At 39.6% G+C, this 115,343-nt stretch carries 113 protein-coding genes, 2 pseudogenes and 1 riboswitch (2 of these 116 only partly in view); of the genes and pseudogenes, 78 read left to right on the top strand and 37 right to left on the bottom strand.

All coding sequences use genetic code 11. The features are described 5' to 3' along the window. The 6 genes from J7E81_RS10595 to queE all read left to right on the top strand — a co-directional run. Positions 1-517: the end of a GMC family oxidoreductase gene (locus J7E81_RS10595; protein WP_215042155.1), read on the top strand. 1,199 nt of this gene lie to the left of the window's left edge; 517 of the gene's 1,716 nt are visible here — the last part of the coding sequence; its start codon lies beyond the left edge, outside the window; it ends in the stop codon at positions 515-517. 106 nt (positions 518-623) lie between these two features. Further along, on the top strand, positions 624-1,658 hold the full coding sequence (locus tag J7E81_RS10600; protein ID WP_215042156.1) for a LacI family DNA-binding transcriptional regulator: 1,035 nt from the start codon (positions 624-626) through the stop codon (positions 1,656-1,658). A 51-nt stretch (positions 1,659-1,709) separates the two neighbouring features. Beyond that, the gene (locus tag J7E81_RS10605; RefSeq protein ID WP_215042157.1) at positions 1,710-2,648 is read left to right on the top strand and encodes a carbohydrate kinase family protein; all 939 of its coding nucleotides are present in this window, start codon (positions 1,710-1,712) and stop codon (positions 2,646-2,648) included. A 151-nt stretch (positions 2,649-2,799) separates the two neighbouring features. Then, entirely contained in the window at positions 2,800-3,459 is a 660-nt protein-coding gene (gene queC / locus J7E81_RS10610) for a 7-cyano-7-deazaguanine synthase QueC (protein ID WP_215042285.1), read from the top strand. Position 3,460: 1 nt separating this feature from the next. Beyond that, positions 3,461-3,943, top strand: a complete 483-nt coding sequence (gene queD / locus J7E81_RS10615) for a 6-carboxytetrahydropterin synthase QueD (RefSeq protein WP_215042158.1) — start codon at positions 3,461-3,463, stop codon at positions 3,941-3,943. Then, positions 3,936-4,652, top strand: a complete 717-nt coding sequence (gene queE, locus J7E81_RS10620; protein WP_215042159.1) for a 7-carboxy-7-deazaguanine synthase QueE — start codon at positions 3,936-3,938, stop codon at positions 4,650-4,652. The genes queD and queE overlap by 8 nt, the downstream gene beginning before the upstream one ends. A 20-nt stretch (positions 4,653-4,672) precedes the next feature. Here the strand turns inward: queE and J7E81_RS10625 are convergent, their stop codons facing one another. After that, positions 4,673-5,683, bottom strand: coding sequence for an FUSC family protein (locus J7E81_RS10625; protein WP_215042160.1), 1,011 nt, complete (start codon positions 5,681-5,683; stop codon positions 4,673-4,675). Between the two features lie 167 nt (positions 5,684-5,850). Between J7E81_RS10625 and J7E81_RS10630 the strand changes: the two genes are divergently transcribed. Then, a complete protein-coding gene (locus tag J7E81_RS10630) occupies positions 5,851-6,972 on the top strand; it encodes an NAD(P)/FAD-dependent oxidoreductase (protein ID WP_215042161.1) in 1,122 nt (373 codons plus the stop codon). 289 nt (positions 6,973-7,261) lie between these two features. On the opposite strand, the gene J7E81_RS10635 is transcribed toward J7E81_RS10630, so the two are convergent. Together J7E81_RS10635 and J7E81_RS10640 are read right to left on the bottom strand one after the other, a co-directional pair. Beyond that, a complete protein-coding gene (locus J7E81_RS10635; RefSeq protein WP_215042162.1) occupies positions 7,262-8,743 on the bottom strand; it encodes a sodium:solute symporter family protein in 1,482 nt (493 codons plus the stop codon). Next, positions 8,743-8,946 (bottom strand): DUF3311 domain-containing protein, encoded by a 204-nt coding sequence (locus tag J7E81_RS10640; protein ID WP_215042163.1) that lies wholly within the window; start codon positions 8,944-8,946, stop codon positions 8,743-8,745. Before J7E81_RS10640 ends, J7E81_RS10635 begins: the two co-directional genes overlap by 1 nt. Before the next feature lie 237 nt (positions 8,947-9,183). On the opposite strand from J7E81_RS10640, the gene J7E81_RS10645 reads away from it, so the two are divergent. The 5 genes from J7E81_RS10645 to J7E81_RS10665 all read left to right on the top strand — a co-directional run bounded on the left by J7E81_RS10645 (position 9,184) and on the right by J7E81_RS10665 (position 19,127). Further along, the gene (locus tag J7E81_RS10645) at positions 9,184-9,795 is read left to right on the top strand and encodes a TetR/AcrR family transcriptional regulator (RefSeq protein WP_215042164.1); all 612 of its coding nucleotides are present in this window, start codon (positions 9,184-9,186) and stop codon (positions 9,793-9,795) included. 13 nt (positions 9,796-9,808) lie between these two features. Beyond that, complete coding sequence (gene ftsH, locus J7E81_RS10650) at positions 9,809-11,617, top strand: ATP-dependent zinc metalloprotease FtsH (RefSeq protein WP_215042165.1); 1,809 nt, start codon at positions 9,809-9,811, stop codon at positions 11,615-11,617. A 270-nt stretch (positions 11,618-11,887) separates the two neighbouring features. Further along, positions 11,888-16,996: a rhamnogalacturonan lyase family protein gene (locus tag J7E81_RS30880; protein WP_374104022.1), complete on the top strand. Its 5,109-nt coding sequence runs from the start codon at positions 11,888-11,890 to the stop codon at positions 16,994-16,996. Between the two features lie 177 nt (positions 16,997-17,173). Next, positions 17,174-18,010 carry an RMD1 family protein gene (locus tag J7E81_RS10660; RefSeq protein WP_215042166.1) on the top strand — a complete coding sequence of 279 codons (837 nt, stop codon included), beginning with the start codon at positions 17,174-17,176 and terminating at the stop codon, positions 18,008-18,010. Between the two features lie 166 nt (positions 18,011-18,176). Further along, entirely contained in the window at positions 18,177-19,127 is a 951-nt protein-coding gene (locus J7E81_RS10665; protein ID WP_308162193.1) for a ribose-phosphate diphosphokinase, read from the top strand. 195 nt (positions 19,128-19,322) lie between these two features. Here the strand turns inward: J7E81_RS10665 and J7E81_RS10670 are convergent, their stop codons facing one another. From J7E81_RS10670 to J7E81_RS10680, 3 genes are all read right to left on the bottom strand, one after another. Continuing rightward, on the bottom strand, positions 19,323-21,635 hold the full coding sequence (locus J7E81_RS10670) for a thiamine pyrophosphate-dependent enzyme (RefSeq protein ID WP_215042167.1): 2,313 nt from the start codon (positions 21,633-21,635) through the stop codon (positions 19,323-19,325). Positions 21,636-21,653: 18 nt separating this feature from the next. Beyond that, on the bottom strand, positions 21,654-22,664 hold the full coding sequence (locus J7E81_RS10675) for a 2-oxoacid:acceptor oxidoreductase family protein (RefSeq protein WP_215042168.1): 1,011 nt from the start codon (positions 22,662-22,664) through the stop codon (positions 21,654-21,656). Positions 22,665-22,963: 299 nt separating this feature from the next. Next, a complete protein-coding gene (locus J7E81_RS10680) occupies positions 22,964-24,544 on the bottom strand; it encodes an acetolactate synthase large subunit (RefSeq protein ID WP_215042169.1) in 1,581 nt (526 codons plus the stop codon). A gap of 130 nt (positions 24,545-24,674) precedes the next feature. On the opposite strand from J7E81_RS10680, the gene J7E81_RS10685 reads away from it, so the two are divergent. From J7E81_RS10685 to J7E81_RS10710, 6 genes are all read left to right on the top strand, one after another. Continuing rightward, complete coding sequence (locus J7E81_RS10685; RefSeq protein WP_215042170.1) at positions 24,675-25,295, top strand: hypothetical protein; 621 nt, start codon at positions 24,675-24,677, stop codon at positions 25,293-25,295. 65 nt (positions 25,296-25,360) lie between these two features. Continuing rightward, positions 25,361-26,290 carry an aldo/keto reductase gene (locus J7E81_RS10690; RefSeq protein WP_215042171.1) on the top strand — a complete coding sequence of 310 codons (930 nt, stop codon included), beginning with the start codon at positions 25,361-25,363 and terminating at the stop codon, positions 26,288-26,290. Between the two features lie 218 nt (positions 26,291-26,508). Next, entirely contained in the window at positions 26,509-26,889 is a 381-nt protein-coding gene (locus tag J7E81_RS10695; RefSeq protein ID WP_251028574.1) for a hypothetical protein, read from the top strand. Continuing rightward, positions 26,879-27,373, top strand: a complete 495-nt coding sequence (locus tag J7E81_RS10700; protein WP_215042172.1) for an endolytic transglycosylase MltG — start codon at positions 26,879-26,881, stop codon at positions 27,371-27,373. The genes J7E81_RS10695 and J7E81_RS10700 overlap by 11 nt, the downstream gene beginning before the upstream one ends. A 122-nt stretch (positions 27,374-27,495) precedes the next feature. Next, positions 27,496-28,035 carry an NADPH-dependent FMN reductase gene (locus tag J7E81_RS10705; RefSeq protein WP_215042173.1) on the top strand — a complete coding sequence of 180 codons (540 nt, stop codon included), beginning with the start codon at positions 27,496-27,498 and terminating at the stop codon, positions 28,033-28,035. A gap of 163 nt (positions 28,036-28,198) precedes the next feature. Beyond that, on the top strand, positions 28,199-28,930 hold the full coding sequence (locus J7E81_RS10710) for a TerC family protein (RefSeq protein ID WP_215042174.1): 732 nt from the start codon (positions 28,199-28,201) through the stop codon (positions 28,928-28,930). Between the two features lie 41 nt (positions 28,931-28,971). Here J7E81_RS10710 and J7E81_RS10715 read toward each other — a convergent pair whose 3' ends face one another. Continuing rightward, entirely contained in the window at positions 28,972-29,265 is a 294-nt protein-coding gene (locus J7E81_RS10715; protein ID WP_215042175.1) for a hypothetical protein, read from the bottom strand. Positions 29,266-29,561: 296 nt separating this feature from the next. Between J7E81_RS10715 and J7E81_RS10720 the strand changes: the two genes are divergently transcribed. Further along, positions 29,562-29,735, top strand: coding sequence for a hypothetical protein (locus J7E81_RS10720; protein WP_215042176.1), 174 nt, complete (start codon positions 29,562-29,564; stop codon positions 29,733-29,735). Between the two features lie 53 nt (positions 29,736-29,788). Here the strand turns inward: J7E81_RS10720 and J7E81_RS10725 are convergent, their stop codons facing one another. Further along, positions 29,789-29,983 carry an alpha/beta-type small acid-soluble spore protein gene (locus J7E81_RS10725; RefSeq protein ID WP_215042177.1) on the bottom strand — a complete coding sequence of 65 codons (195 nt, stop codon included), beginning with the start codon at positions 29,981-29,983 and terminating at the stop codon, positions 29,789-29,791. Between the two features lie 149 nt (positions 29,984-30,132). Between J7E81_RS10725 and J7E81_RS10730 the strand changes: the two genes are divergently transcribed. Then, entirely contained in the window at positions 30,133-31,686 is a 1,554-nt protein-coding gene (locus J7E81_RS10730) for an NAD(P)H-hydrate dehydratase (RefSeq protein ID WP_215042178.1), read from the top strand. A 323-nt stretch (positions 31,687-32,009) separates the two neighbouring features. Here the strand turns inward: J7E81_RS10730 and J7E81_RS10735 are convergent, their stop codons facing one another. The 6 genes from J7E81_RS10735 to J7E81_RS10760 form a co-directional block, all read right to left on the bottom strand. Then, a complete protein-coding gene (locus J7E81_RS10735) occupies positions 32,010-32,813 on the bottom strand; it encodes a cytochrome c oxidase assembly protein (protein ID WP_251028575.1) in 804 nt (267 codons plus the stop codon). Further along, positions 32,803-33,291 carry a DUF2243 domain-containing protein gene (locus tag J7E81_RS10740; protein ID WP_251028576.1) on the bottom strand — a complete coding sequence of 163 codons (489 nt, stop codon included), beginning with the start codon at positions 33,289-33,291 and terminating at the stop codon, positions 32,803-32,805. The genes J7E81_RS10735 and J7E81_RS10740 overlap by 11 nt, the downstream gene beginning before the upstream one ends. A gap of 108 nt (positions 33,292-33,399) precedes the next feature. After that, the gene (locus J7E81_RS10745; RefSeq protein ID WP_251028592.1) at positions 33,400-34,182 is read right to left on the bottom strand and encodes an aldo/keto reductase; all 783 of its coding nucleotides are present in this window, start codon (positions 34,180-34,182) and stop codon (positions 33,400-33,402) included. A gap of 132 nt (positions 34,183-34,314) precedes the next feature. Then, the gene (locus J7E81_RS10750) at positions 34,315-35,151 is read right to left on the bottom strand and encodes an SDR family oxidoreductase (RefSeq protein ID WP_215042181.1); all 837 of its coding nucleotides are present in this window, start codon (positions 35,149-35,151) and stop codon (positions 34,315-34,317) included. A gap of 98 nt (positions 35,152-35,249) precedes the next feature. Continuing rightward, on the bottom strand, positions 35,250-36,137 hold the full coding sequence (gene dapA, locus J7E81_RS10755; RefSeq protein ID WP_215042182.1) for a 4-hydroxy-tetrahydrodipicolinate synthase: 888 nt from the start codon (positions 36,135-36,137) through the stop codon (positions 35,250-35,252). Positions 36,138-36,258: 121 nt separating this feature from the next. Then, positions 36,259-36,437: riboswitch (Lysine riboswitch) on the bottom strand. A gap of 158 nt (positions 36,438-36,595) precedes the next feature. Further along, positions 36,596-37,726, bottom strand: a complete 1,131-nt coding sequence (locus tag J7E81_RS10760; RefSeq protein WP_215042183.1) for a CAP domain-containing protein — start codon at positions 37,724-37,726, stop codon at positions 36,596-36,598. A gap of 293 nt (positions 37,727-38,019) precedes the next feature. Here J7E81_RS10760 and J7E81_RS10765 point away from each other — a divergent pair, with 293 nt between their 5' ends. From J7E81_RS10765 to J7E81_RS10780, 4 genes are all read left to right on the top strand, one after another. Next, complete coding sequence (locus J7E81_RS10765; RefSeq protein WP_215042184.1) at positions 38,020-38,247, top strand: hypothetical protein; 228 nt, start codon at positions 38,020-38,022, stop codon at positions 38,245-38,247. A gap of 139 nt (positions 38,248-38,386) precedes the next feature. Then, entirely contained in the window at positions 38,387-40,990 is a 2,604-nt protein-coding gene (adhE, locus tag J7E81_RS10770) for a bifunctional acetaldehyde-CoA/alcohol dehydrogenase (RefSeq protein WP_215042185.1), read from the top strand. A gap of 358 nt (positions 40,991-41,348) precedes the next feature. Continuing rightward, positions 41,349-42,119, top strand: a complete 771-nt coding sequence (locus J7E81_RS10775; protein ID WP_215042186.1) for an NAD-dependent protein deacylase — start codon at positions 41,349-41,351, stop codon at positions 42,117-42,119. A gap of 159 nt (positions 42,120-42,278) precedes the next feature. Further along, positions 42,279-42,782, top strand: coding sequence for a DinB family protein (locus tag J7E81_RS10780; RefSeq protein ID WP_215042187.1), 504 nt, complete (start codon positions 42,279-42,281; stop codon positions 42,780-42,782). 112 nt (positions 42,783-42,894) lie between these two features. On the opposite strand, the gene J7E81_RS10785 is transcribed toward J7E81_RS10780, so the two are convergent. Next, complete coding sequence (locus tag J7E81_RS10785; RefSeq protein ID WP_215042188.1) at positions 42,895-43,572, bottom strand: YdeI/OmpD-associated family protein; 678 nt, start codon at positions 43,570-43,572, stop codon at positions 42,895-42,897. A gap of 47 nt (positions 43,573-43,619) precedes the next feature. Beyond that, complete coding sequence (locus J7E81_RS10790) at positions 43,620-44,594, bottom strand: 2-hydroxyacid dehydrogenase (protein ID WP_215042189.1); 975 nt, start codon at positions 44,592-44,594, stop codon at positions 43,620-43,622. Between the two features lie 203 nt (positions 44,595-44,797). Between J7E81_RS10790 and J7E81_RS10795 the strand changes: the two genes are divergently transcribed. The 4 genes from J7E81_RS10795 (at position 44,798) to J7E81_RS10810 (ending at position 50,467) form a co-directional block, all read left to right on the top strand. Continuing rightward, positions 44,798-45,991 carry an NAD(P)/FAD-dependent oxidoreductase gene (locus J7E81_RS10795; RefSeq protein ID WP_215042190.1) on the top strand — a complete coding sequence of 398 codons (1,194 nt, stop codon included), beginning with the start codon at positions 44,798-44,800 and terminating at the stop codon, positions 45,989-45,991. Positions 45,992-46,235: 244 nt separating this feature from the next. Beyond that, positions 46,236-47,402, top strand: coding sequence for a cell division protein FtsZ (gene ftsZ, locus J7E81_RS10800; protein ID WP_215042191.1), 1,167 nt, complete (start codon positions 46,236-46,238; stop codon positions 47,400-47,402). 361 nt (positions 47,403-47,763) lie between these two features. Then, positions 47,764-49,302: an MDR family MFS transporter gene (locus tag J7E81_RS10805; protein ID WP_215042192.1), complete on the top strand. Its 1,539-nt coding sequence runs from the start codon at positions 47,764-47,766 to the stop codon at positions 49,300-49,302. A 178-nt stretch (positions 49,303-49,480) separates the two neighbouring features. Next, on the top strand, positions 49,481-50,467 hold the full coding sequence (locus J7E81_RS10810; RefSeq protein ID WP_215042193.1) for a proline dehydrogenase family protein: 987 nt from the start codon (positions 49,481-49,483) through the stop codon (positions 50,465-50,467). A 76-nt stretch (positions 50,468-50,543) separates the two neighbouring features. On the opposite strand, the gene J7E81_RS10815 is transcribed toward J7E81_RS10810, so the two are convergent. After that, positions 50,544-50,978 (bottom strand): hypothetical protein, encoded by a 435-nt coding sequence (locus J7E81_RS10815; protein ID WP_215042194.1) that lies wholly within the window; start codon positions 50,976-50,978, stop codon positions 50,544-50,546. Between the two features lie 289 nt (positions 50,979-51,267). Here J7E81_RS10815 and J7E81_RS10820 point away from each other — a divergent pair, with 289 nt between their 5' ends. The 5 genes from J7E81_RS10820 (at position 51,268) to J7E81_RS10840 (ending at position 55,194) form a co-directional block, all read left to right on the top strand. Next, the gene (locus tag J7E81_RS10820) at positions 51,268-52,092 is read left to right on the top strand and encodes a formate/nitrite transporter family protein (protein ID WP_215042195.1); all 825 of its coding nucleotides are present in this window, start codon (positions 51,268-51,270) and stop codon (positions 52,090-52,092) included. Positions 52,093-52,276: 184 nt separating this feature from the next. Continuing rightward, on the top strand, positions 52,277-53,278 hold the full coding sequence (locus J7E81_RS10825) for a VanW family protein (protein WP_215042196.1): 1,002 nt from the start codon (positions 52,277-52,279) through the stop codon (positions 53,276-53,278). 151 nt (positions 53,279-53,429) lie between these two features. Further along, positions 53,430-53,915, top strand: a complete 486-nt coding sequence (locus J7E81_RS10830; protein ID WP_215042197.1) for a PaaI family thioesterase — start codon at positions 53,430-53,432, stop codon at positions 53,913-53,915. 132 nt (positions 53,916-54,047) lie between these two features. Then, the gene (locus tag J7E81_RS10835; RefSeq protein ID WP_215042198.1) at positions 54,048-54,434 is read left to right on the top strand and encodes a hypothetical protein; all 387 of its coding nucleotides are present in this window, start codon (positions 54,048-54,050) and stop codon (positions 54,432-54,434) included. Between the two features lie 160 nt (positions 54,435-54,594). Further along, positions 54,595-55,194, top strand: coding sequence for a branched-chain amino acid aminotransferase (locus J7E81_RS10840; protein WP_251028578.1), 600 nt, complete (start codon positions 54,595-54,597; stop codon positions 55,192-55,194). 69 nt (positions 55,195-55,263) lie between these two features. Here J7E81_RS10840 and J7E81_RS10845 read toward each other — a convergent pair whose 3' ends face one another. Further along, complete coding sequence (locus J7E81_RS10845) at positions 55,264-55,557, bottom strand: hypothetical protein (RefSeq protein WP_251028579.1); 294 nt, start codon at positions 55,555-55,557, stop codon at positions 55,264-55,266. 200 nt (positions 55,558-55,757) lie between these two features. Here J7E81_RS10845 and J7E81_RS10850 point away from each other — a divergent pair, with 200 nt between their 5' ends. The 14 genes and pseudogenes from J7E81_RS10850 (at position 55,758) to J7E81_RS10915 (ending at position 73,973) form a co-directional block, all read left to right on the top strand. After that, on the top strand, positions 55,758-57,317 hold the full coding sequence (locus tag J7E81_RS10850) for a spore germination protein (RefSeq protein ID WP_215042199.1): 1,560 nt from the start codon (positions 55,758-55,760) through the stop codon (positions 57,315-57,317). Beyond that, positions 57,314-58,468 (top strand): Ger(x)C family spore germination protein, encoded by a 1,155-nt coding sequence (locus J7E81_RS10855; protein WP_215042200.1) that lies wholly within the window; start codon positions 57,314-57,316, stop codon positions 58,466-58,468. Before J7E81_RS10850 ends, J7E81_RS10855 begins: the two co-directional genes overlap by 4 nt. Positions 58,469-58,693: 225 nt before the next feature. Beyond that, positions 58,694-59,794, top strand: a complete 1,101-nt coding sequence (locus tag J7E81_RS10860) for a GerAB/ArcD/ProY family transporter (protein ID WP_215042201.1) — start codon at positions 58,694-58,696, stop codon at positions 59,792-59,794. 108 nt (positions 59,795-59,902) lie between these two features. Next, the gene (locus J7E81_RS10865; RefSeq protein WP_215042202.1) at positions 59,903-60,718 is read left to right on the top strand and encodes a uroporphyrinogen-III synthase; all 816 of its coding nucleotides are present in this window, start codon (positions 59,903-59,905) and stop codon (positions 60,716-60,718) included. Positions 60,719-60,822: 104 nt separating this feature from the next. Continuing rightward, the gene (locus J7E81_RS10870) at positions 60,823-63,069 is read left to right on the top strand and encodes a DEAD/DEAH box helicase (protein WP_215042203.1); all 2,247 of its coding nucleotides are present in this window, start codon (positions 60,823-60,825) and stop codon (positions 63,067-63,069) included. 157 nt (positions 63,070-63,226) lie between these two features. Beyond that, positions 63,227-63,795: pseudogene (locus J7E81_RS10875) on the top strand (IS607 family transposase). 5 nt (positions 63,796-63,800) lie between these two features. After that, positions 63,801-64,946 (top strand): annotated as a pseudogene (locus J7E81_RS10880) (RNA-guided endonuclease InsQ/TnpB family protein). A 169-nt stretch (positions 64,947-65,115) separates the two neighbouring features. After that, the gene (locus J7E81_RS10885; RefSeq protein ID WP_215042204.1) at positions 65,116-66,438 is read left to right on the top strand and encodes an FAD-dependent oxidoreductase; all 1,323 of its coding nucleotides are present in this window, start codon (positions 65,116-65,118) and stop codon (positions 66,436-66,438) included. 360 nt (positions 66,439-66,798) lie between these two features. Then, positions 66,799-67,911 carry a glutamate 5-kinase gene (gene proB, locus J7E81_RS10890; protein ID WP_215042205.1) on the top strand — a complete coding sequence of 371 codons (1,113 nt, stop codon included), beginning with the start codon at positions 66,799-66,801 and terminating at the stop codon, positions 67,909-67,911. Positions 67,912-67,918: 7 nt separating this feature from the next. Beyond that, entirely contained in the window at positions 67,919-69,160 is a 1,242-nt protein-coding gene (locus tag J7E81_RS10895; RefSeq protein ID WP_215042206.1) for a glutamate-5-semialdehyde dehydrogenase, read from the top strand. Between the two features lie 94 nt (positions 69,161-69,254). After that, entirely contained in the window at positions 69,255-71,531 is a 2,277-nt protein-coding gene (locus tag J7E81_RS10900; RefSeq protein ID WP_215042207.1) for an ATP-dependent DNA helicase, read from the top strand. A gap of 132 nt (positions 71,532-71,663) precedes the next feature. Continuing rightward, entirely contained in the window at positions 71,664-71,918 is a 255-nt protein-coding gene (locus tag J7E81_RS10905) for a FeoA family protein (protein ID WP_215042208.1), read from the top strand. After that, complete coding sequence (locus tag J7E81_RS10910; RefSeq protein ID WP_215042209.1) at positions 71,908-72,597, top strand: FeoB small GTPase domain-containing protein; 690 nt, start codon at positions 71,908-71,910, stop codon at positions 72,595-72,597. Before J7E81_RS10905 ends, J7E81_RS10910 begins: the two co-directional genes overlap by 11 nt. A gap of 2 nt (positions 72,598-72,599) precedes the next feature. Beyond that, positions 72,600-73,973, top strand: a complete 1,374-nt coding sequence (locus tag J7E81_RS10915) for a nucleoside recognition domain-containing protein (RefSeq protein WP_215042210.1) — start codon at positions 72,600-72,602, stop codon at positions 73,971-73,973. Positions 73,974-74,023: 50 nt separating this feature from the next. Here the strand turns inward: J7E81_RS10915 and J7E81_RS10920 are convergent, their stop codons facing one another. Then, positions 74,024-74,320 carry a hypothetical protein gene (locus tag J7E81_RS10920; RefSeq protein ID WP_215042211.1) on the bottom strand — a complete coding sequence of 99 codons (297 nt, stop codon included), beginning with the start codon at positions 74,318-74,320 and terminating at the stop codon, positions 74,024-74,026. Between the two features lie 149 nt (positions 74,321-74,469). Between J7E81_RS10920 and J7E81_RS10925 the strand changes: the two genes are divergently transcribed. The 3 genes from J7E81_RS10925 to J7E81_RS10935 all read left to right on the top strand — a co-directional run bounded on the left by J7E81_RS10925 (position 74,470) and on the right by J7E81_RS10935 (position 75,988). Then, the gene (locus J7E81_RS10925) at positions 74,470-74,748 is read left to right on the top strand and encodes a DUF1292 domain-containing protein (protein ID WP_215042212.1); all 279 of its coding nucleotides are present in this window, start codon (positions 74,470-74,472) and stop codon (positions 74,746-74,748) included. Positions 74,749-74,857: 109 nt separating this feature from the next. Further along, positions 74,858-75,106 carry a hypothetical protein gene (locus J7E81_RS10930; RefSeq protein WP_215042213.1) on the top strand — a complete coding sequence of 83 codons (249 nt, stop codon included), beginning with the start codon at positions 74,858-74,860 and terminating at the stop codon, positions 75,104-75,106. Positions 75,107-75,202: 96 nt separating this feature from the next. Next, positions 75,203-75,988, top strand: a complete 786-nt coding sequence (locus tag J7E81_RS10935) for an alpha/beta fold hydrolase (protein ID WP_215042214.1) — start codon at positions 75,203-75,205, stop codon at positions 75,986-75,988. Positions 75,989-76,029: 41 nt separating this feature from the next. On the opposite strand, the gene J7E81_RS10940 is transcribed toward J7E81_RS10935, so the two are convergent. Next, the gene (locus tag J7E81_RS10940; RefSeq protein WP_215042292.1) at positions 76,030-76,569 is read right to left on the bottom strand and encodes a helix-turn-helix domain-containing protein; all 540 of its coding nucleotides are present in this window, start codon (positions 76,567-76,569) and stop codon (positions 76,030-76,032) included. Positions 76,570-76,814: 245 nt separating this feature from the next. Between J7E81_RS10940 and J7E81_RS10945 the strand changes: the two genes are divergently transcribed. Genes J7E81_RS10945 through J7E81_RS10955 form a run of 3 tightly spaced genes read left to right on the top strand, consistent with a single transcriptional unit; the run spans position 76,815 to position 78,713 of the window. Continuing rightward, positions 76,815-77,459, top strand: coding sequence for an alpha/beta hydrolase (locus J7E81_RS10945; protein WP_215042215.1), 645 nt, complete (start codon positions 76,815-76,817; stop codon positions 77,457-77,459). A gap of 25 nt (positions 77,460-77,484) precedes the next feature. After that, positions 77,485-77,907: a DoxX family protein gene (locus tag J7E81_RS10950; protein ID WP_215042216.1), complete on the top strand. Its 423-nt coding sequence runs from the start codon at positions 77,485-77,487 to the stop codon at positions 77,905-77,907. A 29-nt stretch (positions 77,908-77,936) separates the two neighbouring features. Next, complete coding sequence (locus tag J7E81_RS10955; RefSeq protein WP_215042217.1) at positions 77,937-78,713, top strand: DODA-type extradiol aromatic ring-opening family dioxygenase; 777 nt, start codon at positions 77,937-77,939, stop codon at positions 78,711-78,713. 46 nt (positions 78,714-78,759) lie between these two features. On the opposite strand, the gene J7E81_RS10960 is transcribed toward J7E81_RS10955, so the two are convergent. After that, entirely contained in the window at positions 78,760-79,113 is a 354-nt protein-coding gene (locus J7E81_RS10960) for a hypothetical protein (RefSeq protein ID WP_215042218.1), read from the bottom strand. A gap of 229 nt (positions 79,114-79,342) precedes the next feature. Here J7E81_RS10960 and J7E81_RS10965 point away from each other — a divergent pair, with 229 nt between their 5' ends. Both J7E81_RS10965 and J7E81_RS10970 read left to right on the top strand, forming a co-directional pair. Further along, entirely contained in the window at positions 79,343-79,627 is a 285-nt protein-coding gene (locus J7E81_RS10965; protein ID WP_215042219.1) for a DUF3219 family protein, read from the top strand. A 16-nt stretch (positions 79,628-79,643) separates the two neighbouring features. After that, complete coding sequence (locus tag J7E81_RS10970) at positions 79,644-80,642, top strand: LLM class flavin-dependent oxidoreductase (protein WP_215042220.1); 999 nt, start codon at positions 79,644-79,646, stop codon at positions 80,640-80,642. 39 nt (positions 80,643-80,681) lie between these two features. Here the strand turns inward: J7E81_RS10970 and J7E81_RS10975 are convergent, their stop codons facing one another. After that, positions 80,682-81,848 carry a glycosyl hydrolase family 18 protein gene (locus tag J7E81_RS10975; RefSeq protein WP_215042221.1) on the bottom strand — a complete coding sequence of 389 codons (1,167 nt, stop codon included), beginning with the start codon at positions 81,846-81,848 and terminating at the stop codon, positions 80,682-80,684. A 193-nt stretch (positions 81,849-82,041) separates the two neighbouring features. On the opposite strand from J7E81_RS10975, the gene trhO reads away from it, so the two are divergent. The 7 genes from trhO to J7E81_RS11010 all read left to right on the top strand — a co-directional run bounded on the left by trhO (position 82,042) and on the right by J7E81_RS11010 (position 90,104). Continuing rightward, positions 82,042-82,992, top strand: a complete 951-nt coding sequence (gene trhO, locus J7E81_RS10980) for an oxygen-dependent tRNA uridine(34) hydroxylase TrhO (protein ID WP_215042222.1) — start codon at positions 82,042-82,044, stop codon at positions 82,990-82,992. A gap of 158 nt (positions 82,993-83,150) precedes the next feature. Further along, on the top strand, positions 83,151-84,938 hold the full coding sequence (gene pepF / locus J7E81_RS10985) for an oligoendopeptidase F (RefSeq protein WP_215042223.1): 1,788 nt from the start codon (positions 83,151-83,153) through the stop codon (positions 84,936-84,938). Between the two features lie 224 nt (positions 84,939-85,162). After that, on the top strand, positions 85,163-86,077 hold the full coding sequence (locus J7E81_RS10990) for a hypothetical protein (RefSeq protein ID WP_215042224.1): 915 nt from the start codon (positions 85,163-85,165) through the stop codon (positions 86,075-86,077). Between the two features lie 20 nt (positions 86,078-86,097). Then, a complete protein-coding gene (locus J7E81_RS10995) occupies positions 86,098-86,739 on the top strand; it encodes a DUF4129 domain-containing protein (RefSeq protein ID WP_215042225.1) in 642 nt (213 codons plus the stop codon). Further along, positions 86,736-87,869 carry a DUF4350 domain-containing protein gene (locus J7E81_RS11000; protein ID WP_215042226.1) on the top strand — a complete coding sequence of 378 codons (1,134 nt, stop codon included), beginning with the start codon at positions 86,736-86,738 and terminating at the stop codon, positions 87,867-87,869. Before J7E81_RS10995 ends, J7E81_RS11000 begins: the two co-directional genes overlap by 4 nt. Next, positions 87,866-88,795 (top strand): AAA family ATPase, encoded by a 930-nt coding sequence (locus J7E81_RS11005; protein WP_215042227.1) that lies wholly within the window; start codon positions 87,866-87,868, stop codon positions 88,793-88,795. The genes J7E81_RS11000 and J7E81_RS11005 overlap by 4 nt, the downstream gene beginning before the upstream one ends. Beyond that, positions 88,746-90,104 (top strand): DUF58 domain-containing protein, encoded by a 1,359-nt coding sequence (locus J7E81_RS11010; protein WP_251028580.1) that lies wholly within the window; start codon positions 88,746-88,748, stop codon positions 90,102-90,104. Before J7E81_RS11005 ends, J7E81_RS11010 begins: the two co-directional genes overlap by 50 nt. Here J7E81_RS11010 and J7E81_RS11015 read toward each other — a convergent pair. Further along, positions 90,082-91,062, bottom strand: a complete 981-nt coding sequence (locus tag J7E81_RS11015; protein WP_215042228.1) for a stage II sporulation protein M — start codon at positions 91,060-91,062, stop codon at positions 90,082-90,084. The genes J7E81_RS11010 and J7E81_RS11015 overlap by 23 nt on opposite strands. Positions 91,063-91,180: 118 nt before the next feature. On the opposite strand from J7E81_RS11015, the gene J7E81_RS11020 reads away from it, so the two are divergent. Together J7E81_RS11020 and J7E81_RS11025 are read left to right on the top strand one after the other, a co-directional pair. Beyond that, on the top strand, positions 91,181-91,984 hold the full coding sequence (locus tag J7E81_RS11020; RefSeq protein ID WP_215042229.1) for an RDD family protein: 804 nt from the start codon (positions 91,181-91,183) through the stop codon (positions 91,982-91,984). Between the two features lie 100 nt (positions 91,985-92,084). Further along, on the top strand, positions 92,085-92,660 hold the full coding sequence (locus J7E81_RS11025) for a GNAT family N-acetyltransferase (protein ID WP_215042230.1): 576 nt from the start codon (positions 92,085-92,087) through the stop codon (positions 92,658-92,660). Between the two features lie 142 nt (positions 92,661-92,802). On the opposite strand, the gene J7E81_RS11030 is transcribed toward J7E81_RS11025, so the two are convergent. The 5 genes from J7E81_RS11030 to J7E81_RS11050 form a co-directional block, all read right to left on the bottom strand. Then, positions 92,803-94,173, bottom strand: coding sequence for an aldehyde dehydrogenase (locus J7E81_RS11030; RefSeq protein ID WP_215042231.1), 1,371 nt, complete (start codon positions 94,171-94,173; stop codon positions 92,803-92,805). 39 nt (positions 94,174-94,212) lie between these two features. Beyond that, positions 94,213-95,412, bottom strand: a complete 1,200-nt coding sequence (locus tag J7E81_RS11035; RefSeq protein ID WP_215042232.1) for an iron-containing alcohol dehydrogenase — start codon at positions 95,410-95,412, stop codon at positions 94,213-94,215. A 313-nt stretch (positions 95,413-95,725) separates the two neighbouring features. Next, positions 95,726-96,079 (bottom strand): spore coat protein, encoded by a 354-nt coding sequence (locus J7E81_RS11040; RefSeq protein WP_215042233.1) that lies wholly within the window; start codon positions 96,077-96,079, stop codon positions 95,726-95,728. A gap of 19 nt (positions 96,080-96,098) precedes the next feature. Continuing rightward, on the bottom strand, positions 96,099-96,365 hold the full coding sequence (locus tag J7E81_RS11045) for a ferritin family protein (protein WP_215042234.1): 267 nt from the start codon (positions 96,363-96,365) through the stop codon (positions 96,099-96,101). A 196-nt stretch (positions 96,366-96,561) separates the two neighbouring features. Beyond that, positions 96,562-98,253, bottom strand: a complete 1,692-nt coding sequence (locus J7E81_RS11050; RefSeq protein WP_215042235.1) for a GMC family oxidoreductase — start codon at positions 98,251-98,253, stop codon at positions 96,562-96,564. A gap of 239 nt (positions 98,254-98,492) precedes the next feature. Here J7E81_RS11050 and J7E81_RS11055 point away from each other — a divergent pair, with 239 nt between their 5' ends. From J7E81_RS11055 to J7E81_RS11065, 3 genes are all read left to right on the top strand, one after another. After that, positions 98,493-98,639 (top strand): YjcZ family sporulation protein, encoded by a 147-nt coding sequence (locus J7E81_RS11055; RefSeq protein WP_215042236.1) that lies wholly within the window; start codon positions 98,493-98,495, stop codon positions 98,637-98,639. Between the two features lie 160 nt (positions 98,640-98,799). Continuing rightward, positions 98,800-99,312: a DUF3189 family protein gene (locus J7E81_RS11060; protein WP_215042237.1), complete on the top strand. Its 513-nt coding sequence runs from the start codon at positions 98,800-98,802 to the stop codon at positions 99,310-99,312. A gap of 157 nt (positions 99,313-99,469) precedes the next feature. Next, entirely contained in the window at positions 99,470-100,015 is a 546-nt protein-coding gene (locus J7E81_RS11065; RefSeq protein WP_215042238.1) for a Gmad2 immunoglobulin-like domain-containing protein, read from the top strand. 74 nt (positions 100,016-100,089) lie between these two features. Here the strand turns inward: J7E81_RS11065 and J7E81_RS11070 are convergent, their stop codons facing one another. After that, positions 100,090-101,097, bottom strand: a complete 1,008-nt coding sequence (locus tag J7E81_RS11070; protein WP_215042239.1) for a DUF3231 family protein — start codon at positions 101,095-101,097, stop codon at positions 100,090-100,092. A 143-nt stretch (positions 101,098-101,240) separates the two neighbouring features. On the opposite strand from J7E81_RS11070, the gene J7E81_RS11075 reads away from it, so the two are divergent. After that, positions 101,241-101,747, top strand: a complete 507-nt coding sequence (locus J7E81_RS11075; RefSeq protein WP_215042240.1) for a CBO0543 family protein — start codon at positions 101,241-101,243, stop codon at positions 101,745-101,747. A gap of 195 nt (positions 101,748-101,942) precedes the next feature. On the opposite strand, the gene J7E81_RS11080 is transcribed toward J7E81_RS11075, so the two are convergent. Beyond that, positions 101,943-102,092 carry a hypothetical protein gene (locus J7E81_RS11080; RefSeq protein ID WP_215042241.1) on the bottom strand — a complete coding sequence of 50 codons (150 nt, stop codon included), beginning with the start codon at positions 102,090-102,092 and terminating at the stop codon, positions 101,943-101,945. Positions 102,093-102,206: 114 nt separating this feature from the next. After that, the gene (locus J7E81_RS11085; RefSeq protein WP_215042242.1) at positions 102,207-102,770 is read right to left on the bottom strand and encodes a DUF421 domain-containing protein; all 564 of its coding nucleotides are present in this window, start codon (positions 102,768-102,770) and stop codon (positions 102,207-102,209) included. Between the two features lie 328 nt (positions 102,771-103,098). Here J7E81_RS11085 and fbpA point away from each other — a divergent pair, with 328 nt between their 5' ends. After that, a complete protein-coding gene (gene fbpA, locus J7E81_RS30525) occupies positions 103,099-103,260 on the top strand; it encodes a Fur-regulated basic protein FbpA (RefSeq protein WP_308162195.1) in 162 nt (53 codons plus the stop codon). Positions 103,261-103,387: 127 nt separating this feature from the next. Here fbpA and crcB (J7E81_RS11095) read toward each other — a convergent pair whose 3' ends face one another. Together crcB (J7E81_RS11095) and crcB (J7E81_RS11100) are read right to left on the bottom strand one after the other, a co-directional pair. Beyond that, a complete protein-coding gene (crcB, locus tag J7E81_RS11095) occupies positions 103,388-103,750 on the bottom strand; it encodes a fluoride efflux transporter CrcB (protein ID WP_215042294.1) in 363 nt (120 codons plus the stop codon). Positions 103,751-103,752: 2 nt separating this feature from the next. Then, positions 103,753-104,142: a fluoride efflux transporter CrcB gene (crcB, locus tag J7E81_RS11100; RefSeq protein ID WP_215042244.1), complete on the bottom strand. Its 390-nt coding sequence runs from the start codon at positions 104,140-104,142 to the stop codon at positions 103,753-103,755. 269 nt (positions 104,143-104,411) lie between these two features. On the opposite strand from crcB (J7E81_RS11100), the gene J7E81_RS30885 reads away from it, so the two are divergent. The 3 genes from J7E81_RS30885 (at position 104,412) to J7E81_RS11110 (ending at position 105,706) form a co-directional block, all read left to right on the top strand. Further along, positions 104,412-104,543 (top strand): hypothetical protein, encoded by a 132-nt coding sequence (locus J7E81_RS30885; protein ID WP_285292003.1) that lies wholly within the window; start codon positions 104,412-104,414, stop codon positions 104,541-104,543. A 192-nt stretch (positions 104,544-104,735) separates the two neighbouring features. Further along, the gene (locus tag J7E81_RS11105) at positions 104,736-105,209 is read left to right on the top strand and encodes a hypothetical protein (protein WP_215042245.1); all 474 of its coding nucleotides are present in this window, start codon (positions 104,736-104,738) and stop codon (positions 105,207-105,209) included. After that, positions 105,206-105,706, top strand: a complete 501-nt coding sequence (locus tag J7E81_RS11110) for a hypothetical protein (protein WP_215042246.1) — start codon at positions 105,206-105,208, stop codon at positions 105,704-105,706. Before J7E81_RS11105 ends, J7E81_RS11110 begins: the two co-directional genes overlap by 4 nt. A 117-nt stretch (positions 105,707-105,823) precedes the next feature. On the opposite strand, the gene J7E81_RS11115 is transcribed toward J7E81_RS11110, so the two are convergent. Next, on the bottom strand, positions 105,824-106,342 hold the full coding sequence (locus J7E81_RS11115) for a DoxX family protein (RefSeq protein ID WP_215042247.1): 519 nt from the start codon (positions 106,340-106,342) through the stop codon (positions 105,824-105,826). A gap of 263 nt (positions 106,343-106,605) precedes the next feature. Here J7E81_RS11115 and J7E81_RS11120 point away from each other — a divergent pair, with 263 nt between their 5' ends. The 3 genes from J7E81_RS11120 (at position 106,606) to J7E81_RS11130 (ending at position 108,124) form a co-directional block, all read left to right on the top strand. Further along, positions 106,606-107,514: a YIEGIA family protein gene (locus tag J7E81_RS11120; RefSeq protein ID WP_215042248.1), complete on the top strand. Its 909-nt coding sequence runs from the start codon at positions 106,606-106,608 to the stop codon at positions 107,512-107,514. A 2-nt stretch (positions 107,515-107,516) separates the two neighbouring features. Next, on the top strand, positions 107,517-107,723 hold the full coding sequence (locus J7E81_RS11125; protein ID WP_215042249.1) for a capping complex subunit for YIEGIA: 207 nt from the start codon (positions 107,517-107,519) through the stop codon (positions 107,721-107,723). 107 nt (positions 107,724-107,830) lie between these two features. Further along, the gene (locus J7E81_RS11130) at positions 107,831-108,124 is read left to right on the top strand and encodes an antibiotic biosynthesis monooxygenase family protein (protein ID WP_215042250.1); all 294 of its coding nucleotides are present in this window, start codon (positions 107,831-107,833) and stop codon (positions 108,122-108,124) included. 145 nt (positions 108,125-108,269) lie between these two features. Here J7E81_RS11130 and J7E81_RS11135 read toward each other — a convergent pair whose 3' ends face one another. Then, the gene (locus tag J7E81_RS11135) at positions 108,270-108,683 is read right to left on the bottom strand and encodes a GNAT family N-acetyltransferase (protein ID WP_215042251.1); all 414 of its coding nucleotides are present in this window, start codon (positions 108,681-108,683) and stop codon (positions 108,270-108,272) included. 106 nt (positions 108,684-108,789) lie between these two features. On the opposite strand from J7E81_RS11135, the gene pdxR reads away from it, so the two are divergent. Continuing rightward, positions 108,790-110,199 (top strand): MocR-like pyridoxine biosynthesis transcription factor PdxR, encoded by a 1,410-nt coding sequence (gene pdxR, locus J7E81_RS11140; RefSeq protein WP_215042252.1) that lies wholly within the window; start codon positions 108,790-108,792, stop codon positions 110,197-110,199. 16 nt (positions 110,200-110,215) lie between these two features. Here pdxR and J7E81_RS11145 read toward each other — a convergent pair whose 3' ends face one another. Then, complete coding sequence (locus J7E81_RS11145; RefSeq protein ID WP_215042253.1) at positions 110,216-110,917, bottom strand: polysaccharide deacetylase family protein; 702 nt, start codon at positions 110,915-110,917, stop codon at positions 110,216-110,218. Between the two features lie 27 nt (positions 110,918-110,944). Continuing rightward, entirely contained in the window at positions 110,945-111,643 is a 699-nt protein-coding gene (locus J7E81_RS11150; protein WP_215042254.1) for a hypothetical protein, read from the bottom strand. Positions 111,644-111,910: 267 nt separating this feature from the next. Between J7E81_RS11150 and J7E81_RS11155 the strand changes: the two genes are divergently transcribed. After that, the gene (locus J7E81_RS11155; protein WP_215042255.1) at positions 111,911-113,185 is read left to right on the top strand and encodes a VTT domain-containing protein; all 1,275 of its coding nucleotides are present in this window, start codon (positions 111,911-111,913) and stop codon (positions 113,183-113,185) included. A gap of 240 nt (positions 113,186-113,425) precedes the next feature. Continuing rightward, positions 113,426-115,343, top strand: the 5' portion of a protein-coding gene (nirB, locus tag J7E81_RS11160; RefSeq protein ID WP_251028581.1) for a nitrite reductase large subunit NirB. The gene runs 491 nt beyond the window's last position; only the first 1,918 of its 2,409 coding nucleotides appear in the window; it begins with the start codon at positions 113,426-113,428; the stop codon falls past the right edge of the window.

A 115,343-nucleotide genomic window follows, 5' to 3' on the forward strand; every position in this document is an offset into this window, starting at 1 on the left:
ACCTGCATGGGGCGAGGAGTTTAAGAAACAATCGATTAAATATGCAAACAGCACCTTCCCTGTAAAGGTACAAGCAGCCAGCATGCCGCACAAAGACAATTATCTTGATCTAGATCCTACATATAAGGACGCATATGGTATGCCTTTATTACGGATGACATATGACTATACAGAACAAGATAAAGAAATGGTTAAATATATGGCGAAAATCACGAAAAAAATTGCCAAAGAGTTTGGCGCTGATATTATGGAAACATCTGAAGAACAGGCGCCTTTTAACGTAAATAAAGATACCAATACGCATAATACAGGGGGAGTTATCATGGGGGCAAATCCTGAAACTTCTGCCGTTAATACGTATTTACAAATGTGGGATGCGGAAAATGTATTTGTTGCTGGGTCTTCTGCCTTTCCTCACAACAGTAATTTTAATCCAACGGGTACATTAGGTGCCTTATCGTACCGTGCAGCTGAAGGTATTTTAAAATATATTAAACAAGGCGGATTACTTGTTTAATTCGCCATAAAGATTACCTGTCTCAGGATTTGGGGCAGGTAATCTTTTTTGTTTTTAAGGATTACTATATAATTAAAGTCTAGTAAGTAATCAATAGGGTGATATTATGAAACGAAAAAAAGGGTCAAGAGTCACACTTAAGGACGTAGCTGAACATGCGGGTGTCTCTCGTGCAACGGCTTCACTTATTGTGAGAAATAGTCCAAATGTTTCCGATCAGACAAGGAAAAAAGTATTGGCAGCGATGGATGAGCTTGGCTATGTATATGATCGTGTGGCGGCAAATCTTCGCTCAAAACGTTCATCCACAGTGGGAGTAATCTTTACAGATATTGCTAATACATTCTTTTCGGATTTTTTAAAAGGGGTCACAACAACATTAGAAGCGGAAGGTTATACGGTTCTCTTAGGCACCACGTTTGACTCAGAAGAAAAGCAGGTCCGGCTTCTGTCTACCATGCTTGAACATCGAGTAGACGGGATTATATTATGCCCTGTTTCAGGAAGTTCGAGGGAACCAATAGATAAGATACATAAGCTGGATATCCCGATTGTCCATGCAGTAAGAGAGATTACTAATGCTGAATGTGATTATGTTGGGATTGATTATTTTAAAGGTGCGAAAATGGCTGTAAATCACTTAATTCAAAATGGGCATCAACGAGTCGCTTTTGTTGGCGGCCGAAAAGAATCAACTGCCTGGCAGCAAAGAATAGAGGGATTTAAGCTGGCCTTTCAGTCCGCTGGTTTAGAAGTGGACCCGTCGAAGTTCATTAGTACAGCTCCAACAAGAGATGGCGGAACCGTAGGGGTTAAGGAACTGATAAAGAAAGGGGCACAGCCTACAGCCATTTTTTGTTTTAATGATTTAGTCGCACTTGGTGTTATGGTAGGTTTAAGGGAGTTAGGGATTGTACCTGGGAAGGATGTTGCGGTAGTTGGTTTTGATGATATACCAGAAGCTAGTATAACAAATCCGCCCTTAACAACTGTATCCTCATTCGCCAGTCAGATAGGTTCCAATGCGGCAAGCCTTCTTCATAAAAGAATGGTAGATATTGACCGCCCAAGGGAACGAATCATTTTACCTCCAGATTTAATTATTCGTGATTCTACATTTGAGAATCGGCAGTATCTATAATACACTGGTCCATACATCATGAGTTGCTATTCAATTATAAGGAGGACTATTTTGGAAAAGCAAGGCGTCATTTCACTAGGAGAAGCATTTGTCGACTACATTTCAGTCGATGCTGCCAATACAACATTCAAAAAGCTGTTGGGAGGGGCCACCGTTAATGTTGCTGTAGGGACCCAGCGGCTTGGAATTCCTACATATTATTTGTGTAAAATGGGTGAGGATGAAATCAGTCAATTTGTTGAACAAGAACTAGCGAATGAGGGGATTAATACCGAATTTGCCGTTCACACTCCGAGTAAGAAAATTTGTGGTGTCTATGTTTATACTAACAATCAGGGCGAGCGTTATTTTCACTCATACCTTAACGATACGCCAGATGAACTATTAATAGCGGATGAACTAAAAAAAGAAGTGTTTGAGCAGACAAAGGTATTTTATTTCGGTTCAGGTACGCTTTTTCACAAAAAAGCGAAAGAAACAACAGAAACTGCCTTAAACTATGCTAAGGACTGCGGTAATTTGATCGCTTTTGATACGAATATTCGCTTAAAGCGCTGGGAGAGCGAGGAGCAATGTCGGCAAACGATTACTTCTTTTCTAAAAAAAGCCGATGTTGTAAAAATCGCGGAGGAGGAGTTATATTTTTTAACTGAAACCAGTTCGTTTGAGGCAGGATTAGAGAAATTATCCGTTTGGGAGATCCCTTTCCTATTTGTGACCATGGGGGCCAAAGGTGCTTACGCTTTGATGAAGGGGAACAAGGTATTCTCACCAGCTCCGAAGGTTGAAGCGGTTGATACTACTGGTGCGGGGGATGCTTTTATAGCGGCACTCTTATACTGCTTCCACGAAAAAGGGAAGCCAACTCATCAAGCCCAATTAATAAAGTACCTTCAGTTTGCTAATCAGGTTGGGGCTGCAGTAACTACTAAGGTTGGTTCTTTGACAACCAATATTGATTATTGCGAATTAAAAAAACAATATCTGTAGGTACCCATTTTTATTTCTTTATGATATTATTCTAGTATTGAAATTTTATAGCAGAGGTTCTAGTCCCCCTCATTAAAAAAACTAAGATGAAGCAGCACTTCGATCTTGGGGTGCTGTTTTTTCTATTTTGAAAGGAGAATTCCTTAGTATGTTGAAGGATGAAAAAGCAGTTGTCGTATTCAGTGGCGGCCAAGACAGCACCACTTGCTTATTTTGGGCATTAAAACAATTTAAAGAAGTAGAAGTTGTTACTTTTGATTATAACCAAAGGCATTCTCTAGAAATTGAGTGTGCCAAAAATATAGCGAATGAACTTGGTGTCAGGCACCATATTTTAGATATGTCATTATTAAACCAATTGGCACCCAATGCACTAACCCGAAATGACATTGAGGTGAAAGAAGGCGAGGATGGCGAGCTTCCATCGACCTTTGTTCCTGGACGGAATCTTTTATTTATCTCCTTTGCAGGCGTTCTGGCGAGCCAGGTTGGAGCCAAACACCTTGTAACTGGTGTGTGTGAAACGGACTTTAGTGGTTACCCAGATTGCCGTGATATTTTTATAAAATCGTTAAACGTGACCTTAAACCTGTCGATGGATAAGGAATTTGTCATCCATACTCCGTTAATGTGGCTGGATAAGGCTGAAACTTGGCAGTTGGCCGATGAACTCGATGGATTGGAATTTGTAAGAGAAAAAACCCTAACTTGTTACAACGGAATGATTGCTGACGGCTGCGGGGAATGTCCTTCCTGTCTATTACGAAAAAAGGGCCTTGAAAAATATTTATCAACAAGAGAGGCGTTATAAAATGTATGGTTTTCGCATTGTCGATAAGCTGCAAAAAATAAATGAGGATATCCAGCCCGATCAATTAAAGTACCATCACAAACGAGTACTTGTCAGCAAGGAATTTACCTTTGATGCCGCCCATCATTTGCATTGCTATGATGGCAAGTGTAAAAACCTCCATGGCCATACCTATAAAGTTATCTTTGGGATAAGCGGTTTTGTAGATGATCGGGGCCTGATGATGGATTTCGGCGATATTAAAGACATTTGGAAAAATGAAATTGAAATCTTCCTTGATCACCGCTATTTGAATGAAACGCTGCCGCCGATGAATACAACCGCAGAGAATATGGTGGTATGGATTTATGAGAAAATGGCAGAGGCGTTACAGCAATCGGAAAGACAAGACAAGTATGCAGGAGCAAGGGTGGAGTTTGTCCGTTTATTTGAAACTCCAACCAGCTATGCGGAAGCAAGACGGGAGTGGATGGAAAATGAGTAAAATTCCCGTAATGGAAGTTTTTGGACCAACGATTCAAGGGGAAGGAATGGTTATTGGCCAAAAAACGATGTTTGTCAGAACCGCCGGATGTGATTATTCCTGCAGCTGGTGTGATTCTGCCTTTACATGGGATGGTTCAGGGAAAGACAATATCCGGATGATGGAAGCAGAAGAAATCTGGACCGAGTTAAAACGAATTGGCGGGGACAATTTCTCTTTTGTGACCATTTCTGGTGGAAATCCTGCTCTCTTAAAAAATCTTGACTCATTGATCGATATTTTGCAGGATCATCATATCAAAATTGGTTTGGAAACACAGGGGAGTAAGTGGCAGGATTGGTTTGTTAAGATTGATGAATTAACCATTTCCCCGAAACCGCCAAGTTCCAACATGGTAACGGATTTCGAAGTATTAAATATGATTATTGATAACCTCAAAGAAAGTAATGTGAGCTTAAAGGTCGTCATCTTTGATGATCAAGATTACGAGTATGCAAAAAGTATTCACCACCGCTATCCGGGCGTTCCTTTCTTTTTGCAGGTTGGTAATCATGATATTACCACAGCAGATAACCAGAAGCTGCTGTTTGAGTTATTAAATCAATATGAGCGTCTTATTGATAGAGTAATGCTGGACCCAGACCTTAATAACGTAAAAGTCCTGCCGCAATTGCATACGTTATTATGGGGAAATAAACGAGGAGTTTAACCAGTATCTGACCCTCTTACTTACAGTGATGGGGGTCGGTTACTGGTTTTAATTTTTTCTAAAAAAAGAGATGTCCCTTGATAGATTGCTGTCTCGTATTGTTGGTTCTTTTGTTCTGCAGGGAGCGATATTGTTAAAAGATTCCTTAATTCCTCTTGGTCCATTTTCTGTGTAAAAAAATGAGCTAGTGTGGATTGTTGATTTGCCCAAGTCATTTGGTCAGTTGTTGTGAGAGACCCTGCTTTAGCCCAGGCAATAAACGTGTCTACCGTTGTTTTTAGGTAGATATATCCCTCAGAAAATAACATTATTTTTTGATCACATTCCTTAAGTATATTGTTACTTTTTTGTCCGAACGGGTTATATTTCAAACTTTCTTTTGCATCTTTGAGAACAAATTTACAGAGTTGCAGCTCTTGTTGAAGTTTTTTTAAGTCGTTTTGCAGTTCTTTTTCTTGTGTTAGATCAGAACCGTTTTCTAGCCATAGTGCTAGTTTCGTAAAAACACTTGCCAGATGGCTGGAGCAGTCCGAGCACTTGTTTAAAGCTTGTTTTGAATAATTTGGCGGGTGGATCATCATCTGAATCAACACCGCTGCGAGTGCCCCGATTAGGGTATCACGAAACCGATCGATTGGATAGTCCCCAGCTTTTTTTCCCAATACAAAGACAAGCAATACAGTTAAAGCGACTTGATGGATTGCAGTTTCTTCGCGTTTTAACCATTTTGCGATAAAGCATCCAACGATAATCAAGCTCCCCAACGTCCAGCCATTTACTTTCACAAAAGGTTCCAATAGTACGACAATAACGATACCAATAACGGTTCCTACCATTCTTTGATAGGAGAAACGGATCGAACGGTCGATCGTTGTTTGTAAGCAAAGAATAACCGAAATGGGTGCTAAGTAGGGATGGGTAGACCCTGCTAGTTTTGCAATCTCCCATGAAAGGGCGGAGGCCGCTCCCATCTTCCAAATCAAAACTGTTTTATTTTCCATTTGTTTTTTTAATTGCTTTTTTGATTTCAATGTAACGGCCCCTTTATTCGTGTCCGCAGCGTGGTTAGTTTTACCAAAAAACCTATTTCTATACGGGTGATGACACTGCTACAAATGTTTCATTCAGTTCACTATTTTGATACTATTAGATTTGAATTTACATATGGAATGAACCAATAAACTAAAAAAGGTGACTTATGAAAATTATTGTTATAGGAGCGGGAATTCTCGGCGCGTCCACCGCTTACCATTTAGCCAAGTTAGGTGCAGAAGTTCTGGTAATCGATCGGCATGATTCAGGTCAAGCCACTGATGCGGCAGCTGGTATTGTATGTCCTTGGCTTTCGCAGCGGCGGAATAAAGCCTGGTATCAACTGGCGAAAGGCGGTGCCCGTTATTATCCGAAGTTAATTGCGCAGCTGGAAGCAGATGGTGAAACAAATACAGGGTATAAACGTGTCGGAGCTATTAGTCTGCATAGGGTTCCTGAAAAGCTTGAACAGATGGCAGAGCGGGCAAGAAAACGCCGTGAGGATGCCCCTGAAATCGGAGAAATTAGCATTTTGAGTCCTTCTGAAACAAAGAGTTTATTCCCGGCTTTAGCGGAGGAATATGGGGCTGTGTACGTAAGTGGCGGGGCACGGGTGGATGGCAGAGCTATTCGTGATGCCCTGATGAGGGCCGCACAAAAACATGGAGCTTCGTTATTGAGAGGGAATGCATCGATTGTTGCAGAGGGCAAACGGTTTATGGGAATTAGCCTGGAGGGGACTGTGCTGCCGGCGGATCAGGTCATAGTAACCGGAGGAGCATGGTCGAAAGAGTTATTGGCGCCCTTAGGGGTTGAGTTTTTAGTTAAGCCGCAAAAGGCGCAAATCATCCATCTTGAATTGCCAAATGCAGATACTGGTTCATGGCCTGTGGTGATGCCGGTTAGTAATCAATATATCCTTACTTTTGAAAATGGACGAGTGGTCGTTGGTTCAACCCATGAAAATGAAGCCGGTTTTGATCACCGTGTAACGGCAGGCGGCATCCAAGAGATTTTGAATAAGGCTCTAGAGGTTGCACCGGGGCTTTCTGATAGCACGTATCTTGAAACACGTGTGGGGTTCAGGCCTTTTTCACCGGGCTTTTTACCGGTAATGGGGGCTTTGCCTGATTATGATAGCATCTATGTGGCAAACGGTCTGGGTGCCTCGGGGCTTACGAGTGGACCGTACATTGGTGCGGAGCTTGCTAAGCATGTTGTTGGGAAGCCAACAGAGATCGATTTTAGTCTCTACGATGTAGCAGGGGCAATTGGAAATAGGGAGTAAATGATTGCTGCGGCCATTTTGATGGAGACACAACAAAATGGTATCTGAGGAATATGGCTATATGTTGGGTTCATGAGGAAAAAACAAAAAGGAAATCAGGATATCATGTCCACATGGCGGATTCATGTTTAAAAACCCCCTTTGAGCGTGGTGGTTATCTATCATTTGGATTGTATTTTTGTTGAATAGGTTCCCAATTCTTTTGAATGAATGAAATAACTTACAATCTCCAGCCAACCTAAAAAAAGACCTGCTTTTCTATCAAGATAAAAGCAGGTCTTTTACATTATTAAGCACCTTTTTTTACATTCTGTTGTTTACCAAATAACTGTTCAAGAATAGAGTTATGTTTAATTCTAGACACAAACAATGGATTTAGCAGCACCGTTACAATCACATTGGCCATTAATCCCCAGAAACCTTCATAAATACCAAAAGATTTTCCAGTTGCATAAACAGTGAAGGTAACCACTAAACCAACAATTAACCCCCCAATAGTAGCTTCTTTTGTTTGGTTTTTCCAAAAAAGGCTAAACACAATGGCTGGGAAGATTTGTACCATTCCGGAAACTCCTAGTAATTGTAATGAAACGAGGGCAGAAGGGAACACCATACCGAATACTAAGGCAAGTCCAATAACAACAAATACCATACAACGAGTAACCAAAGTAAGTTTTGCGGGTTGAACCTTTGGATTAATTAAATCACGGTAAATATTATTAGCAAATAAATTGGATGCCCCAATTGCCATGATGGAACAAGGTATTAGTGAAGCAAGAGCTATGGTTGAATAAGCTAAACCTTGGACAACTCCTCCATAAGAAACTTGGACCAAATTTAATAGTGCAAATCTTGGGTTCGTACCTTCTGGAAGAACATGAAAGGCCACAAAGCCAAGGAAAATTAATAGAATTAAAACGATATTATATAATGGAAGAAAAATAGCATTCTTCCGAAGCGCATCCGCACTTTTTGCTGTAAATACACCTGTCGCTGCGTGGGCCCACATAAATAAAGCCAAGCCGGATACCAACGAAGCTGTTAAAAACCATGGGATTCCTTTAGGACCTGATGCAGGGATGGTTAAGAGCTGAGGTGAATCGGCAGCTACCTTATCAATCATCGCTCCCCAGCTTCCGAAATGAATGATAGGGAGATTCACCACTAGGAATAACATAATCACCCACACTAAAATGTCTTTAATAACTGCGGTATAAGTTGGTCCCTTAATCCCGCTAAAAAATGTAAATAGTGCTACTAGAAGGAAAGATATGATGACGACAACTTTTACATTAATAAATCCTGTTCCTGCAACTGTCAATGTATCTTGAATCCCCGCTAATTGCAAATCTATGTAAGGAATAAGCATTAACACACCGACCACGGCAATTAAGAAGGATAAAAATTTACTATTAAATCGCACCTTCGCATAATCGGCAAGTGTAGTTATTTTATGATTCTTTGAAAACTTCCATAGCTTAGGAAGGAAGAAATAGGAGATAAAGTACGCAATAATGGTATATGGAATCGCAAAGAATGCTAGACTTCCACCTGTGTAAGCTGTACTTGTTAGCCCTAAAAAGGTATAAGCTGTGTATAGGTCAGCGCCGACTAAGAACCAGACGAGTAAGGTCCCAAAACGCCTGCCGCCGACAGACCATTCTTCGACTGAACTTCTGTTCGTTTTATCTCTGCCGGATATGAATCCTATTAAGACAACCCCTAAAACAATGATTCCTGTAATTAACAAAGCTGTAAGATTTCCTTGCATTACTCAGCACTTCTTTCTGTTTTTTGTAATCTGTAAATCGCAAAGGTACATAAAGGAGTGACTAGCATTCCGAAAAATAACCAAAACGCCAGGAAGGGTAATCCAAAAATAATTGGATGAATCCGGTTAACAAATGGAATGGCTGCCAGCATAAAGATAAAAGGCACGATTGATAGTAAAACAATGATGGACTTTTTGCCCATTTTTATAACCCCCTGTTTGAAAAATTTTCAACGAAAATAATAGTATCAATTATTTCCAATTAAAACAACAAAATTTTTAGAAAATATATAAAATTCATTTCCATTAATAAATGACAAAGTGTCAGTTTAAACTTTGACAAATGACACTTTGTCATTTACAATAGTTTCATAGTGACAGACTGTCATGTGAATAATATCTACTAATTAGATAGTGGTTTACGATTGGAGGAGCAGCCGTTGCCCAAAGTCACCTTTACCAATTTACCTGAAGAAAAAAAACAGACATTGATTGCGGCAATGAGAAAAGAGTTTTCAAGAGTTCCGTTATATGATGCGTCTATCTCAAATATCATTAAATCAGCAAATATCCCGCGCGGAAGCTTTTATCAATACTTTGAAGATAAAGAGGATGCCTTTTTCTATCTTTTAAATGAACTGGTTCTTACTATTCGGAATAACTTTGTTGTTTTACTTAAAAAATATGATGGGGATCTTTTTGATACCATGGTCGTCTTTTACCAGCACATTATCATGGAGGAAGAGGATGTTCATTTTTTAAAAAATGCGTTTTTAAATATGACGTATAAAATCGAATTATCTTTTTCAAAAATCTTTAGGGGCCATGAAAATAGTGGCAGCTTAAGTGATTTTCTCTCTTCTCTTAATACGAGAAACTTAAATATTTCAAACCATAAAGAATTGTTTCATCTCTTGCAAATTGTCTTTACGATTACCTTAAGAAATGTTGTCGAAAAGTTTGCCAAAGACCTATCGAATGATGAAGCGTTGGACAATTATAAAATTGAAATGAATCTTTTAAAAAGCGGATTAGTCCGAAGGGATTCATAATGGAGGAACAAACGTGAAACGAGTAAAACCACCCAAGAAGCCACTAATATTTTATTATGGAATCATAATCGTTATTATACTGCTATTAAATTCATTTATCTTTCCAGCTATTACGAACCATTCCGTTAAGGAAGTTGATTATGGGACGTTTTTAACCATGGTTGATAAAGGGCAAGTTAAACAAGTTGAAATTGATGATAACACAATCTCGTTTAAATCAAACAAGTCAGTCCTTTATAAAACAGGGACGATTGAAGATCCTGAATTAGTAGACCGTCTGCATAAAGCAGATGTTAAATTTACAAAGGTAATTCCAAAAGAAACGTCGCCTTTGTTAAATTTTATTCTTTCTTGGATTCTTCCATTTGCTATTTTTATTGCGATTGGTCAATGGTTAACGAAAAAAATGCAAGGTAAAATGATGGGCGGCGGCGGTCCCTTATCATTTGGAAAAAGCAATGCCAAAGTATACGTGGAAACTGAAACAGGAATTACCTTTAAAAATGTGGCTGGACAAGATGAGGCAAAAGAGGCACTTCAAGAAATCGTCGACTTCCTTCATAATCCGAAAAAGTATAAAGAAATTGGAGCAAATATTCCAAAGGGCGCTCTCTTAGTAGGACCTCCGGGAACAGGGAAAACGATGCTCGCCAAGGCGGTTGCTGGTGAATCAAAGGTTCCATTCTTCTCTATGTCAGGTTCCGAATTTGTCGAGATGTTTGTTGGAATGGGGGCTGCTAGAGTAAGAGATTTATTTAAACAAGCACAGGAAAAAGCCCCATGTATTGTGTTTATCGATGAAATCGATGCAATCGGGAAAAGCCGAAATTCTGGAATGGCTGGGGGTAATGATGAACGGGAACAAACCTTGAACCAGCTGTTAACAGAAATGGACGGGTTTGATGCGGATAAAGGTGTCGTGATCCTTGCCGCTACCAATAGACCGGAAACACTTGATAAGGCGCTTTTAAGACCGGGCCGTTTTGACCGAAGAGTACCGGTTGAATTACCAGATTTGAAAGGACGGGAATCGATCTTAAACGTCCATGCTGCAAAAGTGAAACTAGCGGATGATGTTGATTTTAATGTAATTGCTAGAGCCACTTCTGGAGCATCCGGTGCCGATTTGGCCAATATTATTAATGAAGCTGCTTTAAGGGCCGTAAGATTAGGCCGAACCAAGGTAACTCAAAATGATTTGGAAGAGTCCGTGGAAGTCGTCATTGCTGGTTACCAACGTAAAAACGCCGTCATCTCAATGAAGGATAAACTAACGATTTCCTATCATGAAATCGGCCATGCCTTGGTTGCAGCCAAGCAGAGTCACTCTGCTCCTGTTCATAAAATCACGATTATTCCAAGAACGTCTGGTGCGTTGGGTTACACCATGCAGGTAGATGAGCAAGAAACGGTGTTAATGACAAAAGAGCAGGCCTTGGATAAAATCACCACCTATATGGGAGGACGTGCAGCAGAGGAGATTATCTTTAAAACGGTAACGTCCGGTGCATCTAATGACATCGAACAAGCTACGAAGATTGCTCGAGCAATGGTTACTAGATTTGGTATGAGTGAAGAGTTTGATATGATGGCACTGGAAACAGTAAATAATCCCTATTTAGGCGGGGATACTTCGTTAATGGTGTCCGCGGAAACAGCTGCCAAAGTAGATGCCGAAATTCTTAAGATTATAAAATCTTGTCACCAAAATGCGATTCGGATTTTAGAGGATAATAAAGATAAATTACATGAATTAACGAAATATTTGTTAGAAAAAGAAACCATCACCGGCGACGAATTTATGTCTATTTTATTAGCTTAGTCGTGATGAAAACAAGGGAAGCCAGGGTAGAATTAACTACCCTGGCTTTTGTTTTTGGATATAGGATAAAAGGTCCGCTAAAACATAGTAGGATTTACTCATTTTGATTCGACCACTGTTTTTTAAACTGAATTGTCTGATTTTTATATATTCAGAAGTAAAACGTTAGAGGTAAGATATCTGTTGAAAGCGTTGTCAATACAAAGGGAGGTGTCAGGATTATCGCATGCATGCTAAATCGCAAGTAATGGGAGAAGAGGAGGAAATGATTTGTTAATCAAAAGGTATAAGCTGAAAAGGATGATGGCCACGATCCTTAGTTTTTTGCTGATTTTGGCTTCAATCCCAGCTGCTGCTCTACAGGTATCGGCTGCAGAAACCCCCTTAACTAAAAAGTTTGATTTTGGAACACCTTCTAGTCCAGTAACAGAAGGTTATCTTCAAGTTTCTTCAGAGACCGCATACTCGGCTGAAAAGGGATATGGATTTGCTGATCCCTCTAAGGTATCTTCAGCGGACAGAAAAACCGCTTATAAGTTAAAATCAGACTTCATTTCCACTACGGGAACAGCCTTTAACGTGGATCTTCCAAACGGAGACTATACAGTCACCGTGGTTTCAGGAGATGAGACAGAAGGAACGGCAGTAGGCGTGAAGGCGGAGAATATCCAAAAGGTTCAAGATACAACCCTTGGTGCCGGCGAGTATCTGGAACGAACCTTTGATATCGCCCTCGTTGATGGTCAATTAACAATAGAGCTGACAGGAACAAATCCTAAACTAAACGGCTTGACCATTGAAAAACTCCCGGAACGAGTCGCAGGAGAACTTCCAACGGTTTACATAGCAGGGGACTCGACGGTACAAACCTATGATGAATATTGGAGACCGCAAGCTGGATGGGGACAGATGATTTCCCGCTTTTTCAGTTCGGATATTACTTTTAAAAACCATGCCATTGGAGGCAGAAGCTCAAAGTCGTTTATTAATGAAGGCAGATTAGATACCGTTTTGCGTGAAATCAAACCAAATGATTATTTCTTTATTCAATTTGGTCATAATGATGCGACGATAAGTGTACCTGAGCGATATGCATCAGTACCAGATTACAAAAACTACTTAAAGACCTATATTAATGGTGCTCGGCAGCGCGGTGCGATTCCGATCCTTGTTACGCCAATGGGCAGACGGGACTTTAATCCAGACACAGGTAAGTTTAACGTCAGTTTCCCTGAATATGTACAGGGGATGAAAGAAGTCGCTGAAGAACTAAACGTTGATGTGGTTGATTTGAGCGCCCGCAGTGTAGCGTACTACAACACGATTGGTCCGGAAGGCTCGCTTTCCGTATTCCTTCAATTAGATCCAGGTATCTATACGGCTTTTCCTAATGGGTCTCAAGATAATACGCATTTCCAAGAATATGGGGCCATTCAAATGGCACGATTAATCTCGGAAGAAGTGAAAAAACTAGATATTCCTTTATCTTCTTATGTAACCGGTATTGAACCTCCAGCCAATATTCCTGTAAAACCTACTAATTTAGTTGCAAGCAGTATTAGTAATGCAGGAGCATTCTTAACCTGGAAAGGGATCGAAGGAGCCGATATCTATAAGGTATATCGTAAGCTTTCAACTGATAAGGAATTCTCGTTAATTGGCAGCGCGACTATCCCGCAACTAAATGTTACTGGAATGGAAGAAGGGAAAACCTACGATATTGTGGTTTCGGCCGTTAACGGAAAAGGGGAGTCTGAGAAATCAGAAATTACCCAAGTCACAACTAAAAAGGCAACATTGAAATATGACTTTGGATTAGCAGGTAATCCAATTGCGGAAGGTTATACTGGCGTCAATCTATCGACTAAATATGTGAAAGAAAAAGGGTACGGAATTGTCGACCCTACTGGCATGATTGGACGGGACCGAAGCACAGGAGGAGATTTGCTTCGCGATTGGCTCGGCTACTTTAATGTTGGCTGGAAATTTAATGTGGATCTGCCGAACGGTCTTTATGCTGTAAAGGTTTATGTAGGAGATTTCTTAGGCAGTGCCAGAACAACCCTCGCCATTGAAGGGCAGGATTATGGGACGATTTCCGCACCGAGTAAAAACTACACTACGAAGGTTGTATCACAAGTATCGGTAAAGGATGGGCAAATGAATTTTAGCTTCGGTGGTTCAACGGGAATTGTAAACGGCTTAGAAATTACTCCGATCATACTTGCCCCATCCGAATTAAAAGTGGAAGAACAGTCGCTGGATATCAACAAGCCATTTGTCTCCCTTTCATGGAAACTTGTTGATGATGCAGAAAAATATAATGTCTACCGAAAAATTGCTGGAACAAAGGATTTTGTATTAGTTGGAAGTGCTAATAACAATTCTTATAAAGACACTACAGTCGATGTAGGTTTAGAGTATGAATATGTGGTCACAACCATTGATCATTCCAACGTGGAAACTGTCCCTTCCTTGCCGCTTGAAGTGAAGATGATAGATCCATCACAGCCGGTACCAGCCCAGCCAAATAACCTAAATGTTGGAGATGTTAATAAAAACGATCTTACCATCAGCTGGGGTCAAGTGGATGGTGCAATCACTTACAATGTGTACCGCTCCAAAAAACAGGATGGCCCGTACCAACTAATTGGCAAATCGAAAAGTCCCTCCTATCAGGATAAGACAGTTTTAACTACGATTTCTTATTTTTACAAAGTGGCAGCCGTGAATGCAGGTGGAATTTCAGAACTTTCTGAAAGTCTTGAAACGCCTGCTGTAACAGTTTTAAAGCGGCAAATGGAAGATATTGATCGGGCGCCAGTATCAATTAAGACAGATGATGGTGTTTACGTAAGCTGGAGAATGCTTGGTACAGATCCAGCTGATATTAGCTTTAACGTCTATCGTGACGGTAAAAAGATCAATGAAACTCCTGTTACAACCAGCACCAACTATGTAGATAAGGACGGAAAAGCAGATTCTGTTTATGAAATCCGAGCCATCATCAACGGTAAGGAAAGAAAATCGCAGGATATGGCTAAAGTATTAAATAAAAATTACATGGACATCCCGCTTCAAAAACCAAAGGATGGTGTTACACCGCTTGGCGACCCGTATTCCTATCGAGCGAACGATGCGAGTGTAGGAGACTTAGACGGTGATGGTAAATATGAACTAGTTTTAAAATGGGACCCTTCCAATTCCAAGGATAATTCACAAGCAGGTTATACCGGAAACGTCTATGTGGATGCCTATGAGATGGATGGTACTTTAAAGTGGCGTATTGACTTAGGTAAAAATATTCGTGCCGGTGCTCATTATTCACCGTTCTTAGTGTACGATTTTGATGGTGACGGCAAAGCTGAGGTTGTTTTTAAAACAGCCGATGGAACCATAGATGGAAAAGGAACAGTGATTGGCAGAGCGGATGCCGACCATCGAAATAGCACAGGTTATATTTTACAAGGTTCAGAGTATTTAACCGTTTTTGAAGGAGAGACAGGAAAGGCGTTGTCAACGGTCGACTATGATCCGCCGCGCGGTGATGTTTCGGCATGGGGAGATTCATATGGTAACCGTGTTGACCGCTTCTTAGCAGGAGTTGCCTACTTAGATGGCGAACACCCAAGCATCATCATGGCTCGTGGATATTACACAAGAACGGTATTGGCCGCGTACACTTGGAAAGAAGGGAAGCTCACTAAGCAATGGGTTTTCGATTCCAATGATGAAGGCAATGGTCACTATGCTGGTCAAGGATATCATACCTTAAGTGTCGCTGATATCGATAAGGACGGCAAGGATGAAATTGTTTATGGTCAAATGGTTGTCGACGATGACGGCAAGGGATTATATACCACTGGTTTAGGTCACGGAGACGCCCTTCATGTCGGCGATTTTATTCCAAATCGTCCAGGACTTGAAGTTTTCGGTGTCCAAGAACATACGGACTCACCATATGGCTATGATATGCGTGATGCGGAAACGGGAGAAATTCTTTGGGGAGTAAAAACAGGTCAGGATACAGGCCGAGGTCTGGTGGCTGACATTGACCCTAGGTACAAGGGTGAAGAGGCATGGGCCATTTCTGGTGAATGGAACAGTCGTGTGGGCGGACTTCATTCAGCAGAAGGGGAAAAAATATCCGATAACATCCCGACAAGCAATTTTGCGATATGGTGGGATGGTGACTTACTCCGTGAATTAGTGGACCATAAATGGGATACAGCAAAAGGTACGGGTATAGGCACGATTGACAAGTGGGATTATAAAAATAACAAACTAGTAAACTTGCTTACGGCAGATGGAACACTATCTAATAATAGCACCAAAGGTAATCCGGTACTTCAGGCAGACTTATTTGGAGACTGGAGAGAAGAGGTCATCTGGAGGACAGAGGATAGCAGTGCCTTACGTGTGTATATGACTACAGAAAAAACGGAACAAAGAATTTACACCTTAATGCATGATCCACAATACAGATTGTCTGTTGCTTGGCAAAATATCGGTTATAACCAGCCGCCGCATGCTAGTTTCTTTATCGGGGAAGGTATGACGACACCGCCCGTTCCAAGTATTGAGGTAGTCAAGAGAAAAGATGTTACAGCCCCGGAAACCGAGCATGAAGTGGCGGGCGAAGAAAAGGACGGCTGGTACAATAAGCCGGTTACTGTAAATTTCACTGCCAACGATGATGAATTTGGGTCGGGAATTGCTGCAACTTATTACTCACTAAATGGTGCAGCAGAACAAAGTGGAACATCTGCAAAGATCGAGAAAGATGGCAAGCATGTCTTACAATATTGGAGTGTAGATAAGTCTGGAAACATTGAACCGAAGAAATCGGTGACGATCAGCCTTGACCAAACTGCACCTGAAATTACCTTCTCGGTAAAAGAAGGGGCCGAGTTTGGTATTGACCAGCAGATCGCTATCAATTGTAAAGTGGTAGATTCTTTATCGGGAATTGCTTCGTCTTCCTGTAAGGATATTTCCACACCTGCCTTTGAACTCGGATTGGACGGTCATTCCTTTAAGGCAGAAGCAATTGATCAGGCAGGCAACCAATCTAGCCAAGCCGTTACTATTCATGTGTTTGTCAACTTTGATAATTTAGGAAACTTAACAGAGCAGTTCCTATCAGCAGAAAATGGAAAAACTACCATTGCAACTGAAGCAGATAGCAAGCAAACGCTCCTTAATTCCTTAAAAGCAAAACTTGCGGCTGCCAAAGCGTCAGAGGAAAAAGGAAATAAAAATGCTAGAGACGGTCAAATGCAAGCGTTTATCAATGAGGTAAAAGCAAAAAGTGAAAAAGTATTCACAGAAAAACAAGTTCAAATCCTAGTTGAATTAGCAGAGTCATTAACGAAATAAAATTGGTTGAACCCAAGGGAGCAGCTTTTTCAGCTACCTTGGGTTTTTTGTGTCCCAAATTATAAAATTAGGGTATTACTACAATAACAAATTCATTCAAATTAGCTAACTGTATTGATTTGTTTTCAAAAATAGAATTAAATTAAAGGGTGACCAATCTGTGAAAGAGTGATAAAAATGTTGGATTTTTCCTTTAAAGCCATAGCCATCACCAATGAAATTGATCTAAATAAAATCGCTTTACAATGCGGAATTCCGAAAAAATTCACTTGGGAGGAACCTTTAGTACTGAGAGGAAACATCCTTCAATCCATTCTTGGTAAAGAAGTGGACAATTCGAAAAGTGTCTTACTATTTTCGTTTGGAAGTGTTGTATTTATTAATCACTCGAATGATGAAGAGATTAACGTTCTGCTAAAATACCTCCAATCCTTTGAGCCTGAAATGGATTTAAAAAACATTGGGAGGTATTCAGACGATTACAGCCTCCACATAAGTGAAACGGAAGCCATTGAATTGACTGATGAATATGTAGTGGTCCCTGAATTTGAGCCCTTTTACCCCGAATTAATTTCTACAGTCCTCGCAAAATCGGTTGCATTAGAGAAAACAGAGGAACAATTAGGGGTCATCCATGACAGGCTCGAAACGATGATTGACCGTCTCGAAAAGGGGAAGCTAAGGATAGGAAATAAAGAACTAGCCAGAACCACAGCGAAGATTCTCCGTCATGACTATAACACGCTTGCTTATATCATGATTTTAGATAAGCCTGATATTACTTGGGCTAGCAGTAATGCCAGCGAATTCTATGACAAAATGATCGACTTTTTTGAACTTAATGATCGTCATAAAATATTGAAAAGTAAAACGGAAATTTTGTATAACATCATTGATGGTTTCTCCACGATTAGCCATTCCATCCGTGGTTTATTCGTCGAATGGATTGTCGTCATTCTCATTTTGATTGAAATTGTTATAACGATCTCACAAATTGCAGGCTGGATTCCTTGAGAATATACTTACTTTTACCTAGAAAGAGTTTAGATTTGTAAAAGGATTGTGTTTCTTTTTGTAATTTTTTAAGTACAAATCCTACCCTGAAGTCCTCTCTTCATGTAGAATAAGATAATGGACAAGCGCTAATAATGAATCAATAATATATCATGGGGGATCAAAGGTGACATATCAACTGAAGAAAAGTTTTAAGATGTTTGCATTAAATTCGAATCGTGAACTTGCTGAAGAAATGGCTAAACTTTTGGGCTGTGAATTAGGAAAGAGTTCTGTCAAACAATTTAGCGATGGTGAGATACAAATAAATATTGAAGAAAGTGTGCGGGGCAGTGATGTATTTTTGATTCAATCAACTTCGCAGCCAATCAATGACAATATTATGGAGCTCTTGGTGATGGTAGATGCCTTGAAACGAGCTTCAGCAAAAATGATCAACGTTGTTATCCCTTACTATGGGTATGCTCGACAAGACCGTACCGCTAAACCACGTGAGCCGATTACAGCGAAGTTAGTGGCAAGACTCTTAGAAACAACGGGTGCCTCAAGGGTCCTTACAATGGACTTCCATGCGCCGCAATTACAAGGTTTTTTTGACATACCGGTCGATCACCTAATCGCTAATCCCATCCTCGGAAACTATTTTGAGAAAAAAGGATTAGAAGATGTTGTTGTCGTTGCTCCGCATAATGGTGCGGTTATTAGAGCGAGGAAATTAGCGAGTATATTAAATGCCCCTATTGCCTTAATAGACCGTAGACAGTCAGAATGTGGTGTATCTGAAATCATGCACGTGATCGGAAATATCGAGGGCAAAAATGCTATTATCGTGGATGACTTAATCAATACAGCCGGAACGATTACTTTGGCTGCCAATGCTTTAGTGGAGAGGGGAGCAAAAGCAATTTATGCATGCTGCACCCATCCTGTCTTTTCTGCTGAAGCGATTAGCCTCATTGAATCGTCTCCAATTAAAGAATTAGTCGTTACGAATACGATTGAAATGCCTGAAGAGAAGCGGATTGATAAAATCACCACTTTATCGGTTGCTCCATTAATGGTGGATGCAATTGAACGTATTCATAATGAAAAAGCAGTAAGTCCGTTGTTTGAATAAAAAAATCCCGCTGTGAGAGTGCTCGCAGCGGGATTTTTTTAAAATTCTATATTATATCGGCGCTTTCAAAGGAGTTATCGGCGCTTTTAAAGCAATTATCAACGCTTTTAATCAATTTATCGGCGATTTCCATGCATTTATCAGCGCTTTTTTTAAAACTATATCAGCGAAAAAAATTCCCCAATCATCCTGATCTTATAAATAAGGACTTTCATGCTTCGCCTTCAGTCTCATCCAGCGGCGTTCCACTTCCTCATCAAACATTTTCAATAGTTCTTGGCTGTCTTCATTTAGCAAATGCTTAGTTTTCCCCATCATTTTCAACCAATCCGTAGTAGGTAATCGCTTGTTTTTAGACTCAGGATCATATGTGAGGGTGGTAATGCCCCGTTCGACCTCGTAAAGCGGGAAGAAACAGGAATTCACAGCCGCCTCAACAATCGACTGGCCCAATTCATCCTTGGATTTCCAGTTCAACGGACAGGTAATCAGAATTTTCCCGTAAACCAAACCTTCATTTTGAGCATACCATTGGGCTTTAGCCGCCTTTTTCAAAAGATCCCGGTCAAAAGCTTCCGTTCCTGTAAAGACATAAGGGATGTGGGTTGCCGCCATAATTTGCGCGGTATCCTTGTGATGAAACGGTTTTCCTTTTTGGAAGGCTCCGACACTAGAGGTACTAGTCATATGTCCCATCGGTGTCGAATAAGAGAGCTGGCTGCCTGTATTCATGTAGCCTTCATTATCATACTCAAGGATGATCATTTTATGGTTCCGGAGTGCCGTTCCAATCGCCGGACCCATTCCGATATCCATCCCGCCGTCACCCGTCACCATCACAAAGGTAAAATCATCGGATAGTCCCAGTTCATCTAATTCACCACGGCGTTTTCGTTCATGGAACATTTCGACAAGACCGGATAATGTAGCCGAACCATTTTGGAAGAGATTATGGATGTAGGTTGCTTTATGGGAACTGTAAGGGAACCCGGTTGTGACGACCATTGCACAACCTGTATGGAATAAGGCGACAATATCTCCTTCTATTCCTTTGAAAAATAACTCTAAGCCTGAGAATATACCGCATCCAGGGCACGCGCCGTGGCCGGAGGCAAGTCGTTTTGGCTTTTTCGTTAAGCTTCGTAATGGCGGGATTTTCACCTTTAATTCTCCGGTTTTCTCATCAGGGGTGACGGTGATTAATCCCGTATTCAAATCTTCTTTTTTCATTGGATTTAAGACGCGTTTCGGGGCGAATTCGGCTTTACCAGGATTATGGCCAAAGTAGTCGAACGGTTTTTCAACGAACCCTTTATCTGCCGCTTCTTGAGCCAATTGGAAAAACAACTCTGCTTCGTCAGCATAGAAATCCTTACCACCTAATCCGTAGACCCGGTTTACCACCTTTGTATGAGAATTCCCAACGGTTTGCAGTGCTGCTCTAACCTCAAGGGCCATATTACCGCCATGAGCCCCATAGGAGTCCGCCCGGTCACCAACGGTAACCGCTTTTACATTTTTCAATGCTTCCGCTAATTTTTGCTGCGGGAAGGGACGGATCATGTTAGGGGAGATCACTCCAGCTTTGATTCCATTTGCACGCAGTTTATCGGCGACATCTTTACATACCTCCGCGGCAGAATTCAGCATGAATACCGCAACCTCGGCATCATCCATCCGATACAAATCAAGAACTGGATATTCCCGGCCTGTTAACTCCGCATATTCATGAGAAATTCTTTCGAACACATGCTCAGCTTTATACATCGCCTCAGATTGTTGGTAACAGTTATTAATATAGTCGGGTTCATTCATATACGGTCCAATTGTCACAGGATTTTCCCGGTCCAAAGCATGAGGGAAGTTCCTCGGCTGTTCGCCAATAAATTTTTGTACATCAGCACGGTGCTTCATAACCTGAACCCGCCGTTTTTGATGAGAGGTAAAATAACCGTCAAACGAGACGATGACCGGCAGGCGTACTTCAGGATCTTCTGCTAGTTTAATAGCAATAATATTCATATCATAAACGATTTGCGGATCACGGGCCATCAAGATCGGCCAGCCAGTGTTTAAGGCAAAATAGAGGTCAGAATGATCACCATGAATATTTAAAGGTCCCGACACAGAGCGATTTACCAAATTCAATACCATTGGAAAGCGGGTTCCGGATTGAACAGGGAGCTGCTCTAACATATATAAAAAACCGTTCGCACTCGTCGCATTAAAGACTCGTCCACCGCCAGTGGCCGCACCATAACAAATACCGGCTGAACCGTGCTCTCCGTCAGCGGGAATTAACACGATATCATGTTCTCCCTTTGCTTTCATTCCATCAAGGAACTGTGCGACCTCAGTCGAAGGAGAGATTGGATAATAGCCCATTACATGATAATTAATTTGATGGGCTGCATAGGCAGCCATTTCATTACCAGATTCAAACACAATACTCTGTTCAATCGTTCCTTTTGAAACAGTTATATTTTCTTGGTTAATTTCGATAGACATAAATTCCCCGCCCTTTCCTTAGTTTCGAATCGCTAGATCAAATAAATGAGGTACACGGTTTTGATCGGCATAGCCGTCGTTGTATTCCCGCTCACTCGTTAAGGCCTCAACAGGACAAGCATGAACACATTTTAAACAGCCTTTACAATATTGATAGTCAATCCCTTGCAGAAACATTTGCGGGCGACCGCGTTTATCCGCTTTTTCTTCCCAAACAAAGCAAAAGTCTGGGCAGGCGGTATCGCAGGCGGCACAATTAATACATTTATCATCATGAAAATGCGGCAGCATTCCGGCACGAGAAATGCTTAAGTCCTTTAAAATACTGTTTCCCGGATTTATGATGGTCCCGCCGATCGTCTGGGTTTCATACCCGAGCAGCGGTTCTGCCCGTTTAAATGGAAGAATCGGTGTCTGTTCATCTACTAAGTAGGTTTGGAATTTGACCTCATGAAAACCGCGATTGAAGGTACGGATGTTGGGCTCGACTAGATGTGGATATTTCTTTTCGAATGTGCGGCGAATCGTCTGCCTCATCGACTCGGGGTCTAAGAAATCTAAGATTCGATAAAGTGCCCCAAGCATGGCGGTATTGGCTTTGGTTTGTTCTTCGAGGGCTATTCCTGTTGCATCTACGATGGCGATGGTCCCGCCAGGAATTTTCATAGCTAGTTTGAGTTCGTCAGGAGTTTTTTGTGAGTTTACTAAGATGGTGCTATCGGGGTAGATCCCACTTGTACAATCGATTGTTTTGAAAAGGGCATCATGGAAAATGCCGACAACATGTGGACGTTCTATTGGTGTGGTGTCGCGTATATTAGTTTCTGGATCACAAAAACGAATATGTGCTTTTACGGGCGATCCTTTTTTCTCGGATCCATAGGATGAAAAGCCGACTCCATTGAGTCCGTTTCCAACAACCCCATCCTCAGAAAGCATCTTTCCGGCCAGGTTGGCTCCTAAACCGCCAATCGATTCGAGACGGATTTCAAAGAAACCTAATTCATTCACTTTTGGTAATTTTGACAACAAGCACTCCTCCAATCTGATCGATCGATAACAATTAGAATTTTATAAATTTTCTATAAATTCTATGATGTTATTGTAACAGGATGCATAATTAGTTACAACAGAATTTTTATTTCAAAAATAGAGATCACTTTTAATAGCGACCTATTCAAGGTATGTTAGATTTTGTAAAAATCAGTTACACTTTTATTTGCATGTTGATATAGTACAGTTCGACTTGTTGTATAACAATAGAAAAGCAATGCCCCAAACCTTAAGTGGTTCGAAGCATTGCCTTTTCTCTTTTGTCATATACCAAGCTATTTGGGGGGGTGTGTGACAAGGTCAACGAGCACAATCTCTTTTTGTGGTTCTTTTAGTATCGTTTCTAATTCGGTGCTCGTAGTTGGGCGGACACCCTTAATTCCAAAACTCTGGGCCAGTTGAACAAAATCAGGGTTTTGAAAGGTTACCCCGGAGCTTTCGCCAAACTTCTTGTTCATTTGCATGACTTCAAGCTTTAACATTGAATCATCCAACACGATGATGGTGAAGGAGAGTCCGAGACGCATGGCGGTTTCGATTTCTGCAAAATTCATGAGGGCACCACCGTCACCGGTTATACAAATAACCGGATCGTTTGGGCATGCTAGTTTAGCCCCGATGGACCCTGGAATTGCAATCCCCATTGTAGCGAGGCCATTAGAGACAATTAACCGGTTCGGGCTATTAGGTTGATAGGTTTTGGCTATCGATACTTTATGTGCGCCGACATCGGAAATAAGTATGGTGTCCTCTGTGGAATGTTTTTCAATCAGCTTGAGAACATTTTCGATCGTTAGTGATTCATCTACTTGTTTATTTATTTGATAGCTTGTTTCTATGTTTGCTTGGAGGCTGCCCGTTGGACTCCATGATTTTGCAGTCAGTGCAGCTTGGTTTAAAGCATGTAGAGTTTTCTTTATATTTCCGACGAGCTCGCCTTTTACCGGATAATATTCGTTCACTTCCGAAGGCAGGGTATCGATATGTAATACTGGGTGTTTGTCTTTGTTCCAGGCATTTGGCAGCTGTTCGACGAAATCGAAGCCGATGACAATTAACAGGTCCGCTTCTTGAATGCCAGGGAGGACAGCATCGTTTTCTTTGAACCCAAAGGTATAAAAATTAAGCGGGTCGTTTTTCGGTAATACCCCTTTCGCCATGAAGCTATGCGTGGCAGGGGATTGAAGGGTGTGGATGAAGGTCTCGAGCTCCTGTGAGGCCTTTTGCCTGATGACTCCGTTTCCAAATAGAATGAAGGGTTTTTTACATGCTTGAATAAGATTAATGGCCTCATTGACCGATTCCATATCAGGAATCATTTCTGGTAGAGACGTAACGGGCAAAGGTGTTTTTGTCATTTGTTCGGCCGCAAAGTTTTCTGGCAAGGTGATGGCGACGGAACCTGGTTTCTCGATTAAGGCTAATCTAAAAGCTTTTCGGATAACGGTGGGCATGGTTTGGCCATCTAGGATTTGTGTAGCCCATTTTGTTACCGGCTCTAACAGCTTGATGATATCGATGTACTGGTGTGATTCGGGATGATGACGTTCGATACCTGCTTGGCCAATTAATGCTACTAGTGGTGAATGGTCGAGCTGTGCGCTTGCAATTCCCGTCACGAGGTTGGCGGCTCCGGGACCAAGAGTTGATAAACAGACGCCTGCCTTGGCTGCTAATCTTCCATACACATCGGCCATAAATGCTGCACCTTGCTCGTGTCTGACATTTACATATTTAATTTTCGTTGATTTGGATAGGGAATCGACGAGATCAAGTGTCTCGGTGCCAACGATTCCAAATACGTATTCAACCCCTTCGTTTTCTAAGCATTCTACGATTACATCAGTAAGTTTCATAATGTCCTCCTATTGGAAAAGGAATGATTAACTATAGTCTTAACTAATACTTGCGGAATCATAAGCAGTGATCTACTAACAGATCTTTCGTGGTAAAATAAAGAAAACAGGTAGAAACTGGGTGATAAGGATGAAAGATAAGTATGTCTGGTATGCAAGCTATGGATCAAATATGAATACGGACCGCTTTTTATGTTATATAAAAGGCGGCAAACCAGAAGGGTCTTCAAAGGTTGAAACAGGTTGTAAAGATCCTTCACTCCCGATAGATTCGTCCACTTTCACGATGAATTTTCCGCTTTACTTTGCAAAGGAAGCAGCTAAATGGGAATCAAAAGGGGTTGCCTTTATTGGTTTAACCCCGGAACCTAATGTTGAAACCTACAGTAAAAAATACCTAATCACGTTGGAACAGTTTAAAGGGATCGTTAGTCAGGAAAATAATGGTCTAGAGATTGATTTGAATTTGGATGAAGTCAGGAAAGACCGTTCAAAAATTTTCCGAGGGAATGCTTGGTATGGAAATATCTTGTATTTGGGAGAAGAAAAGGGGCATCCCATTTTTACTTTTACGGCACCATGGGACATTAATGATGTGGAGTGGAAAAAGCCGTCACATCCTTACTTGAAAACAATTATTAAAGGACTAAAAGAGGACTATTCAAATGAGGAAATTTATCGTTATTTTCATAGTAAACAAGGAATACTGGGTGAATTTATGGATGAGGAGTTACGAAGCCTGATTTTTTAAAGCCAATTCCTTCGTCTACGGTTAAAGAATCTGCTATCATAAACGAAAAAGGAGATGATTGGTAAATGGCAAAACAAGTTCATATTGGAAAAACTGATTTAGTTGTTAATCCGATTGGTCTAGGCACCAATGCGGTGGGTGGTCACAATTTATTTCCGAATCTTGACGAGAATGCCGGCAGAGAATTAGTCCGAACGGGACTTGCTAACGGTATTAATTTTTTGGATACAGCGTTCATCTATGGTCCAAAACGATCCGAAGAAATGATCGGGGAAGTCGTGAAAGAGAGTGGCAAACGCTCCGAGATTGTCATCGCTACTAAAGCAGCCCATAAATTCGCAGGGAACGAAATCGTGGTTGATAATTCGCCTGCCTTTTTAAAACAAGCCGTTGAAGAGGCCTTACAGCGGCTCCAAACTGATTACATAGATCTTTTTTATATCCACTTTCCTGATAAAGATACACCTAAAGATGAAGCTGTTGGCGCCTTACAACAACTAAAGGACGAAGGTAAGATTAGGGCGATAGGCGTTTCTAATTTTTCGATGGAGCAGTTAAAAGAGGCTAACAAAGATGGTTATGTCGATGTCTACCAAGGCGAGTATAACTTATTAGCTAGAGAGGCTGAAAAGGAATTGTTTCCTTATGTGATCAACAACGGCATTTCCTTTATTCCCTATTTCCCGCTTGCCTCTGGCTTATTAACAGGTAAATACGACAAACATACTAATTTAGATGAAAAGCGCGGGAAGTATTTTAAAAAAGATCTCTTTGAAGCGACCTTGGAAAAAATAGAGCGCATTCGTAAAATCGCCAATGATAAAGGAACCGAAGTGTCCCATATTGTCCTCGCCTGGTATTTAACCCGTGAAGCCATTGATGTCATCATCCCTGGTGCAAAACGGCCAGAACAGGTTCTTCATAATCTTAAAACATTAGACATTCAGTTAACAGAATCGGAAATCCAAGAAATTGATCAAATTTTTTATTCATAAAGTAAAGAGCGATGAGAATTAAGACTCATCGCTTTTTTAATGAGAACTTTAGCTGAAATCATAGAAAATAAAAGAAAATTAGAATGATAACTTTACCTAATTCGCCGCAAATTGCCAAAATCCTCCGACTTTTTCCGTATTTTGCAGTTAAAATAGGCAAAAATACTAGATTGGTTGTATAATAAGAAATTGTTAGAAACTATTGGAGGGTAATTACCATGATGGAGTGGACTTTAGCCGGATTGTTTGGGATATCAATTATATTGCTCGTACTATCAATTTCAAAGACGTCTAAACAATCAAAGGCAGAACATAATCAAATTGATTTAATTCATATTTCCACAATGAAGGAAATCAATGCTATTCAAGATTCAATTAGAAATATTGAACTTGATCTCGAAGTAGTCATGAAGGAAGCAGGCGTTCAACTTTCTTCGGAAGACAAAGTCTTCATGCGTGAAGTACTTGATTTAACAAACCGTAATTACTCTACAGAAAGCATTGCTGAAATGAAACAGGTAAGCGTAAATGAACTTGAAAAAATGCTTGCTCCTTACCGCACAACAAAGGAAGGGAGAAAGGTTGCCAATGAAAATTAACTTACTTAGCAGCTTTGCAGCCGGAATGCTGATCACTACGACGATTTGTGGTGCTGTGTATCTTTCTGGAAAAAGTGATTCTGCCAATGTGTCAGTTAAACCGTCTGTAACCACGGCAACCAAGAAAGTTCAGCCTACTTCAGCAGAGATGAAAGCGCAGCTTCAAGAGGAAGGTTATGTTGTTCAAACAAAAGCTGAAAATGATAAGCAAGTCCAGGATGCCAAGGCATCTGTTCAAGCAAAAGCAGCTCCTGCTGCTGCCGATACGACTAAGCCTGTAACACGGGTCGTTGTCAATGTTACGGATGGTATGACCAGCATTGATATTGGAAGAGTCCTTGTCGCGGCGAATATCGTGAAGAATGCCTTTGATTTTTCAAAGGACATTGAAGCGAAAAAGCTGGAAAACAAATTAAAACCAGGTGTGTTCGTGGTGGACAGTAAGATGACCTACGATCAGGTTGTAGCGACTATCTTTAAATAAGTAAAAAAGCCGGTTTCGATCAGAAATCGGCTTTTTATAATAGAATTTTTAAGCAAGAAATTTGATAATCAAAGTAACTATTTTTATAATTATTTTATTACATAAACAAAGGTGGATAAAAAATGAAAATTGTTGCACTTGTAGGCAGTTTACGAAAAGATTCCTATAACAAGCAGTTGGCAAATACGATTCAGGAACGATTCGCAGCTAAATTTGATTTAGAAGTCTTAGATCTTGGAGTACTTCCGCATTATAACCAGGATGAGGAATTAAATCCTGCATCTTCAGTTGTAGAGTTCAAAAGTAAAGTCAAAGAAGCGGACGGCGTGATTATTATAACTCCGGAATACAACTGGTCGATTCCTGGGGTATTAAAGAATGCTCTTGATTGGCTATCACGTGTAGATAAGGTGTTAATTGGCAAGCCAGTTATGGTAGCTGGTGCTGCGACAGGGCTGATGGGAACGTTACGTGCACAGCTTCAATTGCGTCAAATATTAACGGCCTTACAAGTAAAGCTTTTATCGCCAGTTGGTAATGAGATTCTTATTAATCAAGCTATGGCTAAATTTGATGAGAAAACTGGCAGACTAGCAGACGAAGCAACAGTTAAATTTGTAGATGAGGTCGTTGAACGGTTTATTGACTTAATAAAAGAATAGAAATTCAGCCTGTACTCCCTCTTTTATAGAGAGTACAGGCTTTTTTTTGCTAAAAAGAATGGATGTCATATATTCAACTGCCTTTCATACATTTAAGTAGGGAGACAAACCTGTTGATTTTGGGACAAACTACTTGGAATGGGAAAGGGAGACATAGATTCAGATGGACTTCTTACAAGATATTTTAAATAGTTATAGTACGATTTTTTCATTGGAGGCTTTTAAAGAGGTATTTACCAATCCAGCTAGCTGGGGAGTCATTGGTACCTTGATTATTCTTGAAGGCCTGCTGTCGGCTGATAATGCCCTTGTTTTAGCGGTGATGGTCAAACACCTTCCAAAGAAACAGCAAAAAAAAGCCTTATTTTATGGGATATTCGGTGCTTATTTTTTTCGAGTAATAGCGATTGGAATTGGGGTCACATTAACCACGATTCCTTGGATCAAGATTATTGGGGGTCACTATCTGCTTTGGATTGTTTTTCAAAATCTTTTAAATAAAAATGAACAGGACGATGAAGTTCAAGGTCGAAAAAAAGGCTTTTGGAGGACCGTGTTAACGGTGGAGCTGATGGATATTGCCTTTAGTTTTGATAGTGTCATTGCCGCGTTTGGTGTTTCGAATCAAGAGTGGATTTTGCTGCTTGGTGGGGTCATCGGAATCTTGATGATGCGGGGGGTTGCGCACCTTTTCCTTGCTTTAATCGAAAAAGTGCCTGAATTCGAGACAACGGCTTTTATCCTTGTGGCGATTATTGGTGTGAAGATGATCGTCTCCGCCTTTGGATTCCATATGGACGAATTTGTGTTTTTTAGTATCCTAATCGGAATCTTCTTAAGTACCTTCATTATACATTTCATCCGAAAAATAGCCGGGAAAGAAACCACCATGTAAATCCAGAGGGAAGGCAGTGATTATGCCTTCCTTTTTGCTGTTTAGGATTGGAAATGAACATTTCCATTTTCATCGATTTCAATCGTGTTATAGCTTTTAAACACATCCATGTTTGTTATTTCGTGTTTTATGTCATGCGAAAAACTTTCCATGTAGGGTTGATACACTTCAGGTTTCTTTACTAGATGGTACATGGTGACCTTTGTACCATTCTGGATATCAGTTCCTCTTAATAAAAAACGATCGCCGTATAGATTTTTAAAATAAGTTCGTGCTTCCTCGTGACTTTTGAAGTGAGGCATCTGTTCATGATTAATGGAAAAATCCTGATTCATAAACACATTCACCGCTTTCCTATAATATAATAAATATAAACCGGTTTTTGTCAGTTTACATAGTTTTAAACGATTTTCACAACTAGTATTCCCTATTTTAAAAAAATAATGATTCCTCCCTATGGCAATTGAACTATACAAATTTTGATATCCTGCATAAATTATGATAAAAGGGATTATTCCAAATCTCGTTTATGATTTTTCGCCAAATGTTGCGGACATCCTTTTTAAATAGTCGAGATTTTGGACATGATGGATAAGACAAGGCGATTAAGAAAAGGAGGAGAAAGTATTTGATGAATACCCCTTTTGAATATCCGGAAATTTTTTATAATGATGTGATTCTTTATTTAGAAACAAAATGGAACCGCCGCTTAACCGATCATGAACGACATGTGCTGATTGAGGGATATCGATTTGGCCGAATGGTGGAAGCGGAGAGTGAAATCAAAATTTTGTTTGCTAATTAAATGTTGTATGAAAAGGGTGTCCAGAGCTGGACACCCTTTTAAAATCTCCAAGGCTATTGACCTTGTTGATTTCGTAGAGCCTGCTCAGCATAAGCGACTAACCGTTTGGTCATTTCGCCCCCAACTGAGCCGTTTGCTCGTGCGGTCGTATCAGCACCAAGTTGAACTCCAAACTCATTGGCAATTTCCTCTTTCATTTGATTAAGGACATCGTCTGAACCAGGAACCAAAAGTTTGTTTCTACCCATGATACATCACTCCCGACGATTTTTTTGAGCAGCTATACAGATGCTCGTATATAATTTATCCTATTTGGTTTTTTGAATACATATAGTGCGAAACTGCCATTCACTTGGGAAAGGTTTATAATAGGGGAAGGGAAAAGGAGCGTGTTTTTATGTTGGTTGCAGGACAAAAGGAAATGCAGCAAATGGATCACTATACGATTGAAAAACTTGGATTGCCTGGTGTTGTCTTAATGGAAAATGCCGGGGGAAGGGTTGTCGAAGAGATTGTGGCAAGTTCTACTCATGTAAATCCTCGTGTGCTGATCCTTGCGGGGGGCGGGAATAATGGCGGAGATGGGTTCGTGATTGCACGGAGGCTATATGATTTAGGCTTTGACCTCCTGTTATGTTTGGTGGTACCACCTGAGCGGATTAAGGGGGATGCCAGAGTTCATTTTGATGTGTATCATAATCGTCAGTTACCTATTCTTAATCTGCATGAAAGCTCGTTCGAACATGTTGAATCTCAAATTAACCAGGCAGATGTCATTGTTGATGCGCTTTTAGGAACGGGTGTAAGCGGACCAGTCAGAGAACCTTTTGGGTCGGTTATTTCAATGGTAAATAAACATGCAGGGAAAAAGATCATTATCTCTGTGGATATCCCTTCTGGTGTGAATAGTGATAGTGGTAAGGTGGAGGGAACGGCGGTTAAAGCAACAAAGACGATTAGCTTTGTTTTTCCTAAAAGAGGGTTCTTTTTACAAGATGGTCCAAAGTTTGTGGGAGAATGGAAGGCTGTTGATATCTCGGTGCCGCCTTCGATTGTTAAGGATCTTGGACTAGCGATGCCGCGGGTCCTAACAAAAGAGTTGGTGAATAATTCGGTTCCGCTTAGACCCAAACATGGCCATAAGGGGACGTTTGGTCATGTACTGGTTGTGGGGGGATCAAAGTCCTATGTTGGGGCACCGATTTTTTCGGCAAAGGCGGCGCTCAATGCGGGTGCGGGGTTGGTCACATTAGCCTTGCCAGAGAGTATTTATCCTATGGCAGCTGCCCAAAATCCGGAGTCACTATTTTTGCCGCTGGCGGATGAGGAAGGACATTTTTCTGCTAGGGCGATTGATCACCTTTCAACTGTAATACATCAATTTACGAGTGTGGCGATTGGTCCGGGGATTAGCCGGTTTCCTGGAGGTGAGGCTTGGATGAAATCATTGATGTCTTTATTGACAATACAGCCGATTGTCGTGGATGCCGATGCTTTGTATTTCCTCCGCGATGAGTTGGATATGGTGTGGGACTATAAAGGGGATGTCCTGTTTACACCACATCCTGGAGAAATGGCGCGGTTGTTAAATAAGACGGTTAAAGAGGTGGAAGAGGATCGGATAGGTATTGCGAAGACTTTTGCCCAAGATTACGGCGTATATTTGCTGTTAAAGGGACATAGGTCGGTTATTGCGACGCCAGATGGAGATGTGTTTATTAATCCACACGGACATGATGCGCTCGGTAAGGGCGGGAGTGGGGATGTGTTGACGGGGATGATTGCTTCGTTTTTAGCGCAGGGTGCCACACCAGTTAAGGCGCTTTTGACGGCGAGTTATTTGCATGCCAAAGCAGGGGAAGAGAAGGCTGTGGCTTTGTCTAGTTACGGTGTAGGACCTTTGGATTTGGTTGAGGGGATTAGGGAGCAGCTGCGGGTGTTGATGAATTAAAATGGACCCAATGACAGAGGTATATTTGGTTTGGACGGTCAATGATCCGAATTGTCGTTGCCCGAGAGTTAGATTTTTTGGTTGGGATGGTCAATGAAGCGGTCTGTCATTGACCGGGAGTAAGATTTTTTGGTTGGGAAGGTCAATGAAGCAGTCTATCATTGCCCTAGAGTGAGTATTTTTGGCTGTTAAGGTCAATGAAGCGGTCTGTCATTTCCCGCAAGTTAGATTTTTTGATTACGACGGTCAATGAGACCTACTTCATAAGCCGACCCCATCCAAACGGTCAATCCAACCCAACTCGACAAGTAAACCAAACCGTTTTATTGGCCTCCATAGGATGGATCCACTGCCCTAACTGGCCGTGCAGACTTATACCACTGATAGCAAAATATAATAATTAAAACAAGATCAACAACATCTCCGCCATAATACATTAACATTCCGGCCGTTTTCGCCTGTTCCGCAGGCACCCCGACAGGCGGATGAGCATAAATATATTTGGCTAAAATCCCATGACCCGACAAAGCGGTCGCACATACAATCGCACGATACAAGAAGCTCGTTCGGTGTGGTGCTGAATCTATATAAATCATCGACGATGTAAACAAATATCCAGCCAGAAATATATGGATATGAACCAGCACGTGCAAAGGAGCATTATTTTGCATTTCTTGATATAGAGTACTGCAATAAAGCAGCCAAAGACCGCCAATATTTAAAATCGAAGCAATCAAAGGGCTGCTCGCAAAACGTAAAAATTCACTTCTTAAAATCAGGGATAAACGGCGAGCCAGCTTCACATCAACCGTTCTTAGAATCAGCGTCATTGGTGCCGCCAAAACCATAAGAAGCGGTGCCAGCATGCCGAGAAGCAAATGCCCCAGCATATGTGCCATAAAATCGTGATGGGCATGTGCAGCGATGGGTCCCGTAACGGCGGCAAGAGCGCAGCATACACCAATCAGCCAAATCAATACTCGGTAAACAGGCCAATTTTTCCCCGAAAGGATACTCTTAGCCACTCCAAGCAAATAAATCACCAGAGCAAAAATGAAGGGAAGCATAAGGATAAAATCAGCACCCAAGGACCCATGGCTAGGCACCATATGCTGACTATTGACCATGTTCTGAAACAGCTCCCGTTTTTTTAGCAGAACGAATAAGAAGAACGAGGCCGATTAACAGCATCAATACAGACGTGATATGCCATACCATGTCATAGGGTAAGAGGTTGACATGGTAACGGATCTGATGAAGCCGCATCAGTTTATGCTGGATGATCCCATCATATAATTGAAAACTACCTGCGCCAAGAAGCACACCAGCCGCCCATTTTTTTGCCTGCCATACCTTCCTGCGCCGGATATCTGCAACCATAAATAACCCGCCTACTGTAAAAAACCAACTAAACGCATGGAAAAATCCATCCGAAACCAAACCAGCAGCTGTTGTGGCTTTATCGTAAAAATGATGCCAATGAAGGATTTGATGAAAGATGGTCTCGTCAATAAAAGCAACGAGCCCAATCCCAAAAAGCACCCCTGACCAAAGGTTTTTCTTGATGTGAGTGGAAAGATCTTTACTACTTCTAGAATGATTCAAACTCTTCACCTACGTACAATCATTTATTTATCATTCACTTTACCCTTAAAGGACCGTCCATAATCAATCGAAAACAAAAAGACCGCCCGCAAGGACAGTCCCATCATACTAAAAGTTAAAATTATCCGGATCAGCACCAAATCGCAGGTTCTCATTAAGGGCATTAATTTTTTCTATATCGCTCTCTGATAGGGTGAAATCAAAGATATTGGCATTCTCTTTAATACGGCTTTCACGAATCGATTTAGGTATTGTTACGATTTCATTCTGGATATCCCAGCGTAAAATAACTTGTGCGATTGATTTGTGATGGGCCGAAGCAATTTCCTGTAATACCGGATGGTCAAGCAGTCTGCCCTGACCAAGCGGTGCCCAGGCCTCTATTTGAATCTGTTGTTGTTTGCAATAGCTGCGCAGTTCAGGCTGCGCATGAAGAGGATGTAACTCCACCTGGTTCACCATTGGCTTAATTTCAGCAACAGACATCAGATCTTCTAAATGGTGGATGTTAAAATTACTTACTCCGATCGCACGAACACGCTTTTCTTTATATAACTTCTCAAGGACCTTCCAAGTGTCTTTATATTTTTCCTTTACTGGCCAGTGGATTAAATACAAATCAACGTAGTCAAGGCCAAGCTTCCGTAAGCTTGTCTCAAAAGCTTCTTCAACAGAATCATTGCGCTGGTCGCTATTCCATACTTTTGTAGTAATAAAAAGTTCCTCACGGGAAACCCCTGATTCTTTAATGGCTTTACCAACGCTTTCTTCATTCTCATAAAGTGCGGCAGTATCAATGCTTCGGTACCCGGCTTTAATAGCCATTTTTACGGATTCAAGAGCCACTTCACCCTCGGGTACCTTGTAGACACCAAGTCCAAACCATGGCATTTTTACCCCATTATGTAGTGTGGTGCTGGATTGTAAGCTATTCAATCTCTTCTCCTCCTTATCAGTCATTCAATACATAGTATAGTACCGTCAGCATGGAAGAATCAACCAAACAGAATTCCCTATAACAAATTAAGGATTAAGCCGCTTTAATATTGCGGATTCAAGAAGCTTCCACGGCAGTGTCATTTTAAGAAATAGATTCGTCTTCACGCCCTTGCCGATCGGATAACGAAGGTCAGGCGTTCCAGCCGTGCTGGCAACCTGGGCGGCTAGTTTAGCGACATCCCTTGGGTCGCCATAATCAGTTTTGCCATTATTAATTTCTTTTAAGAGGCTCTCCATATAAAAGGTATAAGGCGAATCCGGGTTGTTTTCGAGTTGATCAACGCTCGTCCAAATGTTCGTTTGATATGAACCAGGTTCGATTAAGGATACATCAATCCCAAAGGGACGTACTTCAAGCCTTAAACTTTCACTGTAACCTTCTAGTGCATGTTTGGATGCGCTATAAGCAGATAAACCAGGAAAACCAATTCTTCCGCTGATACTGCTCATATTAATAATTCGGCCTTGTTTTCTAGCTCTCATGAGGGGCAGAACGGCATTCGTCACAGCAATCACTCCAAAAAAGTTGGTTTCAAATTGCCGCCGATAATCTTCTAAAGACAGTTCTTCACTAAAACCTCCGACGGCAACGCCAGCGTTGTTTACCAACACATCAATGTGAGAATAGTTTTCAAGGAATAATTTAAACTGTCGGATCGAGTCACTTGAAGTAACATCCAACGAGGTAACCTGTATATACTTCTCCATTTGTTTTTCTTTGGCGGCCTCGATTAAAGCCTTTGCTTTGTTCGTATCTCTCATTGTTGCAATGACGGTAAAACCCTTCAAGGCCAATTCAATTGCGCAGAGTAAACCAAATCCGCTTGAAGACCCCGTTACAATTGCTGTTTTTCGATCCATTCTGTTTCTCCTTTCAAAGAGGAAAGATTTGGCAGGGGGGAATTATTAAACATTATAGGTAAAAAAACAGGCTGCCCTTAAAAGGCAGCCCTTTGGTTTTAACTTACACTTACAAGTTTGTTAGCTGGGAGCAGCTTCTCTAATGTTAATTTCTCTTCGTCCGTTAATGGCACCAATGGCAAACGTACTTCACCAACATGGATACCGGTCATATTTAGGGCGGCTTTCACAGGTGTTGGGTTCGGTGCAGCAAATAAGCCCTTCATCAGTGGGAGGAGTGTGCGATGTGCAGCTGCAGCTTCATCAAGTTGTCCATTTTTAAATTTTCTCACCATGTCCTGCATTTCGTTTCCGATAATGTGCGAAGCAACCGAAACCACTCCTGTTCCGCCAATGGCTAAAACTGGAAGGGTTAACCCATCATCGCCACTATAAAGGGAGAAATGATCAGGCGTTTTACTTATGATGTCTGCCATTGCATCTAAGTTGCCGCTTGCTTCTTTAACAGCCACGATATTATGAATCATTGAGAGGCGAACAACAGTATCAACTGACATGTTAACACCACAGCGGCCAGGGATATTATACAGCATGACTGGTAAAACTGTTGATTCGGCAATCGCTTTAAAATGTTGATAGATTCCTTCTTGCGAGGGTTTGTTGTAATAGGGAACAACTAGTAAAATACCATCTACACCCGCTTCAGCAGCAAGTTTCGTTAACTGAATGGAGGCACGTGTATTGTTGGAGCCAGTACCAGCTATAACCGGCACCCGTCCGGCTGCTTCCTCCACCACTAATTTAAATAATGCTACTTTTTCTTCCAATGTTAGAGTAGGAGACTCACCAGTTGTACCGGATACGACTAAGCCTTCTGTGCCATTTTCAATTAAATAGTTAACTAACAATCTTGCGGCGTTAAAATCTACATCACCATTTTGATCAAATGGTGTAACCATTGCGGTTAATACTTGGCCAAAATTCATTTTTTCTCACCCTTTGTAATTTTTTTTATAAATTAGAGGGGTAAGGCCAATCTGATGTCAACGCAAAAAAGCAACAACGAGGGTCGCTGCTGCTGTAGAAACATCAAAATAAAGTTCCTATGCGTGAGATAGCCCTCCATATAGTTTCCTATATGACAATTCTGTGCTTATTCAACACAGAACCAGCTTCAAGACCAATGAGATCCTATCCGCTTCGGCAAATTCCCCTTTCCACCATTGTCATAGGACCTCATTATCCTCATATAGCGTACTGATGGTCTTTGCGCCTCTATCCTCACTTCAAAAGGTATTGAAGTAAGAAAGTATGTAATTATTAGTAATATATCAAATTATTTTGATAAATACAAGAAAAATAAATTGCCAATTTCTTAAAAGGTAGGAATCATGGGGGACGGTTCTCTTGCTTCAAAAGAAGCAAGAGAACCGTCCCCGTGCATCTATTTTGCATAGAAATTTTCTGTATAGTAGGGTTGGGATTCATTATTAAAGGCGACGCCAACACCTAGATACTTGTAGCCTTGTCGTAAAATATTTTCTCGATGTCCGAGTGAATTCATTAAGCCTTCATGGGCAAAAATACTGCTAAATTGCCCATATGCCAGGTTTTCGCCAGCTAATTGAAACACGATATGATCTGCAGCCATCCGGTCAAACGGTGATTGGCCCTTAAGATTGGTGTGGTCAAAATAATGATTCACGGCCATATCTGTACTATGCTTGCGGGCGGTCGCTTGGACATGTTGATCCCATGTGAGGACGGGAAGCTTGTGCTGGACCCGGGCGGCGTTGGTTAAATCAAACAATTGATACTCAAAGCCCTCTTTTAATTGCGAACTTGCTTTCGGGTAAATATCGAGTTTCTTATTTTCTAGATTCTTGCTAATCAATTGGACGGCAGTAACTGTATCTCCTTGATGTTTATCATAAAATATGGTGATATAGTCATTATCACGCAGGAAAACATCATAGTCTTCCTGATCGGATAGTTTATATAATACGAGCCCTTTTTGAATCGTCGTTAGCGGTTTACCCAGTATGTTGCGAACTGTCTGTTTAGCGGTCCCTAATTTAATCCCATTTTTAGAGGCTATTAAATCTTGGTTCGTATATAGTCCGGCTACTTTATGATTATCATCATACATCACCATAAAAAAATTGCGGTAATGGTCATGATAGGTATTCCATGTGGTACCATAGTCATTTAGAGTAGAACGAATCGGAGTACCCAGGTTTTCAATTAAATCATCCCGGTTATCACCAAGTTCAATATTAAAAATGGAAAATTCCTGTTGGGCCGGTGTAGTTAATTCTATCTTCGCCTCTTTTTTTGATTCGATTGGTTGTTGGTTCTCTTGACGGTTATTTACTAGAACACCAAGCTGTTTCACGGTAGACTGGACTTCGCGATAAATTGCTTGGATGGTCTCGGTAATGTTTGAGTTATCCTTCAGTGTATTCATTTCAGAAATGTCTTTTGTAAGGCTTGTATGATTAAATTGTTTTTCTAAGAAAGGCCAAGATGAGTGGATTAAAAATAAAGCTACAATAATCATTAGAAAACGAACCATCGATTTCCCTCCATTCTATTAAAATTTTAACCAATATTCTTTAAATATATAAGTAATATGCTTATAGAAGCAACTGGTAGAATACAGTATTTTAATATAATTTTATAATTGAAAACGTTTTCAAAGTTATCGATCCGAACCATACAATTCTATCTGAAAAACGGCTTATTTAGTGCTTTTGAACTACTATTAGTAAAACTATCCACTTGTTCAAAGTTTGTTCAATATTTCACAAACTATTATCGTGTTTTCGTGTTATGATGTAACCATAAAGAAACAAGGAGTGATAAGACATGATGATTTGTGAATGGCAAACCTTCTCAACAGATTCTGAAACTTATACCCAAGAAATCTTCGAAGAATTAGTGGGTGACCCATTTGAAGCAATGCTTATGAAAGAAAATGAAGAGATCCCATGTTGTATTTGGACAGTTAATTATGTAGTCATTGTTAAAAAATACTCCAAAGTGCTAACCGAAATCTTATTTGAAAAAATCCCACGCAATCCAGTGTGTGAATAAACCAATTTTTGCTTTCTTATTTACTTATAGTTGTGAAATACTTCACAACTATAATATTGAAAAGTTGCTTGTCGGAAATCTAATTTTTTTATACTAATATGTGAAATGATTCACATAGATAATAATTGGAGGGAATATCATGTCAGTAGTAGAAAAGCAAGTAAAAGGCAAACAGGATGTAACAAACATGATTAATGTCTTGGTTGAAAAGGGTTTAAAAGCTTTAGAGGAATTTAGAGGTTTTGATCAAGAGATGATTGACGAGATTGTTAAGCAAATGGCACTTGCAGGTCTTGATCAGCACATGCCTCTAGCCAAACTCGCTGTCGAAGAAACTGGAAGAGGCGTTTACGAGGATAAAATCATTAAAAATATGTTTGCAACCGAGTATGTCTATCACAATATTAAATATAACAAGACAGTTGGTATTATCAATGAGAATGAACACGAAGGCATGATTGAAATTGCCGAGCCAGTGGGTGTTGTGGCAGGGGTAACACCTGTGACCAATCCAACATCAACTACCATGTTTAAATCACTCATTTCCATTAAGACACGGAATCCAATCATCTTTGCATTCCATCCATCCGCACAAAAATGCAGCAGTGAAGCGGCCAGAGTGTTAAGGGATGCAGCCATTAAAGCAGGGGCACCAGAGAATTGTATTCAATGGATTGAAACACCTTCTTTAGAAGCAACACAAGCACTTATGAACCATAATAAAATATCCATGATTCTGGCCACTGGCGGTGCGGGCATGGTGAAATCCGCATATAGCTCAGGAAAACCAGCTCTAGGAGTTGGACCAGGAAATGTTCCATGCTACATTGAAAAAACAGCTAATCTTAAACAAGCGGTGAATGACTTAATTCTTTCAAAAACATTCGATAATGGTATGATTTGTGCGTCTGAACAAGCCGTTATTATTGATAAAGAAATTTACAAAGATGTAAAAAATGAAATGATCGCTAACAACTGCTATTTCTTAAGTGAAGAAGAAAAAGAAAAGGTAGAAAAATTAGTCATAAACGAACATTCTTGTGCAGTTAACCCTGATATTGTCGGTATGCCTGGATTTAAAATTGCTGAAAAGGCTGGAGTGACGGTTCCGGAAGGCACAAAAATCCTTATAGCGGAATTGAAGGGTGTGGGTCCTAAGTATCCGCTGTCTAGGGAAAAATTAAGTCCAGTTTTAGCTTGCTATAAAGTGAATTCAACAGATGAAGGCCTAAAAAGGGCAGAAGAAATGCTTGAATTTGGCGGTTTAGGGCACTCTGCTGTTATTCATACCAATGATCAAAACGTAATTAAACAGTATGGTTTACGTATGAAGGCAGGACGAATCATTGTCAATGCTCCATCTTCACAAGGTGCCATCGGAGATATCTATAATGCTTATATGCCATCCTTAACACTTGGCTGCGGAACATATGGCGGCAACTCTGTTTCAACAAACGTAGGTGCAGTTCATTTAATAAATATTAAGAAAGTAGCTAAGAGGAACGTGAATATGCAGTGGTTTAAGGTGCCATCTAAAATCTATTTTGAGAAAAATTCAACTCAATATTTAGCAAAAATGCCGAAAATTTCTAAAGCTTTTATTGTTACTGACCCTGGAATGGTGAAATTAGGATATGTGGACAGAGTCCTTTACTACTTACGGAAGCGTCCGGATTATGTACATTGTGAAATTTTCTCTGATGTTGAGCCAGATCCATCTATCGAAACGGTTATGAAGGGCGCCGAAATGATGGCAAACTTCCAGCCTGATGTGATTATTGCCCTAGGCGGCGGGTCTGCAATGGATGCAGCTAAAGGAATGTGGCTGTTCTACGAATATCCAGATGCTGAATTCTTTGGCTTAAAACAAAAATTTCTTGATATTCGTAAACGGATTGTCAAATATCCTCATTTAGGTCAAAGAGCACAGTTTGTTGCGATTCCAACAACATCCGGTACAGGTTCTGAAGTCACATCTTTCTCTGTTATTACGGATAAAGAAGCCAATATCAAATATCCTTTAGCTGACTATGAGTTAACACCGGATGTTGCCATTATCGATCCGCAATTTGTTATGACGGTTCCAAAACATATCACAGCTGATACTGGTCTCGACGTCTTGACACATGCAATTGAAGCCTATGTATCTTGTATGGCAAATGATTTCACTGATGGACTAGCGATGAAAGCTATTCAGCTTGTATTTGAATACCTCCCAAGAGCTTATCGAAATGGCCAAGATGAAGAAGCCCGCGAGAAAGTGCATAACGCATCTACCATTGCCGGCATGGCCTTTGCGAACGCATTCTTAGGCATTAACCACAGCTTAGCCCATAAGCTGGGGGCGGATTTCCATATTGCACATGGACGTGCAAATGCTGTTCTATTACCGCATGTTATTCGTTATAATGCAACAAAGCCTAAGAAGTTTACGGCGTTCCCTAAGTACAATCACTTCAAGGCCGACAAGCGCTATGCTGAGATTGCAAGAACGTTAGGTTTACCAGCAGCTACTATTGAAGAAGGGGTAGAAAGCTTGGTTCAAGCGATTATCCGCTTAGCTCAGGAATTGGAAGTTCCAATGAGTCTTGCCGCAAATGGGATAGATTCAGCAGAATTTGAGAGTAAGATTGACTTACTATCCGATCGAGCTTTCGAAGATCAATGTACAACAGCAAATCCTAAACTTCCGTTGGTAACAGAATTAGCTGAAATCTATCGCTTAGCGTACAAAGGTATTTAATGAAAGTACAAAAAACTCAAGCCTATTGGTTTGAGTTTTTTGTTGTTTTTAAAAACTCCTTAGAAAAACGATTTGACTATATCTTCATGCTTATTACATTCAGTACAGGTATATTCGATTTCAAGGGCGTCTTCTCGAACCATGTGTTCTGTTTCCTTTTGGCATTGCTCACAATATAGAGTTCTTGGGATTTCGATCATTTTGTCAGCCATCCTTTTCGTTTTTTTCGAGCTGTGTGATTATAAGTTTAATATCCCAGATATCAGTTGAAAAATTCCCTAAGGATATATAATATTTACCACATTTAGGTTGACATTAACTAAGTAAAGGTATGAAAGAGTAGAAGGGGGAATTTTACATGGATAAAAACACGATGGAAACATGTACCAAGATTCTAAAAGATGCCAAGAACATTATTGTTCTGACTGGTGCGGGCATTAGCACGGAATCAGGTATCAAAGACTTTCGTTCGCGAACAGGGATTTATAAACTGGCACCTGAATACATCCTTTCGCTCGATTATTTTTATAAATACCCAAAAGAATTTTATCAGTTTGCGATTGAAAATTTGTACCACCCAGAGGCCGTTCCAAATAAAGGTCATCAAATCCTGGCGAAGTGGGAGAGAGAAGGTAAGGTAAGCTCGATTATTACCCAAAATATTGACGGTCTTCATCAAAAAGCAGGCAGCACGAATGTAATTGAGTTTCATGGAACAATCAAAACAGCCACCTGTCAAAACTGCGGAAAGACTTATGCTATTAGTGAGATGATTACTCGGTTCGAAACAATCGAGGATTTTTATGTGTGCAGTCATTGTAAAACAAAACGGAAAGAAGACCAGTTCATTAAACCGGATGTGGTTTTGTTTGGGGATACTGGTGAATGGTTTTCAATGGAAGGGTTTAACCATATTCTTAATCAAATTCGCAAGGGAGACTGTTTATTAGTATTAGGAACCAGTTTAAAGGTAACGCCTTTCTCCACCTTTCCGCAATATAAAAGTGCCGGGGTCCCGGTTATTATTATTAATAAGGGAGATACTCCATACGACTTTGCACCGAATACCTTTGTTATAAAAGAATCAATTGGAACAACACTTATGACGATGAATGAAAATGTTAACTGACAAAATTAAGCTCGGGGGACATTCTGTATGTCGGGTGGCCCTGAGCTTTTTTCGGACGAGGATTTAAATTCACTTTGTCTTTAGTGATTGGAATGATATACTTTAGTTGCCAAAATTTGGCCAGTAATGAATAGGATAGATGAATCGGAGGAGAATATCATGTTTACTTCTATTAATGAATTTAGCCAAGAATGGAACCAGGAAGCTGCATCTACCCAAAAGGTTTTGGATGCCTTAACGGACGAGTCGCTTCAACAACCAGTATCCTCAGAGGATCGAACATTAGGCAGAATTGCCTGGCACATTGTTACCAGTACTCCTGGCATGATAAATGAATTTGGAATAACGATTACCAATGTGGAAAACGCGGACAGAACCCCTGCATCTGCACAAGAAATTGCTGACACTTTTAGAAAGGTCAGTGCTGATGTTGTGGAACAAGTACAAAAACAATGGACAGATGAGTCATTACAGGAAATGCAGAATGTGTTTGGGATGAATATGCCAAAGGCGGCCACACTTTCACTTTTAATTAAACATATTATTCATCATCGCGGACAGATGACTGTTTTAATGCGTCAAGCAGGGTTGCAGGTTCCTGGAATCTATGGTCCGTCAAGAGAAGAATGGAGCCAAATTGGAATGGAAGCACCAGCACTATAAAAAAGCGAAGATTGTTTATTTAAGGTAACAATAATTATATTATGTAAACTGATAGCGGATATATTAAAAGATGCCTGGTTTAGATTAATCAAACCAGGCATCTTTTTTTCGGTTATTTTTTAGCCTGTTTATATAATTCGATTGTTTTATAGCCTTCGCCTAAAACCGTCTCCATTTCAAGCTGACGTTTTTCCTGTGTTTCTTTTCTTTTTGCGCTATAGATATAGCGGGCCCAATCCTTTTGATAGCCTGGTGTTAATTCATTGTATTTGTTTAACAGTTCCTCATTTTTTTGCAGGTACTGTTTAATATCATCAATATGAACAATGTAGTCATCCACACATTGGCTGCTTTTGCTGCTGGCCGATTTTTTCGGCTTTTTGGGGGTGGACTTTAAACCAACAATAGTAAACACATCATTTAGGCTTACCATTCTGGCAAACTTGATGTTGCTGTTTAGCACATATCCGTCCTCATCGGAAGGGAGGGCACTAATAAAACTGTCACGGTCTATGTATTCTTTATATACTTTATTGTTCTTTTTTGGGTAAGCGAAGTATAAATAGCCATTGTCCTCTAGCAATTTTTTCTCAATTACATTTTGAAGTTCTCTTGTGAATTCCTCTAAGCTAAAAATAAAACTAAAGATAAGATCATAAGTATCTTTTTCAATAGAGGAGTCATACTCTAGTTCTTGGAATTCATCGATTTGTTCAGGTTTATGGAGGATAAGTTTGTTTGCATATTTCTCCAAGTTTAATTTATCCACTACACTTTTTGGGGCAGCCATGATTTTACTCCTTCACATATAAAAATTTAAGCCAGCTCTTTCTCATCTTAGTTTAGCACTTCAGGATTAATCAAGTTTTTAGGGCGCTTGCCTGTTAACCCCGCACGTAAATTTTCGACGGCAAGTTCAGCCATTTTCAGTTCTGTTTCATAGGTTGACGAGCCGATATGTGGTGTTGTGACAACATTTCGGAACTGAAGCAGTGGATGGTCCTTTTTTACAGGCTCTATTTGATAAACGTCCAAGGCAGCACCATGAATTTCTTTCTTCTTTAATGCATCTATTAATGCTGCTTCATCAACCGTTTTACCACGGGAACCATTTACAAATATACAAGACTTCTTCATCAATTTAAATTCTCGTTCGCCAATTAAATGCTCCGTTTCAGGGGTTAAAGGCGTCATCAAGCAGACGAAATCGGATTCTTTTAGTAATGTATCAAGGTTACAATAGGAGGCATGATATTTTTCTTCTGCCTCTAAATTACGGGTTCGATTATGGTACAAGATATCCATATCAAATCCTAAGTGTGCCCGTTTAGCGATGGCGGAGCCGATTTTACCCATACCGATTATTCCAAGGGTTTTATGGTGAACATCTATCGCATATTCGGCGGTGGTTAAATGTCCTTGCCAGTTTCCAGATTTCACAAAGTGGTCCAATTCTGCAATACGGCGGGCAGAAGCTAGGAGGATTCCGAAAATGGCATCTGCTGTCGTATCTTCGAGGACGCCAGGCGTATTCGTTCCCATCACGCCGCGTTTCGACATCACCTCAATGGAAAGATTATTATAGCCGGTGGAATTATTTGATACGATCTTCAACTTTGGTGCTCGATCAAGTAGTTCCTGATCGACCGGCAGTGTCAGTCCGACAATCCCTTCCACATCCTTAAGTGCCTCTAAAAAAGCCGGATCAGTTTTTGGATTAACACTATCAAAAATTTGCACTTCAAAATGATCGTCTAGTTTTTCAAGTACTTCGGTTAATTCAAGGTTATAAGCAATGACTTTTCGTTTCACTTGTACCATTCTCCTCCTAAATTGGAAGTCTAATATATGCCTCTATAAAGTGACATAAAGCTAGATAGGTGTCAACAATTCTGAAAACAAATTGATCGTTTTGCAAAAAATGAAGATTTTGTGTATGAAGGTAATTTCTTACACCGAACACATGCTTACTATACTATAATAAGGTATAGAGTATGTGAAGGAGTGAGCAAACTGTGGTCTATGAAAAAAAGAAAGTAGTTATTTTGGGTGGAGGCTATGCAGGATTAATGACAGCTGTTTCGCTGCAGAAAAAGGTCCATCCTTCTAGAATAGACGTTTATTTGGTAAATAAGAATGATTACCATTATTTCACGACAAAGGTGCATGAAATGGGTGCAGGGACAGTGAATCCCGAGTCCATCAGGCTGCCAATCCGAGACCTTATTGACCCTCATTTTGTCACGTTTATCCAAGATGAAGTCATAAACTTAAATCTTGAAAGAAAAATAGTAGAGTGTAAAGATCATACGTTACCATATGATTATGTAGTCTTTGGAATTGGCGGTGCACCAAAAAACAATGAAATTCATGGATTAACCGAGCATGGTTTTTTCTTATTTGATTGGGAAGGCTCGTACCGGCTTAGGGAGCATATCGAAAAGCAATTTTTAGAATATGGCCAAAATCCAAGCGGGCCATTAAATTTGGTCATAGGAGGTACGGGGTTCACGGGAATGGAATTTATTCATGAATTAAAGGAAAGAATTCCTCGTCTCTGTAATTTGTATGGAGTCGAAAGGGAGGATGTCCACATCCTAATTATTGAACCTGGGAAGAAAATTCTCCAAGGCTACCCTGAGGCGATAGTGGCTGATACAACTAAATCATTGAAAAAGATCAACTGTGAGTTTTTAGTAGGAGTTTCAGTCTCACAGGTGGAATGTGACCAGATCCGATTAGCAGACGGAAGGGTAATCCCAACGAAAACGTTTGTTTGGGCCGGAGGAGTTCAAGGGAATCCTATTCTCCAGATCGAGGAATTTGAGCGGATGGACGCTCGTGTCAGGTTAAATGAGTTTTGTGAGGTCCCTAATTACCCCGATGTGTATGTCTTAGGTGATGCATCTGTAAGCTTTAATGAAAAGGGAGAACCGTATCCTCCCACAGCACAGATTGCCATTCAACAAGGTCAATATTGTGCCTATAATATTGCAATGAAAATATACGGGCAGCCGGCAAAACCATTTCACTACATCTATAGAGGGATGGTCATGTCGCTGGGAAGTAAGAATGCTTCAGGTATTGTTTATCATCATCATATTAATGGCAGGTTGGGCTCGTTCATGAAATGGTTAATCGAAATGCGGTACTACTTTATGCTTGGGGGACTACGCTTAGTTCGGAAAGAATGGAAGAGCGCTGAGTAAATAGAGGTGGTCTTAACCGAAAGAAAATAACCCACAAGATGAAATAAGGTCAAAATAGCTAGAATATGCCCTCATAAATGAGGGTTTTTTTGATTTTTTTTATTGAAATGAATACGTGGTACTATACAAACTAGCCTATTATTTTGCTAAAATAGTAAGTAATAAGTTTGGGAAAAAAGTACTTTTTATGATAAAGTTAGTTTTCTGAATAATGAAGTAATGATTGGTTTAGGAGGAGAAGCGAATGTGGGATCTTGACATGAATATAGATCAAATTGCAAGAATAAAAGTAATTGGTGTTGGCGGCGGAGGAAATAACGCGGTTAATCGAATGATTGAAGATGGAATACAGGGTGTAGAATTTATTGCTGTGAATACAGATGCCCAGGCTTTAAATCTTTCTAAAGCGGAAATTAAAATGCAAATTGGCGCCACCTTAACAAGAGGTCTTGGTGCTGGTGCCAATCCGGAAGTCGGCAGACGAGCAGTAGAAGAGAGCAGAAAGCAGCTGCAAGAAGTATTAGACGGAGCAGATATGGTATTCGTAACGGCAGGTATGGGCGGAGGTACTGGGACAGGTGCCGCTCCAGCTATTGCAGAAATTGCCCGAGAACTAGGTGCTCTTACGATTGGGGTTGTCACACGTCCGTTTGGCTTTGAAGGCAAAAAACGAGCAGTCAATGCTGCCAGCGGAATTGAATTAATGAGAGAAGCGGTAGACACTCTCATTATTATTCCGAATGACCGTCTCCTTCAGATTGTTGACAAAAAAACCCCAATGTTAGAAGCATTCCGTGAGGCAGATAATGTCCTTCGCCAGGGTGTTCAAGGTATATCTGACTTAATTGCGGTTCCAGGACTCATTAACCTGGATTTTGCCGATGTAAAAACGATTATGACGAACCAGGGAACGGCGTTAATGGGCATTGGGGTGGCGAAAGGTCCAGATCGTGCCGTTGAAGCAGCGAAAAAAGCGATCTCCAGTCCTTTACTAGAAACCTCAATTGATGGAGCGCAAGGTGTGTTAATGAACATTACTGGCGGCAGTAATTTAAGTCTTTATGAAGTACAGGAAGCTGCTGACCTAGTCGCGTCCGCCTCCGACCATGAATTAAATATGATTTTTGGCTCTATCATTAACGACAATTTAAAAGACGAAATTATGATCACGGTCATTGCAACAGGGTTTATGAATAGCGAAAATGAATTACATAGACCTTCTGCCGCTCCTGTGACGGAAGCTCCTACTCAGCCAAAACGTGAGGAAAGTTTTAAGCATAATGTCTATGAGCACGAAGGACAAAGGCAGCAGCAGGATGAACAAATATATGAATACAATCGTTCCTACCAGGGTCAAGAAGAATCACTGGATATTCCAACTTTTTTACGAAATCGGAACAGAAGACGATAATTGATAACACTCCCTATTCACTGTTTTTTGAATGGGAGTGTTTCTTTTTATGTGTGGGAGAGGTTCCTTCTTGTTTTGAAATCGGAACTTTGTCTTTCCACCATTTTAAAAAGTATGATTAATAATTCGGTTTTAGATGAAAAATAGTTTTAAGGTACGTCTTGATCAGGGTATCAAATAGATATGAGTATGGAATTTTTGGACTCCTTGTATAAAATAGTGGATTGAATGTACTCGCTTTTATAAAAACTCATTATTAATGATTATTTTTCCATTGCAATACTTGAACCAAAGGTATAAGATATACTTTATGCGAATTTAACGTACAAAATATAAACAAAGCTTCCAAGGGGGAAACTAAATGGAAAAAACCAAAAATCATGCTGATCGTCCACCTTACGGTGTTATTGCGGTATTAATGGTCGGTGCCTTTATCTCATTTTTAAATAATACGTTACTAAACATTGCACTGCCTTCTATCATGAAAGACTTAAATATTGAGGCATCAACTGTACAGTGGTTAACTACAGGTTTTATGCTTGTAAACGGAATTTTAATTCCCATTAGTGCTTACTTAATACAAAAGTTTTCCGTTCGGAATATTTTTCTAGCAGCTATCGGGTTATTTACTGCCGGTACTCTTCTTGCTGGATTTGCCCATGTATTTCCGCTGCTGCTAGCAGGACGGATGCTTCAGGCTTCTGGCTCAGCCATCTTAATGCCTTTGCTAATGAACGTTATGCTGGTAAGCTTTCCTATTGAAAAAAGGGGAATGGCAATGGGCGTATTTGGACTCATTCTCATGTTTGCTCCAGCGATTGGACCTACTTTATCAGGATGGATTGTAGAGCATTATGACTGGAGAATGCTTTTCCACTTTATTACACCAATCGCGATCCTTGTTCTCTTAATTGGTTTATTCTTGCTTAAGGATAAAAAGGAAAAAGTTAATCTTCGTCTCGATTTCTTATCAGTTATTCTGTCAAGTGTTGGATTTGGCGGTATCCTTTACGGCTTTAGTTCGGCCGGTAGTAAAGGATGGGACAGCCCAGAAGTTTACGGAACGATTATGCTCGGTATTATCTCATTGTTCCTATTTATTTACCGTCAAATTAAACAAGAAGCACCACTATTGAATTTCCGGGTTTATCGATATCCTATGTTTGCCTTATCATCATGCATCGCTATGGTCGTAAATATGGCGTTATTTTCCGGGATGATTCTACTGCCTATTTATACGCAAAACCTTCGGGGAATTTCGCCAATGGATGCAGGACTATTGCTCATGCCAGGGGCAATCTTGATGGCCTTTATGTCGCCACTTACCGGGAAACTGTTTGATAAAATTGGCGGAAGAATTCTTGCTGTAACGGGTTTAACCATTATTGTGGTAACAACTTATGCTTTTAGTAGATTAACGCTGCATACAACGTATACACATTTGATCATTATCTATTCGATCCGTATGTTGGGGATGTCGATGGTTATGATGCCGGTTTCTACGAATGGGCTGAATCAGCTTCCAAAGCGTTTGTACCCACATGGAACGGCAATGAATAATACCTTAAACCAGGTTGCAGGTGCGATTGGGACAGCCTTAATGGTTACGATTATGACAAACCGTGCGGAATCACACGCTAAAGAACTTGGTAAGGCAGCGATGCAGCATTTAACGGCGCCGCCAACAAAGGCAGCTCTAGCGGAGATGAAACAACAAATCATGATGCAATCCATGCTAGAAGGAATCAATTTCTCATTCTTAATCGCTACTTTTATTGCAGCAGTCGCACTCGTCCTATCCTTCTTTATTAAACGATCCAAACAAGCAGAAGATCTAGAAGGAAAAAGCCAAGCAAAACCTAGCGAGAAGAAAATCCCTTCAAAGTTAGCTGAAAATTAAGGTGCCTGACACCATTTGTTATCTAAATAAGTTGATTAAGCTCATTTCTTTTCGGAGAGATGAGCTTTTTTCTTCTAGGTGGAAATGATTGCGCTTTATTTCGAAAAATTCGCAAAATAAATTTTAATGAAAGCGTATGCTATAATGAAAATAAAACGAACAGCAAGGGGTAATTGCAATGTTGAAGGATTTTTTCATGGATTTATCTCAAAATCAATTTTTAAATACTGCTGCTAAAAAGTATGGCTTAAAAATGGGGGCACAAAGTGTTGTTGCGGGAACTAATATTCCAGAAGTAATCAAAAGTATTAAAGAACTTAACGCTCAAGGGATTTCTTGCACAGTCGACAATTTAGGGGAGTTTGTTTTTAAAGAAGAAGAAGCAGTTGCTGCGAAGGAACAAATTCTTAAGGTGATTGAGGCCATCCATGAAAATCAAGTGGATGCACATATTTCATTAAAACCCACTCAAGTCGGATTGGATATTGACTATACCTTTTGCTTAACTAATATAAGAGAGATTGTCCACTTGGCTAGCCAATATGATATGTTTGTCAACATAGATATGGAAGACTATAAACATTTAGAGCTGACCTTTAATTTATTGGACGAACTTTCGCTTGAATATGATAATGTAGGTACGGTGATTCAGGCCTATTTTCATAAAGCATTAGACTATCTCGAAAGATATAAAAACCATAGAATCCGTATTGTAAAGGGCGCCTATAAAGAGTCCGCCGACATTGCTTATCAAGATAAAAAGGAGATCGATGCGAACTATATTCAATTGATTGAATGGCATCTTTTGAACGGGAAATTTACTTCGATTGCCACACATGATCATCGAATTATTAATCATGTGAAGAAATTTGTCAAAGAAAACCATATTCCGAATGATCAGTTTGAGTTTCAAATGCTGTATGGATTTAGGAAAGACCTGCAATTAAGTTTAGCGAAAGAAGGATATAATTTCTGTACGTATGTTCCATTTGGAAATGATTGGTACGGATATTTCATGAGACGATTAGCCGAAAGACCGCAAAATCTAAATCTAGTTGCGAAACAGGTTTTCAATAAGAAAACGAACACAATTATCGGTGTCGCAGCAGGCGCATTTTTACTAGGCAGATTAACTAAATCGAATCAGAAGAAGAAGAAAAAATAATAAACACACCAAAAAAAATATAGAGCTAGGAATCCATTCATAATTGAAATGGAACCTAGCTCTATATTTTTTGGTGTCAGGCACCATTTGTAACAGCGCTGTAGGAGTAATTGCTGTCGTCCCATTGGTAGATTCCTTCTTGGAGTTTGATGATGGTGTCAAAAGGGCGGTTGACATGGGTGGTATTTTCTACTGAATCAGTTTCCTGGTCCTGTTGGTAGTTTTGTTTATTTTCGATTAGATGTTGTTTGAATGTGAGCATATCGGCTTTAGATGCAATGCGGATGATTTTATCTAGTGTGATTTTCTTTTCGCTGATGCCATAGCTGTTACATATGCTTGTTTGAAAGCTTTTGTTGTATTGAATCATCATGTGTAAGTCATTGATACAGGCAACTCCAAATACTTCTTTAATAACATCTTCATAACGAAGCTGCGTGCCGGTCGCAAATTTAATAATGTTTTTCTCAGGATTTTCTAAACGATAAACCGTCTCAATCGTATTTTCCATGTTAACACATCCATTCAATTAATAATGACTATATCATGAAACCAACGCAAATAGGATTAAGCGATGGTGATTAGTGTTCTACTAGTGAAATTAACACATGTATATATTATAACATATAATTTACCGCAAAATGTGACACGAAATTTAGCTTCGTGTAAAATTTGTCGAATGAAAGCGTTCTAAAAACAGTAAAGAAATATTCACAGGTTTTCGGAAGAAAATGCTATAAAATAAAACTATGTTAAATATTTCACAAATAGAGAGAAAAGAAAATGAGGGTGTAATGATTATGGGGTTTAGTAAACCGGATCAAATTATGGCCATAACAGTCGAAAACGGAGTTAAAAAAACCAAATATGCACCACTTCAAACCTTCCTCTTGGGTTTTGAAGCAGGAGCGTTTATTGCCCTGGGTTACCTGCTATTTATCCGTGTAACCGCTACGCTAACCGGAAATTTAGAAGGGTTAGGCAGTTTAATTGGGGCAAGCGTCTTCCCGGTCGGTCTTATTCTCACGTTATTGGCGGGCGGGGAATTACTAACAGGGAATATGATGGCGGTGCCTCTAGCAAGAATGGCAAAAAGGGTCAGTACGGGAAAGGTACTATATAACTGGTTCCTCGTTACCATCAGTAACTTTTTCGGAGCTATTTTTGTAGCCTATTTCTTTGGACATCTTGTCAGACTAACCGAAGCTGCGCCCTTTTTAGAAAAAACGATTAGCATCGCAGACCACAAGCTTGAAGCAACCTTTCTCCAAGCCTTTCTTTCTGGGATTGGCTGCAATTGGCTGGTTGCCTCTGCTGTTTGGTTATCATATGGAGCGAATGATATGTCTGGAAAAATCTTGGGCATTTGGTTCCCAACGATGGCGTTTGTTGCGATTGGATTCCAACACGTTGTGGCGAATATGTTTGTCATCCCTGCCGCGATCTTTGCCGGCCAGTTTACATGGATGGACTATATTCAAAATTTTATCCCAGTCTTTTTAGGGAATGCTGTGGGCGGGACGATATTTATTGGGATGGCCTACTGGCATACCTATAAAAAATACCTGCCTGTCTTAACAGAAGCAAAAGTCGTTAAGCCAATTGCGAAAACAGGAACAAGATAAATGATTGTCTTAGCAGCCTTGAACGGTTTGTTCAGGCTGTTTTTTGTCGCTATTTTCTTTAACCTCCCATTTTCTAAGTAATATTGCGTAATGCAAGCGAATAAAATCAGTGAATGGAGGCAATCCGTGTTGTCAATTAACACGGAATTGGATGAGATTCGATTAAGAGGAGTAGTTGGGGAAAATGGTAAAGCAAGGATGGGTAATTTCAGTTTTATTAATTGGGAGTTTACTAGCTTTAGCAGGGTGTAATGAGAAAGAGGCCACAACTAAAGCGGTCCATGAAAAGGAAAAGGTAACCGAACCACAAAAGCTGCCGAGTCAAAAGCCGCAGGAACAACCGCCTAAGGAAGAAGAAAAGAAACCAATAGTCGTCAATGTCATTGATCCCCATACCAAAAGTATGATTAAAACTTTTTTACCGGAAGAATTAGGGTATGAGAGTAATCCAGATTCATATAAACAGGAAATAGAACAGTGGGCCAAAGACCTAGCCAGAGGAACAGAGAAAACTGCGGGATATGATCAGCGGATGGTCCTTGATAAAATTGATGCAAATGGGCAAATCATTAAAGGAAAGCCATTGATCATATTGGACGAAGCGGAATTAGTAAATCGAGTGATGACAGCATCTGCTGAGGGCGGCGATATTGAACTGCCGATCACGATTACAGAAAGCGGCTATAAGCCGGAAGACCCTGCCCATTTAAGTGAAGTGGTGGTTGGTTCTTTCACGACTTATTTTAACAGCGGAGTAGCAGGCCGTTCGAAAAACATTGAACTGTCAGCGATTGCCATAAATAATGTGATTGTGGGCACACAGGATATTTTTTCTTTTAATACCACGGTCGGACCAAGTGATGCTGCTCATGGTTACCAGCCGGCAAAGGAAATTGTTAACAAGAAAATGGTGATGGGAATAGGCGGTGGAATTTGTCAGACATCCTCGACATTGTTTAATGCGGTTGACCAGGTTGGGGTAAGTTATGTCGAAAAACACCATCATTCCTTATCTGTCGGCTACGTACAGCAAGGACGAGATGCGACAGTTTCTTATGGCGGCCCGGATTTTCGCTTTCAAAATACAACAGGTGTTCCATTATTAATTAAAACCATTTATGCAAAAGGAAAGCTTACAGTTGAGGTTAGAACATCAGCGGCCTACAAAGGTCTCATAAAAAAATAAATAAAAGGATGTCAGCAACGATTTGCTGCATCCTTTTAACTTATTTATTGGAACTTCCAAACACCAACGTAAGCAACACCCTTCTTAATTGGTTTCTGTTTAACATATATTATCAAACATGTTATAATTTTCTGGAAAAGGGGGTTTGACAATGGCAGAAAAGGTATTACATGCAATTCAAGACGATTATCCTGATGATTTTGCCTGGTGTTATGGCTGTGGCCGTTTAAATGAAACAGGCCACCATTTTCGGACTGGCTGGCAAGGTGACCAAACAGTAACCCTATATACACCTAAACCGGAACATACCGCCTTACCTGGATTTGTTTATGGAGGTTTGATTGCTTCCCTGATTGATTGTCATGGAACAGGTTCCGCTGCACTAGCTTTACACAGGAAAAATGGGTTTGAACCAGGGGATAGTCAGGGGGCGCCAAGATTTGTAACCGCTTCCTTAATTGTAAACTTTCATAAGCCGACTCCACATGGTGTCCAATTAAAGGCAGTCGGAAGAGTTGAGGAAATACATCCTAAAAAATTCAAGGTTGCAGCAGAAGTGTTCGCAGATAATATTCTTTGTGCAAGCGGTGAAGTGATAGCCGTTGTCATGCCAAGCAGTTTTTTAAAAGAAGGGTAATAGAATCATAGGTTTAGATCCACTCTATTAATCGAGTGGATCTTTTGTAAACTAATTGTAATACTGTAAATTGAAACCAAAAGCACCCTTGAATCGTCCTATTAAATGAAAGATTTACAAGGGGGGAAACAGATGAACTGGTTGAAAAATATTATGCTCACGATCATCATCAGTTTAACAATTGCTTTTGGCTGCATCATCTTGGTCTTAGGATCTGCTGTATTCCAAGAAGGAAACCCCGTACCACTGTTGATCTCAATCGTGAAATTAAAAATGACGGATACTGACTACGTTCAGTTTTTCAATACAGAAAAAAAGAGCCGATATTTATCCAGCAATACAGGTCATAATCCTATTAATAAGGTAAAAGATGTGATGAAGGCGAAGGGGTGGGCTTTCGAGGAACAAATAGGGTCTGGATTAATTTTTCTTAAAGACGAAAAAGAAGCAATCGTTATGACGAGACAGTATTCGAAATACTTTGTGATTTGGGATATTTCAAAAAGTGTCGATCGATAATCTAACTACATAATTCTAAATCTCCCTAATCGGTTTGGTTAGGGGATTTTTTTATTTATTTATTTCTTCTGTTGCGTAATAATAAAGGTAATCGGCCACCATTTGCTTTTTTAGTAAAGTGGATTAATATAAGGACAAGTAGGTCAATAGGAGGATAAGAATGTTAAAAGAAAAAATTAAACAGTACATAGAGGAAAACGATCGTCATTCAAATGTCGAAGGAGTTGTTCTTTTTAGAGAAGAAATCGAATACGCAGAGCAAAATCAACTGACGGGTGAAGGAGATTGGGTCGAAAAGGATGCCAATACCCGTTTTACCGATGCCTATATTGAACGTTGTGATAAAGAATCGGAGAATATGTTAAAAAATGAAACCTCTGCGTTTTTGTCTGAACCCCTTCACTATCTTAAACAGCATAAAAATGAATTTATTTATCTCGAATCGAAATGGTTCGACTTTGTGAATGTTGACGCAATTTCTCTTGAAGTAGATGATGTCTTCGGAACTTATGACGTCATGCTGGGGCTGAAGGTACAGAAGAAATATGACAAGCAGCTTAGAGAATATTTAGATGCGCATTTAAACGGTGAGGATGCCAAATTTGATTTAATGTTTACGCTTGACGATGGGTTGTGGAATTTAAACTTTGTTCTAAATTATGTAGAAGGCTTTCATGAAGAAATGACAATGGGAGAGGCCTTCCAGTTAATCTATCATTTCTTATTTAAATTAATTGAAGCAGTTGAAAAAGTCCAATAAGTGTGAAAAATCCTAATCAGCGTTCAAGCTGGTTAGGATTTTTCTATTATTAAAGCACTTGGTTTCCCATTAACTTAATCCCTGCTCTGTTATAGAAATCGGCGAACCAGAGGACGTGTGCTCGTTCACCCAGCCTAGTGAGGTTTCTGACACAGTACCCCAATTCGGTATTTCATCCTTATGTTGTTCCACCCAGCTCATACAGTATTGGGGATCGATATTATATTCCATACATTGAGACAGGAACGACTGAATGGTATCTTGATTACAATTTTGCCAGGAACCACATGTGTAACTAAAGACATTTTCCATTTTTCCTTGAATAGATACCTCATCTATAAAATTAGAGAATTGACTTTCCAACTGAGTTCACTCCCACTCGCGAATAATGATTTACTTCTTTCAGTATGTCCAATCCTAACAAAATCAAGCTAAATTTAGGAATATTTTTCAATCAATAGAGCAAATTATAAAAAGCCAATTTTAGGCAATCGACGCATACTCTCAGGGGAGATTGTCTAAGAAAACAGCCAGAAAAAAAATTATACAATCGGAGTTTTTCGATGAAAAAATTCAAAAAACTACTTACGGATGACAAAAAGTCATTGCCTGCTGAAAAAACGGATAGACAGATCGAATCGAATTTATCGATTAACATTGACCGGTTGAAGCAGCTTTTTAAGGACTGCTCAGATATCGTCTTTCGGCAGATTATTGCCGGGGAGGTGGAAGCCTATTTATTGTTTGTCGATGGGCTCATTGATACGAACAGCATCCAGCTTCATGGAATCAACCAAATTCTGAAGGAAGTAGAAAAAGAGCGTGTTACGGCTGATTATTTAATAGAAAGAATTATTTCAGTCAGTTCTGTTAAAGAAATTACGAAACTGGACGATGCTGTATCAAATGTTCTAAAAGGAAATACCGTACTTTTAGTTGATCGAGTGAATACAGGAATTGTCATTGATGCAAAGGGTGGACAACGAAGAAGTGTCTCCGAACCAGAAACCGAGTCTGTTGTTCGTGGCCCACGCGAAGGTTTTACTGAAAGTCTAAGAGTCAATACAGCCCTTGTGAGACAGAAAATCCGTTCTAACCGGCTTAAGGCGATTGCCAAAGACGTTGGTGAAGAAACCAAAACCGGCATCGCGATTATGTACATTGATGGTTTGGTTGAACCCGATCTTTTAAAAGAAGTTCAATCACGGCTGGACCGGATTAAAATTGATGGTGTTTTGGAAAGCGGTTATATTGAAGAATTAATTGAAGATAATCCTTGGAGTGTATTTCCACAAATCCAAAATACCGAACGTCCGGATACGATCGCGGCCAATTTGTTAGAGGGAAGGGTAGCGGTTATTATTGATGGTACACCGCTTGCTCTCGTCATGCCGGCCACCTTTTGGCAGTTCCTTCAGGCAAGCGAGGATTATTACCATCGTTATCACATATCTATTTTTCTTCGTCTGCTTCGTATTATCTTTGTATTTATTGCTCTTACCTTACCCAGTATCTATGTAGCCGTGACTACTTATCACCAAGAGATGATTCCGACAAATTTGCTGTTTAGTATTGCATCAGCGAGGGAAGCCATCCCGTTTCCAGCCTTTGTTGAAGCCATGATTATGGAAATTTCTTTTGAAGCGCTGCGGGAAGCAGGGGTACGGCTGCCTAAAATTGTTGGTCAAGCTGTAAGTATCCTCGGTGCACTGGTGATTGGGCAGGCCGCTGTTGAGGCAGGAATTGTTTCTGCTCCTATGGTTATTGTCGTTTCCTTAACAGGTATTGCTTCTTTTACGATTCCAAGATTTAATATGGCGATTTCTGTAAGGCTCCTGCGTTTTCCATTTATTGTTCTTGCAGGTGTGTTCGGTTTATTTGGAATTGTCCTGGGTATCTTGGTCATAATTACACATTTATCTAAATTAAGATCCTTTGGTATTCCTTATTTATCTCCCGTAGCTCCCATGTCAATGAAAGGACTTAAGGATGTATTTATACGGGTTCCATGGTGGGCAATGAATCAACGTCCGAATCAAACCGTTAAAGTGGATAGAACACGAGAAGGGGAAGGTTTAAAACCAAGCCCTGGAAAAGGCAGTGAAGAAGGGAATGAGTCATGAAATTTATCCGTCTGCTGTTAACTGGCCTAATCGCCCTCATCTTATTGACAGGCTGTTGGGACCGCTCAGAGATTAACGATATTGCTTTTGTTGTCGCCACTGGTGTAGATAAAGGGAAAAAGAACAAATTCCTTTATTCCGTACAGATTCCGCTCCCAAGCTCTATGGGCGGGGCAGGATCAAGCGGCGGAGGCGGAGGAACAAGCGGTGAAGGACCCTTCTTAGTCGCTCAAGGAATTGGTGGAAATGAACGGCAAGGGATTGAGGATATACAAACTAAGTTGTCCAGGAGGATTTATTTAGGACATAGAAGAGTTCATATTATTGGGGATTCTCTTGCAAAAGAAGGGATAAAGAAATCATTAAATGCCATTTTTACACAGCCACGGTCAAGGATTTCCACCTTTTTGCTCATCTCTAAAGGTGATGCCGTGAAACTATTGAAGACACAGCCGAGAATGGAACAATATTCGGGTGAAGGAATGAGAGAGATGTCTAAAAACAGTATTAATATGACAGCTCGAGAGGCCCTTCAAGATTTGAATCGGGATGGGAAGGACATGGTCATTCCCCTCGTTAGCGCTGCTGGTACGACAAAGGACGATAAAAACAAAAAAGAAGTTCAAATGGAGAGCTTTGCTGTTTTTAAAGATGAAAAGCTTGCCTTTTCTTCTAATAGCAATGAAAGTGAAGGCATATTATGGTTATTTGAAAAAATGGAAAAAAAATCAGTATCTTTTCCTGTCGCAAAGGATGAGGAAATTTCGGTGCAGATATTTGAGAATCAGACGGAGCCCACTTTAAAGATTGTCGACGGAAAACCCACCTTCGTCCTGACAGTCAGGGCTGCGGGTGTATTATTTGAAAATGAGCCAAACTATCGAATCGAGGATCCCAAAACCTATCGATTGGTCATTAGTAAAATGGAAACCCAGATTAAAGAACAAATACAAGCAGTATTAAAGCATGCTCACTCACAGGGGATAGATGTTTTTGGGTTTGGATGGTACCTTTATAAAAATAATCATCAGGCGTGGGAACAAAATTGGAAGAATGACTGGCGAAAAACCCTGCCAAACTTAAAAGTAACTGTCAAAGTAGATGCAGATATCCAAAGAACAACGAATATAGGAATCATTGAAAAGGAATGACAGTATGAAAATAGGGATGATTGTTATATGGTTATGTCTCATGGTCTATGTTTTATTTGTCTTTAAAAAACAAATTATCAGTAAAAAAGAACGAAAATGGGTTTTCTTATGGGTGGGGATAGCTTTTGCTATGTCCATCTTGGATTTATTTCACCTCTCACTCAGTACCGTCACTACATTTTTAAATGTAACATTTGAAGGCATTTCGAGAATGGTTGTGAAATTATGAAACAAAAAATATCGGATGTTCAATTGGCCCTCTTGGTTGCCAATTTAATCTTTGCCGGGCCTGTCATCAGCCTGCCACAAATTATTTTACAACAAGGTGATCAAAATGCCTGGATTGTGCCGATTATCATGTATCCTATCTTACTATCTTTTATTTTTATTGTTTTTGGGAAAAACAAAAATACAGAATGGTTACAAAACGTTCTTATAATTGGCAACAAAGGTAAATGGATTGAAAAGGCGTTTATCATGCTCTTCCTTTTGTTTGTTATTTTTACCATCGTCAGGGATTTAAGAGGAATGATCGACTTTGTTGCGACAGTCCTTTTACCAACGACTCCAAATGATATCTTAATGGTTCTGTCCATGTTGGTCATTGTGTATATCGCTATTTCAGGGCTTGAGGTGGTAGCTAGAGTCACCGGGATCACTTTTTCGATATTATTTATCATTGTGGCCATGCTGCCGTTTTTACTAATGAATGAGTGGAATTTTGGAAATCTGCAGCCACTGTTCGGAAGTGAGTCGATTCCGGCGATTATAAGAGCCACTTATGTCACCTTTTCTTGGATGGGGGAGATTTTATTTTTTTTAATCATTATTTCCAACATCAATCCAGCTAAAAGAGCAAGAAGAGCTGTCATTATTGGAACAGGGCTTGGATTGTTTCTTTTCTTTGTAGTCCTGTTTTCGGCCTTGGCAGTATTAGGAACAAGAATCATCCGCGAATCTACCTATCCCAGTCTTATGCTTATTCAACAAATTAATATTACCGATTTTCTCGATCGTCTCGATTTAGTCATCACTGTCGCGTGGCTCCCAACTATTTTTACAAAGGTTGCTTTTCTTCTTTATGCAATCAATCACTGCTTTAGTTATCTTTATAAGGGAAATACGAATAAGTTCTTATTTCCTATTGCCTTTATTATAGGGTATTTATCGATCCTAATGTTTAAGAATACCATGGATCTTTTACGTTTTTCTTTCTATACTTGGAATCTTATCGGTCTTATCTTACAGCTGATGTTACTCTTTATCTTCCTGTTTGTTAAAAGAAGTGTAAAAATGAGGGTAGCACATAATGAGGCTAAAACCTAGAAAGTTCAAGTTGTAGAAATCTGATTACTAGGGGAAGAAAAATGAGGGAGAGCCACTTCTCCTTCATTTTTTATGTTACATTATAATAAAAAATGGTGAGGTACAGAAATGGAAAAGGGTCTCTCAGGAAAACGAATTGTGGTTGGCGGTACACGCAAGTTAGAAGAAATCAGTACATTAATTGAAAAACAAGGTGGTATACCTGTGATACGTTCTCTGCAGGGGACCGTATTTTTAGCTGAAAAAGAAGTAGAGCCGGGTCTGCTTGAATTTATCGAAAAAGGTGCCGATTGGGTTATTTTCACAACAGGAGTTGGGATAGACACCTTGATTTCTATTGCAGCGAAGCTGGGTTTGAAAGAGGCTTTTATCGATAAAATCCGTCATGCAAAGGTTGCTGCTCGGGGGTATAAAACGCTCGCAGCCCTAAAAAAATTAGCAATCAAACCGATTGCTGCAGCTGATGACGGGACAACTAAAGGACTAGTTCGTGCCTTTGAAGGAATTGACTTTAGTGGAAAACGAGTCATGGTTCAGCTACATGGAGAGACAGCACCGGTTCTAACCCAATTCCTTGAAGCCCAAGGTGCAGTGGTTCAGAAGATAATGCCTTATCAACATATTGAACCAGAAGAGGAAACTGTTAAGACCTTATGCAAGGAACTGATCGCAGATGAGTGTGATGCCGTTTGTTTTACAACCGCTGTTCAAGTTCGTTCCCTCTTCGATTATGCAAGGAAAACAAATCGTTATCAAGAAATTGGTCAAGCCTTTAAGGGTCAAACACTTGCCGTGGCGGTTGGAAAAGTAACCTTAGAAGCCCTAAAGGAAGAAGGTATTAATCGTGTTTTAGCACCAGAAAATGAACGAATGGGTGCGATGATCATTACTCTTGCAAATTATTATTTGAAGACAGACTATTAATTTGTAATCTATCAAAGCATTCGTTTTGAATTCGGATGCTTTTTTCTTTTTCCAACGAACATGCTATAGTATCTAAAAGAATTGCCCTTAAAGGAAGAGAAATAATGACAACCGTAGTTTCTTATTTAAAGGAGTGGCAGCAAGCCCTCCAAAATGAAATCAATTATTTAAAAAAGTTCGGCAGCAACAAATACTTGGTTAACAATGGCCGGCTGTTATCCTCGGATGATTCTTTTTCTTATTACTTTGAATCATCGACATCCTTACGGATACCAGTTGGTTCTACCATTAGACTCGAGTGGGGCGGGATGTCCCAAAGTGGACGAATCCTGTCATCAGAAGGAATTGGGGTCATCATCGCGCTGGAACGATCGTTTGGCGACTTAATTTCCGAGGCCACTTTGTACCATGATCCGTGGGAATTGCTGGAGCAGTTGATAGAACGACTCGATGAAATCAAGAAAGATAAACAAAAGCGGCTGAGGGTCAAGAAATTAATGGATCCGTCAATGCCAGCCACCCATCCTGTTGAAAAAATTAAGAGCACGGTCCATGAGCTAGTGCTGCGTTCCAAATATAATCCGGTCACCTTTGTATGGGGGCCGCCTGGTACAGGTAAAACCTATACACTCGCGAGAACGGCAGCCAATAAGTACTTTCATGAAAAGCGCGTTCTAATTCTTTCACACAGCAATCAGGCAGTAGATGTTCTGATTGGTGAACTTTCTGATTTTATTAAAAAGAAAAATCGCTTTCGGGAAGGTGACGTTCTTCGCTATGGATTTGGTTCACGTGAACAGCTTGCCGATCGAGAAGCTGTTACAACAAGTGAATTACTCGAAAAGCAGGACCCTGGCCTCGCAGAAGAAAAGGAGAGTTTACTAGAAGAACGAAAGCATTTAAAGCAGGACATTGCCCGTTCATTCAGTCGAAGGGATACCAATCACCTATTAGAGCTTGAAACGAAGATTGCCAGAGTAATGGATAAGATTCGTCAAAAGGAGATCCAATTTGTTAAGGATGCTTTTGTAGTCGGGACAACGCTCGCTAAAGCAGCCAGTGATCCGGCGATTTATGAAAAAAACTTTGATCTCGTGATTGTCGATGAAGCGAGTATGGCTTATGTGCCGCAAGCAGCATTTGCTGCTTCACTTGGCAAACGGGTGATTGTCTGCGGAGATTTCAAGCAGCTGCCGCCAATCGCAGCCTCAAGAGACCCATTAGTGACGAAATGGTTGAAAGAGGATATTTTTCACCGCGCTGGTGTGGTGGACCTTATAAATGAGGGCAAACTGCACCCCCATCTATTCTTATTAAAAGAACAACGGCGGATGCATCCGGATATCTCGGCCTTCACGAATCATTATATCTATCATTCACTCGTGGGCGACCATGAGAGTGTTTGGAAAAGCAGGAATCTAATTGTTGAAAGTTCTCCATTTCCGGGCCGTTCCTCCATCCTTGTCGATACCAGTTTTACAGGAGCTCATTGCATAACGGAACGGACCTCGCAATCGAGGATCAATATCTGGCAGGCGTTATTATCGTTTCAGCTTATTCACGAAACCTACTTGAGTGGGCTGAGGTCGATTGGCTATGTGACCCCCTACCGGGCCCAAGCTCAGTTAATGGAGTTGATCCTGGACGATTTATATGAAAAAGAACGCATCACAGCTGATATTATTGCTGCCACGGTTCATCGTTTTCAGGGCAGCGAGCGGGACGTAATGGTCTTTGATACAGTTGAGGGCGGTCCGCAAACTCGCGCTGGTATGCTAGTCAATGGCAAGGATAGTGAACGGTTAATTAATGTGGCGATTACAAGAACAAAGGGGAAGTTTATCCATGTCAGTAATCAAGTCTATATAAGGCGGCATGTTTTTCAAGGGAAGACCTTGAGACAGCTTGTGGACCATCAGGTGAAGACACAGCAAATGGTGGAGACAAAGGATATTGGAACGTGGATTAGACATCATCATTCTAAATTGCAATGGATGCATGCCAGAAAACTAGAAAAGGTATTTCAGGATCTTGATTCTGCTCGAAAGTCGATTGTCCTCTCGTTACCTGTCCAGACAAGATTGGGCAAAGAATGGATCGAGAAGATAAAGAGTCGAAACAAATCTTTAAAACTAATCGTGGTTTCAGACGATTACTGGCACGAGCTGCGTCCTGATCAACGGGTTGCTGAATGTTTGCCGTTTCCATTTATCATGGTTGACCAGCAAGTTTTGTGGCTGGGAATCCCTGTAGAAGGAGCGAAAGAAATCCAGCCGCCGTTCGTGGCTGCAAGACTGGATTCGGAAAAGGTTTCTGAGTATCTTTTAAGTCAATACATAACGAAACAGTAAAGCTAGCAGGATGTCTTCCTGCTATTTTTCTGTTTTACAAAGGTTTTAATTTTGATAAACTTAGGGAGCAAAACAGTGGATAAAAGGAGATATTTAATAGTGACTAAAAACACATACAAATATCTTCAAAAGTAATAAAATTAATATATGGAAAAAAATATACAAGTCAAAAGAGTTTGCGTCCTTGTTCGGCGTAAGTGTCATTACCCTTCAGCGATGGGATAATGAAGGTAAATTGGTCGCCTATCGAAATCCCAAAGGAAGAAGGTACTATACCGAAACGCAGTATCTTGAATGCAGGGGGATTCCAAAGGAAAATAAAGTAGTTAAGACGATCATTTATGCGAGAGTATCCAACCGCAATCAAAAAAAAGATTTAGAGTTTTTAAGGGATTTTGCCAATGCCAAGGGGTGGATTGTAGAAATATCCTGAACGATATTGGGAGTGGACTAAATTATAAGCGAAAGAACTGGAATGAATTGCTAGACTTGGCTCAAAACGAGAAATCAAAACAATTCCTCTCTCATAAGGATCGGTTTGAACGATTTGGATTTGAATGGTTTGAAGGTTTTTTGAAAAAGTGTGGAGTAGAATTGGTCGTTGTGAATAATGATACCCTTTCACCACAAGATGAACTCGTTCAAGATTTAATTTCAATTATTCACGTTTTTTCTTGTCGTATCGATGGTTTAAGAAAATACCAAAAAAAATTGAAAGAAGATTAAGAGTTATGAAAAAGGCCTATAAAACGGAAATAGATTTAACTCCCCATCAAGCAGAGAAAGTGAACCAAACAATAGGCGTCTGTCGCTATGTTTACAACTTATATCTGAAAACAAACCTGGAGATTTACGAAAAAGAAAAGAAATTTATGAGTGGATTTAATTTTTCTAAATGGCTTAATAATGTTTATACCAAAGAAAACGATCTTTGGATCAAGAAAGTGTCCAGTAAAGCGGTAAAGCAAGCGATTATGAATGGCGATAAAGCATTTAGAAACTTTTTTGACGGGAAAGCCAAGTTTCCTCGATACAAAAAGAAGAAAAATCAAGATGTGAAAGCCTATTTCCCAAAAAACAATAAAACAGATTGGACTGTGGAGCGCCATCGGATAAAGATTCCTACCTTGGGGTGGATCAAGCTGTAGGAATTCGGATATATTCCAATAAATTCCGAAGTTAGAAGCGGAACGGTTTCTCAAAAAGCAGGCCGATATTATGTATCGGTTTTATGTGAAGTGCCACATAAAGAAAAGACGATCAACAACCATGATGGAGTAGGAATCGATGTAGGCATCAAGAATTTTGCGGTTTGCAGCAATACGGATGTATATGAGAATATAAACCTTTCGGAAAGAATTAGAGAGCTAGAAAAAAGCTTAAAACGTCAGCAGCGAAAGCTTAGCCGAAAATATGATAACAAAAAGAAAGGTGGTGAATTCTGCTACAAAAACATCCAAAAGCAAGTAAAGGTGATTCAAAAGATACATGCTAGATTAACTCATATTCGAAAAGAATATGTCCGGTATGTCGTAACCCGAGTGGTGAAAGCCAAACCCTCGTTTATTACGATTGAAGATTTGAACATCAAAGGCATGTTAAAAAACAAACACCTTGCCGATTCCATTAGAAAACAAAATTTCTTTTATTTTCGCACATGTTTGGAACAAAAATGCAAGCAGAATGGGATTGAATTGCGAATCGTAGGTCGATTCTTCCCCTCTTCTAAACTTTGTTCTTGCTGTGGCCACAAGAAAGTGCGTCTATCCTTATCTGAGAGAATTTTCATTTGTGACCAATGTGGACTCGAGATAGAAAGAGATTGTAATGCGAGTTTAAATCTGAAATATGCCATGGACTATACCATTATCACTTAACGGTAATGTATAAAAATAGGGTGGGCTACATCCGAATTAACGCCTGTGGAGAGCCGAACAGACGATAGTAGCGAGCAAGTGGCGAGATCGGGTTCAAAGAAGCAGGAAATAATCTAGCATAAATGAATGATGATATTTGTTTATGTTTTTAGTAGCAGAATGGAGCAAGTTGAAGCGTAAACAAGCAATCATAATCGGCGGAGGAATGGCAGGAAAGTTAATTGCCGCGGCAATAGCACCTTATTTTCATAGTGTGTTAATTTTGGAGAAAGATGCACGGCCTGAAAATAAGCACACTGTTAGGAAAGGAACTCCGCAAGCACACCACATTCATGCCCTCCTTCATGCGGGAGATCAGGCATTAGAAAGACTATTTCCCGGGTTTCAAAATGATATGATAGACCGAGGATCGATTAAAATAGATTCCCTAAAGGATCTGGCGTGGTTCCATCATGGGGCTTGGAAACCGCGGTTTCCAAGCGAAGATTCGACTCTATTACAGACAAGGCCCTTGCTTGAATCGTATGTGGAGGAAAGGGTAAGTAAAATTGAAAATGTCACTTATAGATACGGAATAAAGGTTGGATCATTTATTTTAAGGGATGATCAGAGCGGGGTCCGTGGTGTAGAAGTTCTTCAGGAAAACAAAACGAAAACGATTTTCGGAGATTTAGTGATCGATACAAGTGGTAACGCTTCGTTTACAAAAGAATGGCTCGAGAAGCAAGGGCGTAAGGTCTTTGAAGAAAAGGTTAACATAGGACTTTGTTATGCCACTCGAAAATTCACATTACCAGAGGCTCCAAAGGATTTTAAAATTAAGATCATATATCCGGACCCAGCCGCTAAGGAAACCATTGGCGGAACCTTGTCATTGGTCGAAAACAATCAATGTTTCGTAACGCTGAATGGATATTTACATACATTAAATCCTGCTGACGTGAAAGATGCTGAAGGCTTTATTCAAAAAACGTCTAGTTTACCCCTTCCTGATATTTTTGAAGAGATACAAACAGGAACCTCTGAAACGGAAACGGCGATTTATCAAGTTCCACAAATTAGTTGGCGCCACTTTGAACGAGTGAATTTACCCGATGGATTACTAGTGGCGGGTGATTCGCTGTGCCGAATCGATCCCGTGTTTGGACAAGGAATGAGTATGGCAGCATTGGAAGCCCTGGCAATTGGAGATTTCATCGCTTCCACATCACCAAGTAGGCAATTGAAAAAATTACAAAAAAAATTAGCAAAAATCATTGCCCCTGTCTGGTTAATGGTCATTTGTGAGGATTTTCGATATGAGGAGGTTAAAGGGAAAAAACCATTTGGTTTAAAGGTGCTGCAATGGTATGTTAAACAGATATTCTTATTGTCATCAAAAAATAATGCCATCTATAAAGATTTAGTAAAAGTGACCAATCTAGTAAGTCCACCAACCATTCTATTTAAACCATCGACGATAAAAGAAGTTTTAAGACCTAATAAATTATGATTGGATAGGTAGATTCATAATAATTAGAAAACATCCTGCTTTTTCTGGTTTTCCATCTTGACAATTTGCCCATTTCTATAGATAATCAAATAAATAAAAAAAGTAAATGGTATGGGACTAGTAAACGATTGGAATGTGTTAGAGAGTGAAACCCAAAGGCTGAAAGGTTTCTCACAGAAAGATGGTTGAACCTGCCCTTTTAACAGCTGCTTATGCAAACATAAGCCGTTTCCCTCGTTACGGGTTGAAGAGGATGCATTGCATCAATAAAGGTGGTACCGCGGAAACGATTTTTCCGTCCTTTTTTAAGGACAGAAGAATCGTTTTTTTATTTTTTAACATGAAAGGTCGTACGAAAAAATGAAAAAACAGCTGGTGGTCGTAAAAATTGGAAGCAGTTCATTAACCAATGCGACAGGATCCATTTCCGAAGAAAAAATGCGTGATCATGTGGAGGCACTTGCCTGCTTAAAAGCAAAAGGACATGAAGTGATCCTGATTTCATCCGGTGCTGTTGCAGCAGGATTCGGCTCCCTTGGCTATCCGGCAAGACCCAAAACGACAGCTGGGAAACAGGCCGCCGCCGCAGTTGGACAAGGGCTATTAATGCAGCATTACATTGATCTTTTTAATGAGTTTGATATGGTGCCAGCCCAAATGTTATTAACGAGAGAAGATTTTTACAGCCAGACACGCTTTCAAAATCTTTTTTCTACGATCCATGAGCTGCTCGGGCGGGGTGTCATCCCTATCATAAATGAAAATGATTCGGTTTCGATTGAGGAATTAACTTTTGGTGACAACGATTTGTTATCGGCTCTCGTCAGCGGCTTCTTACATGCCAATGCCTTGATTATTTTAACAGACATTAATGGGCTTTATGATGGCAATCCCAACGTATCAAAGGATGCGAAAAAGTTTAATTTTATCCCAGAGGTTTCGGATGAGCTGCTTAGTTTTGCTGGGGAAAGTGGTTCATCTGTCGGCACTGGCGGAATGAAATCAAAATTGCAGGCAGCAAAAAAGGCTCTATCTCTTGGTGTCAGCGTTTTTGTTGGTACTGGGAAAGGGAAGGAAAAGCTAGCCGATATTCTAGCGGGTAAAGGCGATGGAACCTATATTGGCGGTCCCTTTCATACACAAATGCAAATGAGAAAGCAATGGATTGCATATCATTCCCAAGTCGGCGGTGTCATTGAAATCGATGATGGGGCAGAAAATGCCATTATGTTCCATGGGAAAAGTCTATTGCCCGTAGGAGTCACAAAAGTAGATGGGGACTTTAATGCCTTGGATGTCGTGGAAGTGAGAAATCAAAAAGGGAAATTAGTCGGTAAAGGACAGGTTTTTTATTCCGCGAAGGATTTAGTAAGTGTCAAGGGCTTGCCTAGTGAACAAGCGAAAAGTTTTTCAATAAACAAAAAAGCAGAAGTGATTCATCGTGATAACTGGGTCAAACTACCAAAGGAGTGATTGGAGAATGGGAGAACTGTTGCAGAAAGCAAAGAAATTAAAAAAGGCGTCAAAGCAATTGGGGATCATTTCGACTGGTGAAAAAAATGCGGCATTGTTGAAAGTAGCGGATCATCTCTTAACGGAGAAAGAATTCATCCTCGAAGAGAATGCTAAGGATTTACAAGCAGGAAAAGAACGAGGACTTTCTGAATCCCTCCTTGACCGCTTGCTTTTAACAGAGGAAAGAATAGAACAGATTGTGGATGGTGTGAGGCAATTAGTTCAGTTAGATGATCCAATTGGCGAAACAATTGAAGCTTGGGAGAGACCGAACGGTTTACAAATTGAAACGATTCGAGTCCCGCTTGGAGTGGTCGGTATGGTCTACGAGGCCCGTCCAAACGTAACGGTGGATGCCGGAAGTCTTTGTTTAAAAGCGGGGAATGCAGTGCTGTTACGCGGTAGTTCCTCTGCTATTTATTCCAATAAAGCTCTTGTTCAGGTCATGCGTGAGGCCTTAGAAGGAACGGCAATCCCTATGGATGCTGTACAATTGCTGGAGGATACGAGCCGCGAAACTGCCTCTGAAATGTTCAAATTAAATGATTATCTCGATGTTCTGATCCCACGCGGCGGGGCGGGATTGATTCAAACCGTTGTTCAGAATGCGACGGTGCCTGTATTGGAGACCGGCGTTGGAAACTGCCATATCTTTATTGACGAAACTGCCGAAAAGGAAATGGCGATTGAAATTGCCATCAATGCAAAGTTACATCGTCCATCCGTTTGTAATGCCGCTGAAACGGTTTTAATCCATGAAAACTGGCAGTATACTTCAGAATTATTAAGCCGTTTGCAAGATAAACAGGTTGAACTGCGCGGTGATCATTCGTTAGTTTCAGCTTATCCGTTTGTGAAACCAGCAACCGAGGAAGATTGGGCCAGTGAATTTTTAGCCCCAATTTTGGCAGTGAAACAAGTGAGCGATGTGAGTGAAGCGATTAACCATATTGACCAATATGGAACGAAGCATTCAGAAGCCATCATCGGTGAGAATGAGGAAAATGTTCATTTATTCTTCCGAGCTATAGATGCTGCCGTCCTTTATCATAATGCGTCCACTCGTTTTACAGATGGAGAACAGTTTGGCTATGGCGCTGAAATTGGAATTAGCACACAAAAACTTCATGCCCGTGGTCCAATGGGTCTAAAAGCGTTAACCACGACGAAAGCGATTGTCCGCGGAACAGGACAAATTCGTTCGTGATTTTTGGGAAATAGTGCAGAAATGCGCTATTTTTTTTATGCTTTGATATAATGGAATACAAACATGTATTCTCATGAGGTAAGTTGGTGAGCTTGTGGCAAGTGACATTCATATATCAGTAAGAACACTTGTAGAGCATGTTTTTAAGAGCGGCAGTATTGACGCACGGTTCCGTTCGCAAACAGCTCTGTTGGATGGAACACGGATCCATCAAAAAATTCAAAAGACCTATCAAGATGGTGATCAGAAGGAAGTATTGGTAAGTACCAAGATTGAGTATGATGGTCTCACATTCACGATTGATGGGAGATGTGACGGTCTTATATTCCACGATGACAAGATCACCATTGACGAAATTAAATCCTTTTCCCAGCCATTTGATCAACTGGAAGCAGAAGGTTATCCGGTTCATTGGGCTCAAGCTAAAATGTATGCCTATATAGTGGCATTGGACAAGGAACTGGAAGAAATTGATGTCCAGTTAACCTATGTTCACGTTGAAACGGAAGAGAAAAAATCACTTAGGCAGACGTATACATTTTTAGAGCTGACGAGATTTGTCATGGAGGTTATCGCAAGCTATGCTCCCTATGCCAAATTGCTGAATGACCATCGTTTGAAACGAAATGAAAGCTGTAGAGAGCTAGCATTTCCGTTTAAAACATACCGCAATGGACAAAGAAAATTAGCAGGTGCCGTATATAAGATGATTGTCGACAAAAAGAATTTATTTGCAAAAGCTCCAACAGGGATTGGAAAAACCATTTCCACACTTTTTCCAGCCATGAAAGCAATCGGTGAAGGAGAGCTAAACCGAATTTTCTATCTTACTGCCAAAACGATTACCCGAACGTCGGCGGAAGAAGCGTTTTCGCGGATGGAATCCTGCGGGCTATGTACCAAGACGGTTACCATTACGGCAAAGGACAAGGTCTGTTTCCAAGAGGAAACCAATTGTCAAAAGGATATTTGTGAGTTTGCAAATGGTTATTATGATCGGATTAATGATGCGATATTCGATATTCTCTCAAACGAAAACCAGCTTACACGTAAAGTGATAGAAAGCTATGCACGGAAGTATACAGTCTGCCCGTTTGAATATTCCCTTGATCTCGCCTATTCGGTTGATGCCATTATTTGTGATTATAATTATATCTTTGACCCGCGTGTTTCATTAAAACGTTTGTTAGAAGAGCAAAAGAAATCCACCGCTTTATTGGTGGATGAAGCGCATAATCTTATCGACCGCGGCCGGGAGATGTTTTCTGCCTCTTTAAGCAAGGAGCCTTTTCTTCAATTGAAAAAGGAATATAAAGGAGTCAATCAGACTATATACGACGCTGCCAGTAAAATGAATGCCTGGTTCATTCAATTAAAAAAGAGCCATGAAAGTCAAAAGGAATTTGTTTTAGAACAGCTTGAAGAAGACTTTTTAGAAGAAATCCGCCAATTTGCCATGATCTCAGAACAAGTTTTGCCACTCGACACTTCACCATTGTTACTGGAAACTTATTTTATGGTCAACCAATTTATCAAAATTGCTGAATTACTAGATGACCATTTTATCATTTATGGCGAAAAAGAACGGAATAATCTAAAAATCAAATTGTTTTGTTTGAATCCATCCCAGCTGCTTCAGCAAATGGGAAAGGGATACCGCGCAAAGATATTTTTCTCCGCAACGCTTTCTCCGCTGCCCTATTATCAGGAGATTCTGGGCGGCGGTAAAGAGGATTATGCCTTAAACATCCCCTCACCGTTTAGTGAAGAGCAGGTAGAAGTGTTTATTAAACCATTGTCGACCCGATACCGCGATCGCGAACGAACGAAGAATGCGATCGTTACCGTCATTCAATCGCTGCTAAAAAAACGTCCGGGAAATTACTTGATTTTCTTTCCATCTTATCAATATTTACTAGACGTTTACGAGCAGTTTAAACTGGCCGATGATACCACCCAAACACTCATCCAAGAATCTGGGATGACGGAGAGAAAAAGAGAAGACTTTCTAGCTGCATTTAAACCTGACCAAACCGAGACATTGGTTGGATTTGCTGTTCTTGGAGGAATTTTTTCAGAGGGGGTGGATTTAATTGGCGATCGTTTAAATGGTGTAGTGGTGATTGGGGTAGGCTTACCACAGCTTTGTTTCGAAAGAAATCTGATTAAAGACCATTTTGCTTCCCTTGGGAAGAATGGCTATGACTATGCCTATGTGTATCCGGGGATTAACAAAGTATTACAGGCGGGCGGAAGATTGATTCGCTCTGAACAGGATCATGGGACGATTGTTTTAGTCGACGATCGCTTCTTACAAAGGCCGTATCAACAGTTACTGCCGAGTGAATGGAGACAATTCACTCTCATTTAAATCATATTTTTAAAAGCCGCCAAAAAATGGGCGGCTTATTTATTTTACATTTTCGTGTCAAGTTTGGAACTTGCTTCATATAATTAAAGAAAAGTTGCGCACGGTAAAAACTTTAGAAAAGGGGAAAGAGAAATGGCTAATACTAAAAAAATCAAATTGGTGAATGGAGAAAAAGGAAATGTAATCAAAATTACGTCGTTAAATTTAGAGGGTGTAATGAGAAGAAGATTATTAGATTTGGGATTTGTTGCCGGGGCGTTAGTGGAAGTCGTCCGTAAAAGTCCATTAGGAGACCCGATTGCCTTCCGGGTAAGTCAAACTACGATTGCCCTCCGTAAAGAGGAAAGCTCACAAATTGAAGGGGAGCTGTTATTAAATGGGGAATGAATTCCGAATTGCACTAGCAGGTAACCCGAACACAGGGAAGAGCACCTTGTTCAATGCTTTAACAGGCTTAAGGCAGCATACTGGAAATTGGGCAGGGAAGACAGTTACCCTTGCAGAAGGCAGCGTTCCGTTCAAAGATAAGACCTTCCATTTAATCGACCTGCCCGGAACCTATTCCCTTTTTTCAAATTCAACAGATGAAGAGGTTGCTAGAAATTATATTGTTTTCGAAAAGCCGGATGTTACCCTTGTTGTCTTGGATGCGACCTCATTGGAGCGTAATTTCAATCTTGCCTTACAGGTATTAGAAATGACAAAAAATGTGGTGATTTGTATCAATCTCATTGATGTAGCAGAGCAGCAAGGCATCCATATCAATGAACGGCTGTTAACAAATCGGTTAGGTGTACCGGTGATAAAAATTTCCGCTCGGAATAAAGTAGGCTTTCCTATGCTGCTTGATACGATTGATCGAATTGTAACGGGAAAAATAGAATGCCATCCCGCCCAAATGAAATATCCTCAAGAAATTGAAGAAAAGATCAACATCATTGAACCAAAGGTTCGTGATCTGGTGGGGAATTATATATCCTCTCGCTGGGTTTCTCTCAGACTACTAGACGGAGATGAGACGCTTCTTAACGAGATTACTAAACGAATGGTGCCGGAGGAGGTCTAGAAATGAGCATTCAAGAGCTATTTACCGAGGCCCAGTCCTTGTCGACATCGAAACTGCGGGATGAAATTGTCCAGCGGCTTTATGATCGAAGCCGTCAATTATGCAATGAAGGAATCTCTTATACGAAATCAAAACAGGATACGCGGACCGAAAAACTGGATAGCATCTTTACCTCTCCTATCTTTGGCTTCCCGATTATGATAACTATGTTAGGGGTGCTGTTTTATTTAACCATCGCTGGGGCAAATATACCGTCTTCATTACTCGCTGAATTATTTGGCTTCATAGAAGGGAAAATAACCTTCCTCTTCCATGCCATTCATGCTCCTGATTGGCTCCATGGAGTGTTAGTGTTGGGTTTATATAGGGGGACAACGTGGGTCATAAGTGTTATGCTGCCACCGATGGCGATCTTTTTTCCAGCCTTTTCCCTATTAGAGAATTATGGATACCTTCCGCGAGTTGCTTTTAATATGGACCGCTTATTTAAACGAGTCGGGGCTCATGGGAAACAATCGTTAACAATGGCAATGGGATTTGGCTGTAACGCTGCCGCTGTTATTTCGACCAGAATAATTGAATCACCAAGAGAAAGAATGCTGGCCATTTTAACGAATAATTTTGTCCCATGTAATGGCCGGTGGGGGACCTTAATCTTGTTAGCATCCTTATTCATGGCCGCTAATTTTACCGGCGGCTTAAAATCACTCATTACCACAGGAGTAATTGTAGGAATTGTCTTATTTGGAATAATTGTGACCTTCTTTGTCTCTTGGGCGCTATCGAAAACAGCACTTAAAGGGATTCCTACCCATTATACGTTAGAACTGCCGCCCTACCGTAAACCGAAAATTCTTGATACTGTGATTCGTTCTTCCTTAACAAAATCATGGTCGGTATTAGTCCGTGCTGTTAAAGTGGCAGCCCCGGCAGCGATTCTTACGTGGGTGTTTGCTAATATTTATATTGGTGACACCAGTATCCTCATGTATGCGGTAAATTTCTTAGACCCGTTTGGAAAATTGCTCGGTCTTGATGGCTATATCATGATGGCGTTTATCCTTGGTCTGCCTGCGAATGAAATTGTCCTGCCCATTCTTTTAATGGGCTATCTATCAACAGGATCGTTAACGGAAGTGGATAATTTAGTTGATTTAAAACAAATTTTCCTAGACCATGGCTGGACGTGGCTTACTGCACTTAACATGATGCTATTCTCCCTCTTGCATTATCCATGTGGTACCACGTTATTAAATATCTATAAAGAAACTAAAAGTAAAAAATGGACGTTTCTTGCCTTCCTAATTCCAACCGTCATTGCAATCGTTATTCCACTTATCATCACACAGACCGTAAGAATGTTCGGTTTAGTCTAGATTTATAACAAATGCCCGCCAATTGAAATTAGCGGGCCTTTGTTTAGACTCTATTTCTTTTTTTGTATTTCCTCTGTGATCACAAAGGCAAGGTCATCATTTCCAAATAAAGAGAGTACGCCGAGTAATGTTTCATCGGCAATTTCTCCCGCTTCTTCTTTGGGGACGGTTAACTCGATGGCCTCTCTTAGGGCAGGATTGGAAGATTGGTTCGGATATGCCCGTAAGTATACTTCTTCGGGATCGAGGTCATGATTGACGCACCACTGGGCAAAGACGAGGATCATCATTTTTTCTTCCCCTTGGTAGTGTTGAATAATCTTTTCTTCTAATTCTTTTGAATTCATCTAAATATCTCCTTTATAGCACTTAAAAAATTTCAGGAACCAATGATTATATCTCTAATAGTACCATAAAAACATGGGTAAAATTTGGTATGGACATGCTTTTATGAGATACTGTCTATATTCTTATTTATTGGAAAGGGGAGTTTTAGGTGAGCAAAATTGAAGTAGGCGAAATCTTTACCATTAGTGATGAAAGTAATGAGGAGCAGGAAGTAGAAGTACTAGGAGTCATGACGATTGAGGGAAATGATTACGTTGCAGTTGCCTTTGCTGATGACGTTAGACAAGAAGAAACAGAAGAAGATATTGATATCTTCTTTTTAAAGGTTGATGAAGAGGGTGATTTTTCCGCGATTGAAAGTGATGAGGAATTTGATAAAGTTTCCGCAGCATTCGATGAAATGATGGACGAAGAAGAAGAAGAATGATTAGGTCAAAGAGAGGGATTAGCCCTCTCTTTTTTTTTGAGGAAATCAGGTATGTAAAATTTTCCATTAGGTATACTAACATGGAGAATATGATTAAAGGAGAACGTTCATGTTAATTGAAGAGGGAAATAAGTTTCAAATTTCGCAAAATGCAAAAGGGTTTTTCAACTCTGCCGAAACCATGACGGTAAAAAGCAATAATGGCGTCACAATTCAATTTATTCTTGGTGACAGTAAAGGTCATGGTTCAATGCCAGTGGAGCATATGCAGTACTTATTGAAGAAATCAAACTTGACGGTGATTCCTCATAAGAGATCTTTATTTAATCATGAGTTAAATGAAGAGCAAATAGGGTAAACATAAGGCATTGCTTCCTTTATAGAAGTAGTGCTTTTTATTTTTGATTTTAGTTTGGCCTATTGTATGATTGATAAAAAGGAGTGGATTTGCGAAATGGAAACGAAAAACATAGCAGTAAACAATTCGACTATTTCCTACATAGATCAAGGGAAAGGGCAACCGATTATTCTGCTGCATGGATTTTGTGGGAGTTCTGCGTATTGGTCGGAAGTAGTGCCAGTTTTATCGGAATATTATCGGGTGATTGCCCCCGATTTGCCCGGGCATGGAGATTCCAAAACCCATTTAGAGAACTATTCGATTGAAGATATTGCGGATATTCTCAAAGAATTTTTAGATAAATTGAATATAGGTCAGGCGGCGATGTTCGGTCACTCTTTAGGCGGTTATATTACACTTGCCTTTGCCGAGAAGTACAGCCAATCATTAAGCTGCTTCTCGCTCGTTCATTCGACTGCCTATCCAGATAGTGAAGAAGCCAAGAAGGGAAGAACAGCTAATATTGAAAAAGTTAACCATGAGGGCATTAAGACGCTTATTGATGGTTTAGTTCCAAAACTTTTCTCACCGGAACACCTTAATGAAGAGTATGTAGAAACAGCAAAACAGATTGGCTATCGTACACCTCCAGAAGGAGCTATTCATACATTAGGTGCGATGAGGGATAGACCGGATCGTAATAGTGTGCTTGAGTCAACATCTTTACCCGTGCTGTTAATTGCTGGGGAACAGGATCAAATTATCCCATCTGAAAAAACGTTTTCAGTGAGTAAAGCAAACATTAAACAAACCATCATTAAAGATTCTGGTCATATGAGTATGTATGAGCATCCAAGAGAGCTTATTGCAGCTATTAAAGATTTTATGGATACTATCTAGGAAGAATAGGGAGGAACTTTATTGGGTTCCTCCTTTTACCTTTAGAAAAAGTCACTCATTTCGGTATCGGAATAAACGGCAATCAGCACGACGGCTTTTTCTGTACCGATATTTTTAACGGTATGAGGGACACTTGCATTCCAGCTAAACGAATCCCCTTTTTCTAAAACAAATGAATCTTCTCCTTGTTCAGCAAGTACCTTTCCTTCCAATACTAAATGACATTCGACCCCTTCATGGGCATGGGCGTCACCAATCGAAGCTCCGGGTGGAAATTCAACACTTCTAAGCCATAAGCCTCCCTTAGAAGAAATATGCTCGATTTTCAGGGTATTCATAGTTGAATACGTTCTTTCCTCTTTTTTGACAACCTGCATATGTTCCTTTTTTTCTAACAGAAGGTATGGAAGAGGAACATCTAAATAAGATGCAATGGTTTGCAGTGTGTTAATGGATGGGGAAGTGTTATTATTTTCAACATTACTGATAAATCCTTTGGAAAGACCTGTTCCTTCACACATCTGGGCAATCGTGATCTTCTTTCTATTTCGTATTGTTCGGATCTTTGCGCCAATATCCAAATTATCCACCTCGGTAGTTTCCTAATATAGAATATATTTATATATTAGCAAAAAAACAATTGACAATCTAGTTTGCTAGTTGTTATCCTATAGACAACAAAGGTTCATATTTAAAAACGCGCAAAAAATTTTTTGTGCTTGTGTTTACTTATATGAATCTTATTATTCTATTTGAATACGGTCTAGCATCTTTAAATGAGGTTAGACTAAAAATAATTAAATACTTTTAGAAAGGAATGTGAACGATGACGGCACCAATGATCTATGAACTTCGCAAGCCTGCACAAATGGAGAGCGATAAAACCTATCCAGCACTTTTTCTCATGCATGGCATTGGCAGCAATGAACAAAATATGCTGCCATTAGTGGAAGGGTTAGAAAACCATTTTTTCATTTTCAGCATCCGCGGTCATTTACCACAGCCTCCTGGCTATGCCTTTTTTACAATCGAAGGGTATGGGAAACCACATCGGAAAGTGTTCGATGAGGGAGTGAAGAAACTAACCAGCTTTATTGACTATGCTTGCGGCCAATATCCAATTGACGAGCACCAATTATTCTTATTCGGCTTCAGTCAGGGTGCGATTCTGTCGATGACTTTAGGATTAACATTAGGCAACCGAATTAAGAGTATTGTGGCATTAAGCGGTTATATTCCTGCCTTTGTTAAGGAAGAGTACAACATCAAACCGGTCAACGATCTATCCATCTTTATTTCACACGGGGAGATGGACCAAGTGCTTCCTTTCGAATGGGGAGTAGCCAATGATGAGTATTTCCGCAAATTAGGAGCAACGGTTACCTTTCGGACTTATCCAGTAGGACATACCGTATCAGTAGAGAATCATCAAGACTTTATAAAATGGATTTCAGAACAACTAGAAAAATAATATTTTTAAGGAGAGGGCTAGAAAAATGTTAAAAAGATTTGAAGCAAGTACATTAATTTTACGTGTTATTTTAGGAATTACGTTTTTTGTTCATGGAGTTGTTAAATTCCAAGGGGGAATAGAAAATATTGTGGGCTGGTTTGATGCAATCGGTTTACCAGGATTTTTAGCTTATATAGTCGCGACAATTGAAGTTGCAGGGGGATTAGCATTAATTCTTGGAATAGGGAGTAAAGTCGTTTCAGCCTTGCTTGCCTTATTAATGATCGGTGCAACTTTAAAGGTAAAACTTGCTGTTGGCTTTTTGGGTAATGGTGAAATGGCTGGTTATGAATTGGATTTAGCGTTACTCGCGATGGCTGTGTTTATTGCTATTAACGGCAGTAAGATGTTTGCTCTTGATAAAGTTATTTTTAAGGAACAAAAGTCGGATACCACATCCTTTTAAACTATAATAGAAATAGGGGGTCTATAAAAATGATGCCATCTTTATTTATTGCGCATGGTGCACCATTGTTAGCGATTGAAAATAATGAGTATACTCAATTTTTAAATGAGTTAGGTAAAAATATGCTGCGTCCAAAGGCAATTGTGTTATTTTCGGCCCATTGGGAGTCACTAGCCCAAAAGGTAAGTAAGGTTGAAACGTATGATACGATCTATGATTTTGGCGGATTTTCTCCTGAACTTTATCAGATTAAGTATCCAGCTCAGGGGGATCAACAGATTTCCAATGAAATCCAGAATTTATTTAAGGAAAATGGGATATCATTTGAGGTTGAAACTGAACGCGGGTTGGATCATGGTGCATGGGTGGTGCTTCGTTTACTATATCCGAATGCCGATATTCCTGTGATTGCGATGTCAGTAAATCCTAACCTTTCACCTGAAGAGCAATATAAGATTGGCAAGTCTTTAGCTGCTTTAAGGGAAAAAGATGTGTTAGTGATTGGAAGCGGGGGAACGGTTCATAACTTGAGAGCGGTAAAATGGGCCGATAATGAAATTGATCAGTGGGCACAGGAATTTGATGATTGGCTGGCTGTTCATTTAGCCAATTGGGATTTAGAGTCATTGTTTAAGTATGAGTCAGCGGCTCCAAATGCACAATATGCGGTTCCTCCTTATGGAAAGGAACACTTTATCCCGCTTTTCTATGCGATGGGGGCGGCAGATAATGGGAAAAAGGCAAGCTTGCTGCATCGGAGTTATCGATATGGTAATTTAAGTCATAGTGTTTGGCAGTTTGATTGATGAATAAAGATCCCCAACTCCTTTGTTGGGGATCTTTAATTTACTCTTATTCCATAGGGTTGTGACCCATATAGAGTCCATTAATAAAAACGGCCATCTCAACAGATCCATTTTGGTTGTAATAAGGTACACCGATCATTAGAGCATCACCGTATGTATGATTAACGATTACTTCGATGTTATTAACGCCTTTCCAGTTGTACCTTTCATTTCTAATTAAAAGTTTAGAGTCCTTAAATTCTTGGCTGCTAATTAAATTAGCAATGATTTTATTCTTCTCTGCTCCTAATACTGGTGAAGTATCACATCCACAGTCTGCGGCTTTAGCCGTATTCCCAGATCCCGCAAACAATGATACTGCTACTACCAATCCACCAATTACAGTTAGTAATTTTTTCATATTCTTCCTCCTTTTATTATTCTCCTTTAAATCTTTCGCTCTCTTTCGACAATCTCCTTCAAAAAACTTGGAAAAATACTCGACAAATGGCAGATTTTGTGACAAAAACATGTCATTACCAATAGTAGTTGACATATTTCTTTTTACCCAAAGAATGAGGTACTATATTTGATTGGAATTTTTACGAGTGCTATGCTTTTAGTAACAATGAGATGAGGGGACGATATTTTTGGTGAATGAACTAATCCTAAATGACACAGTTATTAAACTTGACCACTACCAAGAAGAGCAGATCAACCATTTATATAGAATAACGATTACCTTTAAAGTAACCAGTGCGGAGTATCATGATATCACCACCTTACTTTATAAAGGGACATTTGATGTGAAAATACCAGAAAGGCAACTAGCGTTTCGGGGAGCCATTCAACAATATTCCACATCAGTCACAAACCTATATGAAAAAGACCAAGTTGGGGAATTTAAGCTTAGTTTAATGGAAACAAGCCATTAAGAGAGGAGCAGTTTTTGTGAGACTTAGCATTTTAGACCAAGCTCCAATTTCAGACAATCAAACAGCTCATGACGCACTAAATGAATCGATGAAATTAGCTCAAATGGGTGAAAAATTTGGGTACAGCCGCTATTGGATTGCGGAACATCATGATTTGCCGGGGCTTGCGTGTTCTGCACCTGAAGTGATGTTAAGTTATATTGGCGCCAACACTTCTACCATTCGCATTGGTTCAGGAGCGGTTTTACTGCCGCATTATAAGCCATACAAAGTAGCTGAAGTATACAACATGCTCGCTACCTTATTTCCTGGCCGGGTTGATATCGGGATTGGCCGGGCGCCTGGCGGGTCTGCGGAGGCTTCTAATGCTTTATCCGATAACTTTTTACAACAGGTTTGGAACATGCCGAAGTCAGTCGAGGAGCTGCTCCACTTTTTAGAAAATGACTTTCCTTCCGATCATGAATTTAAAAATCTTTCGGCTTCCCCTGTACCGTCCGTTCCGCCTGTACCATGGCTGCTTGGCACAAGTAAGAAAAGCGCCTTACTTGCAGCTGAAAATGGCATGAACTATGCCTTTGGACAGTTTATGAGTGAGAATAATGGACCAGAGATTGTTCGACAATATATCGATTCTTTTCAACCAAGGAAACAGGGGCAGAGGCCTAAAGTGATTGTAACCGTGAATGCGGTATGTGCGGAAACAGATGAAAAGGCAGAAGAAATTGCCTTAAGTGCTATAGTATGGTCCTTACAAAAAGGCAGAGGAAAGGGGAATGAGGTTCCTTCAATAGCAGAAGCAAAGCAATATCCTTTAGATGAAAAAGACAAGCAAACTATAGAAAAAATCAAGCAAAATCTGATTATCGGCAACCCCAAAAAGGTAATAAAAAAGCTTAATGAGCGAGCCGCATTATTTCATGCAGATGAAATCATGCTGGTAACGATTACCCATTCACCAGAAGATCGAGTGAAGTCCTATCAATTAATTGCCGAAGAAGTTTTTCAAGTCTAAAAAAGGCTGTACGCTCATATCGAGTGTACAGCCTTCATTTTATTGAGCATTAACAACTGTATAGTATTTAACCGGAGAATTGCTCGATTTGTCGATCGTGTCAGAAATAGAACTAGTTAAACTATTAGAGCCCTTTGCATCAAGTCCGAGCTCCCAAATCATCATTCCGCCGAACCCATGATCTAGTGCTAGTTTAGTTTTCTTTTTCATGGTTGCGGCACCATTATAATAGTAAGTAGTACCATTCATATTAACAGTGTCACTATTGGCATTGGCAGGATTTTGATCAATAATGGCTCCGTAGGATACCTGTTTAATTTTAGGATCCTTAGGCTGAGCATAAAAGGGAACACCAAGCACTAATTTTTCTTTTGAAATATTTTGACCATCAAACAATTGGCTCCAATAGTTGACGATTTTCTCTGTAAATGGATATGGTGATAAATTAGCCGCATGATAACCGTCGTCCCATTGTCCGTCATAGGCCATGATATTCACATGGTCAACAGCTTTAAACATTGATGGCTCATACTGTACAAAGCCAATTTCTGTTAAGGTAACGGCATGAATTTTTGAATAAACAGCGACTGAAAGCTCCTTCTTTTTTGGATGAAGCTGTGCGCTTAATTGCTTCGCAAAAGCAGCAAGATTTTCGGCATCCGCTTTTGAGTGGGGATGTTCAAAGTCAATATCAATGCCATCGAGATTCTCTCGGTCTGCTAAACTAGTAAGTTCATTGACTAGCTTTGTCCGGGATACGGGATTCGAAATAGCCGCTTTAAAGTATGGATATGTTTCCCCGCCATTGATATGAAACCAGCCGCCAACAGCCAAGATTACTTTCGTATTGTATTTCTTTGCATTTGCAACCGTGGTACGCAGGTTTTTTAATGCGGAATCACCATTCAGTAAAATGCCGCCATCCTTTGTCGGATGGGCAAAAGAGAAGATAACATGTGTTAGTTGACTGTAGTCCACTTGGTTAGGATCCCGAAAATCTTGTATATAACCGATCAGTACTTTTGAATGTGTTTTTTCAACTTTAGGTAATTCTTTTGTCTGTGGTTTAAGTGCCGATTGAGGTGCATTCTTGATAACTATTTGTTTCTCCTGTTGCTTGTTCGATGAGAATTGCACCCCTGTATAGATTCCTCCAAGGAAGGTAAGAACAATTACCAATACAAGGAGGAGTTTACCTTTTTTCATAAGAATGCTTCCTCCTTCGTTTTACTATAAAATTGTATCAGAATATAGGGACAAGAATGGTTGGTAATATCCACCTTTCCAACCGTCATTACTTACCTAGGTAAATAGAATTGAAAGTTTATTTTATTTCTGATATAATCATAAGGTTAATGTTGTAAATATAATTATTTTTAAAGGTTTAAGGTGGTTAATCATGAATCAAGAATATAGAGTACTACTTTATTATAAATATGTACCGATTGAGAATCCTGAGGAATGCGCCAATGAGCACCGTCAATTTTGTAACGACTTAGGCTTAAAAGGCCGGATTATTATTGCCGCTGAAGGAATCAATGGTACGGTGTCAGGCACCATTGAACAAACAGATGCATATATGAAATACATGGACGAGCATCCCTTGTTTAACGGAACTTGGTTCAAAGTGGATGAAGCATCAGAACATGCTTTCAAAAAAATGAAGGTTCGTTACCGCTCAGAGCTTGTTACTTTGCGTTTGGAAGATGATATTGACCCGAATCGAGTAACTGGTAAGCATTTGAAACCAGTAGAATTCTTCGAGGCCATGCAAAGAGAAGATACAGTTGTCATCGATGCCCGTAATGATTACGAGTATGATCTTGGCCATTTCAGAGGAGCAGTTCGTCCGGATATTCTAAACTTCCGCGATCTCCCAGAGTGGATTAGAGAGAATAAACAAGAATTTGAAGGCAAAAAAATTCTTACGTATTGTACAGGCGGGATTCGCTGTGAAAAATTCTCAGGCTGGCTTCTTAAAGAAGGATTCGAAGATGTATCACAGCTTGAAGGCGGAATTGTCACTTACGGAAAAGACCCAGAAGTTCAAGGGGACCTATGGGATGGACAGCTTTACGTGTTCGATGAGCGGATTAGCGTTCCAGTGAACCACAAAGAGCATGTCGTTGTCGGCAAGGATTACTTTTCTGGCGAACCTTGCGAACGTTACGTAAACTGCGCAAACCCTGAATGTAATAAAAAAATTCTTTGCTCAGAAGAAAACGAACATAAGCACTTACGAAGCTGTTCTCATGAATGCCGTGTTCACCCAAGAAACCGCTATGTTGCTGAACATGGTTTAAGTGAAGAAGAAGTAAATGAACGACTTATGCTGTTAAGTCTTAACTAATAACAAGGGAAGCAGGTCATTGTCATGGCCTGCTTTTGCTATATGGAACTGAACCGAATTTAACATAAAAAAGGATAATCGTTGATACATATGGAATATACTTGTGAAGTCTTTTGTAGTTAAAAAATATAACTGATTATCTTGAAGGGAGTTTACCCATGACGACATATAAAAATAGAAATGAAGTCCCCATCCAAGAAACATGGAATTTAGCCGATATCTATCCAACAATCAGTAAATGGGAACAAGATTACCAATTAATTGAGAACATCGGTGCAAAACTTAAGCAATTCGATGGAAAAATTACCGACGGCCACTCTTTATATGAATACCTTAATCAAAGAGAGGAGCTTTCCTTCCATTTCAATAAAGTCTATGCCTATGCGATGTTAATGGTCGACGAAAATACTCGCGAGACACTCCCGCAGTCTCACTTAGATAAGGCAAAGCAGCTTAGTGTCAAAATCAGTGCGGCCACTTCCTTTTTTATGCCTTTTTTACTGAGCTTAGACGAAGAGACATTAAAGGGTTATATCAAAGAAGAAGAAAAACTAAAATACTTTGAAGAAGACTTGCTTGACTCGTTTCGTTACAAAAAGCATGTCTTAAGTAAGGAACAAGAAGAAATTCTATCCCAATTAGGGGAAGCCTTGTCAGTCCCAGGTCACACCTTTGGAATGATCAATAACGCCGATATTAAATTTGGAGAAATAACGACCGAAAATGGTGACCGGGTTGAATTAACACGTGGGATGTATTCTAAATTAATTGAAGATGAAGTCCGTGATAAGCGAAGAGAGGCGTATAAGGCATATTATCAACCATATGTTCAATTAAAGAATTCGATTGCTGCTACCCTTTCTGCTGCCATTAAAAATAACGTCACTTTAGCGAAAATTCGTCAATATCCATCCGCTCTTGAAAAAGCACTGTTTGGTGATAAAGTACCGCGAGAGGTTTATGAGAATCTGATTCAAGTAACAAAAGACAATATCACTCCCATGCACAAGTATACAAGGATTCGCAAGGAGAAATTAAACATTGATGAAATCCGACAGTACGACATGAGCGTTCCACTGGTCAGCGGGGTAAAACAAGTGATTTCCTATGAAGAGGCGTTTGAGACCATGCTGAAGGCTCTCGCTCCATTAGGTGAGGATTATTTAACGATATTGAAGGAGTTTAAAGACGGCCGTTATATTGATGTCCGTGAAACACCAGGTAAACGGTCCGGGGCCTATAATTTAGGTGTGTACGGTGTCCATCCGTTTATTCTCTTAAACCACCAGGATGATTTAGATAGTTTATTTACCCTTGTCCATGAATGCGGCCATGGTGTTCACAGCAAGCTAAGCTCTCAGTATCAGCCGCAAATTACGGCCGGTTACAGTATTTTTGTAGCAGAAGTAGCCTCGACTGTGAACGAGGTCCTCCTAATTAACTACTTATTAAAAAATGAAAAAGATCCAAAGGTTCGTCATCATTTGCTCAATCATTTCATTGACCAATTCAAAGGAACCTTTTTTACACAAGTCATGTTTGCTGAGTTCGAGATGAAAACACATGATATGGCCGAAAAGGGGATTCCGCTGAATGTAGAAGTATTTAACCAAACGTATGAAATGTTATTTAGGGAATACAATGGAGAAGAAATTGTCTTTGATGAGGAAGTCAAATATGGCTGGTCAAGAATTCCGCACTTTTACCGTCCTTTTTATGTGTATAAGTACGCGACAGGTTTTGCCTCTGCGATCCATTTGGCGACAAAGATTTTAGAAGGAGACCAAGACACCATTCATTCATATTTAGAATTTCTAAAAAGCGGCAGCTCTGATTACCCGCTTGAACTGTTAAAGCAGACTGGGGTGGATTTAACTACTCCAGCTCCAATTGAAAATGCCCTTAAACGATTTGGAGAGCTTGTCGAAGAGTTTGCGCAAATCTAATAAAAAAGCGCAAAGGTCTGAGGATGACAATTTTTAGGGGTCCATACTATATGCTTAATCTTATAAAAAGAACCCGAGGAAATCAGACACCTCGGGTTTTTTTATGATTCTATGTACTTTATTCCCAATTTGTGGGTTCGGCCATTTTTTGTTTTTTTTACAGCTTTTTACTGTGAAGATTTGTTAGAATAGATGGTATAAACGAATTTTAGGAGGATTCTAAATTGGATTCTAAATTTAATAAACCAAAAGGGTTTGGAGAAATATTAGATCATACCTTTAGTTTGAGTAAGAACCGTTTTAAGGAATTTTTTATGATTTTAATTGTTTTTATGGGACCTGTTTATTTACTTCAAGCCATTATTCAAATGGCCACTGGGACCAGCTTTTTTCGGGAGATTGGAAAAGGCGGGCAATGGTATGAGCAAATCCTCTCCAATTTGGACAATTCCGGCTCGTTCGATTCTAGCAGTTTGGGGTCTGATATTGGCTTAATCATCGTTGGTCTAGTAAGTTTTCTGCTTTTTCCAGTTGCCGAGGCGGCAATTTTATTTGCAATCCGGCATATTCAAAAAAAGGAAGAATACACGGTGAGTTCTGTCATAAAGGAAGCATTCCGCCGATTCTGGCCGATCCTTGGCAGTTCTATTTTATTTGGACTGATTGTAATAGGAATTCTCGCGATTCCCATCTTGATTGTTGCGTTTACAGGCGCTGCCTTAGCAACCGCTATCCATCCAGCTGTAGGAATTTTGGTCGGACTTCTATTGTTTATAGGGTTTGCGATCGGTGTGGGACTTCTGATTACGCGCTGGAGCTTTTATTTTGGTTCAGTGGTCCTTGATAAGGTTTCACCAGGCTTTGGCAGGAGCTGGAGGTTGTCACGGAAAAGAACATGGGTATTGTTTGGTCTCTATATTGTCTTTTACTTAATTGTTTCCATTATAAGCTTTGCTGTTCAATTGACGTTTGGCGCACTTTTAGGGGACAGTGTAGTATTGGGATTGATTACAAATTTGGTATCATTATTTACCACGATGATTTTCTCAGTTGGCTATGGGATTATGTATTTTGATTTAAAAACAAGAAATGGTGCTGAGGATTTAAAGGAATTGATTGATGATTATCAGTCAATCTAACTACCTAAAAGGTGATGGCTATGTTAAATGCAAACAAAGCACGAGACAATATTGAAGAAATTCTCAAAAAACAGGAGTATCAAGTTTATTACGCTCAGTCTAAAGGGTTAATCGAAACCTGGTGGGAAAAGGCAAAAGAATGGATTGCGGCACAGCTGGATAAATTGTTCCCTTCTATTAAAACAGCCAGCAATGCCTCAAGTGCTATTTTAATCGCTATTATTGCCGTCGTGATTTTATTGTTAGCTTGGGCAGCATTTATTCTCATCCGTCATACGCGCAGAAATCGATTACTGCGGAAACAGAAGCCACTTCAATCATTAAAGAATTGGAATTGGACATACGTGCAGCATTTGGAAGAAGCGGAGAAACTCGAATCCCTCGGTGAATATACAGAATCAATCAGACACCTTTTTTTAGCCATGCTTCTTTACTATCATGAAAATTCATGGGTCGAAGCTAGGATCTGGAAGACAAATTGGGATTACTACGAGGAACTTAGAACAGTAAATCAGCAAGATGCTGACCAATTTAATAATCTTGCTCACTTTTTTGAGGATGTCGCCTATGGGGAACGAAAGGTAAGCCTTGAAGAGTATCAGCCATTCCGAACCAAGATTAACGAAATAGTGGGAGAAAGGGGGGGGGAAAGAAGTCAATGAATCAGGCAAAAATACGTGGATTGATTTGGTTTGCCGTACTCTTCTTGCTCTTTATAGGAGTGAGCTATTTTTCCTTTGCACCAAAACCCAAAATATACCCGGATTACGTAACCACCTCACCATCTCCTACAGGCGTGAAGGCGTTATATACATATTTAGAAAAAGAAAAAGGCGTAAAGAGCTGGAACCATTCGCCCGTGTTACTACCAAATCGGGACCAAAACCAAATGCTTATAATGGTTGAACCCGCTTTTACACCAGAAAAAGAGTTGATGCAGGCATATGTCGATTATATGAAGGCTGGAAATACGATTTTGTTAGTTCAAACGAATCCAAAAGGGATGTTTACGATCGACGCGGATTTTATTGAAAAGGATCTTTCGCAAAACGAATTATCGACGAAGGTAAAGGATCAGAACGATCAATTAAAAAAAGCAGAAGTGAAATCTGATGTTCGAATTCGCCCAATGAAAAGCGATGAACTGCTACTGTCTGATCAGGCTGGACCAATCGCAGTAAAAAGAACCATTGGGAAGGGACATCTCATCGTTGCGATCACTCCAGAGTGGTTGACCAATGCTAAACTATTGAAAAAAGATCATTTACCCCTTAGTTTTGAACTTTTAAACGAAGGAAATCCAGACACATTGTTGTTTGATGAGTATATACATGTTGGAGAGAACGAGCCGAACCTCTTAACTGTTTATCCAATCTGGTTCTTGGTTCTTCTTTTGCAAGGAATCCTTTTCATAATGCTCTGGTTATGGTATAGGGGAAAAAGGTTTGGTCCTTTATTAAGCGAACGGGAAGAGTGGGTCCGCTTTAGTGATGAAGGGATCCAAGCGATTGCCGCCTGGTATGTAAAGGGCAGACGTTATCATGATTCACTTCAAATTCAAGCAGATTATGTTAAGCTGCTGCTTCAAGAACGCTGGAATATTCCTTATAGTAAAGAATGGCAGGATCTAGCTCCTTATGTTGAAAGAAAGTGGCTTAAAATGTCTATCCATGAAATGAAAGCATTCCTTAACGGCTTAGCAGCCATTCTAAACCAAGAAAAAATCAATAAACAAGAATACCTTTTATGGTCAAGAAAACTAGAGGAATTACGAAACGAGGTTGAATCATGAAAACAGAATTAACAGCTTTTATTGAAAAATATGAGGAGCGAATCTTAGGTCAGAGCCTTAATATCAGGCTCCTTCTTTCTGCCATCCTTTCTGGTGGACATGTCCTGTTGGAAGGAGTGCCAGGCACCGGTAAAACGCAAATGGTCCGGACGCTTGCCGACCTTCTTGGAGGCAGTTTTAATCGGATTCAGTTTACACCGGATTTACTGCCAAGTGATATTACCGGCAGCATGATTTATAACATGAAAGAAGGCACGTTTCAAACTCTAAAGGGCCCGATTTTTACGAATATCCTGTTAGCCGATGAAATCAACCGAACACCTGCTAAGACACAAGCGGCCCTTTTAGAGGCGATGGAAGAAAAACAGGTGACCATCCAGGGAGAAACTTATCAATTGCCTGATGTATTTTTTGTGGTGGCTACGCAAAACCCAATTGAATTTGAGGGTACATATCCACTTCCAGAGGCACAGCAGGACCGTTTTTTATTTAAACTTTATATTGATTTTCCCTCTTTTGAAGAAGAGAAAAATGTACTAAAACTAGTCATTGAAAACAGTTTCGCAGAAAATTCGCTCTCTTCCATCCTTGATATCGAAACCTTTATGGAGATAAGAAAGGAAATTGAGAAGGTAACGGTGAGTGAAACGGTGCTTGGTTATATATTACAGATCGTGAGAAAAACACGTGAGTCAGAATCGATCCGCTTTGGGGCGAGTACAAGGGCAGGAATCTCGATCGGTAAAGCTGCCCAAGCGTGGGCGTATCTATTAGGGAGGGACTATGTAACGCCAGATGATATTAAAAAGGTTGCTAAACCGGCCTTACGTCACCGGATTCAAGTCTCTCCACATATAGAATTGGAGGGAGTAACCGTTGACCAAATCATTGAAGAGCTTGTGGGCTCGGTTCCTGTTCCAAGATAGAGGCATCTTACCTGCCAAACGGCTATTGATCCTCTATTTGATTTTATCTCTAGTTTTCGTGATGTGTGCGACCATCGGTTTGTCCTGGTCCTATGTCATTACCTTTAATATCCTGACTCTTTGTCTTAGTTTAGTGGATTTACTTTTTTCACCCTCTAAAACACAGCTCGCTTTTACTCGGGCTCTGCCTAAAGAAATGGAAAGAGGGCTCACATATCCAATTGAAATAGAGGTTAACAATTTCTCTTCCTATTCTTTACTGTACCGATTAAAGGACGGATTGCCGCAGTCCTTTGACAGGCCGTTTCCGCTGAAAGGATTTATTCCAAAGAATTCTGCAGTTGTGGTTACCTATCATTCTACTGCAGCTGTCAGAGGAGAATATCAGGTTCAAAAATTGTATTTTCGCTATCGCAGCCGCTTGGGTTTATGGGAAAAACAGACAACCGTTTCCTTACCGGAATCGGTGAAAGTGATTCCAGATTTAACCGAGACCAAGCAATTCTTAGAAAATGCGCAAAGCTTCTTAAAGTATGAGGGATTACACATCCGCAGACAGCGAAGTGGTGTTGGTGATTTTTCGAAAATCCGTGAGTTTGTAGTTGGTGACGATCCGCGAAAGATAAACTGGCGCCAAACAGCGAAATTGCGGGAAATCATGACCAATGACTATGAACCGGAGCACGGCAAATATGTTACGATTTTAATTGATTGCGGTCGGATGATGGGAGCAGAATTAAAAAAGGGAAATCGGTTGGAAAAGGCGTTAGAAGCAGCCCTGACTGTTACGGCAGCAGCATTAAAGAAAGGCGATTATGTTTCTGTTTTAGCTTTTTCAAAAGAAATCCACGTATTTGTTCCCCCGGCTAAAGGAATGGCACACTTACAGACGATATTACACGCCATTTACAATCTAAAGGTAGACGCAGCTGAGTCGAATTATAGCTCCGTCCTACGGTATTTAGAAACGGTGCAAAAGAAACGGAGTCTGCTGCTTTTATTTAGTGATGTCCGAACTTTTTTACACGAGGAAAGTGCCTTGGCTTATTTACAACGGCTTCGTCAACGTCATTTGTTTTTGATGATTGGGATAGAAGACCAGACCTTACTAAAGAGAGTAAACGATGTGCCTGGAACGGTACAGAAAGCAATGGTGAAAAGTATTGCCCAGCAGCAATTGCTTATTAAAAAGCGGGAAAAGAACAAATGGGAAAAACAAGGCCTCCAAATGATTGAGGCCCGTGAGGAAAAATTGGCGGTCACCGCTGTCTCCCATTATATTGAGATTATGAATCAAAATCTTTTATAGGCTGGGCTTTGGCTAGCTTTAATTTACCAATTAAGACATAGAGGATCAGGCCGGCAACTGTTAGCACTGCGACGATATATTTTGCTTCTAGCGAAATCTTCGCTGGTGTAATAAATCCTTCAATAATACCAGCAATCACAAATAATGGGATCGTACCAAGCAGAAGCTGAACAGACCGTTTGGCCTGCTGCTTTAGTTGCCAGCCTCTTGTGTATTGCCCTGGAACAAAGAGCTTGTAGCCCATTAAAAGCCCCGCACCGCCGGCGATAAAAATAGCTGTAAGCTCGATCATTCCGTGTGGAACTATATAAGCCCAAAAATCATAGGATTTGCCGTGATGCCAAAAAAGCGCGGCCAGTGCTCCAATAATAATTCCGTTGTAAACCATTAAATAAACGGTAACGAGCCCAAAGGTTATACCTCCGGCGAAGGCAAAAATGCCTACTTTAATATTGTTCGTCATTATACTCGCCGACATGAGTGATGAATCCACGGCATTAGTGCCCTTTCCAAGTTTGCTAGGATCGACGCCTTGTGAAATCTCCGCAGGAAGGATCGAATAAATATGGAGCGGATCATTCATAACCGACAGAAAGCTTCCAATCGCTCCAATTAAAAATAAAATCATCGCCGCAGCGACAAATTTCCACTGCTCTAGCAATAAACCAATAAATTTTGTACTAAAGAAATACCGAATTTGTTTAATGCTCGACACCTGGTCTTTGTATAGGAGGTTATGTGCTTTCGACACAAGGCCGTTTAAATAGGGCGTTACCTCATCATTTGGAAAATAGGTTTGACTGTAGGAAAGATTTTGCGCTGCTTTTTGATATAAGCGATAAAACTGCGTAATCGTTTCACCTGTATAATTCTTTTTTCGTTTGCTTAATTGGCTAACGAATTGTTCCAATTGCTTCCATTCTTCACGGTGCATTTTGACAAATTGCTTGAGATTCACTTTGACACCTCTTTTACGAGCTATGTAATTTTTTATACTTTTCTCCTTATTATAGAAAATTAGTAGGAAAATAGAAACCATAACAGACAAAATCAACAAGATTCAAGGGGGAAATTTGATGAAAGAAGATCATTTAGATATTAAAACACCTGAATATGTAGCGATTCAGTTTCAGATCGCGGGGTTAGGAAGCAGGGCGGCAGCTTTTATTATCGACCAAGTACTGTTAATGCTTGTAAATATTTTGATTGTTGTGGCCCTTTTTTTTGTTATGGATGGAATCGAACAGCTGCCTTTTTTTCTTACCAGTAGTTCTTTTCCAATCGCGGTTGTCGTTATTGGCTTGTTTGTCCTAAATTGGGGCTACTTCTTTTTCTTTGAGTTTTTTTCGGGTGGTCGCACCCTTGGTAAAAAAATAGTCGGAATCCGCGTCATTCAGGAGAATGGGCACAGTATTACCTTACTTTCTAGTTTTATTCGAAATCTGGTTCGTTTAATTGATTCGCTGCCGACTGCCTATTTTCTCGGTATCGTAATGATTTTTTTCCATTCCAAACATAAACGGCTTGGCGATCTGGTCGCTGGTACGATTGTCGTTCATGAACGCAAGGCAAAAAAGAAAAAGAAGCTTACACCGATTGAAAAAGAAATTAATCACAGAGGACTTAGCGAGAACGATCTTGAAATCGATGAATGGTCCTTAAAATCCTTTTCATCTAAGGACTGGAAGTTAATCAGCACCTACGCGAACCGATTTAATCAGTTACCCCTGGAAGAACGAAATCAACTGACAAACCAGATTGCTGACTTGCTGCTTCCTAAGTCTGGAATTGACGTGAATGGAAAAAATGATACTGAATTAGAGAATGATCTTCTAGTTCTTTACTTAATTCTTAAGGATGAATGGGAGTTTGAGCTTTGAGTTTAAAGGGTAAATAGATAGAATGTGGATCGTCCGTATGAGATTCAGTGAAGAGCAAATACTTCCTAATGTAATCATCAATTTTGGAAAGGAGTAGCCGATGCATTGGTATGAGAAATTAAATCAATATTTCCCAATCGAAGAAATGAAATCAAAAGAGCATATGGAGACTTTACTTAAAGAGCGTTCTGAAATCTATTATAAAGATGAAGGACCCAATCATGTTTTAATGTACGTAGAACTTGAAAATTTTATATTTATCGATTATCTTTTCGTTTCAAAAAATGCTCGCGGTCAAGGACTAGGTAATAAACTACTAGAAAAAATGAAGCGTAAGGGAAAGCCGATTATTCTCGAAGTAGAACTAGTGAATTATGAAGATAGTGATACTGAAAAGCGGCTTCGTTTTTATAAGCGAGTAGGATTTCAACATGCAGAGTCCATAGGATATGAAAGAAGATCACTAGCAACAAATGAGATTAACAAAATGGAAATACTTTATTGGGCTCCAAACAATGAGTCTGAAGAAATGATATTTGAAGCGATGGAAAAAACATACAATTTAATTCATACTTATAAAGACAAGCACTTTTATGGAAAATCGTATCAACCTGTTGAAGAGGTCCTAACCTTTAATCATGAATCTGAAAATAGTAACATTCTTGAAGGTTTGTAAAATCTTTGTTTTTTAAACCCAGCACTTTTAAAAGGTGCTGGGTTTTTTTATCCATTTACCAAAGTAAATGGAATGAGGTGCTTTTTGGAATTGCTTAATACAAACAACCTGGCCTCCAATTCTGAAGGTCAGGCTATTTATCTTATTTCATAAATAACTTGATCTTTTCCAGTCCGTTCTTAACATTTGGATAGCGGAATGGGATATCAAACTTGGTCGTTTGTTTTAGAACGCTTTTTTGATGAGAGAACGTGTTAAAATTCCCTTTGCCATGATAGGCTCCGATTCCACTGGTGCCTACACCTCCAAACGGAAGGTAGGGCGAAACAAAGTGATAAACGGTATCATTAACACAACCGCCCCCAAAGGAAACTTTATTTAAAACTTCTTCTTGAATGTAATGATCTTCCGTGAAAATATAGAGGGCAAGTGGTTTTGGATGACGATGAATCCCCTCTACCACCTCTTTTAAATCGTCATATTCCAGTATGGGAAGGATGGGTCCAAAAATTTCATCCTGCATGATCGAATCTTCCCAACTAATTTCCGTTAATACTGTTGGCTCAATGGTTAACCGAGCTTTATCCACATTTCCTCCCATAAATAAATGCCCATTATCTAAAAACGACGTCAGTCTTGTAAAATGCCTTTCACTGACAATCCGGGTAAAATCCGGATTGTTTAATGGCTCTTTTCCATACAGTTCAACGATTGACTCCTTAAATAGCTGCAGGAATGGTTCTTTAACCCGTCTGTGCACATACAGATAATCAGGGGCGATACAGGTTTGTCCGGCATTGGTAAACTTTCCCCAGGCAATCCGTTTCGCAGCCAGCTTAAGATTGGCATCCTCATGGACGATACAAGGGCTTTTTCCACCCAGTTCTAATGTTACTGGGGTTAAATGTTTCGCAGCCGCCTCCATAATGATTTTTCCTACAGGGACACTTCCTGTGAAAAAGATGTAATCAAGCTGTTGATTGAGCAGGGGCTGGCTTGTTTCAACACCGCCCTGAACCACGGCAACATACTCCTCAGGGAAAAGATCCAGAATCAGTGTTCCTAATACTTCAGATGTTCTTGGCGTCAATTCTGATGGTTTGATTATCGCACAATTTCCTGCAGCAATCGCACCGATTAACGGGGCAACCGCCAGTTGAAACGGATAATTCCAGGGAGCGATGATCAACGATACTCCGAATGGCTCTGGATAAATATAACTAGTTGAACCAATATGGGTAACGGGTGTTTTGACTTTTTTGGGTGCTGCCCATGAACGAAGATGCTTCATTGTAAAGCGCAATTCCTCTAAAATAAATCCGATTTCAGAGGTATATGCATCAAATTCTGATTTATTTAAGTCCGTTCGTAAGGCTTCCATTAGTACTTTTTCATTCTTTTTAATGGCAGCTCGTAATTTTCGGAGAGCTTCAAGACGGTAGGAAATACTTTTTGTTTTCTCCGTTTTGAAAAATGATTTTTGCTTGGATATGAGAGAACTGTAAGTCTCCATTTCTCAACTACCTTTCTTTAATTTATCCTCGAATCGGTGCTATTCCTTTATCAATTGGTAGAGTTGGAACAGGTCATCCTTAAAGAGAATTTTCGGGACAGGATAAAGGGGATTTGCTTCGGCAAATGCCCGCTCCACCATAAGGGGAATATCACGATCAACAATTCCACTGACCTTTTTAGGGATATTCAGCCTGTCATTTAAATGTTTGATCTCTTCAATGAATTTATTGGCATTTTGTTTGATACTGACAGCAGGATCGGCAATACCGATAATTTCAGCCAGTTCGGCTAATGGCTTATGGACGGATTCACCGTAATACTCAAGGACATAGGGTAAAATAATGGCATTTGCCAGCCCATGGGGAACCGAATAGAATCCACCTAAGGTATGGGCAATGGCATGTACATAACCGACATAGGCCCTAGTAAAAGCCATTCCAGCCAAATAGGCTGCCTTTTGCATATTCGAACGGGCTGTAAGATTGGTCCCGTTAAAGTAGGCTTCCTCGAGATTTTCAAAAATTAATTTTATTGCCTCGATACTGTATTGTGTTGTATTCTTCGTATTACTCCTCCCGATATAGGCTTCAACCGCATGTGTTAATGCATCAATCCCCGTTGCTGCAGTGATGGAAGGCGGGAGCTTTACAGTTAACAAGGGATCTAAAACGGCAAAATGCGGGATGAGGGATGTATCCATTATGGCATATTTTTCATGGGTTTCGCTATTAGAGACTACGGCGGCGAGTGTGGCTTCACTGCCTGTACCAGCTGTGGTAGGAATCGCAAAGAGGGGAGGAAGCTTCTTTACTATCTTTAATACACCTTTCATTTGTGGAAGGGACTTATTTGGCTTTGCAACACGGGCACCTACACCCTTCGCACAATCCATTGGGGAACCGCCGCCAAACGCGACTATCCCTTGACAATTATGCTCCAAGTACATTTGGAATGCTTCTTCAATATTTTCAATTGTGGGATTGGGGACCGTTTTGTCATAGATCACGTAGTTAATCTTTTCGTTTCTCAGGTCCTCCAGAAATTCATCCATTAGTCCGATTGAAACAATTCCTAGATCTGTGACAATTAAAACACTCTCAATTCCTTGTTTGTTAATGAGATTGGCCAGTTTTCGTAAACTATTTTCTCCTTCTAAAAGCTCGGGTTCCCGCCAGGGCAGGAGGGAAGAGGTCGTTTTCATAACCCCTTGAAACGTTCTGCAATAAGCTTTGTACATAACATTACCCCGCTTTACCTAAGATTTGGCTTTCCTTCTTACTATGATTCATGAGGGAAACAATTAATCTACCGAAATTCAGGGGGAAGATACAGAAAAAAAGTTTTATACCAATGATGTATACACATTATATAGCGTATTTAATTTAGAAAAGTCAAGCTAGTTTCATGAATATAATTAAAATTCTGAAAATACGACTCATTTAAGGAACGCTTGCTAGAAAAGATTATTCTGCTATTTTATTTGCAGCTGAACCAGGAGCTTAAACAATGGGGCGGGGAATAAAAAAAGCCTAGAACACTAGGCTTTCCTCTTAGTATGGGAATTGGGAAGCATAATTGTTAAATTGCTGATAGGCCTGGTCCATTTTTTGCTGCTCTTCAGCTTCCAACTTATACCAGCCATGCTGGAACATTAAGTTATAAAGCTCTCGGCAGCTTTGGTGTGTTTCATTAAGCATTTGCAGTAAATCTTGATGCAGCTGTTCATGGCTTGCTTCGCGGACAGCGATATTCATGCTGTCTGTTAAATATTTGCAAGTACTTAGCGCATCATTAATGAAGTCACGATCATTCATTTCAGGACTTTTTACTTTTGGTAATTCGCCGGTTTGTGGATTGGCAATTTGATTTTTGTTTTGGTTTTGTTGTGATTGTTGATTTTGCATCACGTTTCCTCCATTTTGGTTACTGTAGTTGGGTATTAGGTAAGCTAGCTAGGGCTGTATTATTATCTACTTGTAGATGGGTTAGGATTCTTTGAAAGTGATTTTGGTGCATTTGCCCAGCTTTGTCGAGTGCTTCTTTAAATTGTGGATTTTGTACTTGCTGTGCCATCGCATGAAATTTCTTAAACGTTAGCAGTTCCCAGGACATAGCATCCTTTAGATACAAAAGATCCTTCGTTGTGATGGCTCGAGGTGGATTTGGAATTGGCGGCTGATTCATTTGCATAAGAAAAACTCCTTTTATTGTTTAATAGTAATCACCTATAGAATTTACTAAAGGAAGTCATTTTATGAAAATTAGAAAACGAAGAAATCATTTTCTAATGAAAAAAACGTTGGTCATTTCGAACCGACGTTTTTCATTAGAAAAATATACATGTGACTTTTAACCGTTGTTACACCCAATCCAGTTTAAATTCAATTTATTGTTGGTCTCGAATGAATCTAACAGCATTTAAACCAATCATTTGTGCAGCTAAGGCTGTATTACCATCTGGTAAAATAGGGGAGATGGAAAGATCTGCTACTTTCAGGTTTTGGGTCCCAAATACATTTAAATAACCATCTACCACTCCTTCATCGATATTCCGGCCCATCCTGCATTGTCCTCCATAGTGATTAAGGACGTTATAGGATGCCTTGGCAAAATTAGCAAGTAGGATTCGTTTCTCTTGTTCATCTTTTAAATTAAATATATTTTCTGAAGGATAAACCACCCTATAAATACCCTCAGGATCTAATAATCGTGCTCGTTTTATTACATTGTAAGTCTCAATATAATGGTTAACCATATAATCTAAATCATCTGGATTCTCTAAAGGATTAAAGTCAATAGATGGATAGGCTTCAGGGTCGCTATGTGCTGCTAAAATGGTCCCTTTACTTTTTGGTTTTAGATCAACAATTCCAATACTCATGATATTACTTGGTTTATCCTCGTTAAAATCCCAATTGTTAATCTGGACATCTTGAACCGGAATAAACCTTGGGAATACATTACCTAGTAATTGAAGGCGACGTCCTGACTTCCGTCCTTCTTTATCATCTTTTTTAAAGGCACCTAATGGGATTGGTTGATCTGGGTCAGACGACATGACCATTAATAGGCGGGTTGTTTCCACTTCTACCCCCATGCCAACAGCATAATGTGTATGAAAATTGTATCCAACATTTGGGCTTTCGACTATTGTTGATATTCCGGCATTAGATAAATCTGAAGATCTTCCGATTCCTGATCGTTGTAAAATAACCGAGGAGAAATTCCCTGCAGAGACTATTATCCCTTTGCTTGCAAATGCTCTTTGTGATTTACCGTTTCTAACAAATTCAACCCCGACAGCAATTTGAATTTGTCTGTATTGTTCAAAGAGAATTTTATTCACGGTAGACTTTGCAATTACTGCCAGTTTTCTTTGACCAACTCCAAACTCATCAGGGCTCCATTCATCTCCAGGAGTAACAATATGTTTGTTTAAATACCCAGTGGCAGTAGAAGAACGAACAAATTTCCCTGTATTCAATTCTTTTTGGGTAAATTGGGACTTAAAGAATGTACAATCTCTTATCCCCGTATTATAATCCTCCACAATGGGAATTCCTAACACTTCAGATGTTGCTTTAGCTAAGATAGTCGTAAGACCAGCTTTCGGTATCTTTTGTTGTCGTATAGAGATGGGACCATTGGTTCCTCTTTCTTTTGGATTTTGTGTCCAGCCAATATATGTTTCATTTTCTTTAAATAATGGACGGATATTTTCATAACTCCATTGAGGACCTGAAAGACTTGCCCATTCATCATATAGTTGACGACTTCCTCGAACAGCAAGCATTGCGTTGTGCTCAGAACTCCCGCCTATTACTCTCCCGCCAGATAATAAAAGCTGACGACCGATAGATGGTTCCAATTTTGATAGAATATTAAAGGAATACTTATTATCAGTGGCTAAGTTAATGGCAGTACCGCCACTAGGGCTGCTTAGCGCTTTTGTCATATTGGTTCCTTCTTCAAGGACAAGTACAGATGTTGATTTATCATCTGTTAATTCTTTGGCAATTACACCACCTGCGGTTCCTGCACCTATTACAATATAATCAAATGTATTTTTTGGGGACATGTGATCCTTCCTCTCCATACCCTTACCGATGATTTAATGAATACTATCAATATATGTATGTGAACAGTTTTCTTGTGTGAGTGTCCATGTTACAGCTTAATTTGGATTAAATAAATCCTAAACAAAATAAGGTGATATAAGTTTCAAGTTGTCCTTAATTTGAATCTAGTGAAAACGCCCTTACCATTTTCATTTTCATAACATAAATTGTAATGAAAATACCTAAAGGAGGGCTCAAAATGTTTGGTTATGGTGGCTTTGGAGGTTACGGTGGTTGTTGTGGCGGTTATGGCTACGGTGGAGGATTCGGCTGTGGCGGCGGTTTTGCTTTAATCGTTGTATTGTTTATTTTATTAATCATTGTTGGAGCAGTAATCTGTTTCTAAAAAAATCTTCACTAATAAAAGCCCTTTTTGGGCTTTTTTTTTTGAGTTACCTATTTCATTACACCTGCGAATGAAACTGATAAGAAGATACAACGTCGAATGAGAATTGGCATATATGTCTATAATAAATATATAGATAAGGATTAAGGGATGAATTCCTATGATATATATTTATCATGATTATGCTGGGACACATACTACCTCTTTGGCAGCGGCCTATCATCTAAAACAATTGCCTCAATCGGAACGAAAATTAACCAGAGATGAAATATTAAATGTCAACTATTTTAATAAACTTACGAGAAAAGATTTTGGAAAGCTTCTTTATCATGGGGACGATGAAGAAGGCAACTCCGTATATACAATTGGTTGCAAACGGGATAAACTCGCTGTCCCTGCAATGAAAGAACTATCCTTGATGCTGAAAGGCAAATTTCATTTTAATGAGAAAATTATTTTCTCCCATACCTCTCCAACCGTTCCATTACCGATGTCGTTTGGAGGATTTTTTTCGAGAGGTTTGAAAATTGACTTTATTGGTGTCCCATTGTTAGTACTTGGTGCCAAGCAATGCTGTGATAATATCTATCGATTGGTCGAAAACACGAAACAGGTAGGGCGGACGTCATTTAATGAACAGGTAATAACTTTAGAAAATGAAATGTACAAGTAAACAAAACCATTATTAACTTGCAATCCAATGATCTTTCATTGGATTTTTCTTTTATTAAAGGGGAAAGTCACGGATAATAGTTTTATTAACATTTTTATCAATAGGCGATGATCCAATCATGATCTTGTGAATAAAAATAAGAAAAGGGGGTTGAAATTTGAAAAAATTTGCTTATTTATTAGGCGCGTTTATTGCTATCTTTTGTTTAGCTGCGTGTAATCACCAACAAGATAAAACGACCAATCAAGAAAAACCTGCTTCACATGTACAAGAGGGAACAAACCGAGAACAGCCAGCCACACCTGTGGAAGAGGGTACAACAGACCCAGAGACACCAGCAGCACCAGAAAAAGAAGGGGCCAAAGACTCAGTTCAACCAACCGCACCTGTACCGGAAACAAAAGTCTATCAAAATAACGTATTTAAAGAGGTTATCGTAACAGAGACAGAGGACAAAATTATTGTCACTGGAAAAGCTCAGGTATTTGAAGGAGTCTTTCAATATGCTCTTCACAATGGAGAAAAAGTGGTGCTGGAAAATAATTACCAAACAGACGGGGCACCTGCTTGGGGAGAATTTGAAATCACCTTTGAAAAAGGGTTAGTATCATCAAATAATGTTAAACTCGAATTATTTGTTTACTCAGCAAAAGATGGTTCAAAAGTAAACACGTTAGAAATTCCCATCCCAAAACAGAAATGACTTCGATATAAATATAGTACCCGTATTATCAACGTTACGGGTACTTTGTTGTTTCCGAAAAATGGAGCCTTAGTTCATTTACTATTTATAATTCGTGGTCGATCTTCCATTTGAGGCGGCTCTTCAAACCACCCATTATTCATCATCAGTTCAAGTCCTTCATGTCCATATAAAAAGACATCTTTTGATAACAATGACATTTTCATGGATATATCGTTTCGGAGAGTAAACATAGCTCCAAAGCTGCCACCAACCAGTCCAAATCCATTAAAAAGGCTTACGCAATACATCATCAATTTATCAGAAAAGGGTGCAACGGTTGAGGTGGTTACAATACTTCCGGAGGTAGCCGAAAAGTGTATATTTGCTTCTAATAAAATTTCTTCCATTGTTTGTATTTGTTTTTTTGCAAGTTCTAATCCTTTTACAAAATATTTTCTGACCTTTTTGTTATCGGCGCATTGGGCAAATCCAGTAATTAACTGCATGCCAATATTATTAGTCTCAATTGTGTGATGTAGGATACCTACCTCGAGGGCACTTAAGGATCTTTTATCGCCAAATGGCTTAAAACCTTTCATGTATCTATCACTTTTGACAAACTCAACTGTTTTAGGCATTGTCATATTTGGCGGAAGAGTTAAAATTCCTTTATTCAGTAAATAAATGGTAGATAGTTTATAAATCTTTTGGGTTACGCTAGTGAGTCCTTCATAAATAGCTATCACATCTTTTCGATAGGCCATATTCATATTAATCGTATATAACCCCATACTTAACTCTTTGAGGATCCGAAGAAACATAATATCAAATCCATTATCGAAAAGTTTTGGAGCTTCCATGTTCACATCTTCGTTTCGAAAAGCTACTGGAATGACCATGCCATCTTTTTCAAATATAGATTTGATTTCAATCACATAATAGTGTAATTCCTGCCACAAACCACCCATGATATTTGTTGCTTCTTGGTCATCACTCTTCGCCATAAAATATTCTAAAATTCTAAGAATCATCGTTTTTTCCTGATAGGTGAGCCAAAGTGTCCCGATTTCCGAGGCACTTAAAGGGTTATTTTTCTCCAAAACATTTACCTCCAGATAGCTATGTAATTATAACTAATGTTCCCACTTTATTATTTAGTATGAGGAATAACCTGTTATTTTCCCGTATGGTATCCTGTTAAAAAGGGAAACTATGTAAAAAGCAGTGGAAAGGATAGAAGGTAATGCATATTGCGATTACGATTCTAACCATTTTGGCTTCCTTTAAGTGGGCTGATTGGAAAAACTGGAGAGAGTACCATGCTAGTATGTATTTTATTTCCACTGGCGGTATGATGTACGAATATATTGTTCAAGAAAATACTTTATGGAAGTTTCATCCTGATTTCTTATATGGACATGAAATGGTTGTCTTGGTTTATGCTATTATAACGATGCCCATTAGTATCTTACTCTTTCTTTCCCATTTCCCGGAAACCTGGATGAGGCGGCTGCTTTATATAGTCGTTTGGTCTGGAATCTATATTCTGGTTGAGTGGTTTCTACTCGTGTTTGGAAGGATCTCCTATCAGAACGGTTGGAAATTTTGGTATTCTTTTTATTTTGATATTATGATGTTCTCCATTATTGCCCTGCATCAGCACAAACCCTTTAGAGCATATATAATCTCGTTACCCGTCATCCTTTTCTTAATCTTTTACTTTGATATTCCTTTTAAGTTTGGAAAGTAACTCAAAAAGCCATTCATCAGCAGGGAATGGTTTTTTAGTTGTGTTTATTTGCTTAAAAAAAGAAGGAAACCAAGGGTGCACTGCACCGGAGTTTCCTTCAAGAAAGGTATTAGGCAAATTAATTATAGAATTGAATACGATTAAATCCAAGGAACTTGTCAGATTATCTAACATCATTTTTCTAGTTAATCATTATTAAAAATCAGAGGAATCGGTGTAATCGTAGCGAATCCCATCTCTCTGAGCATCCGTCATTTCTTTTACCAGCTCGTTAGTTGTTGAGGGTTGAACCTCTTCGTTGCGGTTGGATTGATTGTTTTGTTGTCGTTTATTTGACTTTGACAATAATAGCCCTCCTTTTTCTATTTTCACACCTATTTTCTCAAGAAAATGACCAATTATTCCTAGCGGAGCTGCATTTAATTTTCACGGCAGCCCCCTATTCTACCTCAAACAAGGTTAAACTCCCGGGACTTTATTAAATAAATTATCCTGTTTCTTATTTTGGTCATTCTGCAAGTATTCGTTTTGATTTTCTTTTATCAACTTCAATAGCTCCTCACGGGTAATCGGTTGCGCATTTTCCATTAGTTCATACCCTAATTCACCATCCGACTCAATTGTAGCTGTATTCACATTGGAAATAAATGAAATCCCCTTTTGCCGAAGTTTCATTTCTAGCTGTTGATTTGTCATTCGTAATTTTTTTAAGTTAGCTCCGATAATTTGACCATTCCGTATAACCACTGTTGCATTACCCGTTAAATACCGTCGAATCGTTTTAGATTTTATTTGAAGATATTGAAGAGTAATTAAATAAAGAATAAAAAAAATTAAAATGACAATAATTTGCCAGAATTTATGTTCTTTTATGGTGGCGTGCCCCATAGTGGTTCCGATTGCTAAGATGATCACTACCTCAAGATTAGACATTTTAGCCATCGACTTTTTCCCAGCAATCCTCAAAAGTAGGGTACTTATAAAGAGTAGACCTAATGTTTCCAATAGAAATGTAAGATTCATCCTTCACCTCGAACCGCTTAATCTCTATTAATTATTTGATGAGCATAAAAACTAGAGAGTTATCTTATCTATATTGTTTCCAGTTTCCAAAAAAACAGCCATTTATTTTTTGTAGAGGGAAGTTTACAAGTCCTTTTAGAGTCAGTGAGGATTCGGCCATTCGACAAATTCTTAATATTTATCCTTTATTACGACATTTAAAGGTGTTATAGGTATTCTTTTTGGGTAAATAAAAGTATGTGGTATGGCAAAGGGTATTAAAATTAACCTATTAACTGTCTTCCTAACTAAAAAAACCAACCAGTATTTCGCAGGAGGTCACATTAAAGTGGAAAATTTACTAAATAATGTAGGACAATATAAAAAACAATACCTTATTAAAAGATTGATTCAATCGGGTATCTTTAAGAAGAATAACAAGCATTTGTATGAATGGACATTAACTGAATTAGAGGAAGAGTACTTCAGCTTAAAAAAAAGAAAAAGCTAATTTTAAATAAGGTGATGGAATGAGTCAAATCCGGGGGATTTCTGGGTAGTTCCGCGGGATTTAAGAAAATCCCGCTTACTTTTGAGATATTCTAAAAAACAAAAAACAGATTTCAATGATCTTCAAATTATCGGTACAAATGTCCTGCCCACATCCCGATAAATGCAAGGAAAATCCCCAAAGTGTAACTAATTGCTAAATAGAGGCCAAGCACTTTCCATTTTCGCTGAACGAATAATTGAATATTTTCGAGCTTAAAGGTAGAAAAGGTGGTAAATGCTCCCATAAATCCAGTGCCTAAGAGCAAGCTCCAAGAACGATCAACATTAGTACCAAAAAGGAGGCCAAGCAAAAAGGAACCTAGTAAATTAATGATCAAAGTAGCAAGGGGAAAGATTGTTGAGTGCCTTCCCTTAATAAGGTTACTGAGACCAAAACGCGACATGGCTCCGAAAAAACCACCGACAGCCACTAGAACGATAGTCAACATCATTAATTTTCCACCTCTGCTTTTCGTTCCATTCCTAATCGAAAGCCGAGCCAGGAAAATAAAAGACCGCCCCAAAGACTACCGAGAACATATAGGATAGCGGTTCCCCACCTAGCTGAACTAATCAAATGAACGGTTTCAACACTGAAGGTAGAAAAAGTAGTAAAAGAACCAATCAGTCCTGTTCCTAATGCAGTGATGATATGGGGATGAAGTGATTTAAATCTCGGTAAGAAATTGGTCAGCCATCCTAAGATAAAACTACCAAGCGTGTTTGTCATAAATGTCGCTAATGGAAAGGCATGAAACCACCATTGGTTAAAATAAACGCCTATTAAATATCGTAAAATAGCCCCAATAATACCGGCAATTCCCACTACTACATATTTCAATTTTTCTCACTCCAATAGCAACTTACCTATAATAAACGAACTCCTACCAGTAATTCCTGGAAGGAGTCATTTACTTTATCAACAATTATGTTATATTTCATTGCTTTTTCCGTTTTATATATGTATTTTAACAAAAGGAGCAGGGGATGCCAAACCTTTTAATAAGAAAGAAAATAGCAAGACTGAGTTGATTTCCAGTATAAACCACAAGACAAATGTAACCGCTTCCACTATAATAGAAAGTAATAAGAGGAGAGGGGATACAGCAAATGGAACTTTTAATTGAGCAATGTGATCATAACCAGGCAGAAGAACCATGTGAAAAATGTACTCCGAACATTGATAGGGAAGAAAGTATTGAAATTTCAGATTATGATTATCATAAAAGATTGTGGTTTTAATTAACACAGCATCCCTGCCTTATTTCATAAAGAAATAACGTTAGTGGCCTGTATCCAAGTTTTATTTTGGTACAGGCTTTTTTATATTTGGGATTAGGTATCAAAATTATGTGCTTAACCATTAAAGCAAATAAAGAATATATTTACAGCATAAGAAAACAATAATAGTAAAAATTGTTGGAGCTGGTTTAGATGGGGTTTGCCTTTTATTTCTTTGTCGCTTGGCTGATCACGGTTATTGTTGCAGTTATGAAAAAAAGGCTAACATTTGTTGAGAACGCCTTTGTATTTTTACTAATACTCATTATTAGTATAAATTTCTCCTGGATTATTTCCTCAGAATTAAAACTAGTTAAACTGTCAACAGATCCATTAGATTATACTGCTTTTATGATTAACCGAAGCATCGGAATTCCATTTAGTGTTGTTGTAACGCTTAATCTTATGAAGAGTGTTGATTCTATCGGAAAATCCTTATTTATTATGATTTGTTCCATTATCATACAGGTGATTTTAGTGAAATTGGGAACTAATTTTGACGTTACTAATCGGGAGAATTGGAATATTTTGTACGACATTATCTACTTTACGCTGCTTCACGTTTTTGCGGTTTATTCCTTAAAACTATTTCAGAAGCTTAAACAAAGTGAGGCGATTAGCAAATGAGAATGTGGGAGGATTTTGATAAGAATGAGGTTTCCTTATTGATCATTTTGGCAGTCGCCTATACCGCCTATTTTCTACTGAATAGAAGGGTTAACCGACAAGTTAGAATACTGGGTTTGCTTTGGGGTATTACGATTGGGATCTTATTTGATTTTACCATCGGCGGTGGATTACTGGATTTTTATAGGATTAATGATTCGAATCATTATGAGGTGTCCGATATTTTTTATTATCTAGACTTTGGACCTTTTGGTTTTTTCTTTGTTTATTTCTATGAACGCTTGCACATTCATAAAAAGACTTTTATTTATTTCATAGTAGGAGGGGCCCTTGTTAGTGTAGGTGCTCAGTGGCTGTTTACATGGCTGGATATCATTACCCTTCAGAAAGGGTACCATCTAGTCTATTCCTTTCCCGTTTTCCTAGTTGTACTAACCGCTACGGGTGTTTTTTTTGAACAAGTAAGGAAAAGGGAACAAGTTCTAGTGAAAAGTTAAGTTTGGATTCGTCGACCGAATCGAATGGCTGCCATGGGCCGCTTTTTTAATCTTTGATAAGAGAAAATTGAAAAAGCAATGCGGCTTTGGTCTGTATTGCTTTTTCAATGTAATCAGTTACGCGCTGACTTTTTGTTTTACGTTGCCTGTTTCCTTTTTAGCGATCTTTCTGAAGAATGGAACCACCCAGCGGTCTAAGCCGATTCTACCAGCGTTGTAGCCTGCTGTTAAGATGATGAAACCTAAGAAGATGTCTCTAGGGTTATGAGAAACGGTTCCTGCTAGGAAGAAAGAGAAGTTCATCACAAGACCGAAAAACATAGCAGTAGTTGTTAAGCAACCTAGGATTAAGCCTAAACCGATTAACGTTTCTCCAATAGGTACAATGACATTGAAGATGTCAACATTTGGCAAAGCAATGTGCTTTAAGAAGTCAACATACCAGCCAAATACGACAGCGCCGTCAGGACCTTTTACGGGGTTAGCAATGGCTCCTTTTAAGAATCCAGAAGCATCAAATCCGCCGCTAGTTAATTTTCCAATTCCTGCTGTGATCCAAAAGTAACCAAGATATAAGCGTAAAACAGTTAGGATAACTGCTGAAATTTTATTTTCTCTTAAAAATTTGTTAAACATAAATGATTCCGCCCTTCGTTTTTTGTTTTGTTCTTTATGATTATAATATATACCTTTTCGCAGTTAATAACATGGCTATAGTAATAAGTTCACAGTTTGTTAGAAATGTTTTGCCGGAAATTTGAACACGTCTTTACCATGTTAAAAAATAAACTATAGTAAACGAACTTTGAGAGCGAGTCAAAATTCTCCTTATATTTCTTAATATTTTTTCAAGCTTCTCCAAACAATAGTAAAAAAGGGAAAATGGGGGGAATGCTGAAATGGGCGGTCCGTTAGAAAGGGATCAGGTCGTTCTGATTGTAACATCAATCATTATTGGAACATTGGCTCGTATTATCACAATCAAAGAAGATTTCAGACAGTATCCGAGTTATCCAAATGGCTACTTAATCCATTTAGTCTTAGGGTTTGTTGCGGCAGCATTAGGAGCGGTTGCCATCCCAGCATTAATGACAAAAAACTTTATTGCTGTAACGTTTTTAACATTGGCTATCCAACAATTTAGGGATGTCAGGAAATCGGAACGGGAGAGCTTAAAAGACTTAGAAAACACAGAATTTGCCTACCGTGGTGACGCCTATATTGATGGGATTTCAAAAACTTTTGAATCGAGAAATTATTTTTCCCTATTGGTTGCTTTAGGTACTGGGATTACCATTCAACTTGTAGACAGCAAATCAAGTTTAATTAATATTATTTCTGGTGCCATAGTTGGCTTTATTCTTATTAATGTCTTAAAACGTTTTTCGAAAGGGAAAACGATTGGAGATATTGCTGAAGTAAAAGAAGGGAAAATCGAAGTTAAAAATCATGAGCTATTTGTAGAAGGAATATATGTCTCCAACCTCCTTGGGACAGAAAATGCTTCCAAATTGTTTCAAGAGGAAGGAAGAGCTGTGGTGATTTATCCGAATAAGGAGCATGTCCGTGTCACACTAGAGAATTTTGGTCAACGGCAGGCAGCCCTTTTTGAAGCAACTAAAACTTTAGGCGTTAAGCGGTACCATTTTACTCGCAGAGATTTCAACGACGGACGGGTGGTCATTGCTTTAGTTCCGATCATAAATGATATTGATGGATTAATTGAAGTAGTGAAGAAGACGCCGCTGCTTGAAAGCAGCAAGAAAAGTCCTGCTGTCATGAAGACAAATATGATGGGGAGGGAATAACGGTGGGACGCGAAGCAGGTACAAAAGTGAATTATGATGTCTTGGCGCTTGTAACGTTGAATAAGGATCGAATCATAGGCGGAAAACAGCTAACCTTGTTGGCGAGCGATGAAGAAGAGCAAAAAACGATGACGGCTGATATTGCTAAAGCATTGAAGGCGGATGTGGTGAAGATGACGTCAGGCGATTATTTGGTTATAAGAGGATAAGTAATGAATTAAAGCCTTTATCTTGAAGTATTTGAGATAGAGGCTTTATTATGATTATATATTCTGCGTATGATAACCATATTGGTTAATAGATAGGGGGAAAAAACATGATCTTAGAAGCTGCTATGCTTCAAGTTAAGAATGATATGGAAAAAGATTTTGAGGAAGCTTTTCGACAAGCATCACTCATTATTTCTTCCATGAAGGGGTACATAACTCATGAATTACAGCGTTGTATTGAAGTAGAGGGTAAGTATTTACTTTTAGTGAAGTGGGAAACGTTAGAAGATCATACCGTTGGATTTAGGGAATCCAATCAATATCAAGAATGGAAAAAACTATTACATCATTTCTATGATCCATTTCCAACCGTTGAACATTTTGACCAAATCCCCCTTTGAAATTATAAAAAGGGAAAAAGTTACTATTTCTTATTTATACGGAGTGACTCCTATCAATTTCAAACAAAAGCCTGCGGACAGCGGATCTACGCAGGCCCTTTTCATGACTAGTAATCTTCAGAGACTTCCTCTTGTAAAACAGATTCTATCCCTTCCGTGGAATGATATACCCATTGGTAACTTTATCAAATCCTATATGCGGATAATAGTCCATCGCAGTTGGAGAGGCCAACAACAATAGGGTCACTTCCTCGCCAATTTGTTCTTGTACCAGTCTAACTAATTCCCTGCCAATTCCATGATTTTGATACACCTTATCAACCGCCAAATCAGATAGATAGCAGCAGTAGCTAAAATCCGTGATCGCTCGAGCGACTCCAACCAGTTTATCTTGATCCCAAGCGGTCATGATGAGATCTGCATTTTCAATCATGCGTTCCAAACGTGCTAAATCTTCATAAGGTCTTTTCAGTCCTGACCCTTTAAAAACAACTGATAATTCCTCCGGTGTTATTTTTGCATCTACCTTAAATTCGATATTGGCCATCTTACCTTCCATCCCTTCCTCGTTTATATTTTTGATTATATTTAATAGCTGATATGCCTGGAAGTGTCAGTTATAATATATTTAACCATGCCAGTTTCTTGTGGGAAGGAGGAATCAGATGATTGAGGTGACCGTCGTTTTAGAGAACAAAAGTGGCGAACCCTTATATCTGCAACTCTACAACTATTTTAAACAGGAAATTCAAAGTGGCAGCATTAAACCAAGGGAAATGCTGCCATCGAAACGAAAACTTTCTCTGCATCTTGGAATTAGTCAAAATACAGTCGAAACCGCGTATCAACAATTATTGGCAGAAGGGTATGCGGACAGCGTTCCACGAAAGGGAATCTTTGCAAATGAAATAAATTCGGATTTGATTCTAAAACCGAGTAAGGACTCATCAAGAAATTTGAAGGTTCTTAATGAGGAAAGTGAGCCGTATATTATTGACTTTAGCCATGGGAAAATTGCGCTAGAACATTTCCCTTTTACTAGTTGGCGAAGGTTAACCCTTCAAAGCCTCTATGAAGAACAGAGTTCTTTTTTCTTAAATGGTGATATTCAGGGGGAGTTACCGCTTCGCGAAGAAATAGCGAAATACGTATATCACTCAAGAGGAGTAAAGTGTTCACCGGAACAAATTATTTTGGGGGCAGGAACGCAATATTTAATGGGATTAGTAACGATGATGATTGGCAGAGATGCCATTTTTTCAATGGAAGACCCGGGCTATCATCGAACAAGGGAGGCATTTAAAGATCAAGGGGTGAATTTAATACCTATCCCACTCGATGAAGACGGGATAAGCATGAAACATTTATATGAGAGTAAGGCGCAAATAACCTATGTCACGCCTTCCCATCAATTTCCAATGGGGATGGTCATGCCTATTACAAGAAGAATGGAATTGTTAAAATGGGCGGAGGAAAAGGACAGGTACATCATCGAAGACGATTATGATGGCGAATTCCGATATAGAGGAAAACCGATTCCCTCCTTGCAAGGGTTAGACCCGTATGGAAAGGTGATTTATTTAGGAACCTTTTCTAAATCTTTGATTCCCTCAATTCGAATTAACTATATGGTGTTACCAATGACATTACTTAAAAAGTATCACGATCACTTTTCCCTTTATAAGCAGACGGTGTCCCGTTTACATCAACACACATTATGGAATTTTATGAAAGAAGGACATTGGGAAAGGCATCTAAATAAAATGCGAACGGCTTATCGAAAAAAACAACAAACATTAATCAGCTCCATTAAGAAACATTTAGGTGACCATGTCAGAATGATTGGGGATGATTCAGGGCTGCACGTATTAGTAAGTGTTCAAAATCCTATGTCAGAAAAAGAATTAATCGAAAAAGCTAGAGAGGAAAAAGTAAAAGTCTATCCGACTTCTGTTTATTACCAGGATTTGAACTCAAACAAAGGACCAATGGTTTTATTAGGTTTTGGCGGGCTATCTGAACATGAAATTGAACAAGGTATTTTATTATTAAAGAGGGCCTGGAACTTATACTAGATTCCAAGCCTTACGATCAATTCATTTCCTGAAGCTCATTTACGGTAACAAATTTGTAGCCTTTATTTGATAGTGTTTGTAAAATTCCCTTAATGGTTTTTTGTTCTTCACCGGATTTATCATACATCGGGTGAATTAAGATAATCGAACCAGGCTTCACCTTTTTATCCACATCATGTATTTTATCCGTTGAGGAAGAATAGTAACTGTCTGGTTCGATACTCCATGTGATTGTATCCCGATCATGTTTGTGTAAGTAGTAGGGTAATCCCACAAGTTTTTTACCATTCGGAGGGCGGAAATCAATTTCACCTTGAAAGCCTGCTTGTCGAATTAATTGGTCTGTTTTTTCAATTTCCTCTTGAATGAAGGATGGGGATTTAAAAACCATTCGCTGATGAGAATAAGAATGATTGCCAATTTGATGTCCTGCTGCAGCGATTCTTTTTGCTTCAGCTAGATTTTTTTCAATTTCCTGTCCAATTAGAAAAAAAGTTGCTTTTGCGTTGTATGCCTTTAATAGTGGTAGAATGTCTTCTACATTTTTTGTTGGCCCATCATCAAACGTTAACGCAACGACCTTTTGCTTGGTGCTTACCTGGTAGGTTAGTCCCCCGAACAACTGAATGGTTCTGGAATTCATTAATTTATAGGTTCCAAATAATAAAAAGATTACAATCAGGACGATTATGCCCATTACTGCTAGTTTCTTTCTCATAGTTCACCGTTTCTTTTTTAAAATAATTTATTTACGGAAAAAATCTTCAATTTCATTTGCTAGGGTCGCGGTTTCATTGGGAAACCAGTAATAGGTATAGCCATCATACTGCAGGTTTTGCAGGTAAGCAATTGCTTCTCCTGTATAAAAGACGACCTGGTAAAATAGGGGATCACCCTTTTCTGTGTTCGGCTGGAAGTTTGGGGATTCTTTGCTGTTCTTAAAGATCTGAATAAAGTGTGATATTTGCTCGGAATTGTTTAGTTCAGTTAATCGTTCCTTGGTGTTTGACGGTTGGAGTTGGTAGATTTCAATTTTAACCACCTTGTCGATTGGCATATCTTGAAAACGCCACCGGTATTTTTTGCCCTCTCTAGAATAGTAAACACTGTATCCCTTGATGGAATCTGAAGATTTTAGGGCAATAATATCTGATTCTCCTTTAAGTGAATAAATAGGTGTGCCTTTTTCGTGAAAAGCAGCATCACCATCTTTCGTTTTATATTCTGGATCGGAAACATGGTCGGCTACCTGAAACTTTACCTCACCGATTTTCTTGTCAAGAAAACTTTCATCTGCTAACACCCCGTTAAATATCCCATCATACTCCACTCCGTTCCACTTCACAAAGTCCACCCAGTCAATAGCGATATCTTGGTAGAGAGAGGAGCGGCAGCCTGTTAAGATCAACATTAACAGTAGACAAACACTTAGCATTTTTCTCACTTTATCACCTCTTATCTTTATAGACGAATTTTATAAGTTTTCGTTCCCTTTTCGAAGCAATCATTACTCAATCAAAGTTAATTTTTACATGACCCAATTGGGTAGCCTAGTAGTAGTTGGTGAGGAACTTGTCCTTTTTCTTAATAATGGATTAATAATCCGTTAAAATCCGAAATATATTCCTTTTCCGTGATACATTGTTTAAGAGAAACAAGGGAGGGTAAGTAAATTATTATTAGCCCTTTTTGATACTTTGGAGGCATTTAGATGTCATACTTAATCACATTATTTGAACAACACAGTTATTTGATCTTATTTTTGGGGATTTTTTTAGAGCTGATGGCATTTCCTATATCCGGTGAATTTTTAATGAGCTATGCAGGCTATTTTGTCTATCAAGGAAAAATGAATTATCTTTTGGCCCTTCTGACCGTCCTGTTTTCAGGCGGAGTTGGGATTACTGCTACTTATTGGATTGGACGGGCAGGAGGATATAAGCTTATTGAAAAATACGGCAAGTATATTCATCTTGGTCCAGAGAGGTATCAAAAAACAGCTGCCTGGTTCGAGCGGTCAGGAAGTAAATTATTGATTTTTGCTTATTTCATTCCAGGCATCAGGCATTTTACTGGGTATATTTCTGGGATTTCGCGAATGCCCTTTCGGAAATTTATTATTCCAGCCTATATGGGTTCGTTTTTATGGGGATTATGTTTTATCACGTTAGGAACTGTGTTGGGACCACGCTGGGAGGTTTTTCACCAAGCGGCAAGAAAGTATTTTATTATTTTTATCATTGTTTTTGCAATAGTGATGGCAGGGTTTCTCGCTTTCCGATTTTATAAAAATAGCATTAAAGAATTCTTTATTCACTTTTTAACTAGTTTAGTGCATCGCCTGAAGACCATTAGAAACACAGAGATTTTTCTCATTTTCCTCACGATCGCCTTAATTGGGTTGGTCGTCCTCATGCTGGGGATGGCGCAAGACTATTTATATGATGAGTTTACACCGTTCAATGAACTGGCTGAATATCTGGTTCATACCTCTGTTTATAGTGGATGGCTCAAGGGATTTTTAGTTTTTCAATCACCGTATGCAGTAGGAGTCATGATAGCCGCTGCTATTTTCCGTATCTGGCAGAGAGACAAGAATAGGGTGCTAGAATACCTTCTTCTGATTGTTTCGATTTTAGGAGTGAGGATCTTTCATGAAACCATCATGCGAATTTTTTCGAAGCTGGAAATAACAGGGTTTGTAGGGAAATTCCATTCGGCAAATTTTCCAGATATTAATGCTGCTCTATTAATCGTATTGTATGGTACTACTATATTTTTATTGGTCCGTCATTCAAAAAAGAATTACTTTCCTATCAGTATTTCGATTATCGGAGTCATCTTATTAATTGGTACCGCTGGGGCCAATCTTGAAACGACCCATGTCCTTCCGAGTGATATCATTGGGGGATATGTCTATGGCGGAGTCTGGATGTTTTTTAACTTTTTGTTATTTGAAATGTTTCGGCTTATGGTTGAAAGGTAACCAAATAGTATTATTTGTCTCAAAAATCTCCGCCTCGAAGGTGGAGATTTTTCCTTTCATTTTGTCATCTCCTGATTGAAGAGATGAAATCGTTATCAATGCATTAGATACAGGATTTCTTGAAGCATTAGAGTTTTAAAGCAATAAAATAGCGTGATAGAAAACCTTCCAAACTTATGTAATTAAAGCTCCCATCATGATATAAAATACACATGCAACAGTTTAGGGAGGGAATTACACTTGATTAAACAAAAACTAATACTTGTAGGAAATGGTATGGCAGGGGTTCGTGCCATTGAAGAAGTGCTGAAACTTAACCGGGAAGATTTTGAAATTACGATTTTTGGAAGTGAACCATATCCAAACTATAACCGAATTCAGTTATCAACGGTTTTACAAGGAGGTACTTCCGTTAAGGATATCACCTTAAATGACAATCAGTGGTATGAGGACAACGGAATCACTCTTTTTATCGGGGAAACTGTTGTTTCCATTGATAAGGAAAGACAAGTGGTTATGACTGATAAAGGAAGAGTCGAACCGTATGACAAATTGATCATAGCAACCGGATCGAATCCGTTCATGCTGCCGTTACCAGGGGCAGATAAAGAAGGCGTGACAGCTTTCCGGAATATCAAAGACTGTGAAAAAATGATTGAATATTCAAAACAATATAAAAAGGCTGCCGTTATTGGTGGAGGACTACTTGGACTTGAAGCCGCTCGTGGATTATTAAATCTAGGGATGGAAGTCGACGTCATTCACATCTTCGACTACTTGATGGAACGACAATTAGACCGTTCCGCCGGGAAACTTTTACAAAAGGAACTAGAAAAACAGGGAATGAATTTTCTACTAGAAAAACATACCGCTGAGATTCTCGGTAAGAAACAGGTAACAGGCGTAAAATTTAAAGATGGCAGTAAGATTAAAGCCGATTTGGTTGTCATGGCGGTTGGAATTAAGCCTAATATTGAATTAGCTCAAAAAGCCGGTATATCTGTTAACCGCGGAATAATCGTGAATGATTATTTAGAAACGGATACTCCTGATATTTATGCAGTCGGGGAATGTGCAGAGCATCGCGGTACGGCCTACGGCTTAGTAGCACCTCTTTATCAGCAGGCCCAAGTGTTAGCAAAGCGGATCTGTGGAATAGAGGAGGAAGGTTATCAGGGTTCCGTCCTTTCAACTCAGCTAAAAGTATCCGGTGTTGAGGTATTCTCATCTGGAAAAATCAATGAGGATGAGGATACAAAGGTATATAAAATGTACGATGATTGGAGCGGGGTTTATAAAAAAGTTCTAATTGAGGATGGGAAAATCGCTGGCGCTGTACTGTTTGGCGATACCAAGGATGGGAATCAACTCTTAGGTCTCATTAAAAAAGGTGCAAGTATCGAGGAGTATTTAGAGAGCTCAAAAAGTCAATCGTCAGAGGTTAGTCTTGTTGCCGAGATGGCCGATGAAGAAATCATTTGCGGCTGTAATGGTGTCAGCAAAGGTACCATTATGGAAGCGATTCGAACTCAAGGTTTAACTTCGGTTGACCAAGTAAAGGGCTGCACCAATGCTTCCCGTTCATGCGGCGGTTGTAAATCATTAGTGGCCGATTTGTTAGCCTGTACACTAGGTGACCAATTTAAAGCGGATGAAAAAGAAGCGATTTGCAGCTGTACAACATTATCCCGCGATGAAATTGTGGAGGAAATTCGTGCGAAGCGCTTGACACATATCCGTGAAGTGATGAATGTCTTAGGTTGGAAAGCAGATGGATGTTCCAAGTGTAAGCCGGCGCTCAATTACTATCTGGGAATGATTTATCCAACAGAGTATCAGGATGAGAAAGAAGCCCGGTTCGTAAATGAAAGACTGCATGCCAATATCCAAAAGGATGGCACTTACTCTGTTGTACCGAGAATGTATGGTGGAGTAACGACGTCTGAAGACTTACGAAAAATTGCGGACGTTGCCGATAAATACCAAGTTGGCACCATCAAGGTGACGGGCGGTCAGCGAATTGATTTACTCGGTGTGAAAAAAGAGGATTTACCGAAGATATGGGCAGAACTTGATATGCCATCTGGAGCGGCTTATGCTAAAGGGCTTCGAACTGTAAAAACTTGTGTTGGTGAAAGTTACTGCCGCTTTGGTACAC

Origin of the sequence: Bacillus sp. ISL-18 (assembly GCF_018613415.1) — a bacterium.
Classification (GTDB): Bacteria; Bacillota; Bacilli; order Bacillales; family Cytobacillaceae; genus Neobacillus.

Coding starts and splice junctions, on each gene's coding strand:
- J7E81_RS10720 (WP_215042176.1), top strand. CDS start 29,562: ATGAATACCCCTTTTGAATATCCGGAAATTTTTTATAATGATGTGATT.
- J7E81_RS10745 (WP_251028592.1), bottom strand. CDS start 34,182: ATGCCATGGTTTGGACTTGGTGTCTACAAGGTACCCGAGGGTGAAGTG.
- J7E81_RS11075 (WP_215042240.1), top strand. CDS start 101,241: ATGCATATTGCGATTACGATTCTAACCATTTTGGCTTCCTTTAAGTGG.
- J7E81_RS10635 (WP_215042162.1), bottom strand. CDS start 8,743: ATGCAAGGAAATCTTACAGCTTTGTTAATTACAGGAATCATTGTTTTA.
- J7E81_RS10905 (WP_215042208.1), top strand. CDS start 71,664: ATGGCTAATACTAAAAAAATCAAATTGGTGAATGGAGAAAAAGGAAAT.
- J7E81_RS10630 (WP_215042161.1), top strand. CDS start 5,851: ATGAAAATTATTGTTATAGGAGCGGGAATTCTCGGCGCGTCCACCGCT.
- J7E81_RS10775 (WP_215042186.1), top strand. CDS start 41,349: ATGGATAAAAACACGATGGAAACATGTACCAAGATTCTAAAAGATGCC.
- J7E81_RS10840 (WP_251028578.1), top strand. CDS start 54,595: ATGTTAAAAGAAAAAATTAAACAGTACATAGAGGAAAACGATCGTCAT.
- J7E81_RS30885 (WP_285292003.1), top strand. CDS start 104,412: ATGGAACTTTTAATTGAGCAATGTGATCATAACCAGGCAGAAGAACCA.
- J7E81_RS10685 (WP_215042170.1), top strand. CDS start 24,675: ATGAAAGATAAGTATGTCTGGTATGCAAGCTATGGATCAAATATGAAT.
- J7E81_RS11155 (WP_215042255.1), top strand. CDS start 111,911: ATGTCATACTTAATCACATTATTTGAACAACACAGTTATTTGATCTTA.
- J7E81_RS10915 (WP_215042210.1), top strand. CDS start 72,600: ATGAGCATTCAAGAGCTATTTACCGAGGCCCAGTCCTTGTCGACATCG.
- J7E81_RS10895 (WP_215042206.1), top strand. CDS start 67,919: ATGGGAGAACTGTTGCAGAAAGCAAAGAAATTAAAAAAGGCGTCAAAG.
- J7E81_RS11005 (WP_215042227.1), top strand. CDS start 87,866: ATGAAAACAGAATTAACAGCTTTTATTGAAAAATATGAGGAGCGAATC.
- J7E81_RS10960 (WP_215042218.1), bottom strand. CDS start 79,113: ATGAAAAAATTACTAACTGTAATTGGTGGATTGGTAGTAGCAGTATCA.
- J7E81_RS10950 (WP_215042216.1), top strand. CDS start 77,485: ATGTTAAAAAGATTTGAAGCAAGTACATTAATTTTACGTGTTATTTTA.
- J7E81_RS11130 (WP_215042250.1), top strand. CDS start 107,831: ATGATCTTAGAAGCTGCTATGCTTCAAGTTAAGAATGATATGGAAAAA.
- J7E81_RS10855 (WP_215042200.1), top strand. CDS start 57,314: ATGAAATTTATCCGTCTGCTGTTAACTGGCCTAATCGCCCTCATCTTA.
- J7E81_RS10710 (WP_215042174.1), top strand. CDS start 28,199: ATGGACTTCTTACAAGATATTTTAAATAGTTATAGTACGATTTTTTCA.
- J7E81_RS10715 (WP_215042175.1), bottom strand. CDS start 29,265: ATGAATCAGGATTTTTCCATTAATCATGAACAGATGCCTCACTTCAAA.
- J7E81_RS10660 (WP_215042166.1), top strand. CDS start 17,174: ATGTTGGATTTTTCCTTTAAAGCCATAGCCATCACCAATGAAATTGAT.
- J7E81_RS10725 (WP_215042177.1), bottom strand. CDS start 29,983: ATGGGTAGAAACAAACTTTTGGTTCCTGGTTCAGACGATGTCCTTAAT.
- J7E81_RS10820 (WP_215042195.1), top strand. CDS start 51,268: ATGGGGTTTAGTAAACCGGATCAAATTATGGCCATAACAGTCGAAAAC.
- J7E81_RS11145 (WP_215042253.1), bottom strand. CDS start 110,917: ATGAGAAAGAAACTAGCAGTAATGGGCATAATCGTCCTGATTGTAATC.
- J7E81_RS11025 (WP_215042230.1), top strand. CDS start 92,085: ATGCATTGGTATGAGAAATTAAATCAATATTTCCCAATCGAAGAAATG.
- J7E81_RS10835 (WP_215042198.1), top strand. CDS start 54,048: ATGAACTGGTTGAAAAATATTATGCTCACGATCATCATCAGTTTAACA.
- J7E81_RS10830 (WP_215042197.1), top strand. CDS start 53,430: ATGGCAGAAAAGGTATTACATGCAATTCAAGACGATTATCCTGATGAT.
- J7E81_RS10910 (WP_215042209.1), top strand. CDS start 71,908: ATGGGGAATGAATTCCGAATTGCACTAGCAGGTAACCCGAACACAGGG.
- J7E81_RS10805 (WP_215042192.1), top strand. CDS start 47,764: ATGGAAAAAACCAAAAATCATGCTGATCGTCCACCTTACGGTGTTATT.
- J7E81_RS10955 (WP_215042217.1), top strand. CDS start 77,937: ATGATGCCATCTTTATTTATTGCGCATGGTGCACCATTGTTAGCGATT.
- J7E81_RS10860 (WP_215042201.1), top strand. CDS start 58,694: ATGAAACAAAAAATATCGGATGTTCAATTGGCCCTCTTGGTTGCCAAT.
- J7E81_RS10945 (WP_215042215.1), top strand. CDS start 76,815: ATGACGGCACCAATGATCTATGAACTTCGCAAGCCTGCACAAATGGAG.
- J7E81_RS10930 (WP_215042213.1), top strand. CDS start 74,858: ATGTTAATTGAAGAGGGAAATAAGTTTCAAATTTCGCAAAATGCAAAA.
- J7E81_RS10810 (WP_215042193.1), top strand. CDS start 49,481: ATGTTGAAGGATTTTTTCATGGATTTATCTCAAAATCAATTTTTAAAT.
- J7E81_RS11060 (WP_215042237.1), top strand. CDS start 98,800: ATGATATATATTTATCATGATTATGCTGGGACACATACTACCTCTTTG.
- J7E81_RS10815 (WP_215042194.1), bottom strand. CDS start 50,978: ATGGAAAATACGATTGAGACGGTTTATCGTTTAGAAAATCCTGAGAAA.
- trhO (WP_215042222.1), top strand. CDS start 82,042: ATGAATCAAGAATATAGAGTACTACTTTATTATAAATATGTACCGATT.
- dapA (WP_215042182.1), bottom strand. CDS start 36,137: ATGAATTTTGGCCAAGTATTAACCGCAATGGTTACACCATTTGATCAA.
- J7E81_RS10785 (WP_215042188.1), bottom strand. CDS start 43,572: ATGGCTGCCCCAAAAAGTGTAGTGGATAAATTAAACTTGGAGAAATAT.
- J7E81_RS10735 (WP_251028575.1), bottom strand. CDS start 32,813: ATGGTCAATAGTCAGCATATGGTGCCTAGCCATGGGTCCTTGGGTGCT.
- J7E81_RS10870 (WP_215042203.1), top strand. CDS start 60,823: ATGACAACCGTAGTTTCTTATTTAAAGGAGTGGCAGCAAGCCCTCCAA.
- J7E81_RS10680 (WP_215042169.1), bottom strand. CDS start 24,544: ATGAAACTTACTGATGTAATCGTAGAATGCTTAGAAAACGAAGGGGTT.
- J7E81_RS10765 (WP_215042184.1), top strand. CDS start 38,020: ATGATGATTTGTGAATGGCAAACCTTCTCAACAGATTCTGAAACTTAT.
- queD (WP_215042158.1), top strand. CDS start 3,461: ATGTATGGTTTTCGCATTGTCGATAAGCTGCAAAAAATAAATGAGGAT.
- J7E81_RS10920 (WP_215042211.1), bottom strand. CDS start 74,320: ATGAATTCAAAAGAATTAGAAGAAAAGATTATTCAACACTACCAAGGG.
- crcB (WP_215042294.1), bottom strand. CDS start 103,750: ATGTTGACTATCGTTCTAGTGGCTGTCGGTGGTTTTTTCGGAGCCATG.
- J7E81_RS10865 (WP_215042202.1), top strand. CDS start 59,903: ATGGAAAAGGGTCTCTCAGGAAAACGAATTGTGGTTGGCGGTACACGC.
- J7E81_RS11040 (WP_215042233.1), bottom strand. CDS start 96,079: ATGCAAAATCAACAATCACAACAAAACCAAAACAAAAATCAAATTGCC.
- J7E81_RS11045 (WP_215042234.1), bottom strand. CDS start 96,365: ATGCAAATGAATCAGCCGCCAATTCCAAATCCACCTCGAGCCATCACA.
- J7E81_RS10850 (WP_215042199.1), top strand. CDS start 55,758: ATGAAAAAATTCAAAAAACTACTTACGGATGACAAAAAGTCATTGCCT.
- adhE (WP_215042185.1), top strand. CDS start 38,387: ATGTCAGTAGTAGAAAAGCAAGTAAAAGGCAAACAGGATGTAACAAAC.
- proB (WP_215042205.1), top strand. CDS start 66,799: ATGAAAAAACAGCTGGTGGTCGTAAAAATTGGAAGCAGTTCATTAACC.
- J7E81_RS10975 (WP_215042221.1), bottom strand. CDS start 81,848: ATGAAAAAAGGTAAACTCCTCCTTGTATTGGTAATTGTTCTTACCTTC.
- J7E81_RS10670 (WP_215042167.1), bottom strand. CDS start 21,635: ATGTCTATCGAAATTAACCAAGAAAATATAACTGTTTCAAAAGGAACG.
- J7E81_RS10750 (WP_215042181.1), bottom strand. CDS start 35,151: ATGGATCGAAAAACAGCAATTGTAACGGGGTCTTCAAGCGGATTTGGT.
- J7E81_RS10690 (WP_215042171.1), top strand. CDS start 25,361: ATGGCAAAACAAGTTCATATTGGAAAAACTGATTTAGTTGTTAATCCG.
- J7E81_RS11105 (WP_215042245.1), top strand. CDS start 104,736: ATGGGGTTTGCCTTTTATTTCTTTGTCGCTTGGCTGATCACGGTTATT.
- J7E81_RS10705 (WP_215042173.1), top strand. CDS start 27,496: ATGAAAATTGTTGCACTTGTAGGCAGTTTACGAAAAGATTCCTATAAC.
- J7E81_RS10600 (WP_215042156.1), top strand. CDS start 624: ATGAAACGAAAAAAAGGGTCAAGAGTCACACTTAAGGACGTAGCTGAA.
- J7E81_RS11000 (WP_215042226.1), top strand. CDS start 86,736: ATGAATCAGGCAAAAATACGTGGATTGATTTGGTTTGCCGTACTCTTC.
- J7E81_RS11055 (WP_215042236.1), top strand. CDS start 98,493: ATGTTTGGTTATGGTGGCTTTGGAGGTTACGGTGGTTGTTGTGGCGGT.
- J7E81_RS11110 (WP_215042246.1), top strand. CDS start 105,206: ATGAGAATGTGGGAGGATTTTGATAAGAATGAGGTTTCCTTATTGATC.
- J7E81_RS10780 (WP_215042187.1), top strand. CDS start 42,279: ATGTTTACTTCTATTAATGAATTTAGCCAAGAATGGAACCAGGAAGCT.
- J7E81_RS10760 (WP_215042183.1), bottom strand. CDS start 37,726: ATGGTTCGTTTTCTAATGATTATTGTAGCTTTATTTTTAATCCACTCA.
- J7E81_RS11020 (WP_215042229.1), top strand. CDS start 91,181: ATGAAAGAAGATCATTTAGATATTAAAACACCTGAATATGTAGCGATT.
- J7E81_RS10640 (WP_215042163.1), bottom strand. CDS start 8,946: ATGGGCAAAAAGTCCATCATTGTTTTACTATCAATCGTGCCTTTTATC.
- pepF (WP_215042223.1), top strand. CDS start 83,151: ATGACGACATATAAAAATAGAAATGAAGTCCCCATCCAAGAAACATGG.
- J7E81_RS10995 (WP_215042225.1), top strand. CDS start 86,098: ATGTTAAATGCAAACAAAGCACGAGACAATATTGAAGAAATTCTCAAA.
- J7E81_RS10700 (WP_215042172.1), top strand. CDS start 26,879: ATGAAAATTAACTTACTTAGCAGCTTTGCAGCCGGAATGCTGATCACT.
- J7E81_RS11120 (WP_215042248.1), top strand. CDS start 106,606: ATGGGCGGTCCGTTAGAAAGGGATCAGGTCGTTCTGATTGTAACATCA.
- queE (WP_215042159.1), top strand. CDS start 3,936: ATGAGTAAAATTCCCGTAATGGAAGTTTTTGGACCAACGATTCAAGGG.
- pdxR (WP_215042252.1), top strand. CDS start 108,790: ATGATTGAGGTGACCGTCGTTTTAGAGAACAAAAGTGGCGAACCCTTA.
- J7E81_RS11135 (WP_215042251.1), bottom strand. CDS start 108,683: ATGGAAGGTAAGATGGCCAATATCGAATTTAAGGTAGATGCAAAAATA.
- J7E81_RS10935 (WP_215042214.1), top strand. CDS start 75,203: ATGGAAACGAAAAACATAGCAGTAAACAATTCGACTATTTCCTACATA.
- J7E81_RS11050 (WP_215042235.1), bottom strand. CDS start 98,253: ATGTCCCCAAAAAATACATTTGATTATATTGTAATAGGTGCAGGAACC.
- J7E81_RS10825 (WP_215042196.1), top strand. CDS start 52,277: ATGGTAAAGCAAGGATGGGTAATTTCAGTTTTATTAATTGGGAGTTTA.
- ftsZ (WP_215042191.1), top strand. CDS start 46,236: ATGTGGGATCTTGACATGAATATAGATCAAATTGCAAGAATAAAAGTA.
- J7E81_RS11115 (WP_215042247.1), bottom strand. CDS start 106,342: ATGTTTAACAAATTTTTAAGAGAAAATAAAATTTCAGCAGTTATCCTA.
- J7E81_RS11030 (WP_215042231.1), bottom strand. CDS start 94,173: ATGGAGACTTACAGTTCTCTCATATCCAAGCAAAAATCATTTTTCAAA.
- J7E81_RS10730 (WP_215042178.1), top strand. CDS start 30,133: ATGTTGGTTGCAGGACAAAAGGAAATGCAGCAAATGGATCACTATACG.
- J7E81_RS11035 (WP_215042232.1), bottom strand. CDS start 95,412: ATGTACAAAGCTTATTGCAGAACGTTTCAAGGGGTTATGAAAACGACC.
- J7E81_RS10695 (WP_251028574.1), top strand. CDS start 26,509: ATGATGGAGTGGACTTTAGCCGGATTGTTTGGGATATCAATTATATTG.
- J7E81_RS11085 (WP_215042242.1), bottom strand. CDS start 102,770: ATGAATCTTACATTTCTATTGGAAACATTAGGTCTACTCTTTATAAGT.